The organism is Enterobacter sp. 168J2 (genome assembly GCF_034107265.1).
Lineage (GTDB): Bacteria > Pseudomonadota > Gammaproteobacteria > Enterobacterales > Enterobacteriaceae > Enterobacter > Enterobacter nematophilus.
In genome coordinates, this window is record NZ_JAWNEB010000002.1 from 113,078 (window position 1) to 225,155 (window position 112,078).

The following is a 112,078-nucleotide window of genomic DNA, read 5'->3' on the forward strand; positions in this document are numbered from 1 at the left end:
TTTAATACCCGCGGGCGCTCCGGCGCCCGCCTTATCAGGAGATCCTCATGTTTGATTTACTCCTGCGCCGTGCGCGCCTCGCCGACGATACCCTGACCGATATCGCCATTCAGGACGGGAAGATCGCCGCGACGGGCGAAATTGACGCTCCCTCCCGCAAGACGGTTGAGCTTCACGGTGACGTGTACGTCAGCGCAGGCTGGATTGATTCCCACGTTCACTGCTACCCGAACTCACCTATTTACCACGACGAGCCGGACAGCGTGGGCATTGCCACCGGCGTCACCACCGTGGTGGACGCGGGCAGTACCGGGGCCGACGACGTGGACGATTTTTACGACATCACCCGCAAAGCCTCAACAGAGGTGTTTGCCCTGCTGAACATCTCCCGCGTGGGGCTGATTGCCCAGAACGAGCTGGCCAACATGGCAAACATTGACGCCGATGCGGTGAAGCAGGCGGTGAAGCGCCACCCGGATTTTATCGTCGGCCTGAAGGCGCGCATGAGCAGCAGCGTGGTCGGTGAAAACGGCATTACGCCGCTGGAGCGCGCGAAAGCCATCCAGAAAGAGAACGGCGACCTGCCGCTGATGGTGCACATTGGCAACAACCCGCCAAACCTCGACGAAATTGCTGAACTGCTGAGCTCCGGCGACATCATTACCCACTGCTACAACGGCAAGCCCAACCGCATTCTGACGCCTTCCGGCGAGCTGCGCGCCTCCATCACCTCCGCCCTGAAGCGCGGCGTGCGTCTGGACGTCGGCCACGGCACGGCGAGCTTCAGCTTTGAGGTGGCGAAACGCGCTATCGCGATGGGCATTCTGCCGCACACCATCAGCTCGGATATCTACTGCCGCAACCGCATTAACGGCCCGGTTGGCTCGCTTTCGAGCGTGATGTCGAAGTTTCTCGCCATCGGCATGTCATTGCCGCAGGTGATTGACTGCGTCACCGCGAACGCCGCGGACGGCCTGCGCCTGGCGCGGAAGGGCCGCATCCAGCCGGGTCTCGACGCGGATTTAACGCTGTTCACAATTAAGCGCCAGCCAACGGTGCTGACGGATGCCGAAAACGACAGCCTGCAGGCTGAACACATTCTGGTGCCGCTTGCCGCGATCCGCGCGGGCAAGGGCTACATGACCGAACAAGGGAGCACGGAACATGCCTTCGATTTATGAGAAGTACAACTTAAAGCAGGTGATTAACACCTCAGGCCGCATGACGGCGCTGGGCGTCTCCACGCCGCGCCCGGAAGTGGTGCAGGCGGCGATGGACGGCATGAATCACTATTTCGAAATGAAGGATCTGGTCAACAAAACCGGGGAATACATTGCGAAGCTGCTGGATGTGGAAGGCGCGACGGTGGTCTCCTGCGCGTCGGCGGGCATTGCCCAGTCCGTGGCGGCGGTGCTGGTGAAAGACAGCGACTGGCTGCTGGAAAACCTGCACGTCACCCCAATCGAGAACAACGAAATCGTGCTGCCGAAAGGCCACAACGTTAACTTTGGCGCGCCGGTCGGCACCATGGTGGCGCTGGGCGGCGGTAAGCTGGTGGAGGCGGGCTACGCCAACGAATGTTCCGCCGATCAGTTGGCGGCGGCAATCACCCCGCGCACGGCGGCGATCCTCTACATCAAATCGCACCACTGCGTGCAGAAAAGCATGCTCAGCGTCGAGCAGGCGGCGGTGGTAGCGCGTAAACACTCCCTGCCGCTGATCGTCGATGCCGCGGCGGAAGAAGATCTGCACGTGTACTACCGCTCCGGCGCGGATCTGGTGATCTACAGCGGCGCGAAGGCAATTGAAGGGCCAACCAGCGGGCTGGTGATCGGCAAAACCCAGTACGTTGAGTGGGTGAAGCGCCAGACGGCGGGCATTGGCCGCGCGATGAAGGTCGGCAAAGAGGGGATCCTCGGCCTGACCTGCGCCATCGAACACTACCTGACGGCCACCAAAGAGAGCGGCGCCGAGATGGTGGCGAAGATGACGCCGTTTATCGACGCGCTCAACACCCTGAACGGCGTCACCGCGCGCGTGGTCTGGGACAGCGCGGGTCGTGATATCGCCCGCACCGAAATTAAGTTCGACGAAGCTACGACCGGCGTCGGCACCGGTGACCTGGTGGCGAAGCTGAAGCAGGGCGAATACGCCATCTATTTCCGTGGCTACAAGGCCAACGAAGGGATTATCGAAGCAGACGTGCGCAGCGTGAGCGCTGACCAGCTGAACATCGTCTACCGCCGCATTAGCGAAGTATTAGGACAGGAGAAAAACGCATGAAACTGACCCCCAATTTTTACCGTGACCGCGTCTGCCTGAACGTGCTGGCAGGCTCGAAAGCCAACGCCAGCGCCATTTACGAGGCGGCGGAAGGTCACGTGCTGGTGGGCGTGCTCTCCAAAAACTACCCAGACGTGGCGAGCGCTGTTGCCGATATGCGCGAATACGCCGCGCTGATTGATAACGCGCTCTCCGTAGGGCTGGGCGCGGGTGACCCGAACCAGTCGGCAATGGTGAGTGAGATCTCCCGCCAGGTGCAGCCGCAGCACGTCAACCAGGTCTTCACCGGCGTGGCCACCAGCCGCGCGCTGCTGGGGCAGAATGAATCGGTGGTTAACGGTCTGGTCTCCCCAACCGGCACCGTGGGCATGGTCAAAATCTCCACCGGACCGCTGAGCAGCAGCGCGCCGGACGGCATCGTGCCGGTTGAAACCGCGATTGCCCTGCTGAAAGATTTCGGCGGCAGCTCAATCAAGTACTTCCCGATGGGCGGCCTGAAGTGCCGCGACGAATATCAGGCGGTGGCGGAAGCCTGCGCCCGTCACGACTTCTGGCTGGAGCCGACGGGGGGTATCGATCTGGAAAACTATGAGGAGATCCTGCAGATCGCCCTCGACGCGGGCGTAAGCAAGATCATCCCGCATATCTACAGTTCAATTATCGACAAAGCCAGCGGCGACACGCGTCCGGAAGACGTGCGTACGCTGCTGGAAATGACGAAAAAGCTGGTGAAGTAACAAAAAAAACAACACCCCTCACCCCGGCCCTCTCCCCAAAGGGGAGAGGGTGTAATCGTCCGCTCTCCCCTTTGGGGAGAGGGTTAGGGTGAGGGGGATAAAACACCGCACACACCTGAAGGAGCCATCATGCACACTCGTACCCTGCTTGTCGCTTCACTCTCTTTGCTTGCCACCGCCGCTGTCGCCCAGACGCAATACGCCTGGGTGGGTACCTATAATCCCAATGGGGAAGGGCTGTACCGCTTTACCGTTGACCCGCAAAGCGGCGCGCTGGCGAGTAAAACGCTGGTGAGCACGCTGCCGAACGCCGCGCAGCTGGCCGTCTCGCAAGACGGTAAAACGCTGTATCTGGCAAGCGAAGTGGAGCAGGGCGTGGTGCAGGCGCTGCGGGTGGGCGATAACGGCGCGCTGAGCGAGCTGAATCAGGTGGCCTCCGGCGGCGCGGGGCCGGTGTATCTTTCGCTGACGCCAAACGGCAAGCATCTGCTGGTGGCGAATTACGTCAGCGGATCGATTGCCGTTTTGCCCGTCAACGCGGACGGCAGCCTGGGTGACGCTACGGACAAACATCAGGACCAGGGAGAACCGGGCGCGGCGAAGCCGGAAGCGGCTGTTGAGGGTAGCTTTGCCATCAGCGATCACAACGGCCCCCATGCGCACATGATCGCCGCCGATCCGAGCGGGAAATACGTTTTTTCTACCGATCTGGGGCTGGATCGCATCTATCAGTACCGCTTTGACGATCGAACAGGAAAGCTTACGCCGAACGATCCGCCGTTTATCAGCGCCTCCTCAAAAGGCGCCGGTTCGCGCCACTTTGTCTTTACGCCAAAGGGGGATGCCCTGTGGCTGATTAACGAAGAGGCGTCTACGCTCACCCATTATGCGCTGGACAGCAGCGGCAGGCTGAAAGAGGGCAAAACGGTCTCTGCCCTGCCGGACGGCTATAAAGGCACCAGCTTTGCAGCCGGGCTCGCATTAAGCGCCGACGGTAAGCAGCTGTATGTGGCGAACCGTTTGCATAACAGCATCGGGCACTTTACCGTAACAGCGGAGGGCACGCTGACGCATCAGGAGGATGTCTGGACCCGCGGCGACTACCCGCGCACCCTGACGCTCGATAAACAGGGACGCTGGCTGTACGTCATGAACCAGCGCAGCGACAACATTACCCGTTTCCGCGTGGCGCAGGACGGCAAGCTGAGCTTCGAGCCTGACTATACCCCGGTCGGCAGCCCATCCCAGATGGTCATTTCACCCTGAGCAGTAAGAGGACAACGACGTGCGATTTCCGAACCAACGTTTAGCGCAACTTTTCGATCTGTTGCAAAACGAGACGCTGCCGCAGGACGAGCTGGCGCAGCGGCTGTCGGTCTCCACGCGAACCGTCCGCGCAGATATCACCGCCCTGAACGCGCTGCTGGCGAGCCACGGCGCGCAGTTTATTCTGAGCCGGGGCAACGGCTACCAGCTTAAAATTGACGATGCCGAGCGCTATCAGCAGCTGCAGGCATCGCATCCGCGCGCGCTGCGTATTCCCCGAACGGGACCGGAGCGCGTGCACTATCTGGTGGTGCGTTTCCTGACGTCGGCGTTTTCACTTAAGCTTGAAGATCTGGCCGACGAGTGGTTTGTCAGCCGCGCCACCTTGCAGAGCGACATGGTGGAAGTGCGCGAGTGGTTCCAGCGCTATAACCTGACGCTGGAAACCCGCCCGCGCCACGGCATGAAGCTGTTTGGCAGCGAGATGTCGGTCCGCGCCTGCCTGACCGATCTCCTGTGGGAGCTGGCGCAGCAGGACAGCCTCAACCCGCTGGTGACGGAAGTCGCGCTCAACGCCGGGGTACCGGAGCAGATGGTGGTCGTGCTGCACGACGCGCTCACCCGGCACCACATTCGCCTGACCGACGAAGGTGAGCTGTTCCTGCGCCTGTACTGCGCGGTGTCGGTGCGTCGTATCAGCGAAGGTTTTCCGCTGCCGGAATTCCACGCCGAAGACGTGGAAGAGAACGTGCGGGAAGCGGCGAAGGATATTGCGGTGGCCATTCAGGAGCTGGCGGGCAAAGCGCTGTCGCCGTCCGAAGAGAGCTGGCTGTGCGTGCACATTGCGGCGCGGCAGATCCAGGAGATCGCCCCCAGCGCGATTAACGCCGACGACGACGAAGCGCTGGTCAACTACATCCTGCGCTACATCAACACCCACTATAACTACAACCTGCTCAGCGACGCGCAGCTGCACGCGGATCTGCTCACGCACATTAAAACCATGATCACCCGCGTGCGGTATCAAATCATGATCCCCAATCCGCTGCTGGATAACATCAAGCAGCACTACCCGATGGCATGGGATATGACCCTTGCTGCGGTGTCGAGCTGGGGCAAATACACGCCGTACGTGATCAGCGAAAACGAGATTGGCTTTCTGGTGCTGCATATCGGCGTCGGGCTGGAGCGCCACTACAACATCGGCTACCAGCGCCAGCCGCGCGTGCTGCTGGTATGCGATGCCGGTAACGCGATGGTCCGCATGATTGAGGCGGTGCTCCAGCGCAAATACCCGCAGATCGAGGTGACGCGCACGCTCACCCTGCGCGAGTACGAGCTGGCGGATGCCATCGGCGAAGACTTTGTTATCTCCACCGCTCGCGTGAGTGAAAAATCCAAACCAGTGGTGACGATCGCCCCGTTCCCGACCGATTATCAGTTAGAGCAGATCGGCAAGCTGGTGCTGGTGGACCGCACCCGCCCGTGGATGCTGGAGAAATACTTCGATGCGGCCCATTTCCGCATTCTCGACAAGCCTGTTGACCAGCAAACGCTGTTCCGCGAGCTGTGTGACCAGCTTGAACGCGAAGGCTTTGTTGGCGCGGAGTTTCTGGATTCGGTCGTTGAGCGTGAAGCTATCGTCAGCACCATGCTCGGCGACGGCATCGCGCTGCCGCACTCCCTCGGCCTGCTGGCGCAGAAAACGGTGGTCTACACGGTGCTGGCTCCGCAGGGTATTCAGTGGGGAGATGAAACGGCGCACGTCATCTTCCTGCTCGCCATCAGCAAAAGCGAGTACGAAGAGGCGATGGCGATTTACGACATCTTCGTCACCTTCCTGCGAGAACGCGCGATGGCACGCCTGTGCCAGTGCGGAGATTTTGCCGGGTTTAAGGCGGTGGCGATGGAGAGTTTGAGCCGGTTTTGAGAGGCATTATCCAGAATTCGATGTAATGCGAATGTAATGCTAAACTGCATTACACATTCGATTTTACTGGAGGCATAATGGCCACGCTGAACGTCCGTCTGGATGACAAACTCAAAAACGAGGCTTATGCCGTGCTGGAAAAACTCAATATCACCCCAACGGAAGCCGTGCGGTTACTGTTTCAGTACGTCGCGGAAACGGGGCGTATGCCGGTGAAAACTGTCACCATCAGTGACAGTGAAGATGAATTGATACAGACAGTCCGGGAGCGGCTGGCGAATCCGCAAAAGGGAATTAAGGTTAGTCTGGATGATTTATGAACTGGAATTCGACCCGAGGGCTTTAAAGGAGTGGCATAAGCTGGGCGATACGGTGAAATGCCAGTTTAAAAAGAAACTTGCTGACGTATTAGTGAACCCCAGGATCGAATCGGCCCGCCTGCACGGCCTGCCGGATTGCTACAAAATAAAACTCAGATCCCAGGGTTATCGTTTGGTTTATCAGGTTCAGGATAACGTAGTAACGGTATTTGTTATCGCTATCGGAAAAAGAGAGAAATCAGCCGTTTATCATGATGCAAACAAACGGCTCTAACGATCATCTCAGATGATGCACTACCTGGTTACTGCTGCCGCGCCAGATCAGCATAGGGTCTTTTAAATCCTGCACGAACTTGCCGTCGACCATGACGTTAATCAAATCCACGACTTCCTTCTGAGCTGCATTCAGTTCTTCCAGCTTATATCCCGTCCAGACCCAGATATCTTTTCCCACACACTCGCGGCGAATGCGCTTCACCAGCTTCAGGATCTCCGGCACGTTTTGCGGGTGCAGCGGGTCGCCGCCGGAGAGGGAAATTCCCTGGCGTTTGATGCGCGTGTCGTTCAGGTCGTTGATGATTCGGTCTTCCATCTCGGCGGTAAACGGCATGCCGGAATTTACGCGCCAGGTGCTTTTGTTGTAGCAGCCGGGGCATTCGTGGACGCAGCCTGAGACGAACAGGGTGCAGCGGGTGCCGGGGCCGTTGACGATGTCGACGGGGTAGTATTGATGGTATCGCATAGAAAATGTCCAGAGAATGTGTGCGCGCTGATGCCCTCACCCCGGCCCTCTCCCACAGGGAGAGGGGGAAGAGTTCCCTCTCCCTTGAGGGAGAGGGGTAGGGTGAGGGGGAGAACCCTGCGCAGAACTTACCCTATCTGCCCATTCCCCAAATGCTTCACGCGGCGCTTCACCTCTTCCTGCTTGCCGGCGTTAAACGGACGCGCGTCCGGGCTGCCGAGATAGCCGCACACGCGACGGGTCACGGAGACGCGGGCCGCGTCGTGGTTGCCGCATTTCGGGCAGGTGAAGCCTTTGCTCGTACATTCGAACTCACCGGTAAAGCCGCACTCGTAGCACTCGTCGATCGGCGTGTTGGTCCCGTAATACGGCACGTGCTGATAGCTATAATCCCACACGTCTTCCAGCGCCTTCAGGTTGTGCTGGATGTTTGGGTACTCGCCGTAGCAGATGAAGCCGCCGCTGGCGATAGGCGGATACGCCTCTTCGAAGTCGATCTTGTCGTACGGGTTCACCTTTTTCTCCACGTCGAGGTGGAAGCTGTTGGTGTAGTACCCTTTGTCGGTCACGCCTTCCACAACCCCGAACTCGGCGGTGTCCAGACGGCAGAAGCGGTCGCACAGGTTCTCGCTCGGCGTACTGTAGAGGCTAAACCCGTAGCCAGTTTCCTCTTTCCACTGGTCAACCGCATCGCGCAGGCGCTGGACAATCGCAATGCCTTTTTCGCGCAGGGCCTCGCTGTCGTACATGTGCGTGTCGCCAGCCAGGGCGTTGATGGTCTCGTGAATGCCGATATAGCCCAGCGAAATCGACGCGCGGCCGTTTTTGAAGATCTCAGACACGTCATCGTCCGCCTTCAGGCGCACGCCGCAGGCCCCTTCCATGTAAAGGATCGGCGCCACGCGGGCTTTCACCCCTTCAAGGCGTGCGATACGGGTCATCAGCGCCTTGCGCGCCAGCTGCAGGCGTTCATCCAGCAGTGTCCAGAATTCAGCTTCATTGCCTTTGGCCTCCAGCGCGATGCGCGGCAGGTTCAGGCTGATCACGCCCAGGTTGTTACGCCCGTCGTGGATCTGCTCGCCGTTTTCATCTTCGTACACGCCGAGGAAGCTGCGGCAGCCCATTGGCGTTTTAAACGAGCCGGTCACTTTGACGACCTGATCGTAGTTAAGGATGTCCGGGTACATGCGCTTGCTCGCGCACTCCAGCGCCAGCTGTTTGATATCGTAGTTTGGATCGCCAAACTTGTGGTTCAGGCCGTCGCGGATGGCGAACACCAGTTTCGGGAACACCGCGGTTTTGCGGTTCTTGCCGAGGCCGGAAATACGGTTGCGCAGAATGGACTGCTGGATCAGGCGTGATTCCCAGCTGGTGCCCAGGCCAAAACCGAAGGTCACAAACGGCGTCTGCCCGTTGGCGGTGTGCAGCGTGTTCACTTCATATTCCAGCGACTGGAACGCGTCGTAGCACTCTTTCTCGGTGCGGGAGTGCGCGTAGCCGTCAACGTCCGGGATCTGCCACTCTTCCGCCGTTTTACGATGCTTGTTGAAGCTCGCCGTCACGAACGGGGCCAGCACTTCGTCAATGCGGTTAATGGTGGTCCCGCCGTAAATGTGGCTCGCCACCTGAGCGATGATTTGCGCCGTTACCGCTGTCGCCGTGGATATCGACTTAGGCGGTTCAATCTCGGCGTTACCCATTTTAAAGCCCTGGGTCAGCATGCCTTTCAGGTCGATCAGCATGCAGTTGAACATCGGGAAGAACGGCGAATAGTCGAGATCGTGATAGTGGATCTCGCCGCGCTCGTGCGCCGAGACCACGTCGCGCGGCAGCAGATGCTGGCGGGCATAGTGTTTGGCGACGATACCGGCCAGCAGGTCGCGCTGGGTCGGGATCACTTTGCTGTCTTTGTTGGCGTTTTCATTGAGCAGGGCAGAGTTGGTTTGCTCCACCAGGCCACGGATCTCCTGGTTCAGGCGTCCGCGCTTCTCGCGCTGCACGTCGCGATCGTGGCGATACTCAATGTAGGCGCGGGCTAACTGTTTGTAGGGGCCCGCCATCAGCTGGTTTTCAACCGCGGTCTGGATCTCGTTGATATCGACCTGGCTGCGTTCAGTCATCTGGCTGCTAACGACTTCTGCGACGGTGGCGCAGTAATCTGCGTCATCGACTCCCGCTGCTTTAGCTGCACGCAGAATGGCTTCCTGGATGCGCTCTGATTTAAACGGCACTTTACAGCCATCACGTTTCATCACATGCGGTGTCATGATCACTCCATTTTTAAAAACAGGTTATCCACAGAGGTGGAGAAGTATTCACCGGACGTATTCCCCGCCAGGCCAAAGACTTCCCGCGTTCCCAGCTCGTGTTATCCACAATTCCGGCCAGCGTAAGCGCCGTCTTGTTGTTGGAATAGTAGACGATTAATACAAGATGTTGGGTCGGCGTGCATTTTAAATTCTACATATAGTGATTTGCATCAAACAAGTTTGCGATTTATTTGATGCAGAACAAAGTAAAAACACGAGAGTACAAACGGCGGGCGCTTCAGCCTTTGTAAAGACGTGGAGGAAAAATCTGATTAATTATTCAACAAAAACAAGCGCTCAGCACGGCACGTGCTGAGCGCCGTTCGGTTAACCCACCGCGCAGGCCCAGCTCAATCCTGCCTGTAAAAAGGCTGCGGTAGCGATACTGCCCAGTATCACCGGAATGAGAAGGGATCGGTCGGGGGGCGCATCCTGTTTTTGAGGTTCTTCAGCACTGAGGGCGGACATCGCCTCTTCCCGGGTGCGCGCCGCCAGAAGCCGCTCGCGCACTCGATCTTCCGTCAATAAGCTGGTCAGCGTCGTCAGCAGCTGCATATGGGTACTGCCTGCTTCTGCGGGCGGAATGGCGAGCAGAAAAACCATTCTCACCTCTTCATCACCGTCCAGACCCGGCCAGCGTATCGGGTCGTCAAAAAGCGCCAGACAAAACGCCGCCTGCTGCACCGCCTCGCTTTTACCGTGCGGAACGGCGAGCGCTTCACCCAGCGCGGTAGGACCTTCGCTTTCACGTTGTAAAACGCTCTGGATAAACGTTTCTTCGTCGCTGATGATATTTCGCCCGGCGAGCGGTTCGGCGAGCCAGCGGATCAGCGCTTCAGGCGTACGGTGCGGCGGGTTGATAAAAACCAGATCGGGGTGCGTCAATGCAAGCAAGTTCATATTAAGCCTCCATCAAAAAATCGCAGGTTGCGGAAGGGGGGATTGCGGTTACTGGCTGCACGGGCTCTTCCAGATAGTTGATCTGACGAAGCCCTGCCAGCGCTGCCGGGACGGGAGCCGGCTGCGTCCCGGCGTTAAACACCCGGACGACCGTGCCATTCGACCGTTGCGCATGGGGCAGGGCAGACAGGACTAGCGGCTCTGGCAGGCTCAATAATGAGAATTCAGCCGGAAGCTGGCGGTCGGGCAGGCGCAACGCAAAGCGCTCAAGGCGGTGATCGAGCGAGTGTAATGATTGCCGCTGGTAGGAGAAGGGCTGCCCGGCCGCCTGATTTTCCAGCTGGCGAAGCGTGAGGTGGTCGGCGCTGTCGGCCAGTGCGACGGTAAATGAAAAGTGCAGCGGTTTCAGCAACTGGGCATCGGGGGTCTCAACCACCGTATTATTAATGCCCGACGCCCGGCCCGGCCGCCAGTCGAGATCGTTGCGCCCGAGCACGCCCGTCGCTTTAAACATCGTCAGGGCAATCGCCGCCGGTTCGCTACCAATGACCTGAAACTCCTTCATGCCGCGGCTATTTACTACCAGCGCTTTGCCCGCTTCCGCAACGGCAATAATGCCTTCGGTGGTTTCGATATCCACGGGCATCTCGCGATAGCGCTCCTGCCAGTTTTCACTCTCATACCCCGTTTCGCGCTCGATTATCGCGAAGGGCTGGGAGGCGATAGCGTGACGGGTGTGAATATCGCTGCCGATCAGTAAACGTAGCCGGTGATCGCAGTGGCTGTTTTCAAGCGTACTCTCGACATACAGGTTCGGATCGTCATGGCGTAATTCGCACGTCAGAAGAAGGGATAGCGGCGTTCGGGCGGTATCCTGACGGCCTGCGAGATCCTGCGGAAGATGCATCGTGGCTTCGACGACCAGCTTTTCGACAAGCGGCGTTTTCAGGCAGTCGACGAGCGTAAAATGGGAACAGCGCGTCGGCGCGTCGCCCGCAAGCGGCGAGAAATCGTAGCTATCGCCCGCGTCCGCGCAGTCTTCGAGGGTAAAGAAAGAGGGGATGCGCCTGCCGCTGCGCTTGTCTTTCAGGGTAAGCGTTCCGGCGTCCAGCGACAGCCGATAATGCGTATTCTCTATCTCGCTGCCCTTTACCTGTTCAGGCTGGCGGAACGGTGCAGGGTTATCTTCCACGTTAACGGTGAGATAGCCGACCGACGGCAGAACCGGGGTCTGCACCGCAACGTGCCAGCGGAAGTAAGGGGGAAGGGGCGTCTCACACTCGCCTTCGGCGGTAAGGGAGATCGCCGTTCCGCCGGGCAACACGTCTCTTTTCAGGACGTCGAAGGGGAGGGGCTGCCCCTGATACGTCAGCGCGATATTGTCAGCGCGGCTATAAAGCGTGGCTTTCACCACGCGCTGCGTTTGCGTGGCCAGCGGGTTGAAAATCATCACGTCGCCTTCCCGAGCGCAGGCGGCGGCCAGGGTTTTCACCACCAGATTCCACAGGCTGTGGCACAGCTGTTCGGTTTGCTCCAGCCGATGCAGAATGTCGCGGTTGGTGGCATCGCTGTTACAGCCGCCGATGGAGTCATGGGCATGGTTTCGCAACAGCTTCTTCCAGAGGGTATCGACCACTGACAGGTTGACCGGGATCCCCAGATGGCGCGCCATGGCGATTGTCGGCTCAAGCTGCCGCAGGATGAACTGCTCAACGTCATCATTTTTCTTTTTGATGTCGTATCGCACGGAGCCGATCGTTTTATGGATGCGGGTGTAGCGCGGCGATTTCAGCTCTCCTTCCCAGCGTTCAAACTGCTCACGCTGCGCGCGAAGAATGTCGACGTAGCGCTCCAGGGAACTGATGACGTAACGGTCCTCGTTCGGGGACTGTGCGCTGGCGACCTCAAGGATTTTCGGCAACGCCGGGTCGATGCTGACCTGATCGCCGCCGCAGGGCAGCAGCAGGTCGTTTATTCCGGCCCGCGAGCGCAGGAGATTGACCATCGGGTAGATTTTACCCTGCAGATGGCAGGGCTCCGAACGCATGTTTTTAGCCGCGCCATAGCCGAGCGCCATGGCGCAGGCGATAACGGTCGCCCCTGACGGCGCGCGCCAGAGGAACTGGCTGCTTTTAGCGTGCCTGTCGTGATCGATACCGCGCCAGAAGACGATGTTGTCGAGATTGCAGCCCTGCAAAATGGTGGGCATCTGCGCATTGTGGCCGAAGGTATCCGGAAGATACCCAACCTGCATGGCGTGCCCCAGCTTACGGGCAGAGAAGATGCCGTACTTGAGGTTGCGGATGATGGATTCGCCATGCACGTTGTAGGTGTCCGTCTGGGTATACCACGGCCCCACGAAAATCCTTTTCTCTCTGACCAGCGTTTCCAGCCTGGTGCGATAATCGGGATTGATGGCGAGAAAGTCCTCCACCACCGCCATCTGTCCGTCAAGGTGATAGCAGCTGTAAGCCGGGTCCTGCTCCAGCGTGTCGATGACGTCCGCAAAGTTATATGACGCCAGCACCATGCTGTCCTGACGGGTGAAATACCACTCCTGATCCCAGTGCGTGTGGGCAATGACGTGGATCTGATTCATGACGCTCCCCTTATCTGGCGTTCTTTGGGCTGACGTAAAGCACGCCCAGGGCGCAAATCAGTGCGCCAATAAAGACGCTCGCCAGGTAGCCCGCCACGTTGGTTGCCAGCGGCCAGCCCCAGATGGCCGGCAGCGGCAGCGTCTGCTTCACGCCGAGTGCAATGGCGACCAGCGCGCCGGCGACGGCACCGGCCATAAACACCGGGATCAGGCGTGGGTTTTTCAGGATGAACGGGATAGCGCCTTCCGAGATGCCGATAACGCCCAGCAATAGCGAGGTGCTGCCAACGGTTTTCTCTTCCCGGCTGAAGACATCCGGCAGGCCAAAGCGGCCATTGAGGAACGCGGCAAAGCCGACGCCAATAGAGGGGATGACGATCGAGAGTTCGCGGGCGGTTAAATCAAACGTCTCGCTTATGCCATTCAGGCCGAGCGCGACCGAGCCTGCCGCCTTGTTGACCGGGCCGCCCAGGTCGAACGCGGTGCCCGCGGCAATCATCGCGGAATAGAACCCGCGTCCGGTGTCACCCGCCGAGGTAAAAAAGACCACCATTAGCTGGTTAAGCGAGCCAAAAATCGGGTTGATTAAATATTCCATGACCATCACCAGCGTAATGGCGGTGATCAGCGGGACGATCAGCATGGTCTTAATGGTGGTCAGCTGTTGGCGGACGTGAATCGAATCATTGAGCCAGCGCACCAGGTAGCCCACAAAAAAGCCAATGCCGATCGCGCCGAAAAAGCCGGACGGCATAAAGCCTTCGATATCAAAGAAGCGCTTGTAGACTTCATCGGACATAATGCCGCCGATAAGCCCGGGGATCAGCGCCGGTTTGCCGGCAATGGAAAACGCCAGATACATGGCGAAAACCGGATACATGAACTTAATGGTCATAAAGCCCACTTTATCCAGCACGCTGAACGGCGAATGTTCAATGTTAATAAACTGGCCGGTAATTTTAGCCGTTGCCATCATCAGCCCGCCCATGACCACCACCGGCAGCATATAGCTGATGGCCGCCATGATATGGCCGATAAAAATCTGGTAAGCCGAACGCTGGAGTTCGTCTTCATGTACGACCGTGGTGACGTTTTTTTCCATCGCCAGCGCCTGACGCAGATAGCGATCGGTATGCTTGATCAGCTCTTGCGTACGGGTCTGAAGGTGGGGAATGTTTTCAAAGCGTTCGGCATCCTGAATGGGGACGTCGGTTGCCAGAATAATGGCCGTGGCGGAGGCGATATCCTGCTTCGTTAAGCGGTTTTTAACGCCGTCGCTGCCCTGCGTTTCAACCTTTACCTCGATGTTGTGCGCTTTAGCCCATGCAATAATTTTATTCGCCGCCATAAAGGTATGTGCAATGCCCGTCGGGCAGGCCGTTACCGCGACAACTTTTTGTTTCGTCATTGTCATAATTCCCTGGATGTGAAAACAGGGAAAGTATAAAGAGAACCTAAAACAGTTTTTAACGTTTGCTAATACTAATTACGTATCGTGATACGCGTAAATGCAATTGTGAAGCGCCTTCCAGTGACTATTTTCCTGGTATGTTAATATCATGCCGGGATTAAACAGGGTGTAATATATGAATTCATTCCAGGGAAGTGAGCGCTTGATATTTGAATACATTCAGCATCACGCGTGTAATATTTCTAATATATCGGCAAAAGAGATTGCCCGTGATACCTTTACGACAACAACGTCCGTGAATCGTGTGTGTAAAAAAATGGGGTATAAAAGCTATACCGAGCTTCGGTATCGTTTTTTACGCGATCACTTTACCCCTGCGCCTGTAGTGCCCGACGCGGGTCCGCAGGCGGACGACATTGTGGCGGAAGTGTCCAGGCTGCTCACCCATTCCAGCCATATCTATCTGTACGCACGGGGCGCCTCGCTTACCAGCCTCAACTACCTGTCGCGTTTTTTATCGCTGGCGAGCCTGCCGCATCTTATTTTGAATGACATGCACCAGCTGACACGGGTATCGAAGGGGACGCTGGTGCTGATCAGTAAATCCGGGGAGACGCAGTCGCTGATAGAAATGGCGCGAAACGCGCTGCGCAAAGGCTTAAAGATTATTGCGATTACCCGCCAGGGGTCGACGCTGGCGTCAATCTCAACGCTATGCTGGCCGTTACCGATCGACATTAGCGCAGTATCGCTGTATCAGCGGGAGGGGCAGCTTGAACTGTTAAGCGCCGTGGACCGTATCGGCTGCCGGCTGCTGCAGCACGATACGGTGTAGTCAGGCCGTCAGAGCTGCTTCACTATCCCCAGACGCACGGCATAATCATTTTCATGGTTGCCGTCATCGTTGATATAGGTTTTATCCAGCGATACCAGCTCGACGTAAGGCGTCCAGCCATCGTCGAGCTTGTAGTTGAACGCGACGGTATGCTCCCAGTAGGTATCATCCCCGGTTCCCTGATCGACATTATCCTGCCAGCGGAAGCGCGGGTTGTAGGACATACCGAATTTTCCAATGTTGTACGCGAACCAAATATCGAACTGGTGTGACTGGCGGCGGGTGTAGCCGCTGCCGTCGAGTTCTTTGTCGCTGTGCGCGTCATTGACGGTGTTATAACGGTAACGGGCGGAGAGGTTCAGACCGTTATCAAACGCTTTCCACCCCTGAATGAAGGGGCGGTAATGGGTATTGCTGGCGGTGAAAACCGTCACCATGCCAGGCGCTACGGCGAAGCCATTGCCCAGATCGAAGCGCCAGCGCGTTTCGATCTCCTGCGCCGCCTCCGTTAACCCTTTGTCGTCGGAGTTATATCGGTCGGTATCACCAAAAAAGGTGTCGTTGTGGTTTTGTGCGGCTTCAACGGAGAAGTAAAAACCGTTATTCGCCTGATGCATGACCTTAATACGAGAATCATTTACGTCTGAGCGCGTATTATGACCAAAGCGAAGGTCGACGGACGTATTTCCGCACCATCCCTGCGTGCTTAATAATAATGCGCTAATACACGTTGCTTTAATAATTGTCTTTTTCATAATATCCTGCCGAGGTTATTTAATTGGCAGGGCTATTTTTATTTTGGGTACGCCGTGATGTAAAAGTTATCGTCGTACATTTAGCGTATCGCTAAACATAAAAAAGGAGATACAGCATGCTGTATCTCCTGACGTTTATTCCTGCACCCACCAGATGGCTTCAAACGGGCGCAAGAGCAGCGTATCGGGACGGGAGGGGACGTCCTCATAGTTGCTGAGTGCGACCTGCCATTCGCCCTGTACCGGGTCCGGCTGCCACTGCTGGCGCTCGCGGCTCAGGCTCGCCACCACCATCAGCGTCTGGCCCTGCCACCGGCGGCGATAGCACCACAGGGAAGGGTGTTCAGGGAGCAGATCGTCGTAATCCCCCCACGTCAGCACCGGCAGGGTTTTACGCAGGCTAATCAACGACCGATAGGTGTAGAACACTGAATCCGGGTCGTCCAGCGCCGTACGGGCATTCACGGTTTCGTAGTTATCGCAGACGCCAATCCACGGCTCGCCCTCGGTAAAGCCCGCATTGTGCGTCGCGTCCCACTGCATCGGCGTGCGGCCATTGTCGCGAGATTTACTCGCCAGAATCGCCAGTAATTCATCCGGCTCGCGGCCGCTGGCGCGCAGTTCGGCGAACATGTTCAGGCTTTCCACGTCGCGGTAGTCGGTGATGCGGCTGAAGTGCGGGTTGGTCATCCCCAGCTCCTCGCCCTGATAGATATACGGCGTGCCCTGCATGCCGTGCAGCACCATGCCGAGCATCTTTGCAGCGTGAACGCGGTGTTCTCCTTCGTCGCCAAAGCGCGACACGATGCGCGGCTGGTCGTGGTTACACCAGAACAGCGCGTTCCAGGCTTTGTTGTGCATCCCCTGCTGCCAGTGGCGGAAAAGAGTTTTCAGCGCCACGAAGTCCGGCTTTGCCTTCGTCCACTTTTCGCCGCCGGGGTAGTCCACCTTGAGATGGTGGAAGTTAAAGGTCATCGACAGCTCGCGCCCGTCGAGCGACGCGTACTGCTGGCAGTTTTCCAGCGAGGTTGACGACATCTCGCCCACCGTCATCAGGTTGCGCGGGGTAAAGACGTCCCGGCTCATCTCCTGAAGATATTCGTGGATGCGCGGCCCGTCGGTGTAGAAGCGGCGACCGTCGCCAAGGGTGTCGTCCGGGAAATCCTGATCTTTAGAGATGAGGTTAATTACGTCCAGACGCAAGCCGTCCACGCCGCGATCGGCCCAGAACTCGCACACCTTTTTCAGCTCTTCGCGCACCGCCGGGTTTTCCCAGTTGAGGTCCGCCTGCTCCGGGGCGAAGAGGTGCAGATAATACTGCTCGCTCTCGGCGTGCCAGCGCCAGGCGTTGCCGCCAAACTTGGAGCGCCAGTTGTTGGGGAGCTGCTCCGGCGTGCCGTCGCGCCAGATGTAGAACTGGCGGTACGGGCTCGCTTTGTTCAGCGACTCGCGGAACCAGGCGTGCTGCGTGGAGGTGTGGTTAAACACCATATCCAGCACGATGCGAATGCCGCGTTCGTGCGCCCTGGCAACCAGCTCATCAAAGTCATCCAGCGTGCCAAAAGATGGGTCGATGGCGGTGTAATTCGCCACGTCGTAGCCGTTATCCACCTGCGGGGAGATATAAAACGGCGTCAGCCAGATGGCGTCGATGCCGAGGGTTTTCAGGTAGTCCAGGCGCTGGGTCACGCCGCGCAGATCGCCGGTGCCGCTGCCGGTGGTATCCTGGAAACTCTTTGGGTAAATCTGATAGATGACGCCGTTCTGCCACCAGTGAGGAAGGGTATTCATAGTGCGTTCCTGCAAATGCGAAGGGGCGCAACTGCGCCCCGAAAGATGAAGTTAAACAATCTGCAGCGTGCCCTGACGGAACTTACGCTGGTAAACCACGGTAGTGAGCGCCATGGGGACGATAATCGCCACCGCCATCGCCAGGGCAAACACCTGCCAGAATGCGGGCTGGATGGAGAGGATGCCCGGCAGGCCGCCGACGCCAATTCCGTTCGCCATCACGCCGTTCAGGCCGCACAGCAGGCCCGCCAGGCCGGAGCCGATCATCGCGCAGAGCATCGGGAAGCGGTATTTCAGGTTAATACCGTACATCGCCGGTTCGGTCACGCCGAGGTAGGCGGAGATGGCCGCCGGAACGGAGATCTCACGCTCGTTGTGCTTACGGCTGACGATGATGATGCCGGTCACCGCAGAGGCCTGCGCAATGTTAGACAGGGCTATAATCGGCCAGACCGGGGTACCGCCGAGGCTCTGGATCATCTGCATATCGATGGCCAGCGTGGTCTGGTGCACGCCGGTGATCACCAGCGGGGCATACAGGAAGCCAAACAGCGCGGCACCAATCGGGGCGAAGCTGCCGGTCATCAGGTGACGCACCGCGAAGGCCACGCCGTCGCCGATCATGCGGCCAAACGGACCGATAAAGGCGTGCGCCAGGAAGACGGCAAGGATCAGCGAGCAGACCGGCACCACCACCAGGTAGAGGTAATCCGGCACGATGCGCTTCAGGCGCGTTTCAATAAAGCCCAGCGCCAGACCCGCCAGCAGGGCCGGAATGACCTGCGCCTGATAGCCCACTTTGGCGATGGTAAACAGGCCGAAGTTCCACACTTCCGGCACCTGCTGCCCAAGTAAGTAAGCGTTCATTAACTGCGGAGAGACCAGCGTGACGCCCAGCACGATACCGAGAATCGGCGTACCGCCCATCTTGCGCACCGCGGACCAGCAAATCCCCACCGGCAGATAGAAGAAGATCGCTTCGCCTATCAGCCACAGGAAGTCATAGATGGTTTTCAGCGCCGGATACATCTGCGCCAGGGTTTTACCGTCGCTCATCGGCACGTCGCCGATGACGTTACGGAAGCCTAAAATTAAGCCCCCGCTGATCAGCGCCGGCAGCAGCGGGAAGAAGATCTCCGCGAAGTGGGAGATCAGCTGCTCGTGCCACTTCATATTCTGGCGCGCGGCCTTCTTCGCCTGCTCTTTATCGGCGGAAGAGTGCCCGGTTGTCGCCAGCAGAGCCTGATAGTAATCGCCCACTTCGGTACCAATAACCACCTGGAACTGCCCGGCGTTGGTGAAGCAGCCTTTAACCATGGAAAGCTCTTCAATCGCCTTCGGATCGGCTTTGGCCGGATCGTTCAGCACGAAGCGCAGGCGGGTAATGCAATGACTGACGGTGGCGATGTTTCCGCGGCCGCCGACCAGGACGATCAGCCGATCGATATCTGCTTGTTTGACTTTACTCATCATGAAACCTCATGACAGATGTTGAGGGGGGTAATGACCTGAGCGCAAGCCTACTCCTTCAGCGTGACGGCGAAAATGGGAACGTTCCCGAAATCGGGCGAAGATCACAATAAACAATTCAGAGGGGTTATGAGAGGCGGGCTGGAATCACGATCTGGCGCGGCTCGCTCCGCCCGTTGATCTGCTCGATCAGCTGCGCGGCGGCCTGTCTGCCGGACTCGGCGTAGCCCGGGTCAACGGTGATGATCTCCGGGTGCAGGAACTTCATTAGCGGCGTGCTGCCGACGCTCGCCACCTGCAGGCTATCGACGCGTTGCTCCTGCAGATATTTGCTGGCACCCAGCGCAAGGGTATCCGTGGCGCACACCAGCGCGGTGGTCTGCGGCGTCAGGACGCTGGCGACCTGCTCGTAGCCCTGCTTCATGCCCAGCCCCGGCAGGGAGGCCACGGCAGGGAGATTGTGCTTTTTGCAAAAGGCCAGATAGGCCTCGTGGCGGCGCTTGCCGGTGGTCACGTCCGCGTGCGGCACGCCCAGATAGCTGATGTGGCGGTGGCCTTCTTCGTACAGGCGCTGCATCAGGGTGATAATCGCCCCCTCATCGTCATAACAGACGGAGGCAAAACCGTGAGCATCGCGCGCCAGCAGCACCAGAGACGGCTGCCAGTGTTTCAGCATCTCCTCGTCAATGCCGGTAAAACCAAACAGCACCACGCCGTCAATGTTGCGCCGCTGGAGCATGCCGAGATGTTCTTCCACCAGCTGTGGCGAGAACTGGCTCTCCATCATGATCGGGTCATAGCCCTGCTCGTAGAAGGCAGGCAGCATGGTCTGTACGGCAAGGTTCTCTGAGAGTGAATCCAGACGCGAAACAATGATCGCAACCACTTTATCGCTCTGCCCGCGCATGGCGCGCGCGGAGCGGGAAGGGGAAAAACCGTGCTGATTCATGACCGCCTCAACGCGTTCGCGGGTGCGTTCGCTGACGCCGCTTTCGTTGTTCAGCACGCGCGACACGGTGGATTTCCCCACGCCGCTTAAACGCGCGATGTCTTTAATCGTAAGGCGGTTCTGCATGCTGTTTTCCCTGTAACAACGACAAAATGGTCAATTGAGCCTAATGCTATAGCGCGATTTCGCTATGGGCAAAGTCTGGTTTACGTACTGTTTATTTGCAGGCGCGTATAATACCGCCCGAATCGCCACAAAGGGTACGCTTAAATCCTTATACTGCGCGGCAACACCCTGTTTTTTTACTTACCGGAGGCTTTATGGATCCCGATCCCACACCTCTCCTGAACGGGAGAACACGTTCTTTCCGGTAAGCCAGCTTTTTGCTGTCTCACCGGTATGTGAGGCAGCAACGTCCTAAACGTTCCTGCTTGAAAAATTGAGTGCCTGACAGGTACGGCCTTGCCACGCCTGAAGGGAATGCTGCGTCCGCCTGGCGGATGCGGAGGAATGTCTATGTTTAAAAATATCACCCGGCAACTGCAGGCGCTGCTGAGCCGCCACCTGCCACACCGTCTTGTTCAGCGCGACCCGCTGCCCAATGCCAAAAACATGGCGGGGGCGGCGATCCCCGCGTCACTGACCGAACGCTGCCTGAACGTGGCGGCGATGGATGAAAACGAAGTCTGGCGCGCCTTTGGCGGTCACCCGGAAGGGCTGAACGCGTCTGAAGTGGAAAAAATCCGCGCCGTGCACGGCGATAACCAGATCCCGGCGCAGAAGCCCTCTCCGTGGTGGGTGCACCTGTGGCTCTGCTACCGCAACCCGTTCAACCTGCTGCTGACCGTGCTCGGCATTATCTCTTACGCGACGGAAGATCAGTTCGCCGCGGGCGTGATTGCCCTGATGGTGGGCATCTCCACGCTGCTGAACTTCATTCAGGAAGCCCGCTCCACCAAAGCGGCGGACGCCCTGAAGGCAATGGTCAGCAACACCGCGACCGTCTCGCGCGTGATTAACGATCTCGGCGAAAACGCCTGGGTAGAGCTGCCTATTGACCAGCTGGTACCGGGCGACCTGGTGAAGCTGGCGGCGGGAGACATGATCCCGGCGGATTTACGCATTATCCAGGCGCGGGATCTGTTCGTGGCGCAGGCCTCCCTGACCGGGGAATCCCTGCCCGTCGAGAAGGTATCGCGCAGCCGCGACCCGCAGCAGATGAACCCGCTCGAGTGCGACACCCTGTGCTTTATGGGCACCACGGTCGTCAGCGGCACCGCGCAGGCGATTGTTACCGCCACCGGGGGCAACACCTGGTTTGGACAGCTTGCCGGGCGCGTCAGCGAGCAGGAGAGCGAGCCGAACGCCTTCCAGAAAGGGATTGGCCGCGTCAGCATGCTGCTGATCCGCTTTATGATGGTGATGACGCCAATCGTGCTGCTGATCAACGGCTACACCAAGGGCGACTGGTGGGAGGCGGCGCTGTTTGCGCTCTCCGTCGCTGTCGGCCTGACGCCGGAAATGCTGCCGATGATTGTCACCTCCACGCTGGCGCGCGGGGCGGTGAAGCTCTCTAAACAGAAAGTGATCGTCAAGCACCTCGACGCCATCCAGAACTTTGGCGCGATGGACATCCTCTGCACCGACAAAACCGGCACCCTGACGCAGGATAAAATCGTGCTGGAGAACCACACCGACATCGCCGGTAAAACCAGCGAGCGCGTGCTCTACAGCGCGTGGCTGAACAGCCACTACCAGACCGGGCTGAAAAACCTGCTCGACGTGGCGGTGCTGGAAGGCGTGGACGAGGAGGCCGCCCGCACGCTCTCCGACCGCTGGCAGAAGGTGGACGAAATCCCGTTCGACTTTGAGCGCCGCCGCATGTCGGTGGTGGTGAGCGAGCAGCCGGACGTGCACCAGCTGATCTGCAAAGGCGCGCTGCAGGAGATCCTGAACGTCTCCACGCAGGTGCGCTATAACGGTGAGATCGTCCCGCTGGATGGGACCATGCTGCGCCGCATCAAGCGCGTCACCGACAACCTGAACCGTCAGGGGCTGCGCGTGGTGGCGGTGGCGAGCAAGTTTCTGCCCGCGCGCGAGGGGGACTATCAGCGTATCGACGAATCCGATCTGATCCTTGAGGGTTACATCGCATTCCTCGATCCGCCGAAAGAGACCACCGCGCCGGCGCTGAAGGCGCTGAAGGCGAGCGGTATTACCGTCAAAATTCTCACCGGCGACAGCGAGCTGGTGGCCGCCAAAGTGTGTCACGAAGTGGGGCTGGACGCGGGCGACGTGGTGGTGGGGAGCGACATTGAGCACCTCACCGACGACGAACTGGCGCAGCTTGCCCAGCGCACGACGCTGTTTGCCCGCCTGACGCCGATGCACAAAGAGCGCATCGTCACCCTGCTGCGTCGCGAAGGGCACGTGGTCGGCTTTATGGGGGACGGCATCAACGACGCGCCCGCGCTGCGTGCGGCAGATATCGGAATCTCAGTGGACGGCGCGGTGGATATCGCCCGTGAAGCGGCGGATATCATCCTGCTGGAAAAGAGCCTGATGGTGCTGGAGGAGGGCGTCATCGAAGGGCGCCGCACCTTCGCCAACATGCTTAAGTACATCAAAATGACCGCCAGCTCCAACTTCGGTAACGTCTTCAGCGTGCTGGTGGCGAGCGCCTTCCTGCCGTTCCTGCCGATGCTGCCGCTGCATCTGCTGATCCAGAACCTGATGTACGACGTGTCTCAGGTGGCGATTCCGTTTGATAACGTGGACGACGAGCAGATCCAGAAGCCGCAGCGCTGGAACCCCGCCGATCTGGGGCGCTTCATGCTGTTCTTTGGGCCGATCAGCTCTATCTTCGACATCCTGACCTTCTGCCTGATGTGGTTTGTGTTCCACGCCAACACCCCGGAACACCAGACGCTGTTCCAGTCCGGCTGGTTCGTGGTAGGCCTGCTGTCGCAGACGCTGATTGTGCATATGATCCGCACGCGCCGCATTCCGTTCATCCAGAGCCGCGCCGCCTGGCCGCTGATTGTGATGACGGGCATTGTGATGGCGCTGGGCATCGCGCTGCCGTTCTCACCGCTGGCAGGTTATCTGCAGCTGCAGGCGCTGCCGCTGAGCTACTTCCCGTGGCTGGTGGCGATCCTCGCGGGCTACATGGTGCTGACGCAGATGGTAAAAGGCATTTATGCGCGTCGGTATGGTTGGCAGTGAGTTTTTCACCCTCTCTCCTTTGGGGAGAGGGTGGGGGGAGGGGGCCTGGCTTTCCTCTCAAATTCAACAACCTGTGATCTCCGTCGGCGCATTCGCTTGACGACAATTTGAGCGCATGTTAACAGAATGTTTTGCCTTTATACCCTAAATAATTCGAGTTGCATGAAGGCGGCAAGGGAGTGAATCCCCGGGAGCTTACATAAGTAAGTGACCGGGGTGAACGAGTGCAGCCAACGCACAGGCAACTTGAAGTATGACGGGTATATTTTGCCCGTCAGATAAGGAACATTCATGTTACGGTACAGTCTCTTAACCGCCGGGCTGATGCTCGGCGCTTCTGCCTTTGCCGCCCCGGCAGGCGATCTCCCCTTAATGCCCTGGCCCGCGAAGGTTGAACGACCGACAACCCAGGGCGCGCTGGTGCTCAGCAACAACGTATCCATTAGCGTCAGCGGGGACGATCTCGGTGAGGCCGTCAACCGCCTGCGCCAGCGCATCGCCCTGCAAACTGGCTGGACGCTTCAGCCGCAGGCCGACAAGCCTGAAAAGCCGACCATCCGCATCGCCATCGCTAAAAAGGTGAAGCCGCAGCCGCTGCCGGACAGCGATGAAAGCTACAAGCTCACGGTGGATGCCAACGGCGTAAATATCTCCGCCAACACCCGCTTTGGCGCGCTGCGCGGCATGGAAACCCTGCTCCAGCTGATGCAGAACGGCGCGGAAAACACCTCGCTGCCGTGGGTCACCATTGAAGATTCCCCGCGCTTCCCGTGGCGCGGGCTGCTGCTCGACTCGGCGCGCCACTTTATCCCGTTGCCGGATATCAAACGTCAGATCGACGGCATGGCCGCGGCAAAGCTCAACGTCCTGCACTGGCACCTGACCGACGATCAGGGCTGGCGCTTCAGCTCGAAGCGCTACCCTAAGCTGACGCAGCTCGCCAGCGACGGGCTGTTCTACACGCCTGAACAGATGCGCGAGGTGGTGCGTTACGCCACCGAGCGCGGTATTCGCGTGGTGCCGGAGATCGACATGCCGGGCCACGCCTCGGCAATTGCCGTGGCCTACCCGGAGCTGATGAGCGCGCCGGGGCCGTACGGCATGGAGCGCAGCTGGGGCGTGCTGAAGCCGGTGCTTGATCCGACAAAAGAGGCAACCTACGCCTTTGCTGACGCGATGGTCAGCGAACTGGCGGCGATCTTCCCGGATCCGTATCTGCATATCGGCGGCGATGAGGTGGACGACAGCCAGTGGAAAGCGAACCCGGCGATCCAGAACTTCATGCGCGACAACAGGCTGGCGGACAGCCACGCGCTGCAGGCGTATTTCAACCGCAAGCTGGAGACGATCCTTGAGAAGCACCACCGGCAGATGGTCGGCTGGGACGAGATCTACCATCCCGACCTGCCGAAAAGCATCCTGATCCAGTCCTGGCAGGGGCAGGACGCGCTGGGGCAGGTGGCGCAGAACGGCTACAAAGGCATTCTCTCGACGGGCTTCTATCTCGACCAGCCTCAGTCCACCGCCTATCACTACCGCAATGAAATCGTGCCGCAGGGCTTAAACGGCGTGGATGTAATAGCGGACACCGACAGCGCCCAGAGCTGGACCTTCTCCATGCCGCGCCTGAAGGGCAAGCCGGTAGAGGGGAGCTTTACGCTGGTAAAAGGGGATGCCGGCTGGCGCGGATTTATTGATTTTGCCGGGAAATCCCGCCGCGCGGTGGAAAATATACAGTGGCGCGACGACAACCAGGTCACCTTCACCGTCGACACCTGGATGGGCGAAACGCGCCCGGTGGTCAACGTTGATAACGACAAACTCACCGGCTATTTCCTGGTGGGGAACACCCGCTATCCGATTAGCGGCGCGCCTCTGGACGACGTGCCGAAAGGCACCCCTCCGGTCGTGCCGGACGTGGCGAATCAGGCCAACCTGCTCGGCGGCGAAGCCGCGCTGTGGGCGGAAAACGTGTTCGCGCCGGTGCTGGATATCCGCCTGTGGCCGCGCGCCTTTGCGGTGGCGGAGCGGCTGTGGTCCGCGCAGGACGTTAACGATGTCGATAACATGTATACCCGCCTGCAGGCGATGGACAGCTGGTCGACGGTGTCCGTTGGGCTACAGCAGCATACCCAGCAGCAGGTGCAGTTCACGCGCCTCGCGAACAGCGCCGACACCCTGCCGCTGCAAATTCTCGCCCAGGCGCTTGAGCCGGCCCAGTATTACACCCGCCAGCACCTGAAGTTCCAGGCCGGAAACTACCATCAGTTTGAGCCGCTTAACCGCCTTGCGGATGCGCTGAACGCCGAAAGCGCATCCGTGCGCCAGATGCAAAAATGGGCCGATCGTCTGGTGAGCGACGCGGAAGACACGGAAAGCGCCGACGCCCTGCGCCACGTCTTTAACCGCTGGCAGAGCAACACCAGCGACGCGCTGGCGCTAAGCGGAAACAGCTATCAGCTGAAGGCCATTAAACCGGTGATTCAGGAAGTCGACAAGCTTTCGTCGATTGGCCTGCGGCTCACCGACCTGGTGGCGCGTCAGGGCACGCTGGATGACAAAGAGATCGCCTCGATCCAGAGCGAGCTGGATAACGCGGCGAAGGTGCAGGACGAGGTGGTGATTGCGGCGGTGTATCCGCTGGAGACGCTGCTGAGGGCGACGCGGAATCAGTAGCCCCTCACCTTAACCCTTTCCCCAAAGGGGAGAGGGAACCGATCGAGCCCCTCGCCCCTATGGGGAGAGGGGGTGGGGTGAGGGGACTAGTTCTTCAACACCCACGCCTCTTTCCAGTGTGCGCCAACGCCCGGCTCAAACTGGGTTGCAAACTGGCTCCACTGCACGCAGTAGCCGCTGTACGGGAAAGGCTTACACTCGTAGGTCTTACCGTCTTTGGGCTGTAGCACCACGGTGCCCGCTTTGTACGACGCGATGCTGTCCGGGAAGATATAGTCATGCTGACCGGTGCCGTCTGCGGCGGCATCGCCTTCCAGCATCAGGTTCAGCACGTCCTGGGCGAACAGCGTGCCGTCTTTATTGGTCGCGTAGTATTTCAGCATGTGGTGGCCCGGCGTCACGTCATTCAGGGTCATGGTCACGTCCTGGTTGGCGTTGTTCATGTCCTGCTTCAGGTAGCCTTTTTCCGCACCGCTGTGGTTCATCACGTGCGCTTCAAGGTTCACGTCGCCTTTGGTGTTCACGTGGAAGGTGACGGTTGCCTTGCCGTTCTCGATTTTGCCGTACTGCAGGTTAGAAACGGCAATAGTTTCATGCACTTCCGCTTTCTGCTCTTCGTATGAGATCGCAACGGACCGCAGGGCGCTGCCGTCTTTGACGAAGACGCTGTTTGCCCCGTGGATCGGGCTGATTTCACCCGCTTCATCCTTCACGCCGACGCGGACGTCGCTGTGCGCGGCGTTGATCTTCTGCGCCAGATCGTATGACCACTGGTTCGCATCCCCCTGGGCAGCAGAACTAATGGTCATCTCGGTGCGCATGGCGGCAACTTCGCCGTTGGCATCGAAGAATCGCGCGATGACTTTATCGCCTGCGTTCAGGTTATTCCCGGCAATTTGCCCGCTCAGCGTTTTGCTCCACTCGGACACCACCGCAGGCGTGTCGTCCGGGGTTACGTTGCCGCCGTTACCGAAATCAACGTCAATGGCCTGATAGAAACTGTTTGCGGTATCCGCAATTTCCCACACGCCATAAATTACCTGGTAGCCCGTACGCTCGGGCACGTTACAGGTCATGGATTTTGTCATCGCCGGTGCCTGACCGTTCCCGTTAATGGTACAGAACGGGGTTAATTCAAACTGGTCGCGGGTCAGGGGCTTATTTGGGTCCCAGTTTTGTTTTGTGATGTAATAACGCCAGTTGGTGGTTTTATGCGGCGCGGTATGGTGCCAGACAAATTCATGCGGGCCTGCCGTCATGGGGCTTTTGGACCAGGCGTTCAGGCTCTGCTTATCAAGCTGGGAGTAGTTGGCAATGCCGGCGCTGGCAAGCTGGCCGTCAGGGGGCATTGCGCCGGTCGGGAATCCGGAAGCTTTTTCTACGCTCTGCGGTTCGTACTGAACGGAGCCGCAGTCAATATTCTGGCCGAGCTTACACATATAAGCGCGGCTGGCGGGTGATTCAATATATCCGTGTGCAAACGCTGAAGACGCAGCCGTTAATGTGGCAACGGCCAGCGCAATTTTAGAGAGTTTCATTCTTCGTCCATTAATTAGAATATAACAAGGCAGCGTCAGTCTATTAATGGAGTGGGGGAAGCGTCATTTCCTGAAGAGAGTAAAAATGGTCGAAATAAAAAAGGCAGCCTCAGCTGCCCTCTGTAAATTGAAATGAATTAACGACGTACGGCAATCGCTTCAATTTCAATTTTCACGTCTTTTGGCAGACGAGCCACTTCAACACAGGAGCGCGCCGGGAAGGAGGCATTGTGCTCGGTGAAGAAGGCTTCGTAAGTGGCGTTAACGGTCGCGAAGTCATTCAGATCTTTCACGAAAACGGTCGTTTTCACGATATCGCCCACTTTCAGACCGGCAGATTCAACGATCGCCTGCACGTTTTCCAGCGACTGGCGCGCCTGCGCCGCTACGTCGGCTGGCACTTCACCGGTTTTTGGGTTCACCGGGATCTGGCCAGAGGTGATGATCATGCTGCCCAGATCGACGCCCTGAACGTAAGGGCCGATAGCCGCTGGTGCACTTTCCGTCGCGAGTACTTTGGTCATGATTTCTCCAGAATAACAGCTGATTAAATGTTCCCGGCCATTATAGGGAGGCCGGGATCCTTTACCAACCTCAATTAGTTGGCCAGCACCACATAATGAGAAAACTCTTTTTCGCAGTATTTGCATTTGAGCGCGATGTCATCGGCGCGTTTTTTCACTGCAAAACTGGAGGAAACCGGCTCAGCATGACTGATGCAGTTGCTGTTCGGGCAGACCAGCACGCTTTCGATGCGATCCGGCAGGCTCGGGCGAGATTTACCCACCACGTCGTAATCGTCGATGCGGTTAACGGTGGCCTCCGGCGCGTACAGCGACAGCTGGTTGACCTGCTCGTCGGTCAGGAAGGTATTCTCGATCTTGATCAGATCTTTGCGTCCCATTTCGCCCGACGGCAGGTTCAGGCCGATGGTGATGCGCTGGTCGGTTTCGGTCAATTTGAACAGCGTCAGCAGCTTAAAGCCGACCTGCGCAGGGATGTGGTCAATCACGGTGCCACGCTTGATGGCTTCAACCTGGAGTTTGTTATCGTGTGTCATTGTCGTTTCCCCTTACAGTGCCAATTCGCGATTCAGAACCAGTGCCAGTAACGCCTGGCGGGCGAAGATGCCGTTTCCGGCCTGCTGGAAGTACCAGGCGTGCGGCGTTTTGTCCACGTCGGTTGCGATCTCATCGATGCGCGGCAGCGGGTGCAGGACCTTCATGTTGTCGCGCGCGCCCTCGAGGTCGCTGGCGCGCAGGACAAACTGCGCCTTCACGTTGGCGTACTCGGACGGGTCCAGACGCTCCTTCTGCACGCGGGTCATGTAGAGAATATCCACGTTGCCCACCACCTCTTCGATGCTGGCGTGCAGGCTCCACTGAATGCCTTTCTCATCCAGCATGTCGAGAATGTACTGCGGCATCGCCAGCGCGTCCGGGGCGATGAAGAAGAAGCGGTTGCCGTTAAACTTCGCCAGCGCCTGGGTCAGGGAGTGGACGGTGCGGCCGTACTTCAGGTCGCCGACCATGGCGATGTTCAGGTTCTCAAGCGTGCCCTGGGTCTCCTGAATGGTGAACAGATCCAGCAGGGTCTGCGTCGGATGCTGGTTAGCACCGTCCCCGGCGTTCAGCACCGGAACGCCGCCGGAAAACTCGGTCGCCAGACGCGCCGCGCCCTCCTGCGGGTGGCGCATCACAATCGCGTCCACGTAGGTGCCGATCACTGAAATGGTATCCGCCAGGGTCTCGCCTTTTTTGCCCAGCGACGTGTTGCTGCTGTCCGAGAAGCCTACCACGCTCGCGCCCAGGCGGTGCATGGAGGTTTCAAAGGAGAGGCGCGTGCGGGTCGAGGCCTCAAAGAAGCAGCTCGCAATCACCTTGTGCTTCAGCAGCTCCGGTTGCGGATTGGCCTTCAGTTTTGCCGCGGTTTCCAGAACCAGTTCCAGCTCTTCGCGGCTGAGGTCGTTTATGGAAATGATGTGTTTTTGATAAAGCGGATTCATGTTTATCTCCTGACGCCGGGCAAAAAAAAGCCCCTCAAATGAGGGGCTCTGGGAATAGGTTTAGCAACGGGAAGAAAAACGGCAGGCCAGCGTCTGATTTCAGACGCGGTAAGACGTTATGTCGTACACGCTTGACCATGCTTCCTCCCGGCAAATTGTCGGGCATTATACGCAGCTCGCTTTGCGGATCAAGCGATTTAATGCACGCTTTACTCAATGCAAACGGTTCTTTATGAATATTAATGCGTTCTGAGTAAATAATTAATTTGCTTATGCACCAGGGCGGTGCGCTTTACGACCCGAGGGGCGACCCAGACAATACTGCTTCCGGCCACCACGCCTAAAATTTCCGGTAACTGGTGATAATCCAGAATACGCGCCACCGCGCGGCCATATCCGGCGACGGTATGGATAAGGATAAATTCGCTATTATGCTCCACGCTCACCACCATTTCGGAGACGGTGCGCGCGGCGTCGGGGGCAGGGCGCAGCTGGGGATTCAGCGAATAAATCTTTAGCCCTTTGGCATTTCGAATTTTTATGACACCGAGCAGCTTGAGCAGACGTGAAACGGTGGACTGGCTGATGGTCTCAAAACCCCGCTCCTGCAGGTCGCGGCGGATCTCCTCCTGAGAGAGATAGCTCTTTTCCGCGATCAGACGCTGGCAGACCGTTAGCTGTAGTTGCTCTTTGGGAGAGTACTCTTCGTAATCCATCATAGTTCCCATATCAGTTCCCGAAATAACCGGTGGCACTGCACCGATCCGTAGGCCGGATAAGCGCAGCGCCATCCGGCAAATCACAACACGGCGCCCAGGCTTAACGCCACCATAATCACCACCGTTAATATCCCCAGCAGCGGCGCCACCCATTTCAGATAACGCACGTAGGGCACGCGGGCGATAGCCAGCCCGCCCATCACAACGGCAGAGGTGGGAGTAACAAGGTTAACGATGCCGGACGCCGACTGGTAAGCCGTAACCACCAGGTCGCGGTTGACGTTAGCGAAATCGGCAAGCGGCGCCATGATCGGCATCGTCAGAACGGCCAGGCCGGACGAAGATGGCACAAGAAACGACAGCACCACCTCCAGCCAGTACATCACGTTGATAAACGCCACCGTCGACAACCCGGTGACCATCCCCTCGGCGCTGTGCAAAATGGTGTGGGTAATCATGCCCTTATCCATGATCACTACGATACCGCGCGCGATGCCGATAATCAGCGCGACGCCCAGCAAATCTCGCGCGCCGTTGATAAAGGTTGAGGTCAGCTCCTCTTCGCTCATCCGCGCAATCAGCCCGACGATAATGGCGCTGGCGAGGAACACCGCCGAGATCTCCGCCATCCACCAGCCCAGCACCGCCACGCCGTAGATCATCACCGCGAAGGCGAGGGCGAAAATCACCAGGATAATTTTGCGCACCGGGGTAAATTCCAGCGACTGTTCGCCCTTGTTGCCGAGGAAGTGGGCGAGGTTCTCCTCCTGCTTATCCGCCACGATCGACAGCGACGGATCCTTGCGCACCTTGCGGGCGTAGCGCATCACCCAGGCCACGCAGATGATCCAGCCGATGACCAGCAGCGCGATGCGCAGCATGATGCCGTTGGTGAACGGGATCCCGGCGGCGTTGGCGGCGATCACCGTGGCGAACGGGTTAATAGTCGAGCCGAGGGTGCCGATCCCCGCCCCGAGCAGCACGGTAGAAGCCGCAACGACCGGATCGAACCGCGCCGCCAGCATCACCGGCACCAGCAGGGTGTAGAAGGGCAGCGACTCTTCGGCCATGCCGTAAATCGTGCCGCCTGCGGCAAACAGCGCCATCAGGATCGGGATCATCCACTCTTCGCGCCCGCGCAGCTTAGTGGTGACGCGTTCGATCCCGGCGTCAATCGCTCCGGTTTTGGTGACGATCCCGAGGAATCCCCCGATGATCAGGATAAACAGCGCGACGTCGATCGCCCCGGCCTGGCCGGATTCCGGATCGTACAGCCCGGCAATCGGCGCCATCAGCACCGACACCAGCCCCTGCGGATGCGCCGCCACGTGCGCGTAGGTGCCGGCAACCGGCACGTCCTTGCCGAGCGCCTCGTTCATCGCCATATGGTACTGCCCGGCCGGAACAATCCACGTCAGCACGGCGACCACGGCAATCAGAAAAAAGAGAATGGTGTAAGCGGAGGGAAACTTGAACTTGCCCATGATGTTCTCCTGAAACCCGGCGCACCCGCGGCGCGCCGGGCGGTGATTAGTCGCCGAGTGTCGCCACCATGACCGCTTTAATGGTGTGCATGCGGTTCTCTGCTTCGTCGAAGACGATTGAATTCGGTGATTCAAAGACCTCTTCCGTCACTTCCAGCCCCTTCAGGCCGTACGCCATTTCGATCTCGCGGCCCACTTTGGTGTGTTCGTTGTGGAACGCGGGCAGGCAGTGCATAAACTTGACGTTCGGGTTGCCGGTGGCCTTCATCACGTCCGCGTTAATCTGATACGGCTTCATCAGGCTGACGCGCTCGGCCCAGGCCTCCTTCGGCTCGCCCATGGAGACCCACACGTCGGTGTAGAGGAAATCGGCCCCCTGCACGCCTTCTTCCACGTCGTCGGTGAGGGTGATGCGCGCGCCCGTCTCTTTGGCGATGGCGCGGCACTGCTCAACCAGCCCGGCCTCCGGCCAGAAGGATTTCGGCGCCACGAGGCGGATATCCATCCCCATCTTGGCCGCGCCGACCATCAGGGAGTTGCCCATGTTGTTGCGCGCGTCGCCGAGGTAGGCAAAGCTGAGCTCCGGCAGGGTTTTGCCCGGCGCGTGCTCCAGCATGGTCATCAGATCGGCGAGAATTTGGGTGGGGTGGAACTCGTCGGTCAGGCCGTTCCACACCGGCACGCCCGCGTACTCGCCCAGCTCCTCAACGATGGCCTGGCCGTAGCCGCGATATTCGATGCCGTCATACATGCGGCCCAGCACGCGGGCGGTGTCCTTCATCGACTCTTTGTGGCCGATCTGCGAGCCGCTTGGGCCAAGGTAGGTCACCTGCGCGCCCTGGTCGAACGCGCCCACCTCGAAGGCGCAGCGGGTGCGGGTGGAGGTTTTTTCAAAGATCAGGGCGATATTTTTCCCGACCAGAGTTTGCTTTTCGCGCCCGGCTTTTTTGGCGGCCTTTAGCTCGATGGCGAGGTCGATCAGGTACTGGATCTCCGCCGGGGTGTAGTCCAGCAGTTTCAGGAAGTTGCGGTTTTTCAGGTTGATGGTCATGGGGGAATCCTTTTTAAATTGTTAGCTGTCTGGTGCCCTCACCCCGGCCCTCTCCCACGGGGAGAGGGAGAGTCGGGTGAGGGGGAAGTTATTCAGTTACGAATCAACGTGCCTTTCTCGCCCGCCAGGATCTCCGCGCCGTCATTCAGCGCGCCGATCCCGGCAATGCCGCCGCAGGCCTCAACAAACTCGCGGCAGGCGGCCACTTTCGGCCCCATCGATCCGGCATCGAACTGCATGCCTCTGAGCAGCTCTGGCGTCACCTGCGCCAGCGGGCGCTGGGTCGGCTTGCCCCAGTCGAGGTACACCGCGTCGGCATCGGTCAGGATCAGCAGGGCGTCGGCCTCGATCTGGCGCGCCAGCAGGGCGGCGGAGAGGTCTTTGTCGATCACCGCCTCAATACCGCGATAGCCGTTGGCGTTCTCAACTACCGGCACGCCGCCGCCGCCGTTGCAGATCACCAGGTGGTCGCGCTGGATCAGCGCCGTGATGGCGTCGCTCTCGACGATGCGCTTCGGCTGCGGCGACGGCACCACGCGGCGGAAATAGCTCCCGTCAGCCTTGAACACCCAGCCTTTTTCCGCGGCCAGCGTTTTTGCCTGCGCTTCGCTATAGACCGGGCCGATGTACTTGGTCGGGTTGCTGAAAGCCGGGTCGGCCGCGTCCACTTCCACCTGGGTGAGCAGGACGCTCACCTCGCGCTGGGGCAGGCTGTTTTTCAGCGCCTGCTGGAGCATGTAGCCGATCATTCCCTGGCTTTCGGCACCGAGAACGTCCAGCGGGTAGGGGGTGACTTTGTCGTAGGCGCTGTTCTGCAGCGCCAGCAGCCCGACCTGCGGCCCGTTGCCGTGCACCAGCACCACGCGCCACTGCGCCGTCAGCCCGGCGATGGTGTGGGCGGCCTGCTCGATGTTCTGGCGCTGGATCTCCGCTTCCAGCGGCTCGCCGCGCTTGAGCAGCGCGTTGCCGCCCAGGGCCACAACCAGAGTGGGTTTTCGTTCCATGATGGCTCCTTTAAATTCCGTCGCGTTCCAGCGGACAGCTCATGCAGCGCGCGCCGCCGCGGCCGCGTCCGAGCTCATCACCGGGGATGGGCAGCACGGTGATGCCCGCTTTGTCGTACTTCTCGTTGGTCCAGACGTTGCGCTCGTAGCCAATCACCACGCCCGGGCGGATGGTCAGGACGTTGTTGGCGTCGTTCCACTGCTCGCGTTCGGCTTCAAAGGCGTCGCCGCCGGTGGTGATCAGGCGCACCTGGTTAATGCCGAGCGCTTTCTCGATGGCGTGCAGCAGGTCGGTTTCCTGCGTGCGCAGCAGGCCGCCGCGTCCGTCCGGGGTGAGCGTCCAGCACTGGGCGTCTTTGCGCACCACTTCCGGATAGACGGAGAAGGTGTCCACGTCGATGTGGGTCATGACGGTGTCGAGGTGCATACAGGAGCGGTGTTTGGGCAGCTCAACGGCAATCACGCGCTCGGCCTGGCGGTGTTTGAACAGGCTGTTGGCGAGGAACTCCACGCCCTGCGGGGTCGTGCGCTCGGACATGCCGATCAGCACCGCGCCGCGGCCAATCACCAGTACGTCGCCGCCTTCTAAGGTGGCGTGGTCGTAATTAATATTCTCGTCGCCGAAATATTTAATAAAATCGCCGTCGGCAAACGCCGGATGCCAGCGATATATTGCTCGCAGGTTATTGGTTTCACGCTGGCGGGCCGGTTTGGCCATTGGGTTAATCGAGACGCCGTTATAAATCCAGCAGGAGGTATCGCGGGTAAATAAATGGTTCGGCAGCGGCTTCATAATAAAATCATTCGCCGTGTGGGTATCGACCACCATATTTTTAATGGCTGCCGGAATTTCGCCGTAGGTTAATCCGCCGCTCAGCCTGCGCGCCAGTTCGCGGTGCGGCATATCCGCCAGCCAGCCGCGCACGTCGCCGGCAAAGGTTGGGCCGAGGCGATAGTCAGAGATTTGCGTTTCAAGAAGCCAGGATTTTGCCTCTGCAATATCAAGGGTTTGTGTCAGGAGGTCGGTCAACAGCAGGACTTCCACACCCTGCTCGCGCAGCGTGTTTGCGAAGATGTCATGCTCCTCACCCGCCCGTTCAACGGAGAGCACGTCATCAAATAACAGCTCCTGACAGTTTGACGGGGTTAAACGTTTCAGACTTAAATTTGGGCGGTGCAGCATAACGCTACGCAATTGACCAATTTCAGAACCGACGTAATGCTTTTCCATAATTATTCCTTTAACTTTTTTCAGAATAAAAAGGGCATGCGCCATGCGTTGTGTTTAATTACATGGCGGCTAAGCTCAATTGATTTCGAGATTTATACTAGGCTGTTAAATATTCCGTAATGTGATATTGCTCACGCGAAAAAGGATATTAAAAGGTTTGTTTTCATTTGCATGATTCGCATCAGATAATGATTAATTTCATATTATTGGGAGATGAATAGCTAAGCAGGATCCGGTGGCATTATTTGAGGTTGTTATTGTTTTGTAGAATTACACATTTTGTAATTAATAGTTATCCATTTGATTTTAAACGATTAAATAAAACGAAAAGAATGACTATGCAATAATGACAATTAACTATTTTTGACTTAAGGAAAATCCATAAATAATTATGAGTTTATAACGTAAATTATCAAAGTCATAAAATGTGATACGGCAGCGGGTTTTGTGATTAAGCGCTTTATTTCAATGGGTTATGTTAGCGCCTTAGCGCGCGCGAAATGAGGTTATGCATAACCCCTGCATAATTGCCCGGGCAGGATTAACAGCGGGTTAACACCTTTCCCGATAAACATGCGCTGGCGCAAACCTCATCGAAAAAGGGCTGGTATGGCAGGCTTAACTCTCGTATAAAAGACAAAAATGAAACGTTGTTTTACATTGAGGGGTTTCTCATGATTATCGGCAACATCCACCATCTGCAGTCCTGGCTGCCTGACGCGCTGCGCCAGGCCATTGAGCACGTTAAAGCCCACGTCACCGACGCCACGCCGCTCGGCAAGCACGACATCAACGGCAACAGCCTGTTCTATCTGGTCTCGGAAGACACGACCCAGCCGTTCGCCGAGCGCCGCGCCGAGTACCACGCGCGCTATCTGGATATCCAGATCGTGATGAAGGGTCAGGAAGGGATGACCTTCAGCACCCTGCCGCACGGCACGCCGGACACCGACTGGCTGGCGGACAAAGACATCGCGTTCCTGCCGGAAGGCGAGCAGGAGAAAACCGTGGTGCTGAACGAAGGGGATTTTGTGGTGTTTTACCCGGGCGAAGTGCACAAGCCGCTGTGCGCGGTGGGAGCGCCTGCTAAGGTCAGGAAAGTGGTTGTGAAGATGCTGGTTGAGTAACTCCACACCCCTCACCCCGGCCCTCTCCCCAGAGGGGAGAGGGTGTAATCGTCCCCTCTCCCCGTGGGAGAGGGTTAGGGTGAGGGCATCAGGCCGCACCCTCTAATATGTGATCCAGCTTAAACTTCCCGCACTCCTTCTTCCCTTCCCATTTACCTCTCCTTTTTCTGCGTCATAGTATGATCGTTAAATTAATGAACACTGTTCTATAATGTAGAACAAAATGATTCAGCAAGGAGATCTCATGCCGCAGTCCGCGTTGTTCACGGGAATCATTCCCCCTGTCTCCACCATTTTTACCGCCGACGGCCAGCTTGATAAGCAGGGCACCGCCGCGCTGATCGACGATCTCATCAAAGCGGGCGTTGACGGCCTGTTCTTCCTCGGCAGCGGCGGCGAGTTCTCCCAGCTCGGCGCCGAAGAGCGTAAAACCATTGCCCGCTTTGCTATCGATCATGTCGATCGTCGGGTGCCGGTGCTGATCGGCACCGGCGGCACCAACGCGCGGGAAACTATTGAACTGAGCCAGCACGCGCAGCAGGCGGGTGCGGACGGCATCGTGGTGATTAACCCCTACTATTGGAAAGTGTCGGAAGCGAACCTGATCCGCTATTTCGAGCAGGTGGCGGACAGCGTCACGCTGCCGGTGGTGCTCTATAACTTCCCGGCGCTGACCGGGCAGGATCTGACCCCGGCGCTGGTGAAAACCCTCGCCGACTCGCGCAGCAATATTGTCGGCATCAAAGACACCATCGACTCCGTCGCCCATCTGCGCAGCATGATCCATACCGTCAAAGGTGCCCATCCGCACTTCACGGTGCTCTGCGGCTACGACGATCACCTCTTTAACACCCTGCTGCTCGGCGGCGACGGGGCGATCTCGGCCAGCGGCAATTTTGCCCCGCAGGTGTCGGTAAATCTTCTGAAAGCCTGGCGCGACGGGGACGTGGCGAAAGCGGCTGAGTATCATCAGACCCTGCTGCAAATTCCGCAGATGTATCAGCTGGATACGCCGTTTGTGAACGTGATTAAAGAGGCGATTGTGCTCTGCGGCCGCCCTGTCTCCACGCACGTGCTGCCGCCCGCCTCGCCGCTGGACGAGCCGCGCAGGGCGCAGCTGAAAACCCTGCTGCAACAGCTCAAGCTCTGCTGAGCCGGACGATAACGATGACCATTGAGAAAATTTTCACCCCACAGGACGACGCGTTTTATGCGGTGATGACCCACGCGGCGGGGCCGCAGGGCGCGCTGCCGCTGACCCCGCAGATGCTGATGGAATCCCCCAGCGGCAACCTGTTCGGCATGACGCAGAACGCCGGAATGGGCTGGGACGCCAACAGGCTCACCGGGAAAGAGGTGCTGATCATCGGCACCCAGGGCGGCATCCGCGCCGGCGACGGACGTCCGGTTGCGCTGGGCTACCACACCGGACACTGGGAGATCGGCATGCAGATGCAGGCGGCGGCGAAGGAGATCACCCGCAGCGGCGGGATTCCGTTCGCCGCCTTCGTCAGCGATCCGTGCGACGGGCGCTCGCAGGGCACGTACGGCATGTTCGACTCCCTGCCGTACCGCAACGACGCGGCGATCGTGTTTCGCCGTCTGATCCGCTCCCTGCCGACGCGCCGGGCGGTGATCGGCGTCGCAACCTGCGATAAAGGGCTGCCCGCCACCATGATTGCCCTGGCCGCGATGCACGACCTGCCAACCATTCTGGTGCCGGGCGGGGCGACGCTGCCGCCGACCGTGGGGGAAGACGCGGGCAAGGTGCAGACCATCGGCGCGCGCTTTGCCAACCACGAGCTGTCATTACAGGAGGCCGCCGAGCTGGGCTGTCGCGCCTGCGCGTCGCCGGGCGGCGGTTGCCAGTTCCTCGGCACGGCGGGCACCTCGCAGGTGGTGGCGGAGGCGCTGGGCCTGGCGCTGCCGCACTCCGCGCTGGCCCCGTCCGGGCAGGCGGTGTGGCTGGAGATCGCCCGCCAGTCGGCGCGGGCGGTGAGCGAGCTGGACAACCGCGGCATCACCACGCGCGATATCCTCACCGATAAAGCCATCGAAAACGCCATGGTGATCCACGCGGCGTTCGGCGGCTCGACGAATTTACTGCTGCACATTCCGGCCATCGCCCACGCGGCGGGCTGCACGATCCCGGACGTTGAGCACTGGACGCGCGTCAACCGCAGGGTGCCGCGCCTGGTGAGCGTGCTGCCCAACGGCCCGGACTATCACCCGACCGTGCGCGCGTTCCTCGCGGGCGGCGTGCCGGAGGTGATGCTCCACCTGCGCGATCTCGGCCTGCTGCATCTGGACGCGATGACCGTGACCGGCCAGACGGTGGGCGAGAACCTCGACTGGTGGCAGAGCTCGGAGCGCCGGGCGCGCTTCCGCCAGTGCCTGCGCGAGCAGGACGGCGTGGAGCCGGACGACGTGATCCTCCCGCCGGAGAAGGCAAAAGCGAAAGGGCTGACCTCGACGGTCTGCTTCCCGACGGGCAACATCGCGCCGGAAGGATCGGTGATCAAGGCCACGGCGATCGACCCGTCGGTGGTGGGGGAAGATGGCGTTTACCGCCACACCGGCCGGGCGCGGGTGTTTGTTTCCGAAGCGCAGGCGATCAAGGCCATCAAGCGGGAAGAGATTCAGCGGGGCGATATTATGGTGGTGATCGGCGGCGGGCCGTCCGGCACCGGCATGGAAGAGACCTACCAGCTCACCTCCGCGCTGAAGCATATCTCGTGGGGCAAGACGGTGTCGTTAATCACCGATGCGCGCTTCTCGGGCGTGTCGACGGGCGCCTGCTTCGGCCACGTGTCGCCGGAGGCGCTGGCGGGCGGGCCGATTGGCAAGCTGCGCGATAACGATATCATCGAGATTGCCGTGGACCGCCTGACCCTTACGGGCAGCGTGAACTTTATCGGCACCGCGGACAACCCGATGACGCCGGAGGAGGGCGCGCGAGAGCTGGCGCGGCGGCAGACGCACCCGGACCTGCACGCTCACGACTTTTTGCCGGACGATACCCGGCTGTGGGCGGCATTGCAGTCGGTGAGCGGCGGCGCCTGGAAAGGCTGTATTTATGACACCGATAAAATCATTGAGGTAATTAACGCCGGTAAAAAAGCGCTCGGCATTTAATTATTTTCAGAGATAAAACTGTCTGCGGAAAATATTCCGCGGGCGGTTTCCCTATGTCTGTAATTTATTAATTTAAACAATTAGTTGCGATATATCGTTGGCGTCACAAAAGCAAAATAACATAATTAGGAAATAAGATATGACCATTGCTGGTTAATTGAACAGCTCATTACACTCCATTAACACGATGTTGTAATTCAGCACACTACATAAGGGTGTAATTCTGATGACGCAATTAACCATGAAAGACAAAATTGGCTACGGGCTGGGTGACACCGCCTGCGGCTTCGTCTGGCAGGCCACGATGTTCCTGCTGGCCTATTTCTACACCGACGTGTTTGGACTCTCCGCGGGCATTATGGGCACGCTTTTTTTGGTCTCCCGCGTGCTCGACGCCGTGACCGACCCGCTGATGGGGCTGCTGGTGGACCGCACCCGCACGCGGCACGGCCAGTTCCGCCCGTTCCTGCTGTGGGGCGCCATCCCGTTCGGCATCGTCTGCGTGCTGACCTTCTACACGCCGGATTTCTCCGCGCAGGGCAAAATCATCTACGCCTGCGTGACCTACATTCTTCTGACCCTGGTCTACACCTTCGTTAACGTGCCGTACTGCGCCATGCCGGGCGTCATCACCGCCGACCCGAAAGAGCGTCACGCCCTGCAGTCCTGGCGCTTCTTCCTGGCAGCGGCGGGCTCGCTCGCCATCAGCGGCATCGCGCTGCCGCTGGTGAGCATCATCGGCAAAGGGGACGAGCAGGTGGGCTATTTCGGCGCCATGTGCGTGCTGGGGCTGGTTGGCGTGGTGCTGCTCTACGTCTGCTTCTTCACCACCAAAGAGCGCTACACCTTTGAGGTACAGCCGGGCTCGTCGGTGGCGAAAGACCTTAAGCTGCTGCTGGGCAATAGCCAGTGGCGGATCATGTGCGCGTTCAAGATGATGGCGACCTGCTCCAACGTGGTGCGCGGCGGGGCGACGCTCTACTTCGTGAAATACGTGATGGATCACCCGGAGATGGCGACGCAGTTTTTACTCTACGGCAGCCTCGCCACCATGTTCGGCTCGCTCTGCTCCTCCCGCCTGCTGGGCCGCTTCGACCGCGTCACCGCCTTCAAGTGGATCATCGTCGCCTACTCGCTCATCAGCCTGCTGATTTTCTTCACCCCGGCGGAGCACATCGCGCTGATTTTCGCCCTCAACATCCTGTTCCTGTTCGTCTTTAACACCACCACGCCGCTGCAGTGGCTGATGGCCTCTGATGTGGTGGATTACGAGGAGAGCCGCAGCGGGCGCCGCCTCGACGGGCTGGTGTTCTCTACCTACCTGTTCAGCCTGAAGATTGGCCTGGCGATTGGCGGGGCGGTGGTGGGCTGGATCCTGGCGTACGTGAACTACTCCGCCAGCAGCAGCGTGCAGCCGGTCGAGGTGCTGACCACCATCAAAATTCTGTTCTGCGTGGTGCCGGTGGTGCTCTACGCGGGCATGTTCATCATGCTGTCGTTCTACAAGCTCACCGACGCCCGCGTGGAGGCCATCAGCCAGCAGCTGATCAAGCACCGCGCGGCGCAGGGCGAGGCCGTTCCCGACGCCGCGACAGCCGCATCCCATTAACCGGAGGCAATATGGAAATCACTAACCCAATCCTGACCGGCTTCAACCCGGACCCGTCCCTGTGCCGCCAGGGCGAGGACTACTACATCGCCACCTCGACCTTCGAGTGGTTCCCGGGCGTGCGCATCTACCACTCCCGCGACCTGAAAAACTGGTCGCTGGTCAGCACCCCGCTGGACCGCGTGTCGATGCTGGACATGAAGGGCAACCCGGACTCCGGCGGCATCTGGGCGCCGTGCCTGAGCTACGCCGACGGTAAATTCTGGCTGCTCTATACCGACGTGAAGATTGTCGACTCGCCGTGGAAAAACGGCCGCAACTTCCTCGTCACCGCGCCTTCCATCGAGGGTCCGTGGAGCGAGCCGATCCCGATGGGCAACGGCGGGTTCGACCCGTCCCTGTTCCACGACGACGATGGCCGCAAGTACTACCTCTACCGCCCGTGGGGGCCTCGCCACCACAGCAACCCGCACAACACCATCGTGATGCAGGAGTTTGACCCGCAGACCGGCACCCTCTCGCCCGAGCGCAAAACCCTGTTTACCGGCACGCCGCTCTGCTACACCGAAGGCGCGCACCTGTATCGCCACGCGGGATGGTACTACCTGATGGTCGCCGAGGGCGGGACCAGCTACGAGCACGCCGTCGTGGTGCTGCGTTCAAAAAATATCGACGGGCCATACGAGCTGCACCCGGACGTGACGATGATGACCAGCTGGCATCTGCCGGAGAACCCGCTGCAAAAAAGCGGCCACGGCTCGCTGCTGCAAACCCACACCGGAGAATGGTACATGGCCTACCTCACCAGCCGCCCGCTGCGCCTGCCCGGCGTGCCGCTGCTGGCCTCCGGCGGACGCGGCTACTGCCCGCTGGGGCGCGAGACCGGCATCGCCCGCATTACGTGGCGCGACGGCTGGCCGTACGTAGAAGGCGGCAAGCACGCGCAATTGACCGTGAAAGGCCCGCAGATGGCGGAGCAGCCCGCATCCGTTCAGGCGACCTGGCGGGACGATTTCGACGCCAGTTCGCTTGACCCGGAGCTGCAGACCCTGCGCATTCCGTTTGACGACACCCTCGGCTCGCTCACCGCGCGCCCGGGCTACTTACGGCTCTACGGCAACGACTCGCTCAACTCGACCTTCACCCAGTCGACCGTGGCGCGCCGCTGGCAGCACTTCACCTTCCGGGCGGAGACGAGGATGCAGTTCTCGCCGGTCCACTTCCAGCAGAGCGCGGGCCTGACCTGCTACTACAACAGCAAAAACTGGAGCTACTGCTTTGTGGACTACGAGGAGGGGCAGGGGAGAACCATCAAGGTGATCCAGCTCGACCACAACGTGCCGTCGTGGCCGCTGCACGAGCGGCCCGTTCCGGTGCCGGAGAGCGCGGAGAGCGTCTGGCTGCGGGTGGACGTGGATACGCTGGTCTACCGCTACAGCTACTCGTTCGACGGCGAGACGTGGCACGCCGTGCCGGTAACCTATGAGGCGTGGAAGCTGTCGGACGACTACATTGGCGGGCGCGGCTTCTTCACCGGCGCGTTTGTGGGGCTGCACTGCGAGGACATCAGCGGCGACGGCTGCCACGCGGACTTCGACTACTTCACCTACGAGCCGGCATAGCCCAGCGCGCGTGAGAGCTCGAGCCCGGCCTGCTGAAGCTGCTCGCGGAAGCGGGCCAGCTCGGCATCGTCCACGCGGGAGGTCAGCGTCGACAGGCTCAGGGCGGCGATAATGCGGGATTCATGGTTCCACACCGGCACCGCCACGCAGCGCACGCCCTGCTCGTTCTCTTCGCTGTCCAGGGCAAAACCCTGCTCGCGGGTCTGCGCCAGGGCTGCCATTAACGCTTCACGAGTGGCGAGGGTCGCGGGCGTAAAGGTGGTGTACTGATAGCCCTCCAGCAGGGCGTTCAGCTCGGCCTCGCCCAGCCACGCAATCAACACCTTGCCGATGGCGGTGGCGTGAACCGGCAGGCGGCGGCCAATGCGCGAATAGGCGATGGCGGCCAGCTTGCCTTCAATCTTCTCGATATAGACCCCTTCACGTCCGTCCAGGATCCCCAGATGGGTGGTCTGCCCGGTCCGCCGGGACAGCTCCGTCAGCCAGCCTTTCGCCTTCTGACGAATATCGATGGAGCCCACGACGAAATGGCCGCGCTCGACCAGCTTCATGCCGAGGCGATACTTACCGTTCTCCGGGTTCTGATCGATATAGCCGTGAAGCTGCAGGGTTTTCAGCAGCGAGTGGAGGGTACTCTTGCTCAGCCCCATCAGTTTGCTGATGTCGGTGATCTTAAGCTCGGTGGCCTGCTCGTTGAACAGGTCGAGGATCTGCAACGCACGTTCAACAGACTGAATAATCGGCATAATGCTGGCATGTCCACGCTGGAATTAAGGCGAAAACGTACCTTTTTCGGGGTGAAAAATCAATGAAATGGAGCCGATGTTCTCCCTCTCCCTGTGGGAGAGGGCCGGGGTGAGGGCACCAGCGCGCAGAGGACCCAATCACTCCCCAAGCGTCGCCACCATCACCGCCTTAATCGTATGCATCCGGTTTTCCGCCTGGTCGAACACGATGCTCGCCGCCGACTCAAACACCTCGTCCGTCACTTCCATCCCGCCGTGCAGATCGAACTCTTTAGCCATCTGCTTGCCGAGCGTGGTCTGGTCGTCATGAAACGCAGGCAGACAGTGCAGGAACTTCACGTCCGGGTTGCCGGTCAGCGCCATCATCTGCGCGTTCACCTGATACCCGCGCAGCAGCGCAATCCGCTCCGCCCACTTCTCTTTGGCTTCGCCCATCGACACCCACACGTCGGTATAGATAAAGTCCGCGCCCTTCACGCCCGCCGCCACGTCTTCCGTCAGGGTGATTTTCCCGCCGTGCTTCTCCGCCAGCGCGCTGCACTCCGCCACCAGGCTCTCTTCCGGCCAGCAGGCCTTCGGAGCCACCAGGCGCAGATCCAGCCCGGTCAGCGCCGCGGCTTCCAGCATCGAGTTGCCCATGTTGTTGCGCGCGTCGCCCGCGTAGACCAGCGTCATCTCGTTAAACGCCTTGCCCGGCAGGTGCTCCTGCATGGTCAGCAGGTCCGCCAGCAGTTGGGTCGGGTGGAACTCGTTGGTCAGCCCGTTCCACACCGGCACGCCCGCATACTGCGCCAGCGTTTCGACCACTTCCTGGCCGTGGCCGCGATACTGAATGCCGTCGTACATCCGCCCGAGCACCCGCGCGGTGTCCTTAATTGACTCTTTATGCCCAATCTGGCTGCCGCTCGGCCCTAAATAAGTTACGCGCGCGCCCTGGTCAAATGCGGCAACTTCGAAAGAGCAACGTGTACGGGTCGAGTCTTTTTCGAAGATGAGCGCGATGTTTTTACCGGTAAGCTTCTGTACTTCCTTGCCATTTTTTTTATCGGCTTTGAGCTGTGCGGCAAGGGTCAGCAGAGAGGTAAACTGTGCAGGGGTAAAGTCGAGCAGTTTCAGAAAGTGTTTTTTGTATAAATCGGACATTTTATCCTCGCATGGCGAACGCCACTTATTGAATTAAAATTCACTTTATATGTGTAATTATTCATTTGCAACCCCGTTTCACAAATCTTTCCAACAAAGGTGGAGGCAAACCCGTCCGTGTGTGAAAATAGAAGTATCTGCCGCACTTTAAAGAGGATTGAGCCATGGCAAACCCGGAATTACTGGAAGAGCAACGCGAAGAGACGCGTCTGATTATTGAAGAGCTGCTGGAAGACGGTAGCGATCCGGACGCGCTGTACACCATCGAGCACCATTTCTCTGCGGATGATTTCGACGCGCTGGAAAAAATGGCCGTGGAAGCCTTCAAGCTGGGTTACGAAGTGACCGAGCCGGAAGAGCTGGAAGTGGAAGAGGGCGACACCGTCATCTGCTGCGACATCCTGAGCGAGGGCGCGCTGAAGGCGGAGCTGATCGACGCGCAGGTAGAACAGCTGATGAACCTGGCCGAGAAGTTTGACGTGGAATACGACGGCTGGGGAACCTACTTCGAAGATCCGAACGGTGAAGACGGCGAAGAAGGCGACGACGAAGATTACGTCGACGAAGACGACGACGGCGTGCGTCACTAAGCGTTTCAGGCGGTGGCATGCGCCACCGCTTTTTCAAGGCAGAACCATGGATTACCCGCAGATACTCGCCCCCGTACTCAACTTTCTCCAGTGCCCGACCCCGCAAGCATGGATTGATAAAGCCCGCGACCCGGCGAACCTGCCGCTGCTGCTCACCGACCACATGGTGTGCGAGCTCAAGGCCGCCCAGACCGCGCTGCTGCTGGTGCGTAAATACGTCGCCGACGAAAGCGGTGCCGACGCGCTGCTCGACTGGCTCAAACCCTACGAACAGTTCACCTTTCGCGACGGTCCGGAGCCGGACTTCATCGCCCTGCACAGGCAGATTGGCAAAAGCGTGATGCCCAAAACCGACGACCCGTGGGGCCAGGCGCTCATCGACAGCATGGTGCTGCTGATCAAAGAGGAGCTGCACCACTTCTGGCAGGTGCGCGAGGCGATGCTGGCCCGCGACATTCCGTACGTCAAAATCACCGCCAGCCGCTACGCCAAAGGGATGCTGAAGGAAGTGCGCACCCACGAACCGCTGACGCTGATCGACAAGCTCATCTGCGGCGCGTACATCGAAGCCCGCTCCTGTGAACGCTTCGCCGCGCTGGCCCCGTTCCTCGACGACGACCTGCAGAAGTTCTATCTCTCGCTGCTGCGCTCGGAAGCGCGCCACTATCAGGACTACCTGACGCTGGCCCAGCAGGTAAGCGACGACGATATCTCACCGCGCATACAGCTTTTTGGCGAAATTGAAGCCACACTTATCTCGACACCGGACAACGAGTTTCGCTTCCACAGCGGCGTGCCGGTGTAAACCGGCATAACGCAAGGATAAGGATGCGAGATGAAAAAAACGTGGATCAGTACGGTCATTGTTATTGTCGCGGCCGCCGCCGTGGCGTTCTGGGTGTTTTTCGACAGGCAGCGCGCTCCGGAACGGCAGATGGATTCCGCCCTTAACGCGATGCCCGCCTGGCAGGTGATTAAGGAGCAGGAGCCTGTGCTGCACCAGCGCATCCTCGACCAGATGGCCGCCCTGCAAAAAGCGGGCGAGCCGGAGCAGCACATCATCGACACCATCCAGCCGCAGATCCTGCATCTGCAGATGTCGCGCCTGCAAAACGCCCCGGACGCCAACGTGGTGAACTACATGACCATCAACATGGAGCAGACCGCCGCCATCCAGAAGGTGAGCGACGACGCCTGCTTCCGCTTCCTCTACCCGACGGTGAAGGGCGGCGTGAACCCGATGCGCATGCTGGATAAAGACCTGATGGCGCGGCGCATGCAGGCCGACGCCGACATGATGCGCGCGGCCTACGGCAAAAACCGCCACACCGTGACGCCTGCCGAACGCGAGGCCGCTGTCGAGGACGTACGGCCGATTATGAAGGAACTTGCCGATAAGTACGGCGAGGACATCCAGCTGCTGCAGATGCCGGAGAAGGCGGCGGGCAAAGAGAAGCTCTCCTGCGATATGGTGCAGGAGATGTGGGCGAAGGTGCTGGCGCTGCCGGAGCAGAAGGCGGCGGGGGTGATTCGTCTGGCGGTGTCTGAGCTGGAGTGACGAAGTGCGCTGGTTTTTTGGGCACTTAGCGCGGGTTTAGCGCGTCGTCGCTTGCATGGCGGCGCGCGACAGGTATAATCCACAACGTTTCCGCATCCCCTTCAGTGCCGAAGTGGCGAAATCGGTAGACGCAGTTGATTCAAAATCAACCGTAGAAATACGTGCCGGTTCGAGTCCGGCCTTCGGCACCATTAGTACTTCCAAGACCATCCGAGAAAGTCCAGTTATCCCTTTAAAATCAATGTTTGCAGCGATTTTTACGTCCTGAGTCGTCCGAGGTTGTCCGTTGAAATCCGGATGTCATTGGGGGCATAATTGGGGGCATCTTAACTTCGATTAGAAATATGCCCCCAAATGAAGCTCAACGCCAGACAGGTCGAGACCGCAAAGCCAAAAGACAAAACCTACAAAATGGCCGATGGTGGCGGTTTGTATCTCGAGGTTTCGGCCAAGGGTTCTAAATACTGGCGCATGAAATACAGACGGCCCTCTGACAAAAAAGAGGATCGCCTCGCTTTTGGTGTTTGGCCTACGGTGACGCTTGCTCAGGCAAGAGCAAAACGCGATGAAGCTAAAAAACTGTTAGTACAGGGTATTGACCCAAAAGCCGAACAGAAAGAAGCTCAGGCCGAGAATTCAGGGGCATATACTTTCGAAACCATTGCTCGCGAATGGCACGCCAGTAACAAGCGATGGAGTGAAGACCATCGATCGCGCGTTCTTCGCTATCTTGAGCTTTATATCTTCCCTCATATCGGTTCGTCCGACATTCGCCAGCTCAAAACCAGCAACCTGCTATCCCCGATTAAAAAAGTTGATGCCAGTGGTAAACACGACGTCGCTCAGCGCCTGCAACAGCGCGTTACGGCCATTATGCGTTATGCCGTACAGAACGATTACATCGACTCAAATCCAGCCAGTGATATGGCCGGTGCGCTTTCTACAACCAAAGCGCGACATTACCCCGCTTTACCCTCTAGCCGCTTCCCTGAGTTTCTTGCTCGTCTTGCTGCATATCGTGGCCGCATAATGACACGGATCGCGGTCGAGCTTTCCTTACTGACCTTTGTGCGCTCCAGTGAACTACGTTTTGCGCGCTGGGATGAATTCGACTTCGATAAATCTCTTTGGCGTATACCTGCAAAGCGTGAAGAAATTAAAGGCGTTCGTTACTCGTATCGTGGCATGAAGATGAAAGAGGAGCATATAGTTCCTCTTAGTCGACAGGCGATGATTTTGTTAGAGCAGCTTAAGCAGATTAGTGGTGATAAAGAGCTACTTTTTCCAGGGGATCATGACGCAACAAAGGTTATGAGTGAAAACACAGTGAACAGCGCTTTACGTGCAATGGGCTATGACACGAAAACCGAAGTCTGTGGGCATGGGTTTAGGACGATGGCGCGTGGTGCATTGGGTGAGTCAGGGTTATGGAGCGATGACGCGATAGAAAGGCAGCTGAGTCATTCAGAACGAAATAGTGTGCGTGCGGCATATATTCATACGTCTGAACACTTGGATGAACGTCGATTGATGGTTCAATGGTGGTCTGATTATATAGATGCAACTAAGAAACAAATGATTACTCCTTATGAGTTTGCTAAAAAAACTTAATTTAAAATAGAATAAACAGGCAACATAGTTGCCTGTTTAGTATTTTAAATTCGATTTCTGTTTTGTACTCTTGGCTGAACTCTTTGCTGGATGGTCTGGTAAATATTTACATTCTCAGTATGCGTGAGCTCGACTACAATCGCATAACGTTGTTGCTGAATAAAATCAGCCCAACCGGCTTGGCAACGTACAACAAGATGGTACGTATTTCCATAATTCTCTATGGCATTATCATAACTGACCGAAGCCGATTGTATTGTTGCAAAATCCCTAGAATTTGCGCCTGGCTTTAGATCACAATTATATTTATTAGGCATTTCAGAGATAGCATCACCTTCCTCTTTTACTTTGAAAAAGTTGAATACATCGTCGGCAGTTTTACCTCTTATTAACCTGAAGTTCATTTCACAGCCAAGATAATCTTTTCTTGTATGTCTAACCGGTGGGTCAAAGGCAAGTGTAATACTGATGTTTTTTTTACCTTTGGTGTTCTTGAAGTTATCTGGAATTGGTATTTCATATACAGCGAAATAATCAGGCTGTAAAACATCTTGAGAGTATAATACTACTCGATTATCTTCGGATGAGATTAAATTTTTTACTCTTACCAATCCTTTTCCATAGATGTTATTTTTGGATTTTCCATCAAGTAAATTAATGCGCTGTTGATTCTCTAAAGGATGAGAAGAGGCGTTTACTAACAAGGCTCTCAGTAAGTTAGCCGTACTATTTGGTATTTGTTTCAACAATAATGCAGCCTTATTAGCTACCATAGGCGCCGCAACTGATGTACCAGAGGAAGCTGTAAAAAGACTATTTAAAAATTTATTGTTTAAACTTAATATGCCGGATTCAGGAATATCTCCACCAGGCCTTATATTATGTATGGCTGTGTCGTAAAGCGCAGTTCCGCCGTAATCTACTAAGTCGGGTTTACACATTCCTAAAATCCCCGGCCCAGATCTGGTAAAAATCGAAGGCTCATCCATTCTTGCGGTAGGGATGACTCCAACATATTCTGCTAGATCAGGAGGTAATCCATCTCCATGAGATAAGGAACCTACCGTTAATACATTCACTGCACCTGCGGGTTCAAGAAATCTATTTCTCTTTTCTATTAAATAGTTTGGATATTCAGAAATTGCATCCTCTGGTTCTGCCCCCCAAGAAGAACCATTTCCAGCGGAAACTATAATCAATATATCAAGATCTCTAGCTAAGTCATCGAGAATTGAAGCCCATTGCCCATTTCGATCACCCTTGAAAGGAGCTTTAGGATCACCGAGTGAAATATTGAATATCCTACAATTAAAGTCATGATGGAGCTGTCTAATTGCTTGCGACATTAATTTGGGAATTACTACATCGTCTGGAAAACGTCCTTTATCATCTACAACTTTAGCCGAGCATATTCTAGCGTAACGAATCAGTTGGTTCTGAGCCAGTTGATGTCGTAAGTCTCCAAAAACTGCAACTCCCGCAACCGAAGTGCCATGTCCCCAAGAGTCTTGACCAGCATCATTTAGGTAAGACACGGTTCCGACAATTACGTTATCTAAAAAAGGATGATTGTTTAATCCACTGTCAATTATACCTATAACTGGCAAATCTTCATATGCATTAATGGGTTGTGGTGTGTCATCTAATTCAAATTTAAAGTATTTTTTGGTCTCCATATCTGGCATGGGGGGTAAGTCAATGGTATAGACTTCTGGTATTTCTAATACTAATTTTAATGCGGATATATTACACCGTGCCCTCAATAAGGAAATTGAGGGGCCAATATAGGAATCTAGAAAATCTCCACCATTATTAACAATAAGGTTTTTAATGGTTTCAATTTTCGCTTCTCTTTCTATTCTTCCTCCAAAATCCCATAATTCAATATCGACAATGTAATTTTCCATTTCATCGAAATCATTTATGGCATTAAAACCAGATTCTTTAAAACGGATTCCTATTCTGTCTGTACTTGTAATGGTTTCAATTGAAATTAAATTACCTACGAAATTATTGTAGGATGGGTTCTTTTGTTTTGCGGGTATAGGCCCTGAGTAGGCATTAATTCTGTCTTTTAAATCGGCCAGTGAATCGTTAGAAGAAAATAATACTAAAGTTTTATCATCGTCGTGAGATAGAACCTGTAACCCAAGCCTTAACCAGTCTTCATCGGCAGCAGACCCATCATATTTAACCTTCATGATCAATGATGGATCAATGTTTCCAGGAATACGTTTACTTCGAACATATGCAACTGTACTATCAATTTGATGAATTAAAGATGTTCCATGTATTGTTCTTTCCTGAGAGTTACGTTTTGGAGCTGAACCATATCCCGGTTTTTTTCTTCTTTCTAATTGCTGAGGAATTTTAACAAGTCGTAAATGTTCATACTCTGCCATATAAGACTCCATGTATATTATCGCATTTGTTCAACACCACTATTTCTTCGATGTTCATCATTTATCGCATCGACAAAATAACGCTCATTCAAAACTTTATGTTTTCCAATAATCATTGATTTTATTGCTTGATTAAGCACTCTCTCTAGACTTGAAAAACTCATTTTTTCTAACTTATAAACATAATTATCTGGATTAAAATCATATTTAATATTTTTTAATCTGCTTTTTAAAAATCTCCTAATCATTCCTTTATCAGGGTTTTTAAACCATATGACTTCATCAAAACGTCTCCATACAGCTGGATCAATGCTTTTATCTAAGTTGGTGGCTGCAATCATAAAACCTTTAGGTGATAACCTTTCAATAAATAATAGCAAGCTGTTCACAACTCGTTTAAGTTCATTGTGTTCATTGCTATCTTCTCTAGAGCGAGCAATAGCATCAAACTCATCCAAAAAAAGAACGCAAGGCTTATTGTTGGCGAACTCAAAAATTGAGCGTATATTGGTCGCAGTTTCGCCTAAATATGATGACATCAATTTATCTAATTTTACGATAAACATAGGCAAGCCTAACGTGGATGCAAACACTTCTGCTGTTAGAGTCTTACCACAGCCGGGAGGCCCGCAAAAAAGAAGTTTCGTGCGTAATGATAGACCATTCTTCCGAATAGCTTCAGCAAAACGATACTCCTCTATTAACCCTTTAAGGATTCTAACGTTATCGAAAGATAAAACTAAATCTTTATGGAAATGGCTTGGTTCAACTCGTTCCACAAAATCATTAGTGGCCTCGTTCATGGGAGAGAATCGTTCCAATCCTTTTAATGAGTAATTCGAACCTACAGCTCGGCTATTTTCAAGCGTCCTTCTTAGGCTATTAGCCAAAACTTTATTATTCTTTTTTTCTTCTTCATTTATGATTCGTTCAGCAACAGAACGAAATTCATCATCATTACCGTAGCTAGCCAAAAGTTTCTTCATTAATTCGCCTCTGGCCATCTCCAATCCTTCTTAATAGTGTGAAATAGTAATCGGCTCGTTACATCAAATGCTCTACACATGAGTAACAAGGCTAAGAGTATACCACCAAGTTAAAGATACCTATCAACCACTTTGCGCGCGCAGCCCCGCCCGCCTGCCCGCTTCGCTTAACAGACTGGTTTTCATGCACCCCGTAAATCGTCTCAGAAGCTGCCGCACAAGGGCTTTCGCGTCAAAAATGGCGCATGATACTCATGCGTTTTCATGCGCCATAGACATGCACTAACGCGCTCTCAGGCCAGCCAGGGAAAAGGCGTAAAAAATCCCGGTACTGGACCGGGATTACGTGGGCGTTTTTTGCTAATCAGACAGGGATTTGCTGACGGCCTGACAGCTTTGACGCGGAGCCATAGCGATTGAGCGTTCTCTGCTGCTTTTCAGGTTGCTCCGGTTCGACTGGTACATTTTCATTGCGCCGGGGCTTCATAATTATCGTATCCACACTTTCGAGTGCGGTAAATGTGCAGGAACATTCCAGGTTCTGGCACTGATACCATGAGCGTTTAACCGATGGTGCTTCATAGGCGGAGGTTCTGGCGTGTGCCGTCGTACCGCATTCGGGACATTTAAGTGCCATTAATATCACTCCTGCATATCGTTAATGTCATTCAGGCGTTGCTGAAAGCGCAGATGTTGTGCCGGAGTGTAAGTACCCTGGCAGTCACGAACCATCTTGGGGTCAGGCATCACACCGGATTCATCCAGAATCTCACGATAATCCCCGGCGATTTCAGGCGGTGTTATTGCGAGCTGGCGAACCAGGGCACTGCGTAACATACGGGACGCAACGTCAACCCCTCCACGCCCCTTAAGAAACGGAGCCAGTGCAGATGTCAGGGCTGCTCCATTCGCCTGCATAAAACTGCTGAGAGCGTCTTCTGTGCAGGCCTCCATCAGCAGATGCTGCGAGTACATACACTCACGCGCAGCGCAGTTAATCTGCCATTTCAGCACATCCAGTCGTTCCCGCAGTAACCCGAGCTGTCGGGCATAATCTGCTGGTTTTTCCGTGGCAGTGAGGAGAGATTCTATCTGTTGTTCAGCGGCTTTTCGGCTCTCACTATGTCCAGCCCACAGAATACGGGCGTTTCGAAAACTGGTAAGCGCCTGCGCAGGAGTGGCCCGGGCCGTCATACTGATTTCTCCTTCTCAGCCCGTTCCTGACGAACCTTCATTTTATGAATAGCTGCCGGAGAGGGTTGATTACTGAAATCCAGACGGGCCGCATAATCCGGTGCAACGCCCGCCAGTTTAAACACAGGGTCCTGTTCCGGCATCGCAGCGTTAGTAAGAGCCGGTCTGGTGATATGTTTGTGAATAAAGTCTTTCAGTACTGTGTCCGAGTCATTAACTGAATTCACCACACCCACAACGGCACTGGCTTCCCGCCCCATTGTGGTTTTGAGCAAGCTCAGTGTCTGGATTAACACTTTACCATGCGACTGCATGAAGTCTTCCCAGATTTGCTTTGCGCGAATTTCCACAAGGGTGTTGTGCGCGCTGATGTACTGTCCGGCTAATTTCCCGGCTTCCTGCGGTAATAAGGCATTTTCGCTTTCCTGAGCTACCAGCAGTTCATCAAAATCCTCAAGCGTTTCACGCCCCAGCGCAATTTCCGTACGCAGTTTTTTCATTTCCTTTGAGACTACACCCTGACTTTCACGAAACAGCGTGCGCCACTCCTCATTCAGGGCGTTTGTCGTGGCTTCCATTTCAGCGCGGCGCTGGCGGATTGTCGCAATATTATCCGCTGCCGCTTTCTGCTGACGACGTGCTTCAAGCCATGCAGATTTGGTGGCATTCACTTTCTCAAGCGCCTTTAACGTCGCTGCAGGGATAGATATGTCAGGAGTTTGGTTATTATTTTGTTCTGGGATAGTCATGTCAGCACCTTGTTGTTTGTCTTGGTGTCAATTGTGCTGTCATGGATACAAAGCTGCCATTGAACGTCATTGTGCGAGCGACAAGACAAAGACTTCTTTTGGCTAGCCAGGAAAGGCCTCATTTAACTGAATCTGTTTCAGTCTTACTTTAACTATTCACTACTATTCACTTGAGTAAAAAAATAGAAAATACAGTAAGTTAAAATGTGAAGGGTTGACAGGGTAGTATTCATCGACTGTTCATAACTGTTCACATAAGAATGAAGTTATTTATGGTATTTTTTCATAATGGATGGTTTTTTATTCCTCATAGCTATTTGTTTTTTGCTCCTCACCACTATTCATCCTTATTCAGTAGTATTCGATAGGCACTGAAATAGTCTGCCTGTTATTGCCGGGAATTAACAGTTTCGCCTCTGGATATGGTGTTGCATTTCATACTTATTTTTATAAAACTAGAGCTACCCGGTTCTTTATGGATTTATTTGGATATATTTTTAGCTTTAAATTTAGATTATTTAATACCAGGATTTTTATGCAGGGCCAATGTTTGTGAGCTAAATGCAATTCCTACGTATGTCCGGGGGTTGGGGTCTGCCATTAAGGCATCTACAAAAGTTGTGAAGCCTTGCTGTGTGGACTCTGGAGGCAGCACCATTACGTGTAATGACTCATGGGGTAATAAATATTCTGATGAATGTTAGTTCCTATTAATACTCCTGTATTTATAGTTCTCTGGCATGGTGTTTATTATGTCGTTTTATATGGTTTTACCGGATTTTAAGTTCCATAAAATCAATATTTGACGCTAAATAAATAATGCGTGCGCAAGCGGGTTATATATACATAATAAGGAACTACCTGAATCCGGATGAATTTATCCGGACTGTTGTGGATATTAAAGAGGGTAGATGATGCACAATATTTCTGTTTCTGCGCCAGCTCCGGCTTCGCCATTATTTCCTGTACCGAACCAGCATGAACGATTTTTACGCCTGCCTGAGGTGATGCACTTGTGCGGGTTGTCTCGCTCGACCATTTACGAACTGATCAGCCGCGATGCGTTTCCGAAGCAGATCCCGCTTGGCGGTAAAAATGTCGCCTGGGCACAGTCTGAGGTCAGCGCATGGATGGCGGACCGTATCAGCGCCCGTGGGCGGGGATGTGATGCATGATGATACCTGAATACATTAAATCCCTTTTTTCTGGCTTGCTTACTGCCGTCATTTCCAGGTATAGTTTTTCTGCTGTCGCAAAATCGGCAGCCGGAATTGGCGTTCCGTGTAACTTATTGGCGACAACTGACGCGCCTTGCGTCTTTTTTTACGTCGTAGCTCAGGCACACCCATTTTCCGGGCTGTGGTGTTTGTGTGTACACCGTGGTTCATTCAAGATAATGGCAGTCCGGGCGGGGCAGCCTTCGGGCTGGCCGGTTTCCAATAAGGCCGGTTACGCCAACCCCGTTCGGGCTGCCACCAGTGAAATTGGCGTTTCCGGTGGTAGCAATAACCGCTACTTATTGGAGGCTGCCATCATGGCTACAATCCTCACCCCGTCATACCCGCAATATGTCTTTGTGTTTGCCGCAATCCGCCGTACTGACACTCAACCCCGCATTTGTATGCTTCGCACTGTAGCCTGCGATGAGCGTTCCGCGCGTCTTTCGCTGGTCCGTGATTATGTGCTCTCCCTCTCTGCACGCCTGCCTGCCGGGGAGGTGATGCTATGAACCAGTTTGAGATCTCCTACGACGATGTTGTAAGGCTGAAACATTTACGCAATGTGGGTGAGTATGTAACTGGCATGGCAGCCCTGCAGGACTGTTATGAAAAGCCAGCAGGTGCCCAATGCGAACAACTGGTTTCCCTCATCTATCTGATGACAGAGCAACTGGATGGAGTGGTGCAACGCTGCCATGACGACCTGATGAATGCGGAGGTGGCCTGATGAAATGCTGTGAATCTCATCTGGCACTTCGTGCCGCTCTGTATCGCCGTGCCGTTGCCTGTGCCTGGCTGGCTCTCAGCAATCATCAGGAACGTTATTCCGGCCTGACGCTCGCTGAACTTGAAGATGCCATAGCCCGCGAGCTGGAAGGGTTCTATCTGCGCCAGCATGGGCAGCAAAGAGGGCTGGAAATTGCCTGCGCGTTGCTTTCGGATCTGATGGAGTCGGGGCCGCTTAAAGCCTGTCCGGTTCTCTCATTGCTCGGAATGACGGTCATGGATGAACTTTGTTCCCGTCACCTCAACAAACCAGCGCTGCACTAAGGAGGGCCGCACAATGTCAGGAATGAAAGTTAGCCAGGCTGAGAAAGCAGCTCGTGGTCACTGGTCAAGAATTTTACCCGCGTTGGGCGTAAAAGTACTGAAAAATCGGCACCAGCCCTGCCCGGTCTGTGCCGGGAAAGACCGCTTTCGATTTGATGACCAGGAAGGGCGGGGAACGTGGTTCTGTAACCAGTGCGGGGCAGGTGATGGCCTGGCGCTAGTAAGTAAAGTACTGGATGTAGGCATTAGTGAAGCGGCAGACAGAATAAACGGCATTACCGGAAACCTGCCGCCAGTATCTCAGGAAATGCTTGAATCTGGTTCTCCTGAAAAAGAGGACGGGAAAAAAGCTGCAGCAGTGCTGGCTTCCCGTTTGTTTGATAAGTCCCGTCAGACCACTGGCAATGCCTATCTGACGAGTAAAGGGCTTACTGCACTGCCTTGCCGGGAATTAACCGCCATGCATAAAGTCGGTGGTGTGGCATTTCGCGCGGGAGATCTTATCGTTCCATTGTATGCAGATGGAGAGCTGGTAAATCTGCAGTTAATCAACGCTGATGGGGGCAAATGCTTCCTTAAAGGCGGTCAGGTTAAGAATGCCTTTTACCTGATTGAAGGCACTGCCAAAGCAGCCAAACGGCTCTGGATAGCGGAAGGATATGCTACCGCACTCACTATCAACCATCTGACTGGCGATGCTGTCATGGTGGCCTTTTCATCCGTCAATTTCCTTTCCCTGGCGAGCATTGCCTGCAGTCAGTACCCAACGCACCAGATAATTATTGCTGCTGACCGCGATCTCAACGGTGCGGGGCAAACAAGGGGCGAAGCTGCTGCCAGGGCCTGCAATTGCACAATGGCGCTCCCACCTGTGTATGGTGACTGGAACGATGCATTCACGCAGAACGGCGAAGAAGCCACTCGGCTGGCAATTTATGAAGTAATAAAACCAGCTATTGCCAGCCCTTTCGACACAATGAGCGAAGCTGAATTTACCGCTCTGAGCGTCAGCGAAAAAGCGCAGAGGGTAGTGGATCACTATAAAAATTCACTGGCAGTAGACCCGAACGGGCAGCTCCTTTCACGCTATGAGGCGGGGGCCTGGAAAGTTATCTATTACGCCGATTTTGCCCGTGATGTCGCTGCGCTGTTTCAGCGCCTCGACGCACCTTTTTCATCCGCGAAAATTGCATCTCTCGTGGAAACCCTCAAACTGATCGTTCCGCAACAACAGAATCCGGCGCGGCAACTTATCGGATTTCGCAACGGTGTGCTCGATACCCGGACAGGATTGTTCAGCCCGCACGATAAGAAGCACTGGTTACGTACGCTGTGCGAGGTGGATTACACGCAGCCCGTTGACGGCGAGTCACTGGAAACCCATGCCCCGGCATTCTGGCGCTGGCTGGATCGTGCAGCAGGTTTTAATCCTGAAAAGAGGGACATTATTCTGGCTGCATTGTTTATGGTGCTGGCTAACCGTTATGACTGGCAGCTGTTTCTGGAGGTCACTGGCCCTGGCGGAAGTGGAAAGAGTATTCTTGCTGAAATAGCAACCATGCTGGCGGGTGAAGATAACGCTACCTCGGCAACAATTGAAATGCTTGAGTCGCCAAGAGAACGAGCTGCGTTAATAGGTTTTTCACTGATTCGACTTCCCGATCAGGAAAAGTGGAGCGGTGACGGGGCCGGACTAAAAGCCATCACTGGCGGCGATGCGGTATCTGTTGATCCCAAATATCAGAACGCCTATTCAACCCACATCCCGGCGGTTATCCTGGCTGTGAACAATAATCCGATGCGTTTCACTGATCGTAGTGGTGGAGTTTCACGTCGAAGGGTGATCCTGCATTTCCCCGACCAGATAGCCCCGGAGGAACGTGATACTCAGCTCAAAGAGAAGATTGCCAGCGAGCTGGCAGTGATTGTTCGTCAGCTTATGCAGCGTTTCAGTGACCCTATGAGTGCCAGGACATTACTTCAGTCGCAGCAGAACTCCGATGAAGCGCTCACTATCAAACGTGATGCTGATTCAGCGTTTGATTTTTGCGGATACCTTGAAGTCTTACCTGACACCACGGGAATGTTTATGGGGAACGCTAACATTGTCCCACGTCAGCCTCGTACATACCTTTACCATGCCTATCTGGTCTACATGGAAGCCAACGGCTATAAAAATACGCTCAGTCTGACCATGTTTGGCAAGGGGCTGCCGTTAATGCTGAAAGAGTATGGGCTGCAGTACGAGAAGCGGCGGACCAATCAGGGAATGCAGACCAATCTGGCACTCAGAGAGGAAAGCAATGCTGACTGGCTACCTAAGTGCGATGGCCAAGCAACCAATTAACGTATAACTGACCCGGCATACGCCGGGTTTTTTCTTTTCAATGAATGTAGAGTTTACTGTTCACTCTACACCATATTGTTAACTTCTATTTTATTGATATTAAAGTTAATTATGTGGTAGTGAACAGTGTGCACGCTTTTCTAAAGAAAAAGTAATTTTGGGTGTTGAGGACTTTTGGTTTGGATCCGTTGCACGGAACCTAACCGGGGATATAAAAATTGTGCTTTGATTACAAATGGCTAAAAACTCGTCTTTTTTACCGATGGTAAGAAAAAAAAGTGGGGGCACAAATGGGGGCATAAATCTGTTTTTATATTAAAAAATCTTTACTTAACATTGTTTTATGCCGATATTTGAGTCCGGCCTTCGCACTCATCCTCTAAACACCTCCCTCCGATGCCATTCCACAAACCCTTCTCTTGGATAATTCCCTTTCGCCATCGGCAAAGCAATCTGCCTCCCGGCAAAATCCCAAAAAAGCCTCCCAACAATTCCATTGCCATTCACCGCCTCAGACACGAGCACCCGCATACTCTCATCCAGCCCAATCGATCCCTTATCAAACGCCTTATGATGAATTGCACACAACGCCAGTCCGTTCGGGATCTCACATGGTCCGCCAAACTGCTTCCATTTTATATGCGCGGCTTCGAGTCCAACGGAGGCGTTATCATGCCGCATGTTGAATCCGCAGATGGCACATTCATAGTTATACGCACGCAACACCTGCTGGCGGAACAGCGGATCGCGAACCTTACGGATCTGCTGAATATCAAAACCCATCTCATCTGAGATCTCTTCCTGAATACTTTCTGGAAAGTGCGTTTCAAGGATCTGCTGCGCCAGCGAGCTGATCAGGTTTTTGTTCTTACTCAGCAGCGCAAAGTGTTCTTCATCAAACCCGCCGGCGACGTTATGTTCCACAAGTTCTTTAACGGGCGGCTGCTTACTACCAGTGGTCGAACAGAACTCAGTATTCTGAAGATCCCAGAACCCATCTCCCTTAAGCCGCCAGAAGGGCATATTCGGGTAATGTGCCTTCCGTTGCGGGCCAAAGCGTTCTAACAGGTTAAGCAGTTGCTCGTGGACCTCAGTTCCGTAATCAAACAGTCTCGCATGCCCCTGCTGATAGTTCGCCAGCACGTACAAAAGCAATAAAGGCTTATGCGGCGCACGCTGTTCGCCTTTGCGCCAGATGGTGATGTCGGCAATTGCCTGTTCGAGAGTTTTGCTGGAAGCCATCGCGTTACGGAAGAAGGTAAATAATTGCGATGATGTTCGCAAAACCCAGACCAATCAACCCACAATCAACAAAAACATGACCTTACCGCGCACAACACTAATTCCTGAATCCCCCTCGCAAATTTCAAATTTACTCCACACCAAACCGCTGTATTTATATTCAGTCCTGTATAATGAGCACCAGTAATTACGCCAATCGGCGAAAGGAAGTATCGAAGAATATTTAACGAGGAATTCGCGATATGAAGGTGCTGCAACACCCCCATACCGCTAACCACAACCAACTTGATAGGAGTTGAAAATGGCTGCGACGAATTTTAAGCCAGAGTTTACTGTTTGCAAAACAGAATCAGACGCTTTCACCGGCATGATTGAAAACCGCGAGCTGGCACGCAAAAACAGCGCCCGCCGTCTTCACGGCAACTCGCCCAACGCGGCGCCCGTCCATCCCCGCGCGGAAACGCCGCAGGACAGCGCAGCCTGCTGCGAACTCTATGCACGTATAGACATGAAATATCTTCTTCTGGGCGGCGACTGGTTAAAACGCGCGGGTTTCATCAACGGCATGCCCGTAAAAATCCGCGCCATGAAAGACTGCATTGTGATTACGCCACAGCATACAAGAGAATTATGGGGATGCCTGGAAGGGATGAGCGTGGTGAATATAAATAAGAAGAAAGTCGCGCAGTGGTTGAAGACGTTTCCGGGAGCGCTGAATGATACAGGCGATATACCGGCTGTTAAGCGTGGAACAGGGCAGGCGATGTCGGAGTAACCGTGCTTCCCACCTCATGTAATCCTTGAAGCAATAAAACGATACGGGCATGTCATCCCATGCCCGTTTTAAGTAAAAATCACTCGTGCTTTACCTGTTCTTTCACAGCCTTAACCAGCACAGTGAAGTTCGCCAACGGTTAAATCGCGTATCACAGGTTCGGGTATGCCACGTACCCAGCGGATAAACCGACAGATGCCAAAAAAGTCTATACCTTCACCCGTAAACAGATACTCATTCTCCGCGAGAGAGAACGTTTTCCTATTGCCATCCTCTTCCGTGGCAAGCTGAACGCCAAACGCTTCTTCGCAGTCTTCCAGTAGGTCTTCGCCGTCCATACCGCAAATATGCAAATCGGCCTCAATCAACGTATTGCTATCGATAGATTTACGATGCTCCCCTGAGGAGTTTCGAACAACCTCAATAACTTGTGAGAGAGTGGGTTCCACCATGATGCTCTCCTTTAAAGCGGTAGAAATCATCGCCAGCGCTTTCCGGCGGCGTTCCGCTTGGTCGGACCGACAAGAACAACGTTACCCCGGCCCGAGAAATTTTCAAGTCAGTTCAGGCTATCGCCATATGATTCCAGGCATCTCTGTAAACTATATTCCCGTCACAGTGTTTCCAGGTGATTGCCTCATATCTTAGCTCGATCGTCTCTGTATGCGTTCCTGTTCCAGAATTCGGGAACAGATTTGGCGTGATACCCGTGATTTTTACATTCTCCAGGATAATGTTGAAATATTCTCTCTCGATTCCTGCATCATCAATTTGATACATTTTGATCGTAGCCGATTTTAGCGTTTGGTTTTCACACAGTGCCCTGATTAGAACCGGTGTTGTTTTATCAAACTCTTTCTGGACGGCAATTGGTGTATGTACACGGGTACCTGTTAGTCGGCCTGTATTTCCACTCACAGGAATGGTGAGGTGATGAGCGACCGCCTTTAATTCAATAGCGCCTAACCTACCGGACACCATGGAACCTCCTACGACTGGTGAGCCATTAGCATCGGTTAACCAAAGATATGCTGGATTTGACATGATTATTCCTCATCTATATTTAAAAAAGAAGGTAGGCGTAACATCGCCACGACCCATATGAATAAGCCAATGATTTTCAGCGGCCATGGTTCAAGGACTGCTATACAAGCAAATGCACCGATGATCAGTAAGGGACCTGATAACACATCCAGGATCCCGCCAAAAATGTATATCTTTCCTGGCAGTACTTTATTCATTACCAATGAAATAATGTAAGCGCTTATGGTAATGATGCAAAAGGCGATTGTTTTATCATGCCAGGTTTCGAATTCTACCCAGCAAAGGATATAGGCTAAAACTAAATATGAGCAAAGCAGCAGATTTATAATTGGGATAATAAATTTACTCATACGCGCCTTCCGTAGTGTGTGCAGTTAATTTTTCATTAACTTTCTTCATGATCTGAATAAATACAGGTTTTCCTTCTGAATAACCTGCATGGATAGCATCTACGAAAGGCTGAACGGCATCAGCGAACAGAAAATAAAGCAGGTCATAGTCTCTGGACCTCAGAAGTTGATATACCTCTGGGGCTTCGGCTTTGAGTCTTTCAGACGTTCTGATTGAGCGTTCAGCCATTCCCCCAAACAAAAGGAGTGTGCTCAGTGCCGTGATTGGGTTGCCTTTCCCTTTAAAAACAATAAACGTGAAGGACGTTCTTTCAATAACATGCTTCGCGATAGTTGATGCAATAATATTTGTTGATACTCTGCCTGCAATTGAAGTCATTACAGATCTGTATATTTTATCCTGCTCCGCTTCCGTTAAATATCTGTTGAATTCTTTAAGTATAACTTTGACGGCGCTGACAATATTCTCGTAATTCAAAATGTCATTTTTTATGGCAGTAATCATTCGTATGCGTTGAGTTTCACGAGCATATCTGGTATCCGTGTCAAAGATACCATAAACCAGATATCCATAATCTAGCGGTACAGATAACCCTCCATTTATAAGCCCAGTAACTGTATCAGGAGAAGCGATAATGTTGCATAATCTCCGGGCTGTATCTTCTACATCAGCCATAATAATCCTTTAAATGCGCAATAAAGGATTTATCAATGTAATATTAATGTGATTGAAGCAATTTATCTTATCTAAATAAGGAATTAAGAATTGTTAGAGGTATCAATTTCATCTTTAATGAGATAATCAGCGGCTTCATGCCATTCCCACGCACTCCACCGCTAAATCTACCTTAACTAAACACCGGCACCCCCAGCCCAACCTTCACCTCCCTCAACGTCTCCTGCGTCACCCCCTGCGCCCGTTCGGTCCCGCGCTTCAGCATCGCCATCAGCTCTCCCTTGTCCTGCATATACATCGCCCTCCGCTCTCGCATCGGCGCAATCAGCTCCTGCAAACACGCCTCCAGCTCGTTCTTACAAACCCGGTCCCCTAGCCCGCCCGCCTGGTAATGCGCCTTCATCGCCGCCACTTTCTCCTTGTCTGGATGAAACGCATCGAGGTACGTAAACACCACGTTCCCCTCAATCTGCCCCGGGTCGGTCACCTTCAGGTGGTTCGGGTCGGTGTACATGGCGCTCACCGCATGGTGGATGGTCTCTTCACTGGCCGAAAGGTGCAGCGTGTTGCCCAGCGATTTTGACATCTTGGCGCTGCCGTCGATGCCGGGCAGGCGACTGGTGTCGCTCAGCATCGCTTTGCAGTGGCGCAGCGCCGGAGCGGGCAGCAGGCTGTTCATCTTGTGCACAATCTCGTTGGTCTGCTCAATCATTGGCAGCTGGTCGTCGCCGACGGGCACGCACTCGGCCTTAAACGCGGTGATGTCCGCCGCCTGACTGATGGGGTAGGCCATAAACCCGACCGGCAGCGAGCGGGCAAAGCCTTTCTGCGCAATCTCGTTTTTCACCGTCGGGTTACGCTCCACGCGGGCGACGGTGACGATGTTCATATACAGCATCGTCAGCTCGGCGAGGGCGGGCAGGGCGGACTGCAGGCAGATCGTGGTCAGGTTCGGGTCGATGCCGGCGGCGAGGTAGTCGGCCAGCACTTCGGGGATGTTGTCGCGAATTTTTTGCGGGTTGCTGCCGTTGTCGGTCAGCCCCTGCAGGTCGGCAATCAGCACAAACTGGCTGTGCGTCTGCTGGAGCGCCACGCGCTGGCGTAGCGATCCGACGAAGTGGCCGAGGTGCAGCGGGCCGGTTGGGCGGTCGCCGGTGAGGATGGTGGGTGCGTTCATAAAGACTCCTTAACGTTGTAATGCCGAAAGGGGTCTTAGATGTGTGAAAGCCGCCTTTCGGCGGCTATCTGAAAATGAGGAAAACTACTCCGTGCCGCCTTTAAGAAGGCAGCCACCAGCGGTTTACGGTGAGCACGGCGTGGTTTATGTTCATCTCTTTACCGTACCACGTCCGGCGCGAAAAACAAAAGGGCACGTCATGCTGCAATCTCTCAACCATCTGACTCTCGCGGTCAGCGACCTGCAAAAAAGCGTCACCTTCTGGCACGACCTGCTGGGGCTAGCGCTGCACGCCCGCTGGAATACCGGGGCCTATCTCACCTGCGGCGATCTGTGGGTCTGCCTGTCGTACGACAAGGCGCGCCAGTACGTGCCGCCGCAGGAGAGCGACTACACCCACTACGCGTTTACCGTGGCGGAGGCGGATTTTGAACCGCTCTCGCAAAGGCTCGAGCAGGCGGGCGTTACCGTCTGGAAGCAGAACAAAAGCGAGGGGGCGTCGTTCTATTTTCTCGACCCGGACGGGCACAAGCTGGAGCTGCACGTGGGCGGCCTCGCCGCGCGGCTGGCGGCGTGTCGCGAGAAGCCCTATGCGGGCATGGTGTTTACCTCAGACGAGGCTTGAGGCGCGCACCTTCAGCCTGCCCGCCAGCGTCACGTGCGTGGCGGCATCCTCCTGATTGCACAGGTACTCCACCGCCAGCCGTCCCAGCTCGCTGTAGGGCAGCTGGATACTGGTCAGGGGCGGAGTGAGCTGCTCGGAAATCTTCTGGTCGTCGTAGCCCGCCAGCAGCATGTCCTGCGGGATGCGAACGCCGTTCACCGCCAGCGCCTGATAGCAGCCAATCGCCAGCCAGTCGCTGGCGCAGAAGATGGCGTCCGGGCGCTCGGCCAGTTCCAGCAGGGAAGCGGTGGCGGTAAAGGACTCGCTGAACTGCCAGTTGGTCTGGCGCACGAGACTGTCGTCGCACGCCAGTCCGGCCTGTTGTAATGCCGCCCGGTAGCCCGCCAGACGCTGGCGCGAGGCCTCCATCCAGCTCTCCCCGGTGATGTGGGCGATGCGCGTGGCCCCGCAGGCGATAAGGTGTTTAGTCACCTGGAAGGCGTTGGCGTAGTCGTCCGGGATAAACGACGGCAGCAGCGGCGAGCCGGGGTCGCGCTGGTTGAGCAGCACCAGCGGGATGCGGGTGCAGTCCTGGAATGCCGTCATGTCCACCAGCGTGGTTACCGGAGAGGCGAGAATAATCCCGATGCAGTTGCGCTTCTCCAGCTGGCGGATGATGTTCAGCGCCAGCTCGATGTCGTCGCCGTAGTCGTAGACGGTGAGCAGGGTCTCGTTGCGCCACGCCGCTTCCCGCGCCTGGCTGATGGCGTCGATAAACGGGTCGAAGCTCTGCATGGAGCTGACCAGCAGGGCGATCTCTTCCTGGTTGCGCGGGGCGTGAACGGCGGGGAGGCGGTCGTAGCCGAGCTCGGTGGCCACGTTAATCACACGCTGGCGGGTGTCGTCGCTGAGCTTGATGTTGCGGGACTGGTTAAGCACCAGCGATACCGTCGCCTGCGACACGCCCGCCGCCCGCGCAATATCGTTCATCGTTACCTTCGTTTTTCGCTTCATCCGTCCTCTCCCTTTCGCGACTTCGCATCATACCCTAACCGCACGCTTTAGCGCCGTCGATCACGTTTCTCATTCATCGAAGCGCGAACTTTGTGAGAGCCGTCGCTTTTCGGAGCGCCGTGATTTGCGCATTTATCCTGCAACTAATATTTATTAGCTAAATATTATCAGTAAGAGGACGCGTAATGAAAGAGCAGTGGAGCAGGGAGCAGGCACAGGCGTGGTATCAGCAAAAAGGCTGGCTGTGCGGGTTTAACTATCTGCCGTCGACGGCGGTGAACTGGACGGATATCTGGCAGGAGGAAACGTTCGATGCCGCCACTATCGAGCGCGAGCTGGGCTGGGCGGCGGACGCGGGCTACAACACCCTGCGCATCAACCTGCCGTTTATCGTCTGGGAGCACGACCGCGACGGGCTGATGGCGCGTATCGACCGCTTTTTGACGATTGCCGACGGTCACGGGTTCAGCACCATGCTGACCCTGATGGACGACTGCGGCTTCTCCGGCGACGAGCCGTACCTCGGCCCGCAAAAGCCGCCCGTACCGGGCAAGCATAACAGCCAGGCGGCGGCGAGCCCCGGTCGCGATAAGGTGTGCGATCCCGACTGCTGGGGAGACATTGAACGCTATATCCGCGACGTTGTCCGCCAGTTCCGCGACGATAAGCGCGTGCTGCTGTGGGATCTGTACAACGAGCCGGGCAACCGCGGCATTTTCGCGACGGGCACGCAGGAGGTGCAGTACGACGCGAAGCTGGAGTCCTGCGCCCACGCGCTGATGAAGCTGGCGTTCCAGTGGGTTCGTGAAGAAGATCCGACCCAGCCGCTCACCGTCTGCGCGTGGCGCGTTCCGCCGGAGGAGGAGGACGAGACGTTCTTCCAGCACCCGCTGGACCAGACCGCGCTGGCGCTCTCGGACGTGGTGAGCTTCCACGCCTACACCCACACCGGGCGGATGACGGCGATGATCCAGCAGCTGCAAAAGCTCGGCCGGCCGCTGTTCTGCACCGAATGGCTGGCGCGCCACGTGGGCAGCACCATCGAAGAGCAGCTTCCGATGATGTACATGGCGAAGGTCGCGCCGTACCAGTGGGGGCTGGTGCGCGGCAAAACCCAGACGTGGCTGCCGTGGCCGGTGGTGATGAAGGAGTCCACGGACTACTGCCGCCTCTGGTTTCACGACGTGTTTGAGGAGAACGGCATTCCGTTCTCGCGCCGTGAAATCGCATTAATGCAGCAGCTGCGCAAGATCGCCCCGCAGGCGCAGGGCTAATAATATCGACCCGGCGGTCCACCGCCGGGCAACCAGGCAGGCATATAACAATGGCAACGACAATGAAAATACCGTCTCGCGAGTTGTGGTCTTATTTTGGCTATGGTTTAGGTCAGTGTTTTAGCTTTGGTTTAGTGGGTTCGTTTATTAACTATTTTTACACCGACGTGCTGGGGATCTCGGCGCTGGCGGCGAGCACCATCTTCCTGATTGCCCGCGCGTGGGACGCGGTTCACGATCCGCTGTTTGCCAGCATTATGGACACCATTAACAGCCGGTTCGGCAAGTTTCGCCACTTTTTGCTGATCGCCCCGCTGCTGATCACCGGCGTCACGCTGCTGTCGTTCTATAAAATCGAAGCGGACATGACCACCAAAATCCTCTACGCCGGGGTGACCTACATCCTGTGGGGGACGCTGTACGCCATCTCCGATATCCCGTTCTGGTCGATGTCGTCGGTGATGACCAACGACTCCGCCCAGCGCACCCGCGCGGTAACGGCGGCGATGCTCGGGGTGAACGCGGGGATCGCCTGCGCCAACATCTTCTTCCCGAAGCTGGCGGCGTTCTTCGCCCAGTACAGCAACGATAAAGGCTACTTTATGGCGGCGCTGGTGATGATGCTGGTGGGCCTGCCGCTGATGCTCAACGGCTTTATGCAGATCAAAGAGCGCGTACCGCCGAGCCCGGAAAAGGTGACCATCCGCGACACCTTCCACAACCTGCGCCAGAACAAGCCGCTGTTTATCGTCCTGCTGTCGTTCTTTTTCTGCGTGTTCCACAACGTGGCGGGCGGGCTGTATATCTACTTCTTTATCAACAACCTGGGCGACGGCAGCCTGCAGATGGCGATTGGCGTGATGGGAATAGTGGCGGCGGTGCTGTGCCTGGTCGCCCCGATGCTGACGCGCCGGATGCAAAAGAGAAAGCTGTTTATGATCCTCTGCGGGCTGGACGTGGCGGTGCGCGTGGCGATGTGGTTCGTCGGGTATCAGCAGGTGACGATGCTGTTTATTTTGCTCGGCCTGAGCACGCTGTTCGTGATGATGACCAACATCCTCACCTCGTCGATGATTGCCGACACCATCGAGTACGCGGAGTACCACACCCACAAGCGCTGCGCGGCGATCACCTTCTCCGGGCAGACCTTTACCGGCAAGATGTCGGTGGCGGTGGGCGGGGGGCTCATCGGCGTGTTCCTGACGATGATTGGCTACGTGCCGCAGGCGCAAATCCAGAGTGCAGGCGTGCTGTCGGGGCTGTTCTTCGGGATTTGCCTGCTACCGGCGATTGGGTCGCTGATCCGAATGGGCTTTATGTCGCGCTTTACCTTTACCGAGGAGAAGCATGCGGAGATTTGTCGGCTGCTGGTGGAGCGGAACGCGTCTGCGAAAGCGCCGGGTGGCGGCTGCGCCTTACCCGGCCTGGAAAAAATTACAGCGACTTCACAAACGTCAGCAGATCTTCGTTGAGCTGGTCCTGGTGGGTCAGCGCGAAGCCGTGCGGCGCGTTGTCGTATACCTTCAGCGTGGCGTTTTTGATCATCTCCGCCGCCAGCTTGCCGGTGCTTTCAAACGGCACGATCTGGTCGTTGCTGCCGTGAATAACCAGCGTCGGCACGTCGATTTTCGCCATATCCGGGCGGAAGTCGGTTTCGCCGAACGCGGTCACGCAGTCGATGGTGCCCTTAAGCGAAGCCAGCAGGGCGATGTTCAGCGTCTGGGTCAGCGCGCCGGCGGAGACGGTCTGCCCGGCGTTGGTGCCGTAGAACTGGGTGGCGAAGTCGCTGATGAACTGGGCGCGATCTTTACGCAGCCCGTCGCGAATGCCGTCGAACACGCTCTGATCCACGCCCTGCGGGAATGAATCGGATTTACCGAAGATCGGCGTCACCGCGCCCAGCAGCGCCAGGCCGGCCACGCGCGCGCTGCCGTAGTTGTTGATGTAGCGCGTCACGTCGCCGCCGCCCATGGAGAAGCCCACCAGCGTCACGTCGCGCAGGTCCAGGGTAGTAATCAGGTCGTTGATGTCGGACGCAAAGGTATCGTAGTCGTAGCCGTTCCACGGCTGATCCGAGCGGCCAAAGCCGCGACGGTCAAAGGCGATGGCGCGGAAGCCGCGCTCCGCCAGGTAGTTAAGCTGGCTGTCCCACATGTCGCCGTCCAGCGGCCAGCCGTGGCTGAAGAGAACCGGTTTGCCCGCGCCGCAGTCTTTGTAGTAAATCTGCGTGCCGTCTTTTGCCTTAAACGTTGCCATAGTGTGTTCCTGTACAGGTGATGGTTATGGTTATACCGGCGCGACCAGATAGCGAATTGCCGGTGATGTTGTGCCCTGATGAAAAGCCAGAACGCGGCTCTGCAGCAGGAGGTCATTCATGGTGTGGCGCTCCTGCTGGCGCAGATGCTCAATCCAGGAGCCCATCAGGAAAGTCTCGATAAACAGGCCGGGGCGCTCAATATCTTCGTACACCGCCCAGCTCATCGCCCCGGCGCGGCGGCGCACCCGGCGCAGCTCGTGCACCGCCTCCAGGAAGGCTTTCGCGTTCTGCGGGTCGATGATGTACTCGTGCGATACCAGCACCGGGCCGCGCTCGTTCGGCAGGTCGATCTCCACGCCGTCCAGCGGCTGGCCGCTGAGGTCGAGGTTCAGATCGGGATCTTTCTCGAGCTTCCAGTGGAACACCGTTGCGCTTGCCAGCACCATGCCCAGCGTAGCGACCACCAGCGAGGTCGGGGTGCCGAACTGCGAGGCGATCTGCCCCCAGATGGCGCTGCCGGTGGTCATCGAGCCGAAGAACACCGTCAGGTAGACCGCCAGCGCGCGGGCCTTCACCCAGCGGGCGGCGCTGCGCTGCGCGCCGAGGTTGAGGGTGGAGAGCACCGCAATCCACGCGAAGCCGGTGAAGAACTCAAACAGGTTCAGCAGCCAGACGTGGCGCACGAAGGCCAGCGCCAGCATGGTGAGGGCAAAGGTCAGGCTGGCGGCCACCATCAGCCGGTCGGCGTTCAGCCGCTGGCGCAGGCGCGGCAGCAGGATCGCCCCGGCAATCGCCCCCAGGCCGATGCAGGCCAGCATCACGCCGTAGCCCGCCGGGCCTAAGCCCAGCTCGCGGCGCGCCACCAGCGGCAGCAGCGCCCAGCCCGCGCTGCCGAAAACGAAGAAGGCCACGGTGCGCACCAGCACGTTGCGCAGCACCGGCGCGGCGTGCACGTAGCGAATGCCGGATCGCACAGCGGAGAAGAAGTGCTCCGGCGGCAGACGCTGCACGGACGGCGCCGGACGCCAGCGCCACAGCACCCACGCCACGCCGACCACGGACAGCGCGTTCAGGGCAAATACCATCCACGGCCCGGCGAGCGACAGCAGAAAACCGCCCAGCGCGGGGCCAATCGCCCGGCTGATGTTCACCCCCAGCGAGTTCAGCGCCACGGCGGCACCCAGCTCCGGCTTGCTCACCAGATCGGGCACCACGGCCTGGAACGGCGGCGAGCTCATCGCCGCCCCCACGCTCAGCAGGAACGTCGCCACCAGCAGAACGGTAGGGGTAACGTGTCCGGTGAAGGAGAGCACCGTCAGCCCGGCGGCGGCGATGAACACCCACAGCTGGGAGAAGAGCAGGTATTTACGCCGGTCGACGATGTCCGCCATCACCCCGGACGGCAGGGCGAAGAGGAACATCGGCAGGCTGCTGGCCGCCTGTACCAGCGCGATATCCAGCGGATCGGCGCTCAGGGTTAGCATGCTCCAGTTGATGCCGACGTCGCTCATCCATGAGCCGACGTTAGAGACCACCGTGGCGATCCACAGCATGCGGAACACCGGCTGGCTCAGCGGCTGCCACGGCGAAACCGCCTGCGCGGGCGTCGTCTCGACGTGTGCGTCGCGAACGTCGTTAACCTGGGTCATGCGAACCTCTCCGCTGCCTTACGCTGCAGCCGCCACTGGCCCGGCCCGGTGAGGGCGAGGGTGGTGAAGATAATCAGCAGCAGCCAGCCAAACTGCCCTTCGGCAATCGACCAGTCCGGGTGGACCGCCAGCATCGCCACCAGCAGCACGGCGATAATCGGCAGGCACGCCAGGCGGGTGTACACGCCCGCAATGATAAACAGCGGGCAGATCACCTCGGCGACGATCGCCGGGATCAGGCTTGCATAGGGCCCGAAGCCGAACGGATCTTCAATGCGCGTCAGCTCTTCGCTGAAGTGCAGCACCTTCGGCAGGCCGTGCACGTAGAGAAGCAGCAGGCTGCCGGTCAGGCGCAGGAAGAACAGCCCCAGGTCGATCCGGGGCGGCATAGTAGTGTTTTTCATCAGAATGCAAAGCAGCTGCAGCCCAGCGCCCCCCAGAAAGCGTTATCGTCGGACACCGGCATCTCTGACGTGCGGGCGAAATCATGCTGGTGGCTGTGAACCCCGCACGGCCCGCTGCAGTGGTGAACAGGGCTCATGCCGACGCGTGCGGCCTGCGGCGGCGCGCTGCGGTAGTGGCCCGGCACCTTCACCACCGGGGACCACTCGGGCAAAACCGGAATGGCCGGCGGCGCGAGCGGGCCAAAGCTGCCTGCGGCGTAGACGATATCGCCGTTCACCACCGTCAGGACGGACTCAATGCCCTTGATCTCCTCTTCCGGCACGCGGAAGTAGTCTTTGCTGAGCACCGCCAGGTCCGCGAGCTGGCCGACCTTGATCTGCCCCTTCTGGTTCTGCTCGCTGGAGAACCACGCGCTGCCCTGGGTCCAGAGCATCAGGGCGGTGTCGCGGTCCAGACGGGCGCTGTGGTCGTACATCTGCATCCCGCCGACGGTGCGGCCGGAGACCAGCCAGTAGAGCGCGGTCCACGGGTTGTAGCTCGCCACGCGGGTGGCGTCCGTCCCTAAGCCCACCGGCACGCCGGTCTCGAGCATTTTTGCCACAGGCGGCGTGTGGCGGGTGGCTTCGATGCCGTAACGCTCGGCAAAGTACTCGCCCTGGAAGGCCATGCGGTGCTGCACGGCAATGCCGCCGCCGAGCGCTTTGATGCGGTCGATGTTGGCCTGGGTAACGGTTTCCGCGTGGTCGAAGAACCAGTGCAGGCCGTTGAACGGAATGTCGCGGTTCACCTTCTCGAAGACGTCCAGCATGCGGCTGATGGATTCGTTGTAGGTGGCGTGCAGGCGGAACGGCCAGCGGTGCTCCACCAGGTGGCGCACCACGCGCTCCAGCTCGTCCTCCATGCCCGGCGCGAGGTCAGGACGCGGCTCGAGGAAGTCTTCAAAATCGGCGGCGGAGAAGACCAGCATTTCGCCCGCGCCGTTGTGGCGGAAGAAGTCGCTGCCCTGGCCCGGCGTGAGCATGTCGGTCCATTTCTCAAAGTCTTCCAGCTCGTGGCCCGGACGCTGGGTAAACAGGTTGTAGGCGATGCGGATGGTCATCTGCTTCTTCTCGTGCAGCTCGGCAATCACCTCGTAATCTTCCGGGTAGTTCTGGAAGCCGCCGCCCGCGTCGATGGCGCTGGTCAGCCCCAGACGGTTCAGTTCGCGCATAAACTGGCGCGTGGAGTTGACCTGCTGCTCCAGCGGCAGCTTCGGCCCTTTGGCGAGCGTGGCATAGAGGATCATGGCGTTCGGACGGGCAATCAGCATCCCGGTCGGGTTGCCGTTGGCGTCGCGCTGGATCTCGCCGCCCGGCGGGTTTGGCGTGTCTTTGGTGTAGCCGACCACCTTCAGCGCGGCGCGGTTGAGCAGGGCGCGGTCGTACAGGTGCAGGATGAAGACCGGGGTGTCCGGCGCGGCGTCGTTAATCTCGTCCAGCGTCGGCATGCGGCGCTCGGCAAACTGGAACTCGGTCCAGCCTCCCACCACGCGCACCCACTGGGGCGACGGCGTGCGCAGGGCCTGCTCCTTGAGCATGCGCAGGGCGTCGGCCAGAGACGGCACGCCTTCCCAGCGCAGCTCAAGGTTGTAGTTCAGCCCGCCGCGAATGAGGTGCAGGTGCGAGTCGTTCAGGCCGGGGATGGCGGTGTGGCCTTTTAAGTCGACCACCTTGGTGCCGTCGCAGTGGTGTTGCATCACCTCGGCGACGGTACCCACTTCCAGAAATTTTCCGTCGCGCACGGCAACGGCTTCCGCGACAGGGTTTTCGCGATCGACGGTGTGAAACTGGCCGTTAACCAGAATGAGATCGGCTTTACAGAGGGTAACCATAACTGCTCCTGACTGAGAGGGGGAATGGTCAGGATTATGGGAACTGGTTTCGGCAAAGATCCAGTTATACAATAGGATAGGTATACCAAAGTATAACTATACCTAAGGTTAACTATACGAAGAGATAATTACGCGCGGCGACGGAAAACCGCAGGATGAGGGTGACTTTATCGTCGTGGCACTCACGGCGATTTCTACCCTTAACCACTGGAAAATGCTATGACCTCTTCAAAGCTCGAAGTGTTAACCCCTGCGAACTGCCAGATCATCTTTATCGATCACCAGCCACAGATGGCGTTTGGCGTGCAGTCTATTGACCGCCAGGTGCTGAAAAACAACACCGTGGCGCTGGCAAAAGCGGCCAAAGTGTTCACCATCCCGACCATCATCACCACCGTAGAGACCGAAAGCTTCTCCGGTAACACCTATCCGGAGCTGCTGGACGTCTTCCCGGGCCAGGACATTCTGGAGCGTACCTCCATGAACTCCTGGGACGACCAGAAGGTGCGCGACGCGCTGAAGGCCAACGGCAAGAAGAAGGTGGTGGTGGCCGGCCTGTGGACCGAAGTGTGCAACAACAGCTTTGCCCTGTGCGCGATGCTGGAAGGCGACTACGAAATTTATATGGTGGCGGACGCGTCCGGCGGCACCTCCAAAGAGGCCCACGACTTCGCGATGCAGCGCATGATCCAGGCGGGCGTGATCCCGGTGACCTGGCAGCAGGTGATGCTGGAGTGGCAGCGCGACTGGGCGCGTAAAGAGACCTACACCGCGGTGATGGATATCGTGCGCGAGCACTCCGGCGCGTACGGCATGGGCGTGGATTATGCCTACACCATGGTGCACAAAGCGCCGTCTCGCCAGAAGAGCGAGCACCGCACCCTAGCGCCGGTCCCGGCTCGCTAAGTTCCGCTGGCGGGCTGGTCCCTCGTCCGGCTCGCCGCTGCCTCTTTCTCTGGAGTTCACAATGAGTACTGGGCTGATATCCCTTGCCGCAGGCGTGTTGATTGGCCTGATGTATGCCGTGCTGAAGGTGCGCTCCCCCGCGCCGCCCGCGCTGGCGCTGATTGGCCTGCTGGGGATGCTGGCGGGTGAACAGGCGACGCGCCATCTGTTATCCCGCGACGGCACGCCGCCTCCTCAGGTGACGGTTCCGCAGGCTAAATCGCAGACGGGAGCGTCGTCATGAAAGCATGGATAATTTCGCTGGTGTGCGGCGTGGTTGCTGGGGTAATTTACGCCCTGCTCGACGTTCATTCCCCGGCACCGCCGGTTGTCGCCCTGCTTGGCCTGTTTGGCATGCTGGTGGGTGAACAGCTCATCCCGGTGGGACGGCGTTTACTGAGTCGCGAACCGCTTACCCTCGCCTGGTTTCGTCACGAATGCGTGCCGAAAATCAGCGGCACGGCGCCCCCCGCGCCCGCGAAGGACGATCGCGACGTTTAATGATTTTTTTGAGGAAAGACAGCATGACGCTGCCGTGGCGCATTGCCATCATCGATGACGAACGTTCCGTCCGCAGCGGGCTGAGTAATCTCCTGGAGTCGGAAGGGTATGCCGCCGACGCGTTTGATTCGGCAGAGGTGTTTCTGAGCCATCCGCTCGCCCTGTCCGGCGCGGCAGTGGTGATCGCCGATATCAAGCTGCGGGGCATGAGCGGCCTGGAGCTGTATGAAAAGCTGCGGCTGCTGGCCGTCCCGCCGCCGCCCGTGATCTTTATCTCCGGTCATGCTGATGAAAATATGCAGCGGTACGCTCTTAGCCTGGGCGCCGCTGCATTTTTGCGTAAACCCATTAACATCGATATTCTGCTGGATCATATACAGCGGGAGCTGGCCCGCCGACGATAAGGATCGCGGATGAACGAACACGAGCAGCCTGCATTCTGGCCCGCCCAGGGGAATCTTCACCAGGGGCGGGTTTTTGTCCTTAAAGAGGATGTGATTTTTACCGTGCTGGCGCAGGAGGGCGGTATCTCCTGGATGAACGCTCGCCATCCCCATTCCGGCGGCTCGTTTATCATTGCCACCGCGGTGAGCGACGAAGAAGAGGAGCGGGCCACCCGGCTGCTGAAAAACGAGTTTGCCCTGCGCGACGTGCTGCAGGATAGCTGGGCCATCCGCGCCGTTGCCTCCACCCAGTACCGGGGACGCTTCGCGCTGGTGTATGCGCCGTTTTCGTTTGAACTGCTGGCGCGGCGCGCGGGCAGGGCGATCTCTGGGATCTCGCGCTTTATCGAGCTGGCGATCCAGATCTGCGCTCCCCTGCGCCAGATGCACCTGCAAAACCTGATCCACGGCGATATCAAGCCCGGCAGTATTTTTGTTCATCACGATGCCACCTGCCGTCTGGGCAGCTTTGGCCTCTCCTGTAGCCTCTCCGGTGCCTTCTCCCAGACCCGGCTTGCCGTTTCAGGCGGAACGCCCGCCTATATGTCGCCGGAGCACACCACCCGCACCCGCCGCCCCGTTGACGGGCGCAGCGATCTCTACAGCCTCGGCATGGTGCTGTATGAACTTCTGACCGGACGCCTGCCGTTTGAGCTGGGGGAGCACGATCAAACCAACTGGGCGCACTACCATATTGCCTCGGAGCCGCTGGCCCCGGACGTTATTCGCCCGGACGTGCCGGGAATGCTGTCGACCATCATCCTCAAGCTGCTGGAGAAGCATCCCGATAACCGCTACCAGACGGTCGACGGGCTGATTGCCGACCTCCGCCGCTGCCAGGCGACGCTGACCTGCGAGGGCGAGATCGTCGCCTTTACGCCCGGCCAGCAGGACCGCACCCCGGCGATCCATCTGGCGGACACCCTGTTCGCGACGCACCCGCAGGCGAATGACGTCATTGCCGCGTTTGAGCGGGTGGGGCAGAGCATGGTGCCGGAGCTGGTGACGATCGGCGGGCCGTCGGGGATCGGCAAATCGTCCATCATCGCGACGGCGCTCAAAACGCTGCAGCAGCGTCAGGTATTGCTGGCGGTGGGGAAGGTCGATCAGTTCTCGCCGTCTTTGCCCTACGGCGTATTAAGCTCCGCGTTCCGCACCCTGACGCTGCACCTGCTGGGGCTGCCCGCGGAAGACGTGGCGAAGTGGAAAATCCGCCTGTCCCGCGCCCTGGAGGGGTACGAGGCGCTGGCCGTCAGCCTGGTGCCCGAGCTGGGGCTGCTCCTTGAGAGCAAGCCGCGCTTCTCGGCGGATACGTTTTCCATTGATGCCCGGGCGCGCTTCAGCCATATGGTGCTGGCTCTGGTGAAAACCTTTGCCACTCAGGGCTGCCCGCTGGTGCTGGTGCTTGACGATCTTCAGTGGAGCGACGCCGCCAGCCTGCACACGCTGAAACATCTGCTGGTGACCTGCGGCGCTATCCCGCTGCTGCTGGTGGTGGCCCACCGCGATATCGGTTCGTTGTCCGAACCGACACTGCAACAGCAGCTGGCGAGCCTGCCGGAGGCGGCGCAAAACGCGACTGAGATTATCCCGCAGGCGCTGTCCGTGAAGGCGGTGGCGCGCTGGCTGGCGACGATATTTCGTGCCCGCAGCGCGGCGACGACCGACCTCGCCACGCTGATCCACGAGAAAACCGGGGGCAACCCGCTCTTTGTGCACGAGTTTTTCCGCCGCATCGTGGATGACGGCCTGGTGGTGCACAACAAATATCAGGACAAGTGGCACTACGATCTGCAGGCGATCCGCGCCCGACACTACACCGAAAACGTCGTTACCCTGGTGCTGGAGCAGCTCGAAGAGATGCCCGACGAGACGCGCCGCCTGCTGGGCAGCATTGCCTGCCTCGGCGGCACGGGCGAACTGGAGATGATATGCCGCGTGGTCGGTGTGTCGGTGGCAGAAATTCGCTATGCGCTGCACCCGGCGGTGATGGCCCAGCTCATCGTGCTGACGGAAAAAGAGTACGCCTTCACCCATGACAGGGTGCAGGAGGCCGCCTTTGCGCTGCTGGATCAGCATGAGAAAAGCCATCTTCACCTGACCACCGCCAGCCTGCTGGCCGACGCCGCGCGTCAGGCGGCGGGGAACGAACTGCTGTTCCGCGCCGTTCACCACGTCACGGCCGCGCTGGACAGCATTCAGCCCGCGCCGCAGCGGCAGATGTTCCGCGAGCTGAGCCTGCTGGCCGCGCGACGGGCGAAGCGCACGGGAGATTATCTTTCGGCGCTCGGCTACCTCCAGACCGCCAGAGCGCTGGGCAACGCCGGGGCGGTCTCAGACTTTATGCTTGATATCGAAGAGGCGGGCTGCGAGTTTGCGCTGGGGCACCTGGAGCGGACCCGCGAGCTGTGTGACGCCATTCTCGGCTGCCCCGGCGGGCTGACCGAAAAGGCGCTGGCGGCCAACCTGCTGGTGGAGGTGTACACTCGCCAGTCGGACAGCCGTCTGGCGCTGGAGGCGGCGCTCTGCTGGCTGGGCATTTTTAGTATTCAGATTGGCCGCCATCCGGAAGACGCCGACTGCGACGAGGCCTGGGCGCTCTTTTGCAACCGCACGGGCGACGCGCCGCAAAACCTTTTTGCCCAGCTCTCACGAATGGATAACCCGGAAACCGAAGCGGTGATGAACCTGCTTTACAGCGCCAGCATCTGCGCCAGCTTCATCTGCCCGCGCCTGCATTTTTTGCTGCTCTGCCGCATGATGCACCTCACCCTCGACCACGGCATTACCGGCGCCTCCACCACGGCGATGGCCTGGTTTGGGGTGCTGATTGGCCACCGCTACGCCGAGTATCGCCTCGGGTTCCAGTACGGCACGCTGGCCCGCGAGCTGGTGAACCGCCACGGCTACGACGCGTTCGAAGCCAAAACCCTGCTGCCCCTCGACCAGCTCAGCGTCTGGACCCAGCCTTTATCGTTTACCATCGAGTGCGCAAAAGCCTGCTTCACCGCCGCAGTGACCCACGGTGATATGACGGTGGCCTGCTTTGCGGCCTGCCATCAGGTTATTAACTTCCTCTCACGGGGCGATCACCTGGACGGGGTGTTGACCAGCATCGATCGCGGCCTGGCGTTTGTGCGTAAAACCCACTTCCAGGACGTTGAAACCATATTGATGCTCCAGCGCACCTTCGTGGAGTTTTTGCGCACGCCGACGATCGGCACCTGGACCGCGTCGCAGGCGCTGCCCGAGGCGCTGCTTCCCGCGTCGCCGGAGCAGGCCCCGGAGCAGACCTCCACCATGCTGTTCTGGTACTGGCTCTACCGCGGCATGGCGCACTTTACCTGCGGGGAGTATGCCGACGCGCAGGCGGATCTCGAGATGGCGGGCTGGTATGCGTGGTCTGCGCCGGGCCATATCCATCTGCTGGATTACCATCTTTACAGCGCGCTGGCGCTCTCCCGTCAGCTGACGCCGGAGACGTTTTCGGCGAACCACCGCCGCAGCATTCACGCTCACTACGACAAAATCGCCCTCTGGGCGCGCATTAATCCCGGCACGTTCGCGGATAAAGAGGCGCTGATATACGCCGAAATTGTCCGTCTGGACGGGATGAACAGCATTGCGCTTGAGCAGTACGAGAAGGCGGTCCGGCTCTCCCGTGAGGGCGGCTTTAATCCGATTAACGCCCTGGCCCACGAGCTGGCGGGCCGCTTCGCGCTGGCCTGCGGCTACCCGACCGCGTCAGACGCGCACTTCCGCGGCTCGATTGCCGCCTGGGGTCGCGCGGGCGCGCAGGCCAAGGTGCGCCAGCTGGAACAGGATTTCCCGCACCTGCTGGCCTCCGGGCAGGCCAGCGCCTACGACACGGTGGCGTTTGCCCAAAACGAGACGATCCGCGATCTGCAGAGCGTGATCAAAGCTTCCCGCGCGCTGTCGGAAGAGATCAATCTTGAGCGCCTGATTGAAAACCTGATGACCATCCTGCTCGAACGCGCCGGGGCGCAGCGCGGCCTGCTGCTTCGCGTGAGCGATAACCTGATCCCGGAGATCGAGGCCAGCGCCTGGACCAGCACCGACGGCGTGCGGGTGCGGATCCTGAAAGACGTGCCGATGGCGACCGACATGCCGCTGTCGGTGCTGGCAGCGGTGATCCGCACCGGGCAGGAGATCCGCACCGGCAGGCCGGAGGAGTTTCACCCCTTCAGCCAGGACCCTTATCTGGTGACTTCGGGAGCGGCGGTGATGTGCGTCCCGATGTTCAAACAGGCGCGGCTGGTGGGCGTGCTCTACCTGGAAAACCGCCTGATGCCGGAGGTCTTCACCGCCGAGCACTCGCGCGTGGTAAGCCTGCTGGGCGCGCAGGCCGCGGTATCTCTGGAGACGGCGCGGCTCTACGCCGAGCTGCTGGCGGAGAACATTCAGCGCCGCCGGGTGGAAAAAGAGCTGCGCGCCAGCCAGACCTCGCTGATGCTGGGCGAGCAGATCAGCCACACCGGCAGCTGGCGCTGGGAGCTGGAGCAGGATCTGATGTTTGTCTCGGAAGAGTACGCCCGCATTCTCGGCCTGCCCGACCAGCAAAAGATGATCTCCATGGCGGAGTTTTTGACCTTCGTTCACGAGGACGATTACGCCCGCATCAGCGCCATCGTCACCCAGAGCGTGCGCGACGGGCTCTCCATGCGCGCCGAGTTTCGTATTAAGCGCACCGACGGCTCGACGCGCTACATCCTCGGGATTGGCGATCCGGTGGGGGTGGGCAGCGAGGTGAACGAGTACTACGGCATCATCACCGATATCACCAGCCAGCGCGCCGCGGAGGATGCCATGCGGGTGGCGCAGGCGGATCTGGCGCGCGTTTCCCGCGCCACCACCGTCGGGCAGCTGACCTCCTCCATCGCCCATGAGATCAACCAGCCGCTGATGTCCATCGTCTCGAACGCCGGGGCGAGCCTGCGCTGGCTCAGCCGCGAGCCCGCCCGCCTGGATAAAGTGCGTGAAGGGCTGGAGGAGATCGCCGCGGAAGGGGCGCGGGCGGGGGAGATCATTCGCAGCATCCAGTCCCTGACGCGCAAGCAGGATCCCACCTTCTCGCGCATCGACATGCACTACCTGATCCGCCATATCCTCACGCTTTCCCGCAGCGAGCTGGAGCAGAGACACATTAGCGTTGATTATCTGTTGAACGCCAGCGACAGCTTTATCACCGGGGATAGCGTGCAGATCCAGCAGGTGCTGCTGAATCTGGTGATGAACGCGGTAGAGGCCATGGCCGAGGTGAAGGATCGCGCCAGCACCATCATCCTCAGCACCGCCAACGCGGACGGGAAAGTGATTGTCGAGATCGCCGATACCGGGAGCGGCATTGAGCCCGAGCGGCTGGAGCAGATTTTTGACTCGTTCTACTCCACCAAGCCGCAGGGGATGGGGATGGGGCTGACCATCAGCGCCAGCATTATCGAGCGCCACTGCGGGAAGCTGAGCGCGCGCCGCCGGGAGCCGCACGGCACGGTGTTTACCTTCGCGCTGCCGCTGGCCGCGCAGGAAGGATAAACGTTACTCCGCGGGCTGGCTTTTGGTCAGGCGCTCAACGGCCCTGACCAGCTCGGCCACGGAGCGCACCTGCATTTTTTCCATCACGCGGCGGCGGTGCACCTTCACCGTGATCTCGCTGACGCCCAGCTCGGCGGCAATCTGCTTGTTGAGCTTGCCGGTGATGGCAAGCTCAAGCACCTCGTGCTCGCGCGGGGTGAGGGACAGATGGCGCTGCTTCAGGGCGTAGTGCTCTTTATTGCGCTCGGCGTTGTTTTCCGCCAGCTGAAGCGCGGACTCAATGGCGTCGATCAGCGCGGCGGATTCGACGGGCTTGGTGAGAAATTCGTACGCGCCGCCTTTAATGGCGCGCACCGACATCGGGATAGTGCCGTGGCCGGTGAGAAAAATAATCGGGATCTCGCGCCCGCTGTCTTTGAGCGCGTCCGCCACCTCAAAACCTGAGATGGCGGGCATTTGCATGTCGAGGATCACGCACGACGGCAGATCCTCAAACCGGTGTTGAAGAAATGTTTCTGCTGATGAAAAGCCGATGGCGTTCAGTCCCGCTGATTCCAGCAGCCCGATTACGGACTGCCTGACCGCGTCATCGTCATCAACCACATACACAATGTGTTCCATTCACCGCCCCGGTGCTGATTTAAATGTCGAGGATGCAAACAGTCCCAACGGTGGCGTAAGAGACTGTTTATGCTGACTTTCATCTTAACACATTAAATATCATTATCATTTAACAATATGATAACCATATGAAGTATAGCGAGCCGGGACGGGGGCGGTGAAGGAACGAAACGCTGTTTTTATGCACCCACTAGCTCAATGCGGTTGCCGTCCGGGTCCGCGATCACCGCCTCATAGAAGCCGTCCCCGGTCATGCGCGGGGCGCTGAGCAGCGTGCCGTTGGCCTGCGCCCGTTCGGCCATGCTGTCCACTTTTGCCTTGCTGCCGACGTTAATGGCGATATGCGCCCAGCCGATAAACTCCGGGTGCGGCGGGGCGTCGGGCAGGTCCGGCAGCGTCATCAGCTCCAGGGTCGGCCCGTCATCCAGGGTAATAAAGTGGGATTCAAACCCCGGGCGGTTTTTGCTGACGTAGCGTTCGTTACTGCGGCCATTAAACACCGTTTCCCAGAACTGAACCTGGGCCTCAAGGCTGCGGGTCCAGAGTGCGACATGTGCAATATTCATTGTAACCCTCGTTGTTTGTATTGCGCGGTTATGCAACATTATGCGCATTGATACTCGATTAGAAATTTCAAAGGACTTTCAATGCTCGATTATGCAGCTTTTCCTGAACAGCGACAAGAGCGGATCCGACAGATCCTTCAGGAGAGCGGAAGGGTGGTCTGTACCAAGCTGGCGAGCCAGATGAAGGTGTCCGAGCACACCATTCGCCGTGATTTACATGAACTTAGCAAAGAGGGCTATTGCAAAAAGGTCTACGGCGGCGCGGTGCTTCAGCTTCCGGATGCGGGCAGTTTTTTCAGCCGCGAGCAGAAAATAAGTGCAGAAAAGCACACGATCGCGCAGAAAGCAGCAACGCTGGTTCAGGCGGGCGGGTGCATTTTTATCGACGCGGGGACGACAAACCTGGCGCTGGCGAAGGCCCTTCCGGCGGATCTCAACGTCACGGTGGTGACCAACTCCCCGGCCATTGCCGCGGAGCTGCTGCATCATCCGCTGTGCGAGGTAATCATCACCGGCGGGCAGATCCAGCGAGCGTCCGGCGGAACGGTTGGCGCCACGGCGGCGAGCCAGATCCAGGGCATTATCTTCGATCAGGCCTTTATCGGCGGCTGTGCGATGGATCCTGAGGCGGGGCTTACGGGGTTTGATTTTGCCGACTGCGAGTTTAAAAAAGCCGTGATTGCCCAGAGCACCCAGACCATTGTGGCCCTGACCGCAGACAAGCTTCCCGGCGTCGCGCGCTTTGTGGTCGCGAAGAGCCGCGACATTGATCTGCTGGTGGTGGAAGAGGGGATGGAACAGGGCGTTTTTGACGCGCTGGCGGCGCAGGATGTTCGCATTGTGTGCGCCTGAGGACTTTCACGGGTAAAACAGGCTACACTCTGGTTTTGAGCGCTAAATGCTGAGGACGTAACAATGCACTACACACTGAAAGAAAGCGACAAGGACAAAGCGGAAGGGTCAAGCGGCGCGGGCGCTCTGCAGCAAAAACTGCTGGAGTCCCGTTCGATTGTCATCTCCGGTGAGATCAACCAGGAGCTGGCGCAGAAGGTGATCACCCAGATGATCCTGCTGCAAAGCGTCAGCAACGATCCGATCAAGCTGTACATCAACAGCCAGGGCGGCCACGTGGAAGCGGGCGATACCATCCACGACTTCATCAAGTTCATCCGCCCGGAAGTACACGTCATCGGCACCGGCTGGGTGGCGAGCGCCGGGATCACCATCTTCCTGGCGGCGAAAAAAGAGCACCGCTACTCGCTGCCGAATACCCGCTTTATGATCCACCAGCCGCTGGGCGGCGTGCGCGGTCAGGCGACGGATATTGAGATCGAAGCGCGCGAGATCATCCGCATGCTGGATCGCGTGAACAAGCTGATCGCTGACGCCACCGGCCAGCCGCTGGAAAAAGTGAAAAAAGATACCGACCGCAACTACTGGATGTCTCCCGCAGAAGCGCTGGACTACGGCATCGTGGGCAAGCTGATTACCCACTACGACGAGCTGAACCTGGATTAAGTTTTACCGCCGCGTACGGGTCGGGTAGCGGCTTCGCCTTGCCCGACCTACGCGCGCTCGTTTGACCCATGACAAGTTCCCCCTCTGCCTTCTTGCCTATAATCGCGCCTGTTTCCCCTCTCACTGGTGCTACCCATGGCGTATCAACTGAACCTGAACTGGCCGGAATTCCTCGAGAAATACTGGCAAAAACAACCCGTAGTGCTGAAAAATGCCTTCCCGAATTTTGTCGACCCGATTACCCCGGACGAGCTGGCAGGCCTGGCGATGGAGCCGGAAGTCGATAGCCGTCTGGTGAGCCACGCTAACGGCAAATGGCAGGCCAGCAATGGTCCGTTTGAGCACTTTGACGGTCTGGGCGAAACCGGCTGGTCGCTGCTGGCGCAGGCGGTGAACCACTGGCATATGCCCGCCGCGGAGCTGGTGCGTCCGTTCCGCGTCCTGCCGGACTGGCGTCTGGATGACCTGATGATCTCCTTCTCCGTGCCAGGCGGCGGCGTGGGGCCGCATATCGATCAGTACGACGTGGTTATCATTCAGGGGATGGGCAGCCGCCGCTGGCGCGTGGGCGACAAGCTGCCGATGCGTCAGTTCTGCCCGCATCCGGCGCTGCTGCACGTGGATCCGTTTGAGCCGATCATCGACGAAGATCTGGCCCCGGGCGATATTCTCTACATCCCGCCAGGATTCCCGCACGACGGCTCTACCCATGAGACGGCGCTCAACTACTCCGTCGGCTTCCGCGGGCCGAACGGCCGCGATCTGATCAGCAGCTTTGCCGACTACGCGCTGGAAAACGATCTGGGCGGCGAGCACTACAGCGATCCGGATCTGACCTGCCGCGAACACCCGGGCCGCGTGGAGCAGTACGAGCTCGATCGCATTCGTCAGATGATGATCGACATGATTAGCAAGCCGGACGATTTCACGAAATGGTTTGGCAGCTTCGTCTCCACGCCGCGCCACGAGCTGGATATTGCCGCCGCCGAGCCGCCGTATTCAGAGGAAGAGGTGCTGGACGCGCTGCAAGGGGGCGAAACGCTCTCCCGCCTGAGCGGCCTGCGCGTGCTGAACGTTAACGGCAGCTTCTTCATCAACAGCGAACAGCTGGAGACGGTAGACGCGAAGGGCGCGGATGCGCTGTGCCGCTACACCGAACTCGGTCAGGCCGAGCTGGGCGATGCGCTGAAAAATCCGGCGTTTGTTGAAGAGCTCACCGGGCTGATTAACCAGGGGTACTGGTACTTCGACGAGTAACAGGTGGCGGCGTTTAGTCAGCCTAAACGCCGCTACGTTCAAACCAGCATGTTACATGCTTTCCAGTAGTTTAAAAGCCGCTCGTCGTCGCGCTCTTTCTCCGCTTTGATTTTCATCGCCTGGGCGAGATTCTCTCGCGATATCTCATGGCCTTTTTGCACGATGTCCAGAACCGCTTCACCAAGAGCCAGCGAAATTTCTGCCCGATTATTGTTGCGAATCGTCATAAATACCTCCTCGTTGGTTGCGATAATTTAATTATGAACGGGAAATAATTAGTCGGTAATAATTCATCTCATTCTTATTTTTTTTAATTTGGCGTTAAATAGACATAATATTCCATTCTGACAATGATGTTTCAAAATGCTAATAAGCCTTTTAAGCCTGAATTTATGCGCTACAGTTATTTTCGTGCAACAGGCAAATAACCGAAACAGGAGAATGATTATGGTAGATAAAAGCGCAATTAAGGATCACACTCAGGTTGTCGCCAGCTGCGGAACGCACGTCGGGGTTGTAGACCATTTAGACGGTGAGCGTATCAAACTTGCGAAGAGCGACCCGGAATCGGGCGGCAAGCACCACTTTATTCCTCTCGGCTGGGTCGATAAGGTCGAAGATAATAAAGTTGTCCTGACCAAAAACCATAAAGAGGTTTTTGCTGAGTGGCAGGAAGCATAAAATATATTTCTCGTTAAGAAATATACGCCTTCGCTCCGGCTTCGTCCGGAGCGTAATAGCGTCTGCGCCCGGTGATTGCTGATATAGCAAAGGGATGGTACTGTTTTGCCTGACCTTTCCCCGATGCAGGCCCCGAATGATGCTCCAGAGTGAAAATAGATCAGCGAAACGCATATTTTTTGTTGAGGATTTTCAGGTATTCGGCGAGCGCTACGGCATCGACTACCGTTTCCCGCTGTTAAAAGGGGAGCAGGTTAGCGGCAGCCCGGTGTTGCAGGGGAATGTGGAAGAGATGACGCTCTCGTCCGGCATTTCGCTGACCCACTCCGACGTGCATGTATTACAACCCTACGAAACCACATCCCGCCACAGCAGCCCGCTCTATATGCTGGTAGTCCTGGAAGGGTGCGTTACGATCGCGCTCAATGGCATCGACTATCACGTTCGTCCCGGCATGGCGTTCAGCGCCCGTCTGAGTGAGGAACAGGTGATGAGCGCGCGTCACGACGCCGACAGCTCGCTGAAAACGCTCTCGTTTGGCGTGTACCCGCATGAAGCCGGGCGTGAAGCCCTGCTTGAGTCGCTGCTGCTGGAATGGCAAAACCTGAATACACCCACGTTTGTCTGGCACGTTCCCGAGTTTGTTATGTCAGGTATTCAGCATGCGCAGCAGCAGAGGGGAAGCGTGCTCGCGCGTAAGCTGTTGCTGGAGGGGCTGATGTACCAGCTGCTCGGCCACGGCCTGAACCAGCGCCAGCAGCCCTGCCCGAGCCGCCCTGAGCATGCGCGTCTGGAACGCGTGCGGAGCATGCTGGAACAGTCTCCTGAACGGGATCATACCCTCGCGCAGCTGGCAGCCCTGGCTGCAATGAGCCCAAGCAGCCTGCGCAGCAAGTTCCGTCAGCGCTACGGCTGCACGCTCTTCGATTACCTCCGCGACTGTCGCCTTGCGCTGGCGCGCCGCTATCTGCTGGAAGGCCACAGCGTGCAGCAGGCGGCCTGGATGTGCGGGTATCAGCATGCCACCAACTTCGCCACCGCGTTTCGTCGTCATTACGGGATTTCACCGGGCGACGTGCGCAAACTCCGCTAACGTAATTTCGCCCATCGCGCGAACGCATCCCGTGCGGTTTAGCATCGCGCATACGTAACCTGGCGGCGCGCATAGCCGTTTGCACCCTCAAAAAGGTAATAATTCTTATTAACAATAAGAAATATCTCTGGAGAGGGTTATGTTTGCTAAATCGCGTCTGGCACTGCTGGTGGGATGGGTTACCGGTAGCGTCGCTTTTCCTTTACTGGCGCAGGATGCGCAAAAAACTGACACCGTGGTGGTGACCTCGCAGATGCAGTCTGCGGCTACCAAGCTTGAAACGCCGGATATTGAAACTCCGCAGTCGGTCTCTATCGTCACGCGCGAGCAGTTCGAAGAGCAGGGCGCAACCAGCGTGCGTCAGGCCGTGAGCTACACGCCAGGGGTCTACAGCAACCAGATCGGGGCGTCAAACCGCTTTGACTACATGGTGCTGCGCGGCTTCTCTGACGGCAGCCTGGACAACGTCTACCTGGACGGCCTGAAGATGATGGGCGACACCAACTCCCACAGCTCGCTGGTGGTTGATCCGTGGTTCCTGGACAGTATCGAAGTCGTGCGCGGCCCGGCCTCCGTGCTCTATGGCCGTTCATCGCCGGGTGGGATTGTGGCGCTTACCTCCCGTAAGCCGTCGTTCGATCCGGGCGGGGAGATCAAGCTCTTTGCCGGGAACAATAGCCAGCGTGGGGCGATGTTCGACGTCACCGGCCCGGTTGATGATAACGACCGCGTGGCGGTGCGCCTCAGCGGGATGACCCGCTATGCCGATTCCCAGTTCGATCCGCTGAAGGAAGAGCGTTACGCGCTGATGCCGAGCCTGACCTGGCGTATCACCGATAGCACCCGTCTGGATCTAATGGCCTACCTGCACCGCGATCCGGAAGGGGGCAGCCACTCCGGCCTGCCGTATGAGGGCACCGTTGTGCCGCACAGCGGGAAGAAAATCTCCAACACGTTCTTTGAAGGTGAAGACGATTACGACAAGTACGATCGTCGGGAAAACATGGTCGGCTATAACCTTGAGCACCTGTTTGACAGCGGCTGGTCCGTGCGCCAGAAGCTGCGTTACCTGCACACCAAAGTGGAGCTGAACCAGGTGTATGCCGCAGGCTGGCTGAATGACACCGAGCTGAACCGCGGCTATTCCGGCTCCGACGAGAAGATGAACGCCATCACCCTGGATAATCAGGTCGACGGCAGCTTCGACACCGGGGCGGTGAACCACCGCGTGCTGATCGGCATGGACTACCAGGACCGCACCAACAACGTGACCGGCTACTATGGCGGCTTCCCGCCGATTGACGCCTTCCACCCGGTTTACGGTGCGAAGCCGGACTACATCACCCAGTACAGCAGGGAAAAGCATAAGCTTCGCCAGACCGGCTACTACCTACAGGATCAGATGTCCGTTGACCGCTGGCGCCTGACGCTCGGCGGGCGTTACGACCAGGTGAGCGTGTCGAACGTCGACAACTTTAACCACACCCGCAGCGATCTGGATAAAAACAACTTCAGCAGCCGCGCGGCGCTGCTGTATCTGTTTGATAACGGCGTTGCGCCGTACGTCAGCTACTCCACCGCCTTTACGCCGACCAGCTTTGCCGACGAGCAGGGCAATATCCTGGATCCGATGAAGGGCAAGCAGTGGGAAGCGGGCGTGAAGTATGAGCCAGAAGGGATGAACAGCCAGTTCAGCGCCTCGGTGTTCCGCATCAACCAGAAGAACATTGCCACCAAAGAGGAGCCGACCGATCCGTACCGTTCCATCGGTGAAATCGAATCCGAAGGCGTTGAGCTGGAGGCGATTGGTCAGCTGACCGACAGCCTGCGCATGCAGGCGGCGTACACCTACACGGATATTCGCTACAAGAAGAGCAGCCCGGAAGAGGAGGGCAAGCGCGCCGTCTATGCCCCGCGTAACATGGCCAGCGCCTGGCTGAGCTACGACGTCAAAACCGGCCCGCTGGACGGCCTGACCGTCGGCTCCGGCGTGCGCTATGTCAACGGGATCGCCAGCGATCGCCAGAACACCCATACGCTTCCGTCGTACACGCTGGTGGACATGGTCGTGGGATATGACCTGTCGAAAGTGGGGCTCACGGGCGTGAGCGCGCAGCTGAACGTCAACAACCTGACGGACAAAAGCTACGTCGCGGCGTGTAACTCGCTCTCTTACTGCTATTTCGGTGCAGAACGCAGCATTGTGGGCAGCGTTTCGTGGAAGTTCTGAGTGGTTGATTTTGCCGGGGGCGTACGCGGTTTTCTCCCTCTCCCTGTGGGCTGAGGGATCCCCACAAAATAATGTTTGCATGGACGACCCCCTCTCCCTTGAGGGTGTACGGTCCGGGGACATGGTAGACAGGTGTTCGGGGACATGGTGAACACTTTTTAACATCCTTTACCCATGGTGATCGACTTTTTCTTCAGGTCGATCACCCCCACTTTCGTGCTGTACCACCACACTTCATAGCAGCCGTCCTCCTGCGTCTCCTTCAGCCCGACCTGTTCTCCCCTGAACGCCTTGCCTGCGCCCAGACTGACACCCTCTATGCTCAGCTTTCCGCTGACATCCACTTTCCTGACCTTCACCCCTTCATCATATTCCGGCGGCGTTACGCTCCCGCTGTACTGCCGGGCAGACGGCTGATACCGCGAGGCCGGTACCGCCATATCCAGCGCCTCGTGCGGGCGTTCAAGGTTGTAGACCGTCCGCCAGTGGTCGAAGGCGCGCTGCAGCTCACCTCTGTCCGCGAACCACTTTCCCTGCAGCACTTCCGACTTCAGGCTGCGGTGAAAACGCTCCAGCTTGCCCTGCGTCTGCGGATGATAAGGCCGGGAATGGCCCACCCGGATACCGTGACGCATGAGCCACAGCTCCAGCGCCGTCCAGGTGCCGGTGGTGTCTCCCCACGGTGAGCCGTTGTCCATCGTCATCCTGTCCGGCAGGCCGTAGCGCTCAAACACGCTGACCAGCTGATGCTGCACGGTCTCACGCCGTTCATCGGTGCAGGGCGCCAGGCACAGGGAAAAACGGGAGTGGTCGTCCAGCAGGGTGAGCGGATGGCAGCGGCCACCGCCAAAGGGAAAGTGGCCCTTAAAATCCATCTGCCAGAGGCGGTTCGGCGCGTCGTGTTCGAAGCGTCCCGTGGCCGGAATGCCCGGTGAAACGCCCGGCAGCAGGCCGTGGCGTGCCATCAGGTGATGGACGGTGCTGAAGGCGGGCATGGTGTGCCCCTGGTCTTCCAGCCAGCGCTTAATCTTGCGGGCTCCCCAGCGTTCATGGCGGTCATGGGCCATGCGCAGCAGGGCCGTGATGCCGTCTGACGAGCGGTTCGGGGAATGATGAGGTGCGCGGGAGCGGTCCTGAAGGCCGGATACGCCTTCCTGAGCCCAGCGCTGAAGCCACTTGTAGCCGGTGGCAGGAGAAATGCCGTACTGACGGCAGAGGAAACGGATGTTCGCCCCGTCCTGCGAGGCGAGCAGCACAAACTCGGTACGTAATGACATGGTATCTCTCGCATCCCAGGGCATAAGCGGCTCCATAAACGGATTCTTATGCCTCAGTTGTAAGTGTCTACCATGTCCCCGAACAAGTGTTCACTATGTCCCCGGACCGTACAGAGGGAGAGGGCTGGGGTGAGGGGGAACATACGGCTCCGGTGGTCATTCCGTTCACTTTATGTTCCTTGCTACTCTGTAAGGACATGACCGGTGAACGTGCCAGGGCGGCTCAATCGCCACCGCCCTGGCGACCCGGGCTCCCGGCGGTAAATCGCCGCTTCGCGGTGCCCTCAGCTTATTCCTTCAGGCTATCGGGTCGGGCATGAGCCTGCATCCCTGCAGGCCACGCCCTCTCGGCGCATCCGTGCGCCTCGCCCCGGCCTTACGGAAACGCTTCGGCGATTTACAGCCGGACCAGGGCGTCGCTGAAAGCTTTAACTCGTTCTGAAACAACCTTATTGCTTCTGCTTATAAATTACTGGGGATTCCTCAGCCCCGTGGGAGAGGGCTGGGGTGAGAGCATCAGGCCGCACTAGCCCTCCTCCATCGCAATCACAATCGCTTCACCCATCTTTTTCAACGCCTCGCGATTTTTATCCGTCGGCGGCAGCGCCACGTTGATTCGCAGGCAGTTGCGGTACTTCCCGGAGGCGGAAAACAGCGACCCGGCCGCGGCCTGGATCTTCAGCCGACACAGCTGCTTGCTGACGCACACCATATCCACCTTCTCCGGCAGCTCAACCCACAGCAGGAAGCTTCCCTGCGGGCGCGTGACGCAAATCTCCGCCGGAAAATACTGCCGCACCCAGCAGGTGTAGGTTTCCATATTCTGCTGATAAATCTGGCGCATACGGCGCACGTGGCGGTGGTAATGGCCGTCGCGAATAAACGCCGCTACCGCCATCTGGGTGCCCGGCACGTTAAACCCGCCGGCGGCGTATTTCATGTGCATCACCCGGTCGTAATAGCGGCCCGGCACAATCCAGCCGACGCGCAGGCCCGGCGCCACGGTTTTGGTAAACGAGCTGCAGAGGATCACGCGGCCGTCGATGTCCATCGAATGAATGGTGCGCGGGCGCGGGTACTCCGCCGCCAGTTCGCCGTAAATGTCATCCTCGACAATCACGATATCGTGCCGCTGGGCGAGGGCTAAAACCTGCTTTTTCCGCGCTTCCGGCATGATGAACCCGAGCGGGTTATTGCAGTTGGGCACCAGGATCACCGCCTTGATCGGCCACTGCTCCAGCGCCAGCTCTAACGCCTCGATGCTGATCCCGGTTTCAGGGTCGGTGGGAATTTCAATCGCCTTGATGTCAAACCCGCGCAGCATCTGCATGGTGCCGTGAAACGACGGCGACTCCACCGCCACGATATCCCCCGGTTTGCACACCGAGAGCAGGGCGATCGACAGCGCGCCGTGGCAGCCGTTGGTGATGACTATCTCGTTTGCCGCGACGGTAGAGCCGCCGTCCAGCATCAGGCGGGCGATCTGCTCGCGCAGCTCAAGGCGGCCGTCGAGCACGTCATAGCTCAGCATCTCGCTCGGGTTATGCTGCGCAAGGCGGCTCATCTCGCGCCACAGGGGCTTCAGGCTCGGCTGATTTACGTCCGGCGAGCCGCCGCCAAAGGAGATCATCTCTTTGTCGGCGCGGGCGTCCAGCAGCATCATCACCTCGTCCCACTGGGTGACGTCCACCGGGCGCTGCACCGGGCGCGTCATCGCCGGGACGGGCGGCTGGGCTTTGCGTTTCGAGACAAAATAGCCGGAGCGCGGCTGGGGGGTGATCAGCTGAAGATTTTCGAGGATCTGGTAGGCCTGCTGTATGGTGCTGATGCTCACGCCGTGCTCCTGGCTCAGGGCGCGCACCGACGGCAGACGTTCGCCGCTGCGGTACAGCCCTTGTTCAATGCGTTCTGCCAGAAGGTTGGCGAGATGTTGATAGCGCGTCATGCTGTATCCTCTGTTTTCACCATACAGATTGTTAAACCAGTACAGATTGCCGCAAAAAACGGCATGCAGATACCGTTTTAGCGGATCTGTATGTTAAACAAAAGTTGTTTTTGCATCTGTATTGCACGGGCCGATTTCCAGGATGATAACCCCACTGGCACAGTGAGGAGAGCATCATGGAATTCTACGAGAACCGTTCAAAACGTCCGTTCGTCGTGTTTGTCTGGATCGGCAAAACGATCCGCAACTGGTATCGCATTAACCGGACCCGCCGCATCCTGAGCCAGATGAGCGACGAGCAGCTCAAGGACGTCGGGTTATCCCGCAATGATGTTTAAACCGTGGCCGGGTAAGGCGCAGCCGCCACCCGGCGATGTTCAGCTCAACAGTTCAAGCGTCTGCCGCTTCGGCCTTTCCAGCAGCTCCACCGCCTCCTGATAGGACCGCACGTTGTTATAGCCCATCACCAGCCCGTAGCGTTTGCCCGACCCGCGGTACCACTCCGAAAGCGCGTTCACCTGCAGCTGCTGGTCCTGCCAGCAGCGGGCCACTTCCCGGTCGCAGCTCCCTTTGGTGAGAAACGCCACGATATGCATTCCGCCGTCGTTTTGCTCGGTGAAAAACAGATCGCCATACACCTCGCGCAGGGCGGCAATCATCCAGTCGCGGCGGGTCTGATACAGCGCGCGCATCTTCTTAAGATGGCGGAAAAAATGCCCTTCGTTGAGAAACGCAGTGAGGATCTTCTGCGTCAGCACCGGCTGGCCGCTGGTGGTGATATCCGCGCAGTCGGTAAAGGCCCCGACGGTGCTGGCGGGCATCACCACGTAGCCCATGCGCAGCGACGGCATGATGGTTTTACTGAAGGTGCCCATAAAAATCACCCGGTCGTGCTGGTCGAGGCTTTTCAGCGACGGCAGCACCTTGCGGGTGTAGTGAAACTCCCCGTCGTAATCGTCTTCAACGATCCACGCCTCGTTCTGAGTGGCCCAGTCGAGCAGCTGCTGCTTGCGCGGCAGGGAGAGCGTCACCGCCAGCGGGCTTTGGTGCGACGGGGTGACGATGGCAAAACGCGCGTCGCGATGGTGACGGAGCAGGTATTCCGTATCTATGCCGCTGCGATCGACCGGCACCGTGTGCAGGCGCGGCACGATCCGCTTCAGCAGCTGCTGGCCCATAAAGTAGCCCGGATCTTCAAACACCACCTTGTCGCTGCGGCTGGCGAGGGTGTCGAGGATCAGCCGCAGGCTGCCGCTGTAGCCGCTGGTGATCAGCACCTGTTCGGCACTGCAGGACAGGCCGCGCGAGATATTGAGATAGCTGGCGATGGCCTGACGCAGCGGATACCAGCCCAGGACGGGCGGGTTGAGCATCTCCTCCTGGCGCATGGCGCGCGTCGCCTGGCCCGCCAGCAGCAGCCATTTTTTATACGGGAAGCTGTCGAGGGCGGGGATGCCGGGGCGCAGAAACCCCGCCCGCTCGCGCTGGCTGATAAGCGAGGCCGGAAGCGCTCCGGTGGGCTGTTCCGCCGGGGCATTGTTATCCGGCAGCAGTAAATCCGGGTTAACCCGCGTGCCGCGCGCGCCCTGGCTCACCAGATACCCTTCACCCGTCAGAATGGCGTACGCCGTTTCGACGGTTTTGCGCGCCACCTTCAGCTCTTCCGCCAGCACGCGGATGGCGGGCACCTTATCGCCCGGCTTCAGCACGCCGCGCGTGATGTTGTCGCGATAGCGGGTATAAATCTCGTGATAGCCCGGCTTCATGTCCTACCTCATTTCACGCTTTTTGTATCTTTTTACTATGTCATGAACGGCGTAGATTTGCCCCATCGCATGACATATGCCGCACAAAAAGAGGAATGACAATGAGCACTCGCGTTAACCACCATAAAGCCACACCTGCCCTCGCCAACGCGCTGTCTGCCCTGAGCATGGAGGTGGCAAAAACCTCCATCGACCCGGCGCTGAAGCACCTGATCGACATTCGCGTGTCGCAGCTGAACGGCTGTACCTTCTGTCTGGATATGCACTCGAAAGAGGCCAAAATCGCCGGCGAGCGCGAGCTGCGCCTGTACCATCTGGCGGCCTGGCGCGAGTCCCCGCTGTTCAGCGCCCGCGAGAAAGCCGCGCTGGCCTTCACCGAAGCGCTGACCCAGATTGGCGTTCACGGGGTGAGCGACGCGCTCTACCGCAGCGTGGCGGAGCACTTCTCGGACGTGGAGATTTCAGAGCTGAACTTCGCCATCGTGGCGATCAACGCCTGGAACCGTCTGGGGATCACCTCCCGCATGGCGCCGGGCTCGCTGGACGCGGCTTACGGGCTGAATAAAGCTAACCTGGAATAATCCCGCGCTCGCGGATCGTTGCCACCAGCGCCCGCAGTCCAGGCGGAACGTGGCGATGGCCGGGGTAATAGAGGCGCAGCCCGGCAAAGGGTTGTGCCCAGTCGTCTAAGACGCTCACCAGTTCTCCACGCTCAAGCTCTTCCCGGATATACAGTTCCGGCAAAAATCCTACCCCTAATCCCGCCTTCACGGCGCGGATCGAGGCAAAAAGATCGGACGTCGCAAAGCGCGGCGGTACGGCAAGGGCGTACGTTTCCCCCCGTCGCGCCAGCTCCCAGCGGTAGATCCCGCCGTGGGCCATGCGCATGCCGATCCCCTGATGTGAAAGCAGATCGTCCGGCGTCTGCGGAGTGCCGTGGCGGGCAAAATAGTCCGGCGTGGCGGTCACCAGCTGGCGGATCTCCCCGGTCAGCGGCACGGCGATCATGTCCTGCGGCACGGACTCCTCAAGGCGGATCCCCGCATCGTAGCCTTCCGCGACGATGTCGATCATGCGCGCTTCGCTGACGGTCTCTACACGCATCTTCGGGTAGCGGATCATGAAGTCGATCAGCAGCTGGTCCAGAAACAGGGTGCCGATATGGTTCGGCACGTTCAGACGCAGCGTGCCGGCGGGTTCCCCGGTATCGCTGTGGATCTCCTCTCCGGCGAGGCGGATCTCCTGCAGCGCCGGGCCGACGCGCGCCACGTAGCGCTGCCCGGCGTCGGTGAGCGCCACGCTGCGGGTGGTGCGGTTGAAAAGGCGGGTATCAAGGCGGCTCTCCAGCCCGGCGATGGCGTTGCTTACCGCCGTGGCGGACATGCCCAGCTCCTGCGCCGCGGCGCGAAAGCTGCCGCGCCGCACCACCGCCATCACCACTTCCAGCTCTGTCAGACCTGAACGATGCATAGATTATCCTGAAAATCGAAACAACCCTTGCAGCATAGCGTGGATTATCGCAACGGAGAAGCCGTGCCAGACTGTGCTCACACAGCCTGAGGAGGTTTATATGCACACCATCGAACAGATCTTTATTAACGGCGAGTTTGTCACCCCGCACGGCACCGAACGGTTTGATTTGTACAACCCGGCGACGGCGCAGGTCATTGGGCAGGTACGCCTGGCGGATGAGGTTGACGCAGCGCGCGCCGTTGCGGCGGCGAAAGCGGCGTTTCCGGCGTGGTCGCAGACGACAAAGCAGGAGCGCATCGCCGCGCTGAAGCGTATGCATGCCGCCGTGGCCGCTCGTCACGACGATCTGCTGGAAGCGGTCATCGAAGAGTACGGCGCGCCCGCCTCGCGCTCGGCGTGGATGGCCAGCTATCCGGCGGAGGTGATTGCTCAGGCCATTGAGGCGCTGGAGGCGTTTGAATTCGTCACCCCCGCGGGCGCAGCCACGGTGCAGATGACGCCGCTCGGCGTGGCCGGGCTGATTACGCCGTGGAACAGCGACGCCGGGTTTATCTGCGGCAAGCTTGCGGCCGCGCTGGCGGCGGGCTGTACGGCGGTCATCAAGCCGAGCGAAATGAGCGCCCTGCAAACGCAGATTGTCACCGAAGCGCTGCGCGATGCGGCGCTGCCGCCGGGCGTGTTTAACATCGTCACCGGGCGGGGTGAGACGGTCGGTGAGACTATCAGCCGCCATCCGGACGTGGCCAAAATATCGTTTACCGGCTCCACGAATACCGGCAAGGCGATCCTGCGCAACGCGGCGGAGAGCTTTAAGCGCGTGACGCTGGAGTTAGGCGGGAAATCGCCAACGATCCTGCTCGATGACGTGGATCTGGCGCAGGCGATCCCGCTTGTCATTCAGGCCGGGTTTATGAACAGCGGGCAGGCGTGCGTGGCCGGAACGCGCATTCTGGTGCCTTACTCGCGCAAGTCGGAGATCGAAACCGCGCTGGCGCATGCCGTGGCGGCGGTGAAATCCGGCGACCCGCGCGATAAATCAACGGACGTCGGCCCGATGGTCAGCGAAAAGCAGTGGCAGCGGGTGCAGGGCTATATCCGCAAAGGTGTTGAAGAGGGGGCGCGCCTGCTGGCGGGCGGCGAAGGGCGGCCGGAAGGCACGCAGGACGGCTGGTTTGTGCGCCCGACGCTGTTTGCCGACGTCAACAACCGGATGACGATTGCTCGTGACGAGATTTTCGGCCCGGTGCTGTGCGTCATTCCCTATCGTGACGAGGCGGAGGCGATTGCCATTGCCAACGACACGGACTATGGCCTGAGCGCGATGGTGCTGGGCGGCGATTCGGACCGCGCGCGCCGCGTGGCGCAGCAGATTGTTTCCGGTCGCGTGCTGGTGAACACGCTCGCCCATGAACCGAAAGCGCCGTTCGGCGGGTTTAAGCACTCCGGCGTGGGGCGCGAGATGGGCGAGTGGGGGATCCGCGCGTTTATGGAGCCGAGGTCGGTCCTGGGCTAAAGCTTCGCTCTTTACCGAAGCATTGTGCTTTTCCATCCCGCATTCTCTCCTCAACATCACAGCGGAGAGACCCTCATGATTGCAGTCATTTTCGAAGCCAAAGCCGCGCCTGCCCATCAGGCGCGCTATCTCCAACTTGCCGCAGAGCTTAAGCCTTTGCTGGCCGACATCGACGGCTTTATCGATATCGAACGGTTCCAGAGCCTGACGACCGACGGCAAAATCCTGTCCCTTTCCTGGTGGCGGGATGAAGAGGCCGTCCGCCGCTGGAAGCAGAACGTCTTCCATCAGGCCGCTCAGGCCGAAGGGCGGGAGTCGATTTTTTCTTTCTACCGTATTCGGGTGGCGCAGCTGGTGCGGGAGTACAGTTCCGAAACGGGAGGGCGCGCGAATGTATGACGTTCACGTGATTTTCAGCGACGGGCCCGGCGAGCTGGCGCGCTTTGGACAGCTGTTGGGGCGCAACGGCGTGGGGCTTGAGGGCGGCGGCGTTTTCGGTACGGAAGCCCATTTCCTGGTGGAGGACGGGGAAAAAGCCCGCCGAGTGCTGATGGAGGCCGGGTTTAGCGTGCAGGCGGTGCGCAGGCCGGTTATCAGAAAACTCAAACAGGAGCGCCCCGGCGAGCTGGGTGAAATTGCGGCGGCGCTGGCGGCACGCGGCGTGTCTGTTCTTACCCAGTACAGCGACCATGCGAATCACCTTATTCTGCTGACGGATGATGATAAGCTGGCCGCAGAGATCACCGAACCCTGGGCGGCACATGTTAAAGACAAGCTTACCGACTGATAACGGCGCGGCGCTGGAGCAGGCCATTACGGCGGTGGCGGCGGCAATGGCCGATCCGTCGCGCGTGAAGATGCTGTGCGCGCTGATGGACGGGCGGGCGTGGACCGCCACCGAACTGAGCGCGGCGGCAGACGTCGCGCCGTCGACCGCCAGCGGGCATCTCGCCCGGCTGGTGGAGGGAAAGTTGATTACCTGTCTGTCTCAGGGGCGGCACCGCTATTATCGTCTGGCCGGGCACGACGTGGCGGAGCTGGTCGAACAGATGATGGGGCTCTCCTGGAGCCGCATTGCGCCGCCGGAAACCACCGCGCCGAAGGCCATGCGGGAGGCGCGGACCTGCTACGACCATCTGGCGGGTACGGTGGCGGTAAAGATCTACGATTTCATGCAGGCGGAAGGCTGGCTGGAGGCAGACGGTTCAGCGCTCACGCTGTATGGCCGGGAGCAGTTTCTGAAGCTCGGCGTTTCGTTAAGCGCTCACCCGCGGCGCAAGGCCTGCTGCGCCTGCCTGGACTGGAGCGAGCGGCGGTTTCATCTTGGCGGTGAGGCGGGCGCGGCGCTGCTTATTCATCTGGAAAGCAAAGGGTGGATCCAGCGGGTGGCGGGGTACAGGGAGGTGGTGGTGACGGCGACGGGGAAGGTTGCCGTCAGGAAGTATTTTAGCCGCTAAACGCTGCTGCGGGCTGAGGAGTCCCCAGTAATTTCTCTACCTGAAGCGATGTATGTTGTTTCAGGAAAATGAATGGCTTGCAGCGACGCCCTGGTCCGGCTGTAAATCGCTGAGGCGTTTCCTGCAGGCCGGGGCGAGGCGCAGGGATGCGCCGAGAGGGCGGGCTTTACATGGACGTTTCCTCCGCCCGTCCCCGATAAGCCGAAAGGAATAAGCCGAGGGCACCGCGAAGCGGCGATTTACCGCCGGGAGCCCGGGTTGCCAGGGCGGCGGCGACTGAGCTGCCCTGGCACGTTCACCGGTACAGGAATCAAAGAGTAGCAAGGAACATAAAGTGAACGGAATGACCACCACTGCCGTATGTTCCCCTCACCCTAACCCTCTCCCCTAAGGGGCGAGGGGATTGTTCAGTGCTAGCATTAATTTGTGGGGATCCCTCAGCCCACAGGGAGAGGGAGAATTTCATTTTCGCAATTCCTGCGCTTTAACTTCTCGTTTCTTGATACTTATCCTGATAACTATTATCTTGACCGCGTGTGACGAGAGGTTTCCCCATGAGTGAAGAAGAACTGTTTAGCCGCAGGCCGATGGGCATGCGGATGGCGATGATCGTGCGCCAGTGGCGTGCGGTGATCGATGACGCCATTCTCGATACCGGTTTAACCCAATCGAGCTGGACGGTGATGATGCAGCTTCATCAGCTTGGGGATAACGTCTCAATGAGTGAGCTGGCGGAGGTGCAGGGTATTGAACTGCCGCCGCTGATGCGCACCCTGACACAGCTGGAAAAACAGGGTTACCTGCTGCGCACCACATCGCCTTATGACAAGCGCATCCGGCTTCTGACGCTGACGCCTGAGGGAAAAGCCATATTAAAAAGGCTCACTCAGGTGATTGAGACCTATCAGGCGCGCGTATCGCAACACATCGCGCCGGAGCATATCGAGATTTTCAGCGCTACGTTGAATCAAATCGCCTGCAATTTGCGGACAATCCGCGAAGAAGACAACAAGATCGAAAAATAATGACCCCTGAACAAAAGTTTGCCCGCTGGGTAAGGGTGAGTATTGCCTCTTTCCTGCTGATGTTTATCTATTTTGTCGTCGCGGATATCTGGATCCCGCTGACGCCGGACTCCACCGTGATGCGCGTAGTGACGCCGGTTTCTCCGCGCGTCTCCGGCTATGTGGCGGCGGTTCACGTGCACAACAACAGCCAGGTGAAGAAAGGCGATCTGCTGTTTGAGCTCGACGACACGCCGTTTCGCAATAAAGTGGAGGCGGCGCAAATCGCGCTGGAGCAGGCGCGTCTCTCTAATGAACAGCTGGACGCGCAGATCGCCGCCGCGCAGGCCAGCCTGAAAACCGCGGTGCTGACCGCGCGTAACGACAAAGTGACCTTCGACCGCTATCAAAAGCTGAGCACGTTACAGAACGTCTCGCAGGCGGATCTGGATAAGGTCCGCACCGCCTGGCAGAGCAGCGAGCAGTCCGTCAGCTCCATTCAGGCCAACATCCATAACCTGCGCATTCAGCGCGGCGAGCGGGACGAGCACCGCAACGTGACGCTGCAAAAATACCGCAACGCGCTGGATGAAGCAGAGCTGAACCTCGGCTGGACAAAGGTCTACGCCCAGGCGGACGGTACGGTCAGTAACCTGCAGTTAAGCCCCGGTTTTTACGCCTCATCCGGCTCCGCCGCGCTGGCGCTGGTAAACAACCAGACCGATATCGTGGCCGATTTCCGCGAGAAGAGCCTGCGCCATACCCGTCAGGGCACCGATGCCGCCGTGGTGTTTGACGCCTTCCCGGGGCAGGTGTTCCGCGCCCACGTGGCCAGCAGCGACGCGGGGATCCTTGCAGGCCAGGAGGCGGTTAACGGCCAGCTCTCCCAGCCGGAGACCTCTAACCGCTGGGTACGAGACGCCCAGCGCATGCGCATTCACGTCATGCTGGATGAGTCGCTGCCGAAGCCGCTGCCAACGGGCGCGCGGGCGACCGTACAGCTCTATAACAGCGAAGGGCCGTTTGCGCGCTTCTTCTCAGGGATGCAGATCCACCTGGTGAGCCTGCTGCACTATGTCTATTAATACGCTGGCGCGGGTGTTTACTCCGCACGGCAACATCGTCTACACGGCAAACGACTTTCGCCAGACCCTGCGCATCGTCTTCGCCGGGATGATTGCCCTGAGCATCTCGAGCTTCTACAACACCAGCTACGGCGTGTTTTTCGTGGTCTACCCGATCATGCTGCTGTCGCTGGTGCCGGTGTTTAACCGCCACGTGGCGAAGCAGTTTATCTTCAGCGCATCGCTGAACTGCGTCGAAATGGTAATTATCATCGGCTATCTGTCCCAATGGCCGGTCATCATGACGCTGGTGGTATTTGCCCTGTACGTGATGCGTTTTCGCTTTATGAGCAAAGGGCCGCTGTTCCTGTTCGGCTCGATGGGCGTGGTGTGCCAGAGCGTGATGCTCAACTTTATGAGCTACCCCACCACCAGCTGGCACACGCTGCTGTTTTCCAACATTGAAGCGAGCGTGATGGCGGTGTGCCTGAGCGCGCTGATGAACTACCTGCTGCCGGACGTTGAGCCCCGCAAGCCGCCGCCGCTGATTGAGAAAGACGACGCCCGCGTGCGCCACGAGTCGCTGCTCTCCGGCAGCGTCGCGACGATGATTTTCGTGGTGTTTCAGATTAGCGATTTAAGCGATTCGCTATCGGCGCTGATGGCGGGGATTCTGATCCTGTTCCCGATGCACTATCGCGGCGCGGTGATGAGCTCCATCTGGCGGGTGGTCGGGGTGGTGTTGGGCTGCCTCTACATTCTGGTGGTGCAGCTTATCCTCTACGATCACAGCAGCCATATGCTGCTGATGATGCCGCTGATTGGCCTCGGCCTGGCGTTTGGCGCGCGGCTGCACGTGATGGAGAAAGTGGGCGCGGGCGTGGGTTTTTCCAGCATCACCACCATCGGCATTATGTTCGGGCAGAACATGCACCCGGACAGCGATCTGGTGTTCAGCGATCTCTATCGCATCACCTCCGTCACCTTTTCGCTGGTGGCGACGCTGACGATGGTGTTTCTGGTGCATTTGATCCTGAACCGCTTCGAGGCGACGCGCTACGTCATTCAGGGCTGATAGCGTATACCGCCGCTGAAGCTCCAGTCTTCAGCGGCAGTAAACTGGATAACGACCATCACGTCCCCACCATCGATGCCCATCTTCTGATTCAGTTGCGCAGCCAGCTGGCGATAGAGGGAAGCTTTCTGTTCATTGCTCCTCGGCTTACCGGCCACGATATTGAACAGTATCGCCCCCTCCGTTCTGCCCGTGCTGAGATAGTGCCGGTCAATGTATCGATCCCCGGCAGCGAAGCATTCAAAAAAATGAAACCGGTCCTGCGCTGGAACGGCGAAGGTTTCCGTCAGCGCCTGGTGCAGAATGTCCGAGATCTGTTTTTTCTGCATCTCGGTATAGCGGTCACCCGTCATGATGCGAACAAACGGCATTATTTTTTCTCCTCTGCCAGGCAGGTCAGGGCGCTGACGGCTGCCGGCCAGCCTGCGTAAAACGCCAGGTGGGTAAACGCTTCGGCAATTTCGTCGTCCGTCACGCCGTTTTGTCGGGCGAAGTCGATATGCCAGGTAAGCTGCGCGGTGCGCCCCAGGGCGGCCAGTGCGGCAAGCGTGATCAGGCTGCGATCCCGCGGGGCCAACTGCGGACGCTGCCAGATATCGCCAAAAAGCACCTGCTGGCTGAGTTCCGCCAGTTTAGGGGAGACCTGCGCAAGCGTGTCGCGATTCAGTGTTGTATTCATTTTTTTCCTCCTGTTGTCTGGCAATGACTCTCGCAGGCTGCCACCATAAAGAAAATCGCAATGTTTCGGACTCAACATCCCGAAAATGAGGATGATATGGATAAACGGTTTTCAGCATTAGACCTGGACGCGCTGCGCAGCTTTGTTGAGGGTATTCAGTCCGCCAGCTTTGCCGTGGCGGCGGACAGGCTGTGCCGGTCTACCTCTGCGGTTAGCGCCCAGCTAAAAAAGCTGGAGCAGCAGTGCGGCGTGGCCCTCACCGTAAAGCAGGGGCGAACGCTGGCATTGACCCCGGAGGGTGAAATTTTGCTGAGCTACGCCCGACGCATGCTGGCGCTAAATGATGAAGCGCTCCGGGCAATCAAGGGAGAGCAGTTGCAGGGAGAAGTGCGTCTGGGTATGCAGGAGGACTTCGGGGAGTCCGTGATGCCGCAGGTGCTCGGCGATTTTAACAGACAGCACCCTGAGCTCCGGTTGACCGCACGCGTCGAACGCAATCAGCCGCTGCTGCGGGGCGTTGCGGCAAACGAACTCGATCTGGCGCTGGTCTGGCAGGAAGGACGAGAAGGCGACTATGTGCGCAGCGAACCGCTGGCATGGATTTGCCGGTCCCGTGAGGACGTCGAGGCACTTTTGCAACGAGGGGAGCCGCTGCCGCTGGTGATGTTTGACGCGCCCTGCCTACTGCGAAGCCGGGCCATCGCTGCGCTGGATGCCGCAGGTATATCCTGGCGTATCGCTTTTACCAGCCATAGCCTGAGCGGGCTGTGGGCAGGCGTCAGCGCAGGATTGGGTATTACGCTTCGCACGCGTATTGGCCTGCCAGAGACCTTACAGATCGACAACCGCCTGCTGCCCAACGCAGGAGAGCTGGGGATTGCGCTGCATCAGGGGGATGATTCCACCGATACAGCCATTTCCAGCATGAAGGCGCTAATCATCAGGACGCTCAATGGATAAGCGTCGGGATTTGCGAGAGTAAAAACAGGATCAGGCCAATCGTCCCGCCCACCAGCGTGCCGTTGACGCGAATAAACTGCAGGTCTTTGCCGATGTTAAGCTCAATCTGGCGGGACATGTCTTTGGCGTCCCAGCTTTTGACCGTGTCGCTGATGTGGCGCGTCAGGAATGCGGCGAAATCCGGCGCGACGCGGTGCGCGGCCTGCTCCAGATGCTCGTTCAGCGACGCCCGCAGGCTGGCATCGTTAGACAGCGTTTCGCCAAACCACAGCCCGGCGTTTGCGATGCGCTGCTTCACGCGGGAGTCCTCGCTCTGCATATCCGCCTTCAGCCACTGGCGCAGGTCGGCCCATACCTCTCCCAGATAGCGGTTAAACGCCTCATCGTTTTTCAGGTAGTGCTTGATGTTGTCGGCTTTGGCCGCCATCTCCGGGTCGTTTTTCAGGTTATCGATAAGCTTCAGCGTGGCGCGGTCGAACGCCTGACGGATCTGGTGGGTGCGGTCGTGGCTGATATCGTCCAGCAGCGTGTTCACCGCGTTTGACACCATCTCCGCGCTTTGATCGCCTAGCCACTCGGTGGGCAGCACCATCGCCTTGCGCGGGTGTTCGGTCTTCAGCCAGTGGACGATCTGGTCAGAGATAAAGTCCCGCGTGCTTTCCCGCTGAATCAGGGTAATCAGGCGGTTGATGATGGCGTCCAGCAGCACCTGATGACGGTTGTTTTTGGTCATGCTCTCCAGCATGACGGCGCTGGTTTCGGTGAAATCGACTTTGTCGATGGCCTTATGCACCGCCCGTTTGAGCAGGCGCTGAATGCGTCCGTCATCGGTAAGCTCGAGAAAACCGCTCATCACCTGCATCAGATGCAGCCCGACGCGCTGGGCGTTGTCGGGCTTGCTGAACCAGGCGCCGATCATCTGCGCAGGCTCATAGCGGCGGATCAGTGCCACAAGGGACTGGGTATCGAGAAATTTCTCCTGCACGAACTGGCCAAGATTGTCGCCGATCCGGTCCTTATTGCGCGGGATAATCGCCGTATGACGGGAGATGAACGGAATGGGCACCCGGCGGAACAGCGCGACGACGGCAAACCAGTCCGCCAGCGCGCCTACCATCGCCGCCTCGGCAATGGCCTTCACGCAGCGCACCCAGAAGGTCTGCGGCAGGAAGAGAGTGGTGATAAACGCCGCGGCGGCAATCAGCAGCAGCGACAGCGCCAGCAGCTTGGCGCGTTTGAGTTCAGCGATTTTTTCCATGGGTTAAGGATAGAGGGTTGTGAACCAAAATTGCAAAGCTAGTGTAAGGGGGAGGGAGACGTACTCTCTGAGTGAATAGATGGCTTGTATATTAAAAAGTATATACATTAAAACTATCTATTATTAATTTTTCTAAGTTTTCTGTGCTTAGTTATTTTCGGACGTAATGTTTTGTGACCGTCGTAGTCATTTTTACACTCTTTTTAGCCATAAGATAAAGGGCTATTCATGAAAGGAGACGATATTGATGACATGGGAATATAAAGTTTCAACGGGAGTATTAAGTCATAATGGCGAGTTTATCGCAAAATGCTACAGCGGCGCGGGTGAATCAAGAGATAAGCCTGAGTATGAAAGTCAACGAAACAGAGGGCCCATTCCCAGAGGTATTTATTTTATTGCCGGATGGAATAATCATAAAAGTGCAGAGGCCATTATTCTTGAACCTATAGCGGGGACCAATACCTTTGGTAGAGATCATTTTCAAATTCATGGAGATAAAAAGGGTCAACCGCCAGGCTCGGCATCAGCAGGCTGCATCATTATGAACGGCCAGGACAAGCGTCATATGATTTATGATTCAGGTGACACAATACTGGTGGTGCGATAATGAAATATATGATTGCGCTACTCTTCTTATGCGCTCCGATGACTCTCTTTGCCAAAAACCACACTCCTGCGCAGATTATTCAGATGATAAACGATAAGGGTGCAAGGCGTGTTGTAGCAGCATTGTATGCTAATGATAGCGGTGAGTCGGAATGGTGGAATCATGTTATTCCAGAGATAAGTAAAGGAACTCAAGCATGGTTAGCCGTGGCGAGTGCCCTTGAACCCGGTGTAGACGCCAGTACGGCTGAAGATCTAAAGGCGGCGCTTTCAAATGCTATCCCGCATAACCCTTCGGGTGTTTTAGCAATCTTAAATGACGAAAAACCGTTGCTCACTATTGAACAAGTCTGCGCTTTTGCCAATTTCCCCGAGACGGAAGCAGAGAGTAATAAGCTTTTTGTCGATTCAATCAGGGAGATGTTTAAGGTTAAAAGTTCGGCGGGTAAAAGATGTCTCGCCATTATGATCGCCACCGTTGAACACTCTGTTCCATTCGATAAGGATAATTAAATGGCCATTCCGGGATATATGTCATTAACTGACGATGCGGGTAATATCATAAAAGGGAGCGTGAGAGTTAAAGACCGTGAAGACCAAATTGAGGTTTTAGGACTCTATCATAATGTAAGCTATAATTCTGACCTGCATAATGGCAGAGCGTTGAGTAAACGTCAGCATCGTCCATTTCTTATTGAAAAGGAAATTGATGCTTCCAGCGTTTTTCTCTATAGGGCACTCAGCACGGGCGGTACGCTCAGGAAAGCGACTATCGACCTGTACAGAATCAATGCTGCCGGTCAGGAAGAAATCTATTTCACGATCACGCTGGAAGCGGTGAAGGTCGTCACAGTGTTTTCATTGATGCATGACGTGAAAGAGACTTACCATGAAAAACAGGGCCATCTTGAGCTTGTTTTGCTTCGTTATGAAAAGATTACCTGGCATTACCGTGACGGTAACGTTATTCACTCGGATGACTGGGATTATCGGTTAGGGGCTTGATTAACAGTCTCCGGGATACAGACGGTTTCCCGGAGACAGAGCGCGATGACGTTAAATTTCGCCTTTTAATCCCTCTTCCAGCTCATCAAAAAGCTGTAAATCCACATCCAGCAGCTCGACCGCGTTGCTGCGTCGAATGCCGACATTATTCTCAATCAACAGTTCTAGTAGCCGGTCACCATCTATCAAGGTAATAGGAGCCGCACCGGGATGCAGAGCCGCTTTTTCACAGTTCCCGGCAAAACGGCCCGTGGTGATGAGCGTGCCCCGGATCGCGCTGTGATAAGGCAACGCACCACGTAACTGGTCGATAACAGGGCGGGTAATATTGCTCTGCATACGCTTAACCTGCACCACTTCCGTGATGGTGGTAATGCCCACCTGTACTCTGCCGACGACATCGACGCCCTTATCGCCCGACGCTTTGGTTACTTCCACCTGTTCATAACCCATCGCCTCCAGAAGCTGACCAATCAAATGCTCGAACTTGTAGGGATTCATGGTGCTGATTTGTTCGCGAAGCTGCTCTTTTTGCTGGTGGTTATAGCGCTTCACCGCGTCCAGAAGTTCTTTTCGAGGATCGGCTTTGCGAGCCGGTAGGGCATTCGCTAACCATGCGCGACCTTTATCGGTGATGTAGTAACTCATCCCTTCCCGGGCGATCATATCGCGATCGATCAGGTTGTAGAGGCGCGAGTAGAGCGTGCTTTTGATAGAACTGGTAGAAGCGAACTTTGAATGCTGGTGTAAAAAAGCCTGCCATTCCGGGAGTAAGTCAGCACGACGGGACATTTCACGTCCAGCCAGCAGTTCAAGAAGCTGCAGTAACCCTTCTTTATCGTCCAGCGTGCGTAACGTGGCCTCATCATTATTCAGAAATTGCTGACCGCGCTGGGTAGGGAACCAGGTATCTTTCGGCGTCGTTTCCATCAGCTCAAAGACATGAGAGTTTAGAAACAAATAGCTACCGTAACTATGGCGCGGATTGAGGATGTGGTTATCCTGATCCCAGATCCGCAGCGCTATCTCAGCGTCTTCGCCTTTCAGGCGTTCGTTGATCCACATATCAGGTTCGGACCAGTCGACCGGGTTTTGCGGTGTGCCGGTTTGTTCCTGAATCGCACTGATCATGTTACGTACCGAATTCACTGAATAGCCGGAGACGGCTTTCATCATTGCCTGAACCTGCGCATAGGTTGGAAAAAGTGGCGTAATGACTTTGTAATTTTTCACGTTGTTCCCTTAACGATTGCTGTGGCGTTAGCTTGCCACGTCAGGGAATAAATACTAATAGCTAAGTCACTTATTTTGTAAGGTAATAAAGGCGTTGCTTTCTATAGGGGCAACACACTATTTGCCAGCACCCGCCACAGCACCCACCCGCCAAACCCCATCAACACCACCCCCGCCGCCCGCTCAATCCACCACAGCGAACGGCTGAGCTTCTGTTGCACCGCCGATAGCCCCATCAGCGTCACCAACGCCAGATCCCACACCAGCACCACCATTACCATCCAGACGCCGCAGGTCGCCTGCTGAAGCAGCGTGACGTTCGGCCCCAGCAGCGCCGTCATCAGCGCCAGATAGAACAGCGCGTTCTTCGGGTTAAGCAGCGCCGAACCGAGCCCCAGCAGGATCTGCTTGCGCAGCGAAGGGCAACGCTGGTGAGTTTCATTCAGCGCCAGCGCCTGAGGCCGGCTGCGCACCAGATGCGAGCCGATCCACAGCAGATACAGCGCCCCGCAAAGCTCGATCAGCGTAAACAGCCACGTAAACTGGCGCAGCGCGCTCCAGCCGATAATCACCAGAACAATATAGAGCGCGTTACCTGCGGCGATGCCGACGCACAGCCCGGCGCTGCCGCGCAGCCGATAGCGCGCCGCGTAGCCCACAAGCAGGAAAAAATCCGGGCCCGGGCTGAGCAGGGCAACAAAATGCGCCAGCGCCAGGGCGAGAAAAGCGGAAGGGAAGAACAGTTCCATAGCGACCTCAGTTAACAATCTGAGGTCAGAGTACGGCGTTGTAGAACCTATTTATTGTCTGATATTGATCGGCCCGTGGCGTACTGGCGCGGCGTGGCGGCGGTATAGCTGACGAAGGTCTTATGAAAATGGCTCTGGTCGGCAAAGCCGCTCTGGTAGCCGACGTCGGCGATAGCATCCCCGGCGCGCAGCCGCGCTTTGGCGTACTCCACGCGGGAGACGTTGAGGAAGCTGCCCGGCGTCAGGCCGGTGTCCTGCCTGAAGGTGCGAATCAGCGTCTCCTTGCGCAGCGAGAACCGTTGAGCAAGCTCGTCGAGAGAAGGCGGGCTGGTGAGATTGGAAAGAAACGCCTCCTGAACCTGCTGGCTGGTTGAGCGAAGCGCGTCGGCGTTATCCGCGCAGCGGGGAAGGGCAGAAAGCAGCGTCTCCACGGATGCTGGAGACATTGTTTCAATAACGTCCAGGTAATGGGCAAACAGGTCAGGGTTACGAATCACCTGTAGCGCCAGAGGAAGATCGGTGTCGATATAGAGCATATGGTAGCTGCGCGGCTGCCCGTCGACGGGGTTGCAGCTGTGCGGCACATTAGCGGGGATCACGATGAGGTCACCGGGGTTAAGGATGTACTCTCTGTCATGACAGACGCAGCAGGTCTGGCCCTCAACAATCGCGCCGATGGAGAGCTGAGGGTGACAGTGGCGTTTGTACGCCTGCGTGGTCTGCCAGGAGCTGCGCAGCTCAAGGCCCTGGGCGCGGTGAAAAGTCTGACGAACGTGTCGGGTATCGGTCATGGGAACTCCTTCTGGAGGTTTTTTATACCACGTCAGCGAACCGTCCGGCACTGCTTCATTAAGAACCTTCCGGATATACCCAACTTTACGTCCACAGCCAGTCATGTTGACTACCCTTAATACCCTAAGCGGTAAAACATGGAGATTCGATATGGCTTATCAGACAGTAAATCCTGCCACTAACCAGCTCATCAAAGAATACCCCTCACATACCGACGCGGATATCGAAGCGGCGCTCAAGGCGGCCGATGCGCTTTACCATTCGCAATGGGCGAAAGGCGACATCAGCCAGCGCCTGCCGATGCTGCATAAGCTCGCCGACCTGATCGACGAGCGCGTGGAGGACCTGGCGAAAATCGCCAGCCAGGAGATGGGTAAGCTCATCGAACAGAGCCGCGGCGAGGTGAAGCTGTGCGCGCAGATCGCCCGCTACTACGCCGACAACGCGAAGCAGTTCCTCGCCCCGGTGAAGTACGACTCTGAGCTCGGGGAAGCGTGGGTGGAGCATCACCCCATCGGCGTGCTGATGGCCGTTGAGCCGTGGAACTTCCCGTACTACCAGCTGATGCGCGTCCTGGCACCAAACCTGGCGGCGGGTAACCCCGTTATTGCCAAGCATGCCAGCATCGTGCCGCACTGCGCCGAGACCTTTGCGCATCTGGTGCGCGAGGCGGGCGCGCCGGAAGGGGCGTGGACAAACCTGTTTATCTCGTCCGAACAGGTGGCGAATATCATCGCAGACGATCGCGTGCAGGGCGCAGCGCTAACCGGCTCCGAAAAGGCAGGCAGCGTGGTGGCCGCGCAGGCGGCGAAGCACATCAAGAAATCGACCCTGGAGCTGGGCGGTAACGACGTCTTCGTGGTGCTGGATGACGCGGACCTTGAGAAGGCCGTTAAGATTGGCGTGAATGCCCGACTCAACAACGCCGGGCAGGTCTGTACCGCGGCGAAGCGCTTTATCCTGCACGAGAAAATTGCCGATGCCTTCCTGACCAAATTTACCGAGGCGTTTAAGCAGGTGAAGATTGGCGATCCGCTGGATGAAAGCACCACGCTGGGGCCGCTCTCTTCCAAAGATGCGCTGGAAACGCTGACCAAACAGGTTAACGAGGCGGTGAAAAACGGCGCCACGCTGCACTATGGCGGCAAGCCGGTGCAGCGCGACGGGAGCTTCTTCGAACCGACGATCCTGACGAATATCTCCCGCGACAACCCGGCGTACTTCGAAGAGTTCTTCGGCCCGGTGGCGCAGATGTACGTGGTGAAAAACGACGACGAGGCGGTCGCGCTGGCGAACGACTCCCACTACGGCCTGGGTGGTGCGGTGTTCAGCCAGGACATCGAGCGCGCGAAGAAAATGGCGTCGCGGATCGAGACCGGGATGGTGTACATCAACTGGCTCACCGATACCGCAGCAGAGCTGCCGTTCGGCGGCGTGAAGCGCTCCGGCTACGGACGCGAGCTGTCGGATCTGGGGATCAAAGAGTTTGTGAACCAGAAGCTGGTGGTGGTGCGTAAGTAAGCGGTCATAAAAAACCTGCCGGTTGGCAGGTTTTTTTTCAGTTGATTACTGGACTTCGATCTTGTCCCAGCCGCTTTTGAACATGCAGCTGTCGACTAACGTATCCCGGCGATATTCATTCGCGTCTTCAACCGTGTAGCTCGTGGAAATATCCTTTTTCTTGTTCTTTTTGTCCGTTTTTTCCGAGCTCGAACCGGTCACTACGTTATCCGGGGGCAGATCGATCAGGGCCTGCGCTTCGCATTCCGTGAGCTTTTTATTCATCTCAGCGTCGGTCACGCCCGGTTTTACCCATTTGTACTGGACGCAGCCGGTGAGCATCAGCGTGAGGCTCAGAACGCAAAGCGCGGTAATGCGGTGTTTCATTAGAAGGTTACTCCACCGCCTACATATGCGCCGTCAATCAGGGTGTGGTTTGGACGACCATCTTTGCCGTCAACGCTCACGTGGCGGTAGCCCACTTTCAGCGTAACCGGTTTGATTGGGGTCCAGCTTACGCCGCCGTTAGCTTCAACGTAGTTTTTCACGCTGTTGTTCAGGCCTTCAGGTGCCACATAGCCTTCGCCATAGACGTGGATGCTGTCGGTCAGCGCAACGTTTACGCCGCCGCCAATCGGGAAGGCCACGCCGTTATCGCCTTTTTTCGGGCCGATGTAGATGGCCTTTGCGCCCGCATTCAGCATCACCGGGCCCACTTCCAGATTGTAACCTGCGCCCACGCCACCGGTCTGGGTACCGTCGTCGGTGTTTTTCAGCCAGTTGCTTTCGAGATAAACACCGGAGGAGGATTTGCCCATTTCCAGGTTGAGGTTAGTAAAGTTTTTACCCTGCTCAATGCTGCCGCCCATTGCCAGTGCGGAACCCGAGATGGCGGTCAGCGCAGAAAGAAGAAGAATGTTCAGTTTTTTCATGATTCGTGCCTCATCATCAAATTAATCTGGAGGCACCTTAACAAGCGATGTTTATGACTGCAAATGTGATGAAAATCGACTTTTCATGCTGGGTTTGTTAATTTTTTTATCTTTATTTGTAACGCTGAGGTTGGGTTGTCGGTGTGTCAACGCGCATATTTCAGGCGTTGAGGAACAGTTTAATTTTTTGACTAAACGAAATCTGAACGAGCCAGGGATAGTGGTTTGAGATGAATTAATTGGGCTTCTAATAATTTCCAATTCCATTTCTAAAATCACATAAAAAAACAAATTTTTACATTTTTATGGTCATTATTCGCTCAAATGCCCGGCTACGCTTCCTTTCCATGTCATTTTTCTGACACGTTTGTTCATTACGTTGTGGGCTTCACTTTCTGGATGCTAACAATATGAAAAGAAAAATCATTCCTGTGCTTATCGGCTGTACGCTCTCTTTCTCTGGCCTGGCGGCGCAGCCCACGGCTGAGCGCTATGTTGTCAGCTTCCCTGACGGCTCACACGTGAAATACAGCGGCGCGTTTGCCGACGCGTTTCCAAATGGACTCCCGGTAGGGATTGGCTCCGGCCTGCTGTTTACGGGCAAGCAGGGCGATGCCCTGACCTTCGCGACCGTGACCGATCGCGGTCCCAACGCCGATGCGCCCAAAATGGGCAAAAACGAAGCCAAAATTTTTGTCACGCCGGATTTCGCGCCGCTGCTGATGACCATCCGCGTCCAGAACGGCAAAGCGGAGGCTGTCGACGCCCGTCCTCTGCATGATGATAAAGGCGAGATTAACGGCCTGCCGCTGCAAAGCGGCGTGATTGGATCCACCAATGAGGTAGCGTTCAGCGATACCCTCAAAATTCTGAAGGGTGACAACCGCGGGCTGGACACGGAAGGCATCACCCCGGACGGCAAGGGCGGCTTCTGGCTGTGCGACGAGTATGGCCCGTTCCTGATTAACGTCGACAGCAAAGGAAAAATTCTGGCGATCCACGGGCCGCAGGCCGCAGAAGGGGAAAAATCCATCGCGGGCGGTCTGCCAAACGTTATCAAGTGGCGCCAGCCGAACCGGGGCTTTGAAGGCCTGACCCGGATGCCGGACGGGCGTATTATCGCCGCCGTGCAAAGCACGCTGGATATCGACGGCAAGAGCAAAAAGCAGGCGCTGTTTACGCGTCTGGTCAGCTTCGACCCGGCGACCGGTAAAACCGCGATGTACGGCTATCCCATCGACAGCGCGGCCTACGGTAAAAACAGCGACGCCAAAATCGGCGACATCGTGGCGCTGGATGACCAGCACATCCTGCTGATTGAGCAGGGTGAGGATAAAAATGACGCGATGCGTAACCTTATCTACAAGGTGGATCTCAGCAAGGCGAGCGACCTGACCGCCTTCGACAAGCCGGGCGAGTACCCGGAGTTTGATGATGAGAAAACCCTGGCGCAGCGCGGCATTACCCTTGCTGCAAAAACGCAGGTTGTCGATCTGCGCGCGCTGGGCTGGAAGCAGGAGAAAGCCGAAGGGCTGGCGCTGATCGACGGCAAAACGCTTGCGGTGGCGAACGATAACGACTTTGGCGTGAAGGTGGCGATGCAGCACCCGGTCGAGGGCAAAAAGCTCAAGGATTATCGGGTGAATGCGGAAGGCAAGCTGACGCTGGATGATAAACCGGTGGAAACCACGCTCAGCGTGAAGCCGCTGAAGAAGCCGGAATC

General features: G+C 57.5%; 108 protein-coding genes, 1 tRNA gene and 1 pseudogene (2 of these 110 cut by a window edge). 57 read left to right on the top strand and 53 right to left on the bottom strand.

Translation table 11 applies throughout. The annotated features are described in order from the left end of the window. The 8 genes from USG84_RS08630 to USG84_RS08665 form a co-directional block, all read left to right on the top strand. A protein-coding gene (locus USG84_RS08630) for a DUF4310 family protein (protein WP_151413012.1) crosses the window boundary here: on the top strand, positions 1-5 show its 3' portion. The gene continues 637 nt to the left of window position 1, outside the view; 5 of the gene's 642 nt are visible here — the last part of the coding sequence; its start codon lies off the left edge, out of view; its stop codon occupies positions 3-5. Between the two features lie 42 nt (positions 6-47). Further along, positions 48-1,181 carry an amidohydrolase/deacetylase family metallohydrolase gene (locus USG84_RS08635; protein ID WP_253540463.1) on the top strand — a complete coding sequence of 378 codons (1,134 nt, stop codon included), beginning with the start codon at positions 48-50 and terminating at the stop codon, positions 1,179-1,181. Next, positions 1,165-2,283, top strand: a complete 1,119-nt coding sequence (locus USG84_RS08640; RefSeq protein ID WP_151413013.1) for a DgaE family pyridoxal phosphate-dependent ammonia lyase — start codon at positions 1,165-1,167, stop codon at positions 2,281-2,283. The genes USG84_RS08635 and USG84_RS08640 overlap by 17 nt, the downstream gene beginning before the upstream one ends. Further along, positions 2,280-3,020, top strand: a complete 741-nt coding sequence (dagF, locus tag USG84_RS08645) for a 2-dehydro-3-deoxy-phosphogluconate aldolase (protein WP_061099431.1) — start codon at positions 2,280-2,282, stop codon at positions 3,018-3,020. The genes USG84_RS08640 and dagF overlap by 4 nt, the downstream gene beginning before the upstream one ends. Positions 3,021-3,149: 129 nt before the next feature. After that, complete coding sequence (locus tag USG84_RS08650) at positions 3,150-4,286, top strand: lactonase family protein (RefSeq protein ID WP_414146786.1); 1,137 nt, start codon at positions 3,150-3,152, stop codon at positions 4,284-4,286. A 19-nt stretch (positions 4,287-4,305) separates the two neighbouring features. Next, entirely contained in the window at positions 4,306-6,216 is a 1,911-nt protein-coding gene (locus USG84_RS08655; RefSeq protein ID WP_253540465.1) for a BglG family transcription antiterminator, read from the top strand. 77 nt (positions 6,217-6,293) lie between these two features. After that, positions 6,294-6,536 (top strand): type II toxin-antitoxin system RelB/DinJ family antitoxin, encoded by a 243-nt coding sequence (locus USG84_RS08660; protein ID WP_023331889.1) that lies wholly within the window; start codon positions 6,294-6,296, stop codon positions 6,534-6,536. Next, positions 6,526-6,810 (top strand): type II toxin-antitoxin system RelE family toxin, encoded by a 285-nt coding sequence (locus tag USG84_RS08665; protein ID WP_151413015.1) that lies wholly within the window; start codon positions 6,526-6,528, stop codon positions 6,808-6,810. Before USG84_RS08660 ends, USG84_RS08665 begins: the two co-directional genes overlap by 11 nt. A gap of 3 nt (positions 6,811-6,813) precedes the next feature. Here USG84_RS08665 and nrdG read toward each other — a convergent pair whose 3' ends face one another. The 5 genes from nrdG to USG84_RS08690 all read right to left on the bottom strand — a co-directional run bounded on the left by nrdG (position 6,814) and on the right by USG84_RS08690 (position 14,494). Continuing rightward, positions 6,814-7,278, bottom strand: a complete 465-nt coding sequence (nrdG, locus tag USG84_RS08670; RefSeq protein ID WP_253540469.1) for an anaerobic ribonucleoside-triphosphate reductase-activating protein — start codon at positions 7,276-7,278, stop codon at positions 6,814-6,816. Between the two features lie 128 nt (positions 7,279-7,406). Next, positions 7,407-9,545 carry an anaerobic ribonucleoside-triphosphate reductase gene (gene nrdD, locus USG84_RS08675; RefSeq protein WP_253540472.1) on the bottom strand — a complete coding sequence of 713 codons (2,139 nt, stop codon included), beginning with the start codon at positions 9,543-9,545 and terminating at the stop codon, positions 7,407-7,409. Positions 9,546-9,914: 369 nt separating this feature from the next. Continuing rightward, on the bottom strand, positions 9,915-10,487 hold the full coding sequence (locus USG84_RS08680) for a fructose PTS transporter subunit IIA (protein WP_151413567.1): 573 nt from the start codon (positions 10,485-10,487) through the stop codon (positions 9,915-9,917). A 1-nt stretch (position 10,488) separates the two neighbouring features. Continuing rightward, complete coding sequence (locus USG84_RS08685; RefSeq protein WP_320738239.1) at positions 10,489-13,086, bottom strand: glycoside hydrolase family 38 C-terminal domain-containing protein; 2,598 nt, start codon at positions 13,084-13,086, stop codon at positions 10,489-10,491. 10 nt (positions 13,087-13,096) lie between these two features. Continuing rightward, complete coding sequence (locus USG84_RS08690) at positions 13,097-14,494, bottom strand: PTS fructose transporter subunit IIC (protein WP_071888285.1); 1,398 nt, start codon at positions 14,492-14,494, stop codon at positions 13,097-13,099. Between the two features lie 178 nt (positions 14,495-14,672). Between USG84_RS08690 and USG84_RS08695 the strand changes: the two genes are divergently transcribed. After that, entirely contained in the window at positions 14,673-15,332 is a 660-nt protein-coding gene (locus USG84_RS08695) for a MurR/RpiR family transcriptional regulator (RefSeq protein WP_253540474.1), read from the top strand. An 8-nt stretch (positions 15,333-15,340) separates the two neighbouring features. Here the strand turns inward: USG84_RS08695 and USG84_RS08700 are convergent, their stop codons facing one another. The 4 genes from USG84_RS08700 to treR all read right to left on the bottom strand — a co-directional run bounded on the left by USG84_RS08700 (position 15,341) and on the right by treR (position 20,423). Further along, positions 15,341-16,087: an oligogalacturonate-specific porin KdgM family protein gene (locus USG84_RS08700; RefSeq protein ID WP_061099423.1), complete on the bottom strand. Its 747-nt coding sequence runs from the start codon at positions 16,085-16,087 to the stop codon at positions 15,341-15,343. Between the two features lie 135 nt (positions 16,088-16,222). After that, on the bottom strand, positions 16,223-17,878 hold the full coding sequence (gene treC / locus USG84_RS08705) for an alpha,alpha-phosphotrehalase (RefSeq protein ID WP_151413568.1): 1,656 nt from the start codon (positions 17,876-17,878) through the stop codon (positions 16,223-16,225). Positions 17,879-17,929: 51 nt separating this feature from the next. Next, on the bottom strand, positions 17,930-19,348 hold the full coding sequence (treB, locus tag USG84_RS08710; protein ID WP_253543461.1) for a PTS trehalose transporter subunit IIBC: 1,419 nt from the start codon (positions 19,346-19,348) through the stop codon (positions 17,930-17,932). 127 nt (positions 19,349-19,475) lie between these two features. Next, on the bottom strand, positions 19,476-20,423 hold the full coding sequence (treR, locus tag USG84_RS08715) for a trehalose operon repressor TreR (RefSeq protein WP_151413569.1): 948 nt from the start codon (positions 20,421-20,423) through the stop codon (positions 19,476-19,478). A 390-nt stretch (positions 20,424-20,813) separates the two neighbouring features. On the opposite strand from treR, the gene mgtA reads away from it, so the two are divergent. Both mgtA and USG84_RS08725 read left to right on the top strand, forming a co-directional pair. Continuing rightward, entirely contained in the window at positions 20,814-23,522 is a 2,709-nt protein-coding gene (gene mgtA, locus USG84_RS08720; RefSeq protein ID WP_151413570.1) for a magnesium-translocating P-type ATPase, read from the top strand. A 291-nt stretch (positions 23,523-23,813) separates the two neighbouring features. Further along, on the top strand, positions 23,814-26,198 hold the full coding sequence (locus USG84_RS08725; RefSeq protein ID WP_151413571.1) for a beta-N-acetylhexosaminidase: 2,385 nt from the start codon (positions 23,814-23,816) through the stop codon (positions 26,196-26,198). 86 nt (positions 26,199-26,284) lie between these two features. On the opposite strand, the gene gbpA is transcribed toward USG84_RS08725, so the two are convergent. From gbpA to USG84_RS08750, 5 genes are all read right to left on the bottom strand, one after another. Then, a complete protein-coding gene (gene gbpA / locus USG84_RS08730) occupies positions 26,285-27,736 on the bottom strand; it encodes an N-acetylglucosamine-binding protein GbpA (RefSeq protein WP_151413572.1) in 1,452 nt (483 codons plus the stop codon). A gap of 137 nt (positions 27,737-27,873) precedes the next feature. Continuing rightward, entirely contained in the window at positions 27,874-28,260 is a 387-nt protein-coding gene (ridA, locus tag USG84_RS08735) for a 2-iminobutanoate/2-iminopropanoate deaminase (protein WP_061099418.1), read from the bottom strand. 74 nt (positions 28,261-28,334) lie between these two features. Continuing rightward, positions 28,335-28,796, bottom strand: a complete 462-nt coding sequence (gene pyrI / locus USG84_RS08740; protein WP_061099417.1) for an aspartate carbamoyltransferase regulatory subunit — start codon at positions 28,794-28,796, stop codon at positions 28,335-28,337. Between the two features lie 12 nt (positions 28,797-28,808). Beyond that, a complete protein-coding gene (gene pyrB / locus USG84_RS08745; RefSeq protein WP_061099416.1) occupies positions 28,809-29,741 on the bottom strand; it encodes an aspartate carbamoyltransferase in 933 nt (310 codons plus the stop codon). Between the two features lie 34 nt (positions 29,742-29,775). Then, positions 29,776-29,880, bottom strand: coding sequence for a pyrBI operon leader peptide (locus tag USG84_RS08750; RefSeq protein ID WP_022646880.1), 105 nt, complete (start codon positions 29,878-29,880; stop codon positions 29,776-29,778). Here USG84_RS08750 and USG84_RS08755 point away from each other — a divergent pair. Beyond that, positions 29,860-29,977, top strand: a pseudogene (locus USG84_RS08755) (hypothetical protein). The gene USG84_RS08750 and the pseudogene USG84_RS08755 sit on opposite strands and share 21 nt — an antisense overlap. 3 nt (positions 29,978-29,980) lie before the next feature. Here USG84_RS08755 and USG84_RS08760 read toward each other — a convergent pair. The 5 genes from USG84_RS08760 to arcA all read right to left on the bottom strand — a co-directional run bounded on the left by USG84_RS08760 (position 29,981) and on the right by arcA (position 35,230). Then, positions 29,981-30,460 (bottom strand): arginine repressor, encoded by a 480-nt coding sequence (locus tag USG84_RS08760; protein WP_003863366.1) that lies wholly within the window; start codon positions 30,458-30,460, stop codon positions 29,981-29,983. 80 nt (positions 30,461-30,540) lie between these two features. Next, entirely contained in the window at positions 30,541-31,944 is a 1,404-nt protein-coding gene (locus USG84_RS08765; RefSeq protein ID WP_151413573.1) for a YfcC family protein, read from the bottom strand. Between the two features lie 46 nt (positions 31,945-31,990). Next, a complete protein-coding gene (gene argF / locus USG84_RS08770) occupies positions 31,991-32,995 on the bottom strand; it encodes an ornithine carbamoyltransferase (RefSeq protein WP_151413574.1) in 1,005 nt (334 codons plus the stop codon). A 92-nt stretch (positions 32,996-33,087) separates the two neighbouring features. Continuing rightward, the gene (gene arcC, locus USG84_RS08775; protein ID WP_253540475.1) at positions 33,088-33,999 is read right to left on the bottom strand and encodes a carbamate kinase; all 912 of its coding nucleotides are present in this window, start codon (positions 33,997-33,999) and stop codon (positions 33,088-33,090) included. A 10-nt stretch (positions 34,000-34,009) separates the two neighbouring features. Beyond that, on the bottom strand, positions 34,010-35,230 hold the full coding sequence (gene arcA, locus USG84_RS08780) for an arginine deiminase (RefSeq protein WP_061099412.1): 1,221 nt from the start codon (positions 35,228-35,230) through the stop codon (positions 34,010-34,012). Between the two features lie 674 nt (positions 35,231-35,904). Here arcA and USG84_RS08785 point away from each other — a divergent pair. From USG84_RS08785 to USG84_RS08805, 5 genes are all read left to right on the top strand, one after another. Then, positions 35,905-36,357, top strand: coding sequence for a YhcH/YjgK/YiaL family protein (locus tag USG84_RS08785; RefSeq protein ID WP_253540476.1), 453 nt, complete (start codon positions 35,905-35,907; stop codon positions 36,355-36,357). Positions 36,358-36,601: 244 nt separating this feature from the next. Next, complete coding sequence (gene yagE / locus USG84_RS08790) at positions 36,602-37,510, top strand: 2-keto-3-deoxygluconate aldolase (protein WP_253540477.1); 909 nt, start codon at positions 36,602-36,604, stop codon at positions 37,508-37,510. A gap of 14 nt (positions 37,511-37,524) precedes the next feature. Further along, on the top strand, positions 37,525-39,492 hold the full coding sequence (yagF, locus tag USG84_RS08795; RefSeq protein WP_253540478.1) for a xylonate dehydratase YagF: 1,968 nt from the start codon (positions 37,525-37,527) through the stop codon (positions 39,490-39,492). Between the two features lie 226 nt (positions 39,493-39,718). Beyond that, positions 39,719-41,101, top strand: a complete 1,383-nt coding sequence (locus USG84_RS08800; RefSeq protein WP_253540479.1) for an MFS transporter — start codon at positions 39,719-39,721, stop codon at positions 41,099-41,101. Between the two features lie 11 nt (positions 41,102-41,112). Next, positions 41,113-42,723 carry a glycoside hydrolase family 43 protein gene (locus USG84_RS08805; protein ID WP_151413368.1) on the top strand — a complete coding sequence of 537 codons (1,611 nt, stop codon included), beginning with the start codon at positions 41,113-41,115 and terminating at the stop codon, positions 42,721-42,723. Here the strand turns inward: USG84_RS08805 and xynR are convergent. The 3 genes from xynR to argL all read right to left on the bottom strand — a co-directional run bounded on the left by xynR (position 42,708) and on the right by argL (position 44,677). Next, positions 42,708-43,469, bottom strand: a complete 762-nt coding sequence (gene xynR / locus USG84_RS08810) for a DNA-binding transcriptional repressor XynR (protein ID WP_151413367.1) — start codon at positions 43,467-43,469, stop codon at positions 42,708-42,710. The two genes, USG84_RS08805 and xynR, sit on opposite strands and share 16 nt — an antisense overlap. Positions 43,470-43,607: 138 nt before the next feature. Then, positions 43,608-44,612, bottom strand: a complete 1,005-nt coding sequence (argF, locus tag USG84_RS08815) for an ornithine carbamoyltransferase (RefSeq protein WP_010427327.1) — start codon at positions 44,610-44,612, stop codon at positions 43,608-43,610. Beyond that, positions 44,582-44,677, bottom strand: a complete 96-nt coding sequence (gene argL, locus USG84_RS08820; RefSeq protein WP_211180486.1) for a putative translational regulatory protein ArgL — start codon at positions 44,675-44,677, stop codon at positions 44,582-44,584. The genes argF (USG84_RS08815) and argL overlap by 31 nt, the downstream gene beginning before the upstream one ends. A gap of 99 nt (positions 44,678-44,776) precedes the next feature. Between argL and rraB the strand changes: the two genes are divergently transcribed. The 5 genes from rraB (at position 44,777) to USG84_RS08845 (ending at position 48,371) form a co-directional block, all read left to right on the top strand. Then, positions 44,777-45,202, top strand: a complete 426-nt coding sequence (gene rraB / locus USG84_RS08825; RefSeq protein ID WP_008501374.1) for a ribonuclease E inhibitor RraB — start codon at positions 44,777-44,779, stop codon at positions 45,200-45,202. A 46-nt stretch (positions 45,203-45,248) separates the two neighbouring features. After that, complete coding sequence (gene miaE, locus USG84_RS08830) at positions 45,249-46,007, top strand: tRNA isopentenyl-2-thiomethyl-A-37 hydroxylase MiaE (protein ID WP_023324078.1); 759 nt, start codon at positions 45,249-45,251, stop codon at positions 46,005-46,007. Positions 46,008-46,037: 30 nt separating this feature from the next. Beyond that, on the top strand, positions 46,038-46,760 hold the full coding sequence (locus USG84_RS08835; protein WP_151413366.1) for a topoisomerase II: 723 nt from the start codon (positions 46,038-46,040) through the stop codon (positions 46,758-46,760). 106 nt (positions 46,761-46,866) lie between these two features. Then, a tRNA-Leu gene (locus tag USG84_RS08840) sits at positions 46,867-46,951 on the top strand. A 163-nt stretch (positions 46,952-47,114) separates the two neighbouring features. Beyond that, on the top strand, positions 47,115-48,371 hold the full coding sequence (locus USG84_RS08845) for a tyrosine-type recombinase/integrase (protein ID WP_039024020.1): 1,257 nt from the start codon (positions 47,115-47,117) through the stop codon (positions 48,369-48,371). A 44-nt stretch (positions 48,372-48,415) separates the two neighbouring features. Here USG84_RS08845 and USG84_RS08850 read toward each other — a convergent pair whose 3' ends face one another. The 5 genes from USG84_RS08850 to USG84_RS08870 form a co-directional block, all read right to left on the bottom strand. Further along, on the bottom strand, positions 48,416-50,773 hold the full coding sequence (locus USG84_RS08850) for a S8 family peptidase (protein ID WP_320738240.1): 2,358 nt from the start codon (positions 50,771-50,773) through the stop codon (positions 48,416-48,418). 17 nt (positions 50,774-50,790) lie between these two features. After that, on the bottom strand, positions 50,791-51,777 hold the full coding sequence (locus USG84_RS08855) for an AAA family ATPase (RefSeq protein ID WP_039024018.1): 987 nt from the start codon (positions 51,775-51,777) through the stop codon (positions 50,791-50,793). A gap of 346 nt (positions 51,778-52,123) precedes the next feature. Then, complete coding sequence (locus USG84_RS08860) at positions 52,124-52,396, bottom strand: ogr/Delta-like zinc finger family protein (RefSeq protein ID WP_048276941.1); 273 nt, start codon at positions 52,394-52,396, stop codon at positions 52,124-52,126. 5 nt (positions 52,397-52,401) lie between these two features. Next, positions 52,402-52,953, bottom strand: a complete 552-nt coding sequence (locus tag USG84_RS08865) for a phage polarity suppression protein (RefSeq protein WP_021567517.1) — start codon at positions 52,951-52,953, stop codon at positions 52,402-52,404. After that, on the bottom strand, positions 52,950-53,702 hold the full coding sequence (locus USG84_RS08870; protein WP_060628128.1) for a septation initiation protein: 753 nt from the start codon (positions 53,700-53,702) through the stop codon (positions 52,950-52,952). Before USG84_RS08870 ends, USG84_RS08865 begins: the two co-directional genes overlap by 4 nt. Positions 53,703-54,616: 914 nt before the next feature. Between USG84_RS08870 and USG84_RS08875 the strand changes: the two genes are divergently transcribed. The 5 genes from USG84_RS08875 to USG84_RS08895 are packed head-to-tail and all read left to right on the top strand — an operon-like array spanning position 54,617 to position 58,319. Beyond that, positions 54,617-54,877 (top strand): helix-turn-helix transcriptional regulator, encoded by a 261-nt coding sequence (locus USG84_RS08875; protein ID WP_109846382.1) that lies wholly within the window; start codon positions 54,617-54,619, stop codon positions 54,875-54,877. Further along, positions 54,874-55,431, top strand: coding sequence for a host cell division inhibitor Icd-like protein (locus USG84_RS08880; protein WP_047354614.1), 558 nt, complete (start codon positions 54,874-54,876; stop codon positions 55,429-55,431). Before USG84_RS08875 ends, USG84_RS08880 begins: the two co-directional genes overlap by 4 nt. After that, positions 55,428-55,649: a hypothetical protein gene (locus tag USG84_RS08885; RefSeq protein ID WP_001071227.1), complete on the top strand. Its 222-nt coding sequence runs from the start codon at positions 55,428-55,430 to the stop codon at positions 55,647-55,649. The genes USG84_RS08880 and USG84_RS08885 overlap by 4 nt, the downstream gene beginning before the upstream one ends. Beyond that, positions 55,649-55,972 carry a DUF5375 family protein gene (locus USG84_RS08890; RefSeq protein ID WP_005287802.1) on the top strand — a complete coding sequence of 108 codons (324 nt, stop codon included), beginning with the start codon at positions 55,649-55,651 and terminating at the stop codon, positions 55,970-55,972. Before USG84_RS08885 ends, USG84_RS08890 begins: the two co-directional genes overlap by 1 nt. Before the next feature lie 13 nt (positions 55,973-55,985). Further along, positions 55,986-58,319, top strand: a complete 2,334-nt coding sequence (locus USG84_RS08895) for a primase-helicase zinc-binding domain-containing protein (RefSeq protein WP_109846376.1) — start codon at positions 55,986-55,988, stop codon at positions 58,317-58,319. Positions 58,320-58,691: 372 nt separating this feature from the next. On the opposite strand, the gene USG84_RS08900 is transcribed toward USG84_RS08895, so the two are convergent. After that, complete coding sequence (locus USG84_RS08900; protein WP_253540489.1) at positions 58,692-59,561, bottom strand: phosphorothioated DNA-binding restriction endonuclease; 870 nt, start codon at positions 59,559-59,561, stop codon at positions 58,692-58,694. A 301-nt stretch (positions 59,562-59,862) separates the two neighbouring features. Here USG84_RS08900 and USG84_RS08905 point away from each other — a divergent pair, with 301 nt between their 5' ends. Further along, positions 59,863-60,336: a SymE family type I addiction module toxin gene (locus tag USG84_RS08905; protein WP_151413370.1), complete on the top strand. Its 474-nt coding sequence runs from the start codon at positions 59,863-59,865 to the stop codon at positions 60,334-60,336. A gap of 110 nt (positions 60,337-60,446) precedes the next feature. On the opposite strand, the gene USG84_RS08910 is transcribed toward USG84_RS08905, so the two are convergent. The 5 genes from USG84_RS08910 to trpS form a co-directional block, all read right to left on the bottom strand. Further along, positions 60,447-60,788, bottom strand: coding sequence for a hypothetical protein (locus USG84_RS08910; protein WP_253540499.1), 342 nt, complete (start codon positions 60,786-60,788; stop codon positions 60,447-60,449). A gap of 112 nt (positions 60,789-60,900) precedes the next feature. Continuing rightward, on the bottom strand, positions 60,901-61,380 hold the full coding sequence (locus USG84_RS08915; RefSeq protein ID WP_253540502.1) for an Hcp family type VI secretion system effector: 480 nt from the start codon (positions 61,378-61,380) through the stop codon (positions 60,901-60,903). Between the two features lie 2 nt (positions 61,381-61,382). Beyond that, a complete protein-coding gene (locus tag USG84_RS08920) occupies positions 61,383-61,730 on the bottom strand; it encodes a hypothetical protein (protein ID WP_151413360.1) in 348 nt (115 codons plus the stop codon). After that, positions 61,723-62,406 carry a hypothetical protein gene (locus tag USG84_RS08925; protein ID WP_151413358.1) on the bottom strand — a complete coding sequence of 228 codons (684 nt, stop codon included), beginning with the start codon at positions 62,404-62,406 and terminating at the stop codon, positions 61,723-61,725. The genes USG84_RS08920 and USG84_RS08925 overlap by 8 nt, the downstream gene beginning before the upstream one ends. Positions 62,407-62,578: 172 nt before the next feature. Then, on the bottom strand, positions 62,579-63,583 hold the full coding sequence (gene trpS / locus USG84_RS08930; RefSeq protein ID WP_151413357.1) for a tryptophan--tRNA ligase: 1,005 nt from the start codon (positions 63,581-63,583) through the stop codon (positions 62,579-62,581). A gap of 199 nt (positions 63,584-63,782) precedes the next feature. Between trpS and fosA the strand changes: the two genes are divergently transcribed. Further along, positions 63,783-64,208, top strand: a complete 426-nt coding sequence (gene fosA / locus USG84_RS08935; RefSeq protein WP_151413369.1) for a FosA/FosA2 family fosfomycin resistance glutathione transferase — start codon at positions 63,783-63,785, stop codon at positions 64,206-64,208. Here the strand turns inward: fosA and USG84_RS08940 are convergent. Then, positions 64,194-65,201, bottom strand: coding sequence for a LacI family DNA-binding transcriptional regulator (locus tag USG84_RS08940; RefSeq protein ID WP_151413355.1), 1,008 nt, complete (start codon positions 65,199-65,201; stop codon positions 64,194-64,196). The two genes, fosA and USG84_RS08940, sit on opposite strands and share 15 nt — an antisense overlap. Before the next feature lie 185 nt (positions 65,202-65,386). On the opposite strand from USG84_RS08940, the gene USG84_RS08945 reads away from it, so the two are divergent. Beyond that, entirely contained in the window at positions 65,387-66,475 is a 1,089-nt protein-coding gene (locus USG84_RS08945; RefSeq protein ID WP_320738241.1) for a cellulase family glycosylhydrolase, read from the top strand. Between the two features lie 50 nt (positions 66,476-66,525). After that, positions 66,526-67,947, top strand: a complete 1,422-nt coding sequence (locus USG84_RS08950; RefSeq protein WP_151413353.1) for an MFS transporter — start codon at positions 66,526-66,528, stop codon at positions 67,945-67,947. Here the strand turns inward: USG84_RS08950 and USG84_RS08955 are convergent. Genes USG84_RS08955 through USG84_RS08970 form a run of 4 tightly spaced genes read right to left on the bottom strand, consistent with a single transcriptional unit; the run spans position 67,910 to position 72,656 of the window. Beyond that, positions 67,910-68,731, bottom strand: coding sequence for an alpha/beta fold hydrolase (locus tag USG84_RS08955; RefSeq protein ID WP_151413352.1), 822 nt, complete (start codon positions 68,729-68,731; stop codon positions 67,910-67,912). The two genes, USG84_RS08950 and USG84_RS08955, sit on opposite strands and share 38 nt — an antisense overlap. Before the next feature lie 30 nt (positions 68,732-68,761). Continuing rightward, positions 68,762-70,381 (bottom strand): MFS transporter, encoded by a 1,620-nt coding sequence (locus tag USG84_RS08960; RefSeq protein WP_248058303.1) that lies wholly within the window; start codon positions 70,379-70,381, stop codon positions 68,762-68,764. Continuing rightward, positions 70,378-70,785 (bottom strand): DoxX family protein, encoded by a 408-nt coding sequence (locus USG84_RS08965; RefSeq protein WP_061099377.1) that lies wholly within the window; start codon positions 70,783-70,785, stop codon positions 70,378-70,380. The genes USG84_RS08960 and USG84_RS08965 overlap by 4 nt, the downstream gene beginning before the upstream one ends. Further along, the gene (locus USG84_RS08970; protein WP_320738242.1) at positions 70,785-72,656 is read right to left on the bottom strand and encodes an amidohydrolase; all 1,872 of its coding nucleotides are present in this window, start codon (positions 72,654-72,656) and stop codon (positions 70,785-70,787) included. Before USG84_RS08970 ends, USG84_RS08965 begins: the two co-directional genes overlap by 1 nt. Positions 72,657-72,875: 219 nt before the next feature. Between USG84_RS08970 and USG84_RS08975 the strand changes: the two genes are divergently transcribed. The 5 genes from USG84_RS08975 to USG84_RS08995 all read left to right on the top strand — a co-directional run bounded on the left by USG84_RS08975 (position 72,876) and on the right by USG84_RS08995 (position 80,098). Continuing rightward, complete coding sequence (locus tag USG84_RS08975; protein ID WP_320738243.1) at positions 72,876-73,562, top strand: hydrolase; 687 nt, start codon at positions 72,876-72,878, stop codon at positions 73,560-73,562. A gap of 61 nt (positions 73,563-73,623) precedes the next feature. Further along, complete coding sequence (locus tag USG84_RS08980; protein ID WP_061099375.1) at positions 73,624-73,845, top strand: DUF1427 family protein; 222 nt, start codon at positions 73,624-73,626, stop codon at positions 73,843-73,845. After that, on the top strand, positions 73,842-74,102 hold the full coding sequence (locus USG84_RS08985) for a XapX domain-containing protein (RefSeq protein ID WP_010427264.1): 261 nt from the start codon (positions 73,842-73,844) through the stop codon (positions 74,100-74,102). Before USG84_RS08980 ends, USG84_RS08985 begins: the two co-directional genes overlap by 4 nt. Positions 74,103-74,125: 23 nt before the next feature. Then, the gene (locus tag USG84_RS08990) at positions 74,126-74,506 is read left to right on the top strand and encodes a response regulator transcription factor (protein ID WP_061099374.1); all 381 of its coding nucleotides are present in this window, start codon (positions 74,126-74,128) and stop codon (positions 74,504-74,506) included. 9 nt (positions 74,507-74,515) lie between these two features. Further along, entirely contained in the window at positions 74,516-80,098 is a 5,583-nt protein-coding gene (locus USG84_RS08995; RefSeq protein WP_320738244.1) for an ATP-binding protein, read from the top strand. 3 nt (positions 80,099-80,101) lie between these two features. Here USG84_RS08995 and USG84_RS09000 read toward each other — a convergent pair whose 3' ends face one another. After that, positions 80,102-80,719 carry a response regulator transcription factor gene (locus tag USG84_RS09000; RefSeq protein WP_061099372.1) on the bottom strand — a complete coding sequence of 206 codons (618 nt, stop codon included), beginning with the start codon at positions 80,717-80,719 and terminating at the stop codon, positions 80,102-80,104. 179 nt (positions 80,720-80,898) lie between these two features. Next, on the bottom strand, positions 80,899-81,285 hold the full coding sequence (locus tag USG84_RS09005; protein ID WP_061099371.1) for a VOC family protein: 387 nt from the start codon (positions 81,283-81,285) through the stop codon (positions 80,899-80,901). 81 nt (positions 81,286-81,366) lie between these two features. On the opposite strand from USG84_RS09005, the gene USG84_RS09010 reads away from it, so the two are divergent. The 3 genes from USG84_RS09010 to USG84_RS09020 all read left to right on the top strand — a co-directional run bounded on the left by USG84_RS09010 (position 81,367) and on the right by USG84_RS09020 (position 84,060). Then, positions 81,367-82,137: a DeoR/GlpR family DNA-binding transcription regulator gene (locus USG84_RS09010; RefSeq protein ID WP_151413633.1), complete on the top strand. Its 771-nt coding sequence runs from the start codon at positions 81,367-81,369 to the stop codon at positions 82,135-82,137. Positions 82,138-82,200: 63 nt separating this feature from the next. Continuing rightward, positions 82,201-82,803 (top strand): ATP-dependent Clp protease proteolytic subunit, encoded by a 603-nt coding sequence (locus USG84_RS09015; RefSeq protein ID WP_028015368.1) that lies wholly within the window; start codon positions 82,201-82,203, stop codon positions 82,801-82,803. A gap of 135 nt (positions 82,804-82,938) precedes the next feature. Further along, positions 82,939-84,060 carry a JmjC domain-containing protein gene (locus USG84_RS09020; RefSeq protein ID WP_151413632.1) on the top strand — a complete coding sequence of 374 codons (1,122 nt, stop codon included), beginning with the start codon at positions 82,939-82,941 and terminating at the stop codon, positions 84,058-84,060. 38 nt (positions 84,061-84,098) lie between these two features. Here the strand turns inward: USG84_RS09020 and USG84_RS09025 are convergent, their stop codons facing one another. Further along, positions 84,099-84,287 (bottom strand): DUF2767 domain-containing protein, encoded by a 189-nt coding sequence (locus USG84_RS09025; protein WP_151413631.1) that lies wholly within the window; start codon positions 84,285-84,287, stop codon positions 84,099-84,101. Between the two features lie 220 nt (positions 84,288-84,507). Here USG84_RS09025 and USG84_RS09030 point away from each other — a divergent pair, with 220 nt between their 5' ends. From USG84_RS09030 to foxA, 3 genes are all read left to right on the top strand, one after another. Further along, on the top strand, positions 84,508-84,741 hold the full coding sequence (locus tag USG84_RS09030) for a DUF2171 domain-containing protein (RefSeq protein WP_003863067.1): 234 nt from the start codon (positions 84,508-84,510) through the stop codon (positions 84,739-84,741). A 136-nt stretch (positions 84,742-84,877) separates the two neighbouring features. Continuing rightward, on the top strand, positions 84,878-85,834 hold the full coding sequence (locus USG84_RS09035) for an AraC family transcriptional regulator (RefSeq protein WP_061099368.1): 957 nt from the start codon (positions 84,878-84,880) through the stop codon (positions 85,832-85,834). 121 nt (positions 85,835-85,955) lie between these two features. Continuing rightward, the gene (gene foxA / locus USG84_RS09040; protein WP_151413630.1) at positions 85,956-88,064 is read left to right on the top strand and encodes a ferrioxamine B receptor FoxA; all 2,109 of its coding nucleotides are present in this window, start codon (positions 85,956-85,958) and stop codon (positions 88,062-88,064) included. Positions 88,065-88,222: 158 nt separating this feature from the next. On the opposite strand, the gene USG84_RS09045 is transcribed toward foxA, so the two are convergent. Then, positions 88,223-89,377, bottom strand: coding sequence for an IS481 family transposase (locus USG84_RS09045; protein ID WP_151413629.1), 1,155 nt, complete (start codon positions 89,375-89,377; stop codon positions 88,223-88,225). 490 nt (positions 89,378-89,867) lie between these two features. Further along, on the bottom strand, positions 89,868-91,286 hold the full coding sequence (locus USG84_RS09050) for a PLP-dependent aminotransferase family protein (protein WP_320738245.1): 1,419 nt from the start codon (positions 91,284-91,286) through the stop codon (positions 89,868-89,870). Positions 91,287-91,462: 176 nt separating this feature from the next. Here USG84_RS09050 and USG84_RS09055 point away from each other — a divergent pair, with 176 nt between their 5' ends. Beyond that, positions 91,463-91,624, top strand: a complete 162-nt coding sequence (locus USG84_RS09055) for a DUF1127 domain-containing protein (protein WP_151413538.1) — start codon at positions 91,463-91,465, stop codon at positions 91,622-91,624. Between the two features lie 39 nt (positions 91,625-91,663). On the opposite strand, the gene USG84_RS09060 is transcribed toward USG84_RS09055, so the two are convergent. Beyond that, on the bottom strand, positions 91,664-93,052 hold the full coding sequence (locus tag USG84_RS09060) for a PLP-dependent aminotransferase family protein (protein ID WP_151413539.1): 1,389 nt from the start codon (positions 93,050-93,052) through the stop codon (positions 91,664-91,666). Positions 93,053-93,153: 101 nt separating this feature from the next. Here USG84_RS09060 and USG84_RS09065 point away from each other — a divergent pair, with 101 nt between their 5' ends. After that, positions 93,154-93,633 carry a carboxymuconolactone decarboxylase family protein gene (locus USG84_RS09065; protein WP_008501331.1) on the top strand — a complete coding sequence of 160 codons (480 nt, stop codon included), beginning with the start codon at positions 93,154-93,156 and terminating at the stop codon, positions 93,631-93,633. Here the strand turns inward: USG84_RS09065 and USG84_RS09070 are convergent. Beyond that, positions 93,620-94,522, bottom strand: coding sequence for a LysR family transcriptional regulator (locus USG84_RS09070; protein WP_151413540.1), 903 nt, complete (start codon positions 94,520-94,522; stop codon positions 93,620-93,622). The genes USG84_RS09065 and USG84_RS09070 overlap by 14 nt on opposite strands. A gap of 100 nt (positions 94,523-94,622) precedes the next feature. On the opposite strand from USG84_RS09070, the gene USG84_RS09075 reads away from it, so the two are divergent. The 7 genes from USG84_RS09075 (at position 94,623) to USG84_RS09105 (ending at position 100,638) form a co-directional block, all read left to right on the top strand. Continuing rightward, the gene (locus USG84_RS09075) at positions 94,623-96,038 is read left to right on the top strand and encodes an aldehyde dehydrogenase family protein (RefSeq protein WP_151413541.1); all 1,416 of its coding nucleotides are present in this window, start codon (positions 94,623-94,625) and stop codon (positions 96,036-96,038) included. A gap of 75 nt (positions 96,039-96,113) precedes the next feature. Next, entirely contained in the window at positions 96,114-96,437 is a 324-nt protein-coding gene (locus USG84_RS09080; RefSeq protein WP_151413542.1) for an antibiotic biosynthesis monooxygenase family protein, read from the top strand. Next, positions 96,430-96,825 (top strand): amino acid-binding protein, encoded by a 396-nt coding sequence (locus USG84_RS09085; RefSeq protein WP_151413543.1) that lies wholly within the window; start codon positions 96,430-96,432, stop codon positions 96,823-96,825. Before USG84_RS09080 ends, USG84_RS09085 begins: the two co-directional genes overlap by 8 nt. Continuing rightward, the gene (locus USG84_RS09090; protein ID WP_320738246.1) at positions 96,800-97,495 is read left to right on the top strand and encodes a winged helix-turn-helix domain-containing protein; all 696 of its coding nucleotides are present in this window, start codon (positions 96,800-96,802) and stop codon (positions 97,493-97,495) included. The genes USG84_RS09085 and USG84_RS09090 overlap by 26 nt, the downstream gene beginning before the upstream one ends. A gap of 554 nt (positions 97,496-98,049) precedes the next feature. Continuing rightward, positions 98,050-98,520 carry a MarR family winged helix-turn-helix transcriptional regulator gene (locus tag USG84_RS09095; RefSeq protein ID WP_151413545.1) on the top strand — a complete coding sequence of 157 codons (471 nt, stop codon included), beginning with the start codon at positions 98,050-98,052 and terminating at the stop codon, positions 98,518-98,520. Next, positions 98,517-99,584, top strand: a complete 1,068-nt coding sequence (locus USG84_RS09100) for an HlyD family secretion protein (protein WP_151413546.1) — start codon at positions 98,517-98,519, stop codon at positions 99,582-99,584. Before USG84_RS09095 ends, USG84_RS09100 begins: the two co-directional genes overlap by 4 nt. Further along, the gene (locus USG84_RS09105) at positions 99,574-100,638 is read left to right on the top strand and encodes a DUF2955 domain-containing protein (RefSeq protein ID WP_151413547.1); all 1,065 of its coding nucleotides are present in this window, start codon (positions 99,574-99,576) and stop codon (positions 100,636-100,638) included. The genes USG84_RS09100 and USG84_RS09105 overlap by 11 nt, the downstream gene beginning before the upstream one ends. Here USG84_RS09105 and USG84_RS09110 read toward each other — a convergent pair. Next, on the bottom strand, positions 100,629-101,009 hold the full coding sequence (locus USG84_RS09110) for a tautomerase family protein (RefSeq protein WP_151413548.1): 381 nt from the start codon (positions 101,007-101,009) through the stop codon (positions 100,629-100,631). The genes USG84_RS09105 and USG84_RS09110 overlap by 10 nt on opposite strands. Beyond that, on the bottom strand, positions 101,009-101,317 hold the full coding sequence (locus USG84_RS09115; protein ID WP_151413549.1) for a carboxymuconolactone decarboxylase family protein: 309 nt from the start codon (positions 101,315-101,317) through the stop codon (positions 101,009-101,011). The genes USG84_RS09110 and USG84_RS09115 overlap by 1 nt, the downstream gene beginning before the upstream one ends. A 96-nt stretch (positions 101,318-101,413) precedes the next feature. Here USG84_RS09115 and USG84_RS09120 point away from each other — a divergent pair, with 96 nt between their 5' ends. Continuing rightward, a complete protein-coding gene (locus USG84_RS09120; RefSeq protein WP_253540545.1) occupies positions 101,414-102,277 on the top strand; it encodes a LysR substrate-binding domain-containing protein in 864 nt (287 codons plus the stop codon). Here USG84_RS09120 and USG84_RS09125 read toward each other — a convergent pair. Further along, a complete protein-coding gene (locus USG84_RS09125; RefSeq protein WP_320738247.1) occupies positions 102,267-103,535 on the bottom strand; it encodes a DUF445 domain-containing protein in 1,269 nt (422 codons plus the stop codon). The genes USG84_RS09120 and USG84_RS09125 overlap by 11 nt on opposite strands. Positions 103,536-103,782: 247 nt before the next feature. Here USG84_RS09125 and USG84_RS09130 point away from each other — a divergent pair, with 247 nt between their 5' ends. From USG84_RS09130 to tssD, 3 genes are read left to right on the top strand one after another with little or no spacing between them, the layout of a single operon-like run. After that, the gene (locus USG84_RS09130; protein WP_080328923.1) at positions 103,783-104,145 is read left to right on the top strand and encodes a tlde1 domain-containing protein; all 363 of its coding nucleotides are present in this window, start codon (positions 103,783-103,785) and stop codon (positions 104,143-104,145) included. Continuing rightward, positions 104,145-104,657, top strand: coding sequence for a hypothetical protein (locus tag USG84_RS09135; protein WP_151413551.1), 513 nt, complete (start codon positions 104,145-104,147; stop codon positions 104,655-104,657). Before USG84_RS09130 ends, USG84_RS09135 begins: the two co-directional genes overlap by 1 nt. Beyond that, positions 104,658-105,149: a type VI secretion system tube protein TssD gene (gene tssD / locus USG84_RS09140; protein ID WP_151413552.1), complete on the top strand. Its 492-nt coding sequence runs from the start codon at positions 104,658-104,660 to the stop codon at positions 105,147-105,149. Between the two features lie 51 nt (positions 105,150-105,200). On the opposite strand, the gene USG84_RS09145 is transcribed toward tssD, so the two are convergent. The 3 genes from USG84_RS09145 to USG84_RS09155 all read right to left on the bottom strand — a co-directional run bounded on the left by USG84_RS09145 (position 105,201) and on the right by USG84_RS09155 (position 107,922). Further along, positions 105,201-106,382 carry a restriction endonuclease gene (locus USG84_RS09145; protein WP_151413553.1) on the bottom strand — a complete coding sequence of 394 codons (1,182 nt, stop codon included), beginning with the start codon at positions 106,380-106,382 and terminating at the stop codon, positions 105,201-105,203. A 101-nt stretch (positions 106,383-106,483) separates the two neighbouring features. Beyond that, a complete protein-coding gene (locus USG84_RS09150) occupies positions 106,484-107,131 on the bottom strand; it encodes a LysE family translocator (RefSeq protein WP_151413554.1) in 648 nt (215 codons plus the stop codon). A gap of 47 nt (positions 107,132-107,178) precedes the next feature. After that, the gene (locus tag USG84_RS09155; protein ID WP_151413555.1) at positions 107,179-107,922 is read right to left on the bottom strand and encodes an AraC family transcriptional regulator; all 744 of its coding nucleotides are present in this window, start codon (positions 107,920-107,922) and stop codon (positions 107,179-107,181) included. A 151-nt stretch (positions 107,923-108,073) separates the two neighbouring features. Between USG84_RS09155 and USG84_RS09160 the strand changes: the two genes are divergently transcribed. Further along, on the top strand, positions 108,074-109,444 hold the full coding sequence (locus USG84_RS09160; RefSeq protein ID WP_151413556.1) for an NAD-dependent succinate-semialdehyde dehydrogenase: 1,371 nt from the start codon (positions 108,074-108,076) through the stop codon (positions 109,442-109,444). A gap of 45 nt (positions 109,445-109,489) precedes the next feature. Here the strand turns inward: USG84_RS09160 and USG84_RS09165 are convergent, their stop codons facing one another. Together USG84_RS09165 and USG84_RS09170 are read right to left on the bottom strand one after the other, a co-directional pair. Then, the gene (locus USG84_RS09165; protein WP_151413557.1) at positions 109,490-109,810 is read right to left on the bottom strand and encodes a hypothetical protein; all 321 of its coding nucleotides are present in this window, start codon (positions 109,808-109,810) and stop codon (positions 109,490-109,492) included. Continuing rightward, on the bottom strand, positions 109,810-110,355 hold the full coding sequence (locus USG84_RS09170) for a YfaZ family outer membrane protein (RefSeq protein ID WP_061099349.1): 546 nt from the start codon (positions 110,353-110,355) through the stop codon (positions 109,810-109,812). Before USG84_RS09170 ends, USG84_RS09165 begins: the two co-directional genes overlap by 1 nt. Positions 110,356-110,765: 410 nt before the next feature. Here USG84_RS09170 and USG84_RS09175 point away from each other — a divergent pair, with 410 nt between their 5' ends. Beyond that, a protein-coding gene (locus USG84_RS09175; protein WP_151413558.1) for an esterase-like activity of phytase family protein crosses the window boundary here: on the top strand, positions 110,766-112,078 show its 5' portion. It continues 46 nt past the right edge of the window; 1,313 of the gene's 1,359 nt are visible here — the first part of the coding sequence; its start codon is at positions 110,766-110,768; its stop codon lies beyond the right edge, outside the window.

Bases quoted from the DNA above. Each gene is read 5' to 3' on its own strand.
- USG84_RS08635 (WP_253540463.1), top strand. From the start codon at position 48: ATGTTTGATTTACTCCTGCGCCGTGCGCGCCTCGCCGACGATACCCTG.
- USG84_RS08640 (WP_151413013.1), top strand. From the start codon at position 1,165: ATGCCTTCGATTTATGAGAAGTACAACTTAAAGCAGGTGATTAACACC.
- dagF (WP_061099431.1), top strand. From the start codon at position 2,280: ATGAAACTGACCCCCAATTTTTACCGTGACCGCGTCTGCCTGAACGTG.
- USG84_RS08650 (WP_414146786.1), top strand. From the start codon at position 3,150: ATGCACACTCGTACCCTGCTTGTCGCTTCACTCTCTTTGCTTGCCACC.
- USG84_RS08660 (WP_023331889.1), top strand. From the start codon at position 6,294: ATGGCCACGCTGAACGTCCGTCTGGATGACAAACTCAAAAACGAGGCT.
- USG84_RS08665 (WP_151413015.1), top strand. From the start codon at position 6,526: ATGATTTATGAACTGGAATTCGACCCGAGGGCTTTAAAGGAGTGGCAT.
- nrdG (WP_253540469.1), bottom strand. From the start codon at position 7,278: ATGCGATACCATCAATACTACCCCGTCGACATCGTCAACGGCCCCGGC.
- nrdD (WP_253540472.1), bottom strand. From the start codon at position 9,545: ATGACACCGCATGTGATGAAACGTGATGGCTGTAAAGTGCCGTTTAAA.
- USG84_RS08680 (WP_151413567.1), bottom strand. From the start codon at position 10,487: ATGAACTTGCTTGCATTGACGCACCCCGATCTGGTTTTTATCAACCCG.
- USG84_RS08685 (WP_320738239.1), bottom strand. From the start codon at position 13,086: ATGAATCAGATCCACGTCATTGCCCACACGCACTGGGATCAGGAGTGG.
- USG84_RS08690 (WP_071888285.1), bottom strand. From the start codon at position 14,494: ATGACGAAACAAAAAGTTGTCGCGGTAACGGCCTGCCCGACGGGCATT.
- USG84_RS08695 (WP_253540474.1), top strand. From the start codon at position 14,673: ATGAATTCATTCCAGGGAAGTGAGCGCTTGATATTTGAATACATTCAG.
- USG84_RS08700 (WP_061099423.1), bottom strand. From the start codon at position 16,087: ATGAAAAAGACAATTATTAAAGCAACGTGTATTAGCGCATTATTATTA.
- treC (WP_151413568.1), bottom strand. From the start codon at position 17,878: ATGAATACCCTTCCTCACTGGTGGCAGAACGGCGTCATCTATCAGATT.
- treB (WP_253543461.1), bottom strand. From the start codon at position 19,348: ATGAGTAAAGTCAAACAAGCAGATATCGATCGGCTGATCGTCCTGGTC.
- treR (WP_151413569.1), bottom strand. From the start codon at position 20,423: ATGCAGAACCGCCTTACGATTAAAGACATCGCGCGTTTAAGCGGCGTG.
- mgtA (WP_151413570.1), top strand. From the start codon at position 20,814: ATGTTTAAAAATATCACCCGGCAACTGCAGGCGCTGCTGAGCCGCCAC.
- USG84_RS08725 (WP_151413571.1), top strand. From the start codon at position 23,814: ATGTTACGGTACAGTCTCTTAACCGCCGGGCTGATGCTCGGCGCTTCT.
- gbpA (WP_151413572.1), bottom strand. From the start codon at position 27,736: ATGAAACTCTCTAAAATTGCGCTGGCCGTTGCCACATTAACGGCTGCG.
- ridA (WP_061099418.1), bottom strand. From the start codon at position 28,260: ATGACCAAAGTACTCGCGACGGAAAGTGCACCAGCGGCTATCGGCCCT.
- pyrI (WP_061099417.1), bottom strand. From the start codon at position 28,796: ATGACACACGATAACAAACTCCAGGTTGAAGCCATCAAGCGTGGCACC.
- pyrB (WP_061099416.1), bottom strand. From the start codon at position 29,741: ATGAATCCGCTTTATCAAAAACACATCATTTCCATAAACGACCTCAGC.
- USG84_RS08750 (WP_022646880.1), bottom strand. From the start codon at position 29,880: ATGGTCAAGCGTGTACGACATAACGTCTTACCGCGTCTGAAATCAGAC.
- USG84_RS08760 (WP_003863366.1), bottom strand. From the start codon at position 30,460: ATGATGGATTACGAAGAGTACTCTCCCAAAGAGCAACTACAGCTAACG.
- USG84_RS08765 (WP_151413573.1), bottom strand. From the start codon at position 31,944: ATGGGCAAGTTCAAGTTTCCCTCCGCTTACACCATTCTCTTTTTTCTG.
- argF (WP_151413574.1), bottom strand. From the start codon at position 32,995: ATGACCATCAACCTGAAAAACCGCAACTTCCTGAAACTGCTGGACTAC.
- arcC (WP_253540475.1), bottom strand. From the start codon at position 33,999: ATGGAACGAAAACCCACTCTGGTTGTGGCCCTGGGCGGCAACGCGCTG.
- arcA (WP_061099412.1), bottom strand. From the start codon at position 35,230: ATGGAAAAGCATTACGTCGGTTCTGAAATTGGTCAATTGCGTAGCGTT.
- USG84_RS08785 (WP_253540476.1), top strand. From the start codon at position 35,905: ATGATTATCGGCAACATCCACCATCTGCAGTCCTGGCTGCCTGACGCG.
- yagE (WP_253540477.1), top strand. From the start codon at position 36,602: ATGCCGCAGTCCGCGTTGTTCACGGGAATCATTCCCCCTGTCTCCACC.
- yagF (WP_253540478.1), top strand. From the start codon at position 37,525: ATGACCATTGAGAAAATTTTCACCCCACAGGACGACGCGTTTTATGCG.
- USG84_RS08800 (WP_253540479.1), top strand. From the start codon at position 39,719: ATGACGCAATTAACCATGAAAGACAAAATTGGCTACGGGCTGGGTGAC.
- USG84_RS08805 (WP_151413368.1), top strand. From the start codon at position 41,113: ATGGAAATCACTAACCCAATCCTGACCGGCTTCAACCCGGACCCGTCC.
- xynR (WP_151413367.1), bottom strand. From the start codon at position 43,469: ATGCCGATTATTCAGTCTGTTGAACGTGCGTTGCAGATCCTCGACCTG.
- argF (WP_010427327.1), bottom strand. From the start codon at position 44,612: ATGTCCGATTTATACAAAAAACACTTTCTGAAACTGCTCGACTTTACC.
- argL (WP_211180486.1), bottom strand. From the start codon at position 44,677: ATGAATAATTACACATATAAAGTGAATTTTAATTCAATAAGTGGCGTT.
- rraB (WP_008501374.1), top strand. From the start codon at position 44,777: ATGGCAAACCCGGAATTACTGGAAGAGCAACGCGAAGAGACGCGTCTG.
- miaE (WP_023324078.1), top strand. From the start codon at position 45,249: ATGGATTACCCGCAGATACTCGCCCCCGTACTCAACTTTCTCCAGTGC.
- USG84_RS08835 (WP_151413366.1), top strand. From the start codon at position 46,038: ATGAAAAAAACGTGGATCAGTACGGTCATTGTTATTGTCGCGGCCGCC.
- USG84_RS08845 (WP_039024020.1), top strand. From the start codon at position 47,115: ATGAAGCTCAACGCCAGACAGGTCGAGACCGCAAAGCCAAAAGACAAA.
- USG84_RS08850 (WP_320738240.1), bottom strand. From the start codon at position 50,773: ATGGCAGAGTATGAACATTTACGACTTGTTAAAATTCCTCAGCAATTA.
- USG84_RS08855 (WP_039024018.1), bottom strand. From the start codon at position 51,777: ATGGCCAGAGGCGAATTAATGAAGAAACTTTTGGCTAGCTACGGTAAT.
- USG84_RS08860 (WP_048276941.1), bottom strand. From the start codon at position 52,396: ATGGCACTTAAATGTCCCGAATGCGGTACGACGGCACACGCCAGAACC.
- USG84_RS08865 (WP_021567517.1), bottom strand. From the start codon at position 52,953: ATGACGGCCCGGGCCACTCCTGCGCAGGCGCTTACCAGTTTTCGAAAC.
- USG84_RS08870 (WP_060628128.1), bottom strand. From the start codon at position 53,702: ATGACTATCCCAGAACAAAATAATAACCAAACTCCTGACATATCTATC.
- USG84_RS08875 (WP_109846382.1), top strand. From the start codon at position 54,617: ATGCACAATATTTCTGTTTCTGCGCCAGCTCCGGCTTCGCCATTATTT.
- USG84_RS08880 (WP_047354614.1), top strand. From the start codon at position 54,874: ATGATGATACCTGAATACATTAAATCCCTTTTTTCTGGCTTGCTTACT.
- USG84_RS08885 (WP_001071227.1), top strand. From the start codon at position 55,428: ATGAACCAGTTTGAGATCTCCTACGACGATGTTGTAAGGCTGAAACAT.
- USG84_RS08890 (WP_005287802.1), top strand. From the start codon at position 55,649: ATGAAATGCTGTGAATCTCATCTGGCACTTCGTGCCGCTCTGTATCGC.
- USG84_RS08895 (WP_109846376.1), top strand. From the start codon at position 55,986: ATGTCAGGAATGAAAGTTAGCCAGGCTGAGAAAGCAGCTCGTGGTCAC.
- USG84_RS08900 (WP_253540489.1), bottom strand. From the start codon at position 59,561: ATGGCTTCCAGCAAAACTCTCGAACAGGCAATTGCCGACATCACCATC.
- USG84_RS08905 (WP_151413370.1), top strand. From the start codon at position 59,863: ATGGCTGCGACGAATTTTAAGCCAGAGTTTACTGTTTGCAAAACAGAA.
- USG84_RS08910 (WP_253540499.1), bottom strand. From the start codon at position 60,788: ATGGTGGAACCCACTCTCTCACAAGTTATTGAGGTTGTTCGAAACTCC.
- USG84_RS08915 (WP_253540502.1), bottom strand. From the start codon at position 61,380: ATGTCAAATCCAGCATATCTTTGGTTAACCGATGCTAATGGCTCACCA.
- USG84_RS08920 (WP_151413360.1), bottom strand. From the start codon at position 61,730: ATGAGTAAATTTATTATCCCAATTATAAATCTGCTGCTTTGCTCATAT.
- USG84_RS08925 (WP_151413358.1), bottom strand. From the start codon at position 62,406: ATGGCTGATGTAGAAGATACAGCCCGGAGATTATGCAACATTATCGCT.
- trpS (WP_151413357.1), bottom strand. From the start codon at position 63,583: ATGAACGCACCCACCATCCTCACCGGCGACCGCCCAACCGGCCCGCTG.
- fosA (WP_151413369.1), top strand. From the start codon at position 63,783: ATGCTGCAATCTCTCAACCATCTGACTCTCGCGGTCAGCGACCTGCAA.
- USG84_RS08940 (WP_151413355.1), bottom strand. From the start codon at position 65,201: ATGAAGCGAAAAACGAAGGTAACGATGAACGATATTGCGCGGGCGGCG.
- USG84_RS08945 (WP_320738241.1), top strand. From the start codon at position 65,387: ATGAAAGAGCAGTGGAGCAGGGAGCAGGCACAGGCGTGGTATCAGCAA.
- USG84_RS08950 (WP_151413353.1), top strand. From the start codon at position 66,526: ATGGCAACGACAATGAAAATACCGTCTCGCGAGTTGTGGTCTTATTTT.
- USG84_RS08955 (WP_151413352.1), bottom strand. From the start codon at position 68,731: ATGGCAACGTTTAAGGCAAAAGACGGCACGCAGATTTACTACAAAGAC.
- USG84_RS08960 (WP_248058303.1), bottom strand. From the start codon at position 70,381: ATGACCCAGGTTAACGACGTTCGCGACGCACACGTCGAGACGACGCCC.
- USG84_RS08965 (WP_061099377.1), bottom strand. From the start codon at position 70,785: ATGAAAAACACTACTATGCCGCCCCGGATCGACCTGGGGCTGTTCTTC.
- USG84_RS08970 (WP_320738242.1), bottom strand. From the start codon at position 72,656: ATGGTTACCCTCTGTAAAGCCGATCTCATTCTGGTTAACGGCCAGTTT.
- USG84_RS08975 (WP_320738243.1), top strand. From the start codon at position 72,876: ATGACCTCTTCAAAGCTCGAAGTGTTAACCCCTGCGAACTGCCAGATC.
- USG84_RS08980 (WP_061099375.1), top strand. From the start codon at position 73,624: ATGAGTACTGGGCTGATATCCCTTGCCGCAGGCGTGTTGATTGGCCTG.
- USG84_RS08985 (WP_010427264.1), top strand. From the start codon at position 73,842: ATGAAAGCATGGATAATTTCGCTGGTGTGCGGCGTGGTTGCTGGGGTA.
- USG84_RS08990 (WP_061099374.1), top strand. From the start codon at position 74,126: ATGACGCTGCCGTGGCGCATTGCCATCATCGATGACGAACGTTCCGTC.
- USG84_RS08995 (WP_320738244.1), top strand. From the start codon at position 74,516: ATGAACGAACACGAGCAGCCTGCATTCTGGCCCGCCCAGGGGAATCTT.
- USG84_RS09000 (WP_061099372.1), bottom strand. From the start codon at position 80,719: ATGGAACACATTGTGTATGTGGTTGATGACGATGACGCGGTCAGGCAG.
- USG84_RS09005 (WP_061099371.1), bottom strand. From the start codon at position 81,285: ATGAATATTGCACATGTCGCACTCTGGACCCGCAGCCTTGAGGCCCAG.
- USG84_RS09010 (WP_151413633.1), top strand. From the start codon at position 81,367: ATGCTCGATTATGCAGCTTTTCCTGAACAGCGACAAGAGCGGATCCGA.
- USG84_RS09015 (WP_028015368.1), top strand. From the start codon at position 82,201: ATGCACTACACACTGAAAGAAAGCGACAAGGACAAAGCGGAAGGGTCA.
- USG84_RS09020 (WP_151413632.1), top strand. From the start codon at position 82,939: ATGGCGTATCAACTGAACCTGAACTGGCCGGAATTCCTCGAGAAATAC.
- USG84_RS09025 (WP_151413631.1), bottom strand. From the start codon at position 84,287: ATGACGATTCGCAACAATAATCGGGCAGAAATTTCGCTGGCTCTTGGT.
- USG84_RS09030 (WP_003863067.1), top strand. From the start codon at position 84,508: ATGGTAGATAAAAGCGCAATTAAGGATCACACTCAGGTTGTCGCCAGC.
- USG84_RS09035 (WP_061099368.1), top strand. From the start codon at position 84,878: ATGATGCTCCAGAGTGAAAATAGATCAGCGAAACGCATATTTTTTGTT.
- USG84_RS09045 (WP_151413629.1), bottom strand. From the start codon at position 89,377: ATGGAGCCGCTTATGCCCTGGGATGCGAGAGATACCATGTCATTACGT.
- USG84_RS09050 (WP_320738245.1), bottom strand. From the start codon at position 91,286: ATGACGCGCTATCAACATCTCGCCAACCTTCTGGCAGAACGCATTGAA.
- USG84_RS09055 (WP_151413538.1), top strand. From the start codon at position 91,463: ATGGAATTCTACGAGAACCGTTCAAAACGTCCGTTCGTCGTGTTTGTC.
- USG84_RS09060 (WP_151413539.1), bottom strand. From the start codon at position 93,052: ATGAAGCCGGGCTATCACGAGATTTATACCCGCTATCGCGACAACATC.
- USG84_RS09065 (WP_008501331.1), top strand. From the start codon at position 93,154: ATGAGCACTCGCGTTAACCACCATAAAGCCACACCTGCCCTCGCCAAC.
- USG84_RS09070 (WP_151413540.1), bottom strand. From the start codon at position 94,522: ATGCATCGTTCAGGTCTGACAGAGCTGGAAGTGGTGATGGCGGTGGTG.
- USG84_RS09075 (WP_151413541.1), top strand. From the start codon at position 94,623: ATGCACACCATCGAACAGATCTTTATTAACGGCGAGTTTGTCACCCCG.
- USG84_RS09080 (WP_151413542.1), top strand. From the start codon at position 96,114: ATGATTGCAGTCATTTTCGAAGCCAAAGCCGCGCCTGCCCATCAGGCG.
- USG84_RS09085 (WP_151413543.1), top strand. From the start codon at position 96,430: ATGTATGACGTTCACGTGATTTTCAGCGACGGGCCCGGCGAGCTGGCG.
- USG84_RS09090 (WP_320738246.1), top strand. From the start codon at position 96,800: ATGTTAAAGACAAGCTTACCGACTGATAACGGCGCGGCGCTGGAGCAG.
- USG84_RS09095 (WP_151413545.1), top strand. From the start codon at position 98,050: ATGAGTGAAGAAGAACTGTTTAGCCGCAGGCCGATGGGCATGCGGATG.
- USG84_RS09105 (WP_151413547.1), top strand. From the start codon at position 99,574: ATGTCTATTAATACGCTGGCGCGGGTGTTTACTCCGCACGGCAACATC.
- USG84_RS09110 (WP_151413548.1), bottom strand. From the start codon at position 101,009: ATGCCGTTTGTTCGCATCATGACGGGTGACCGCTATACCGAGATGCAG.
- USG84_RS09115 (WP_151413549.1), bottom strand. From the start codon at position 101,317: ATGAATACAACACTGAATCGCGACACGCTTGCGCAGGTCTCCCCTAAA.
- USG84_RS09120 (WP_253540545.1), top strand. From the start codon at position 101,414: ATGGATAAACGGTTTTCAGCATTAGACCTGGACGCGCTGCGCAGCTTT.
- USG84_RS09125 (WP_320738247.1), bottom strand. From the start codon at position 103,535: ATGGAAAAAATCGCTGAACTCAAACGCGCCAAGCTGCTGGCGCTGTCG.
- USG84_RS09130 (WP_080328923.1), top strand. From the start codon at position 103,783: ATGACATGGGAATATAAAGTTTCAACGGGAGTATTAAGTCATAATGGC.
- USG84_RS09135 (WP_151413551.1), top strand. From the start codon at position 104,145: ATGAAATATATGATTGCGCTACTCTTCTTATGCGCTCCGATGACTCTC.
- tssD (WP_151413552.1), top strand. From the start codon at position 104,658: ATGGCCATTCCGGGATATATGTCATTAACTGACGATGCGGGTAATATC.
- USG84_RS09150 (WP_151413554.1), bottom strand. From the start codon at position 107,131: ATGGAACTGTTCTTCCCTTCCGCTTTTCTCGCCCTGGCGCTGGCGCAT.
- USG84_RS09155 (WP_151413555.1), bottom strand. From the start codon at position 107,922: ATGACCGATACCCGACACGTTCGTCAGACTTTTCACCGCGCCCAGGGC.
- USG84_RS09160 (WP_151413556.1), top strand. From the start codon at position 108,074: ATGGCTTATCAGACAGTAAATCCTGCCACTAACCAGCTCATCAAAGAA.
- USG84_RS09165 (WP_151413557.1), bottom strand. From the start codon at position 109,810: ATGAAACACCGCATTACCGCGCTTTGCGTTCTGAGCCTCACGCTGATG.
- USG84_RS09170 (WP_061099349.1), bottom strand. From the start codon at position 110,355: ATGAAAAAACTGAACATTCTTCTTCTTTCTGCGCTGACCGCCATCTCG.